Origin of the sequence: Treponema sp. OMZ 855 (assembly GCF_024181145.1) — a bacterium.
GTDB lineage: Bacteria > Spirochaetota > Spirochaetia > Treponematales > Treponemataceae > Treponema.
Genome location: NZ_CP051194.1, coordinates 805,078 through 920,420, shown reverse-complemented (window position 1 = coordinate 920,420; position 115,343 = coordinate 805,078). Strand labels below are relative to the sequence as shown.

93 protein-coding genes, 3 tRNA genes and 1 pseudogene (2 of these 97 only partly in view) are annotated in these 115,343 nt (G+C 45.8%); 29 read left to right on the top strand and 68 right to left on the bottom strand.

All coding sequences use genetic code 11. The features are described 5' to 3' along the window. Together E4N65_RS04195 and E4N65_RS04190 are read right to left on the bottom strand one after the other, a co-directional pair. Positions 1-1,718, bottom strand: the 5' portion of a protein-coding gene (locus tag E4N65_RS04195; RefSeq protein WP_044012864.1) for a TIGR03545 family protein. It extends 457 nt beyond the left edge of the window; 1,718 of the gene's 2,175 nt are visible here — the first part of the coding sequence; the start codon lies at positions 1,716-1,718; its stop codon lies beyond the left edge, outside the window. A gap of 2 nt (positions 1,719-1,720) precedes the next feature. Next, positions 1,721-2,233: a TIGR03546 family protein gene (locus E4N65_RS04190; RefSeq protein WP_044012867.1), complete on the bottom strand. Its 513-nt coding sequence runs from the start codon at positions 2,231-2,233 to the stop codon at positions 1,721-1,723. A gap of 403 nt (positions 2,234-2,636) precedes the next feature. Here E4N65_RS04190 and E4N65_RS04185 point away from each other — a divergent pair, with 403 nt between their 5' ends. Genes E4N65_RS04185 through E4N65_RS04175 form a run of 3 tightly spaced genes read left to right on the top strand, consistent with a single transcriptional unit; the run spans position 2,637 to position 5,983 of the window. Beyond that, positions 2,637-3,323, top strand: coding sequence for a LolA family protein (locus E4N65_RS04185; RefSeq protein WP_044012871.1), 687 nt, complete (start codon positions 2,637-2,639; stop codon positions 3,321-3,323). 37 nt (positions 3,324-3,360) lie between these two features. Next, the gene (locus E4N65_RS04180; protein ID WP_044012875.1) at positions 3,361-4,479 is read left to right on the top strand and encodes a helix-turn-helix domain-containing protein; all 1,119 of its coding nucleotides are present in this window, start codon (positions 3,361-3,363) and stop codon (positions 4,477-4,479) included. Then, positions 4,472-5,983, top strand: a complete 1,512-nt coding sequence (locus E4N65_RS04175; RefSeq protein ID WP_253674182.1) for a MiaB/RimO family radical SAM methylthiotransferase — start codon at positions 4,472-4,474, stop codon at positions 5,981-5,983. The genes E4N65_RS04180 and E4N65_RS04175 overlap by 8 nt, the downstream gene beginning before the upstream one ends. 139 nt (positions 5,984-6,122) lie before the next feature. Here E4N65_RS04175 and E4N65_RS04170 read toward each other — a convergent pair whose 3' ends face one another. From E4N65_RS04170 to E4N65_RS04160, 3 genes are all read right to left on the bottom strand, one after another. Next, positions 6,123-6,506, bottom strand: coding sequence for a type II toxin-antitoxin system HicB family antitoxin (locus tag E4N65_RS04170; RefSeq protein ID WP_044012882.1), 384 nt, complete (start codon positions 6,504-6,506; stop codon positions 6,123-6,125). Positions 6,507-6,510: 4 nt separating this feature from the next. Continuing rightward, positions 6,511-6,702 carry a type II toxin-antitoxin system HicA family toxin gene (locus E4N65_RS04165; RefSeq protein WP_044012884.1) on the bottom strand — a complete coding sequence of 64 codons (192 nt, stop codon included), beginning with the start codon at positions 6,700-6,702 and terminating at the stop codon, positions 6,511-6,513. A gap of 606 nt (positions 6,703-7,308) precedes the next feature. Beyond that, a tRNA-Pro gene (locus E4N65_RS04160) sits at positions 7,309-7,381 on the bottom strand. Between the two features lie 326 nt (positions 7,382-7,707). On the opposite strand from E4N65_RS04160, the gene E4N65_RS04155 reads away from it, so the two are divergent. Beyond that, entirely contained in the window at positions 7,708-9,360 is a 1,653-nt protein-coding gene (locus E4N65_RS04155) for a nucleoside kinase (protein WP_044012887.1), read from the top strand. 10 nt (positions 9,361-9,370) lie between these two features. Here E4N65_RS04155 and ybaK read toward each other — a convergent pair whose 3' ends face one another. Together ybaK and glgA are read right to left on the bottom strand one after the other, a co-directional pair. After that, positions 9,371-9,841: a Cys-tRNA(Pro) deacylase gene (ybaK, locus tag E4N65_RS04150; RefSeq protein WP_253674177.1), complete on the bottom strand. Its 471-nt coding sequence runs from the start codon at positions 9,839-9,841 to the stop codon at positions 9,371-9,373. 133 nt (positions 9,842-9,974) lie between these two features. Further along, positions 9,975-11,447, bottom strand: coding sequence for a glycogen synthase GlgA (glgA, locus tag E4N65_RS04145; RefSeq protein WP_253674176.1), 1,473 nt, complete (start codon positions 11,445-11,447; stop codon positions 9,975-9,977). Between the two features lie 112 nt (positions 11,448-11,559). Between glgA and E4N65_RS04140 the strand changes: the two genes are divergently transcribed. The 3 genes from E4N65_RS04140 (at position 11,560) to E4N65_RS04130 (ending at position 14,029) form a co-directional block, all read left to right on the top strand. Beyond that, positions 11,560-11,715 carry a hypothetical protein gene (locus E4N65_RS04140; protein ID WP_253674175.1) on the top strand — a complete coding sequence of 52 codons (156 nt, stop codon included), beginning with the start codon at positions 11,560-11,562 and terminating at the stop codon, positions 11,713-11,715. A 106-nt stretch (positions 11,716-11,821) separates the two neighbouring features. Continuing rightward, on the top strand, positions 11,822-12,877 hold the full coding sequence (locus tag E4N65_RS04135) for an NAD(P)-dependent alcohol dehydrogenase (RefSeq protein WP_253674174.1): 1,056 nt from the start codon (positions 11,822-11,824) through the stop codon (positions 12,875-12,877). A gap of 165 nt (positions 12,878-13,042) precedes the next feature. Beyond that, on the top strand, positions 13,043-14,029 hold the full coding sequence (locus tag E4N65_RS04130; protein ID WP_253674172.1) for a CobW family GTP-binding protein: 987 nt from the start codon (positions 13,043-13,045) through the stop codon (positions 14,027-14,029). Here the strand turns inward: E4N65_RS04130 and E4N65_RS04125 are convergent. The 18 genes and pseudogenes from E4N65_RS04125 to E4N65_RS04040 all read right to left on the bottom strand — a co-directional run bounded on the left by E4N65_RS04125 (position 13,926) and on the right by E4N65_RS04040 (position 33,782). After that, positions 13,926-14,639, bottom strand: a complete 714-nt coding sequence (locus E4N65_RS04125) for a hypothetical protein (protein WP_253674170.1) — start codon at positions 14,637-14,639, stop codon at positions 13,926-13,928. The genes E4N65_RS04130 and E4N65_RS04125 overlap by 104 nt on opposite strands. A 76-nt stretch (positions 14,640-14,715) precedes the next feature. Further along, complete coding sequence (locus E4N65_RS04120; protein ID WP_044016844.1) at positions 14,716-15,366, bottom strand: PAQR family membrane homeostasis protein TrhA; 651 nt, start codon at positions 15,364-15,366, stop codon at positions 14,716-14,718. Positions 15,367-15,440: 74 nt separating this feature from the next. After that, positions 15,441-15,644 carry a 50S ribosomal protein L31 gene (gene rpmE / locus E4N65_RS04115; protein WP_044012901.1) on the bottom strand — a complete coding sequence of 68 codons (204 nt, stop codon included), beginning with the start codon at positions 15,642-15,644 and terminating at the stop codon, positions 15,441-15,443. A gap of 73 nt (positions 15,645-15,717) precedes the next feature. Beyond that, positions 15,718-16,983 (bottom strand): annotated as a pseudogene (rho, locus tag E4N65_RS04110) (transcription termination factor Rho); the annotation flags it as partial. Between the two features lie 711 nt (positions 16,984-17,694). After that, complete coding sequence (locus E4N65_RS04105; RefSeq protein WP_235619730.1) at positions 17,695-18,255, bottom strand: CinA family protein; 561 nt, start codon at positions 18,253-18,255, stop codon at positions 17,695-17,697. Beyond that, positions 18,255-18,662, bottom strand: coding sequence for a bactofilin family protein (locus E4N65_RS04100; RefSeq protein WP_016524026.1), 408 nt, complete (start codon positions 18,660-18,662; stop codon positions 18,255-18,257). Before E4N65_RS04100 ends, E4N65_RS04105 begins: the two co-directional genes overlap by 1 nt. Next, positions 18,659-20,296, bottom strand: coding sequence for an apolipoprotein N-acyltransferase (gene lnt / locus E4N65_RS04095; RefSeq protein WP_044012907.1), 1,638 nt, complete (start codon positions 20,294-20,296; stop codon positions 18,659-18,661). The genes E4N65_RS04100 and lnt (E4N65_RS04095) overlap by 4 nt, the downstream gene beginning before the upstream one ends. Next, positions 20,283-20,621 (bottom strand): HU family DNA-binding protein, encoded by a 339-nt coding sequence (locus E4N65_RS04090; RefSeq protein WP_253674168.1) that lies wholly within the window; start codon positions 20,619-20,621, stop codon positions 20,283-20,285. Before E4N65_RS04090 ends, lnt (E4N65_RS04095) begins: the two co-directional genes overlap by 14 nt. 270 nt (positions 20,622-20,891) lie before the next feature. After that, complete coding sequence (gene rpsT / locus E4N65_RS04085; RefSeq protein ID WP_044012910.1) at positions 20,892-21,164, bottom strand: 30S ribosomal protein S20; 273 nt, start codon at positions 21,162-21,164, stop codon at positions 20,892-20,894. A gap of 48 nt (positions 21,165-21,212) precedes the next feature. Next, complete coding sequence (locus E4N65_RS04080; protein ID WP_044012913.1) at positions 21,213-22,442, bottom strand: (p)ppGpp synthetase; 1,230 nt, start codon at positions 22,440-22,442, stop codon at positions 21,213-21,215. 75 nt (positions 22,443-22,517) lie between these two features. After that, entirely contained in the window at positions 22,518-23,576 is a 1,059-nt protein-coding gene (locus E4N65_RS04075) for a flagellar filament outer layer protein FlaA (protein WP_044012915.1), read from the bottom strand. 69 nt (positions 23,577-23,645) lie between these two features. Beyond that, positions 23,646-24,128 (bottom strand): GerMN domain-containing protein, encoded by a 483-nt coding sequence (locus E4N65_RS04070; protein ID WP_044012918.1) that lies wholly within the window; start codon positions 24,126-24,128, stop codon positions 23,646-23,648. Positions 24,129-24,499: 371 nt separating this feature from the next. Next, complete coding sequence (locus tag E4N65_RS04065; RefSeq protein WP_044012920.1) at positions 24,500-25,534, bottom strand: N-acetylmuramoyl-L-alanine amidase; 1,035 nt, start codon at positions 25,532-25,534, stop codon at positions 24,500-24,502. Further along, the gene (locus E4N65_RS04060; protein ID WP_044012923.1) at positions 25,515-27,356 is read right to left on the bottom strand and encodes an ATP-grasp domain-containing protein; all 1,842 of its coding nucleotides are present in this window, start codon (positions 27,354-27,356) and stop codon (positions 25,515-25,517) included. The genes E4N65_RS04065 and E4N65_RS04060 overlap by 20 nt, the downstream gene beginning before the upstream one ends. A gap of 155 nt (positions 27,357-27,511) precedes the next feature. Then, the gene (locus E4N65_RS04055; protein ID WP_253674166.1) at positions 27,512-30,217 is read right to left on the bottom strand and encodes a cytidylyltransferase domain-containing protein; all 2,706 of its coding nucleotides are present in this window, start codon (positions 30,215-30,217) and stop codon (positions 27,512-27,514) included. Then, complete coding sequence (locus tag E4N65_RS04050; RefSeq protein WP_253674164.1) at positions 30,214-31,179, bottom strand: glycosyltransferase family protein; 966 nt, start codon at positions 31,177-31,179, stop codon at positions 30,214-30,216. Before E4N65_RS04050 ends, E4N65_RS04055 begins: the two co-directional genes overlap by 4 nt. Next, positions 31,151-32,746, bottom strand: a complete 1,596-nt coding sequence (locus E4N65_RS04045) for a spiro-SPASM protein (RefSeq protein WP_081984367.1) — start codon at positions 32,744-32,746, stop codon at positions 31,151-31,153. The genes E4N65_RS04050 and E4N65_RS04045 overlap by 29 nt, the downstream gene beginning before the upstream one ends. 28 nt (positions 32,747-32,774) lie before the next feature. After that, positions 32,775-33,782 (bottom strand): GerMN domain-containing protein, encoded by a 1,008-nt coding sequence (locus E4N65_RS04040; RefSeq protein WP_044012929.1) that lies wholly within the window; start codon positions 33,780-33,782, stop codon positions 32,775-32,777. 139 nt (positions 33,783-33,921) lie between these two features. On the opposite strand from E4N65_RS04040, the gene E4N65_RS04035 reads away from it, so the two are divergent. Beyond that, on the top strand, positions 33,922-34,602 hold the full coding sequence (locus E4N65_RS04035) for a helix-turn-helix domain-containing protein (RefSeq protein WP_044012931.1): 681 nt from the start codon (positions 33,922-33,924) through the stop codon (positions 34,600-34,602). Between the two features lie 96 nt (positions 34,603-34,698). On the opposite strand, the gene E4N65_RS04030 is transcribed toward E4N65_RS04035, so the two are convergent. The 7 genes from E4N65_RS04030 to trxB all read right to left on the bottom strand — a co-directional run bounded on the left by E4N65_RS04030 (position 34,699) and on the right by trxB (position 41,628). Beyond that, positions 34,699-35,136 carry a response regulator gene (locus E4N65_RS04030; protein ID WP_044012934.1) on the bottom strand — a complete coding sequence of 146 codons (438 nt, stop codon included), beginning with the start codon at positions 35,134-35,136 and terminating at the stop codon, positions 34,699-34,701. A 12-nt stretch (positions 35,137-35,148) separates the two neighbouring features. Continuing rightward, positions 35,149-35,613 carry a chemotaxis protein CheX gene (locus E4N65_RS04025; protein ID WP_044012935.1) on the bottom strand — a complete coding sequence of 155 codons (465 nt, stop codon included), beginning with the start codon at positions 35,611-35,613 and terminating at the stop codon, positions 35,149-35,151. A gap of 168 nt (positions 35,614-35,781) precedes the next feature. Then, positions 35,782-37,122, bottom strand: coding sequence for a CheR family methyltransferase (locus E4N65_RS04020; protein WP_052185570.1), 1,341 nt, complete (start codon positions 37,120-37,122; stop codon positions 35,782-35,784). Positions 37,123-37,139: 17 nt separating this feature from the next. After that, positions 37,140-39,560: a chemotaxis protein CheA gene (locus E4N65_RS04015; protein ID WP_044012938.1), complete on the bottom strand. Its 2,421-nt coding sequence runs from the start codon at positions 39,558-39,560 to the stop codon at positions 37,140-37,142. A 140-nt stretch (positions 39,561-39,700) separates the two neighbouring features. Next, positions 39,701-40,174 (bottom strand): glycine/sarcosine/betaine reductase complex selenoprotein A, encoded by a 474-nt coding sequence (grdA, locus tag E4N65_RS04010; RefSeq protein ID WP_253674162.1) that lies wholly within the window; start codon positions 40,172-40,174, stop codon positions 39,701-39,703. A 122-nt stretch (positions 40,175-40,296) separates the two neighbouring features. Beyond that, positions 40,297-40,614, bottom strand: coding sequence for a thioredoxin TrxA (locus E4N65_RS04005; protein ID WP_016524044.1), 318 nt, complete (start codon positions 40,612-40,614; stop codon positions 40,297-40,299). 60 nt (positions 40,615-40,674) lie between these two features. Next, positions 40,675-41,628 (bottom strand): thioredoxin-disulfide reductase, encoded by a 954-nt coding sequence (gene trxB, locus E4N65_RS04000; RefSeq protein WP_253674160.1) that lies wholly within the window; start codon positions 41,626-41,628, stop codon positions 40,675-40,677. 127 nt (positions 41,629-41,755) lie between these two features. Between trxB and pcnB the strand changes: the two genes are divergently transcribed. Then, on the top strand, positions 41,756-42,937 hold the full coding sequence (pcnB, locus tag E4N65_RS03995; RefSeq protein ID WP_253674158.1) for a polynucleotide adenylyltransferase PcnB: 1,182 nt from the start codon (positions 41,756-41,758) through the stop codon (positions 42,935-42,937). Here the strand turns inward: pcnB and E4N65_RS03990 are convergent. The 4 genes from E4N65_RS03990 to E4N65_RS03975 are packed head-to-tail and all read right to left on the bottom strand — an operon-like array spanning position 42,918 to position 47,082. Continuing rightward, a complete protein-coding gene (locus tag E4N65_RS03990) occupies positions 42,918-44,744 on the bottom strand; it encodes a TRAP transporter large permease subunit (protein WP_253674156.1) in 1,827 nt (608 codons plus the stop codon). The genes pcnB and E4N65_RS03990 overlap by 20 nt on opposite strands. Positions 44,745-44,759: 15 nt before the next feature. Continuing rightward, complete coding sequence (gene dctP, locus E4N65_RS03985) at positions 44,760-45,791, bottom strand: TRAP transporter substrate-binding protein DctP (RefSeq protein ID WP_044012953.1); 1,032 nt, start codon at positions 45,789-45,791, stop codon at positions 44,760-44,762. A 38-nt stretch (positions 45,792-45,829) separates the two neighbouring features. Further along, positions 45,830-46,801, bottom strand: a complete 972-nt coding sequence (locus tag E4N65_RS03980; protein WP_253674154.1) for a TRAP transporter TatT component family protein — start codon at positions 46,799-46,801, stop codon at positions 45,830-45,832. 23 nt (positions 46,802-46,824) lie between these two features. Next, the gene (locus E4N65_RS03975; RefSeq protein WP_044012959.1) at positions 46,825-47,082 is read right to left on the bottom strand and encodes a hypothetical protein; all 258 of its coding nucleotides are present in this window, start codon (positions 47,080-47,082) and stop codon (positions 46,825-46,827) included. Between the two features lie 104 nt (positions 47,083-47,186). Here E4N65_RS03975 and E4N65_RS03970 point away from each other — a divergent pair, with 104 nt between their 5' ends. Then, positions 47,187-47,462 carry a GNAT family N-acetyltransferase gene (locus E4N65_RS03970; RefSeq protein ID WP_044012962.1) on the top strand — a complete coding sequence of 92 codons (276 nt, stop codon included), beginning with the start codon at positions 47,187-47,189 and terminating at the stop codon, positions 47,460-47,462. Positions 47,463-47,596: 134 nt separating this feature from the next. Here the strand turns inward: E4N65_RS03970 and E4N65_RS03965 are convergent, their stop codons facing one another. Then, positions 47,597-48,901 carry an OmpA family protein gene (locus E4N65_RS03965; RefSeq protein WP_253674152.1) on the bottom strand — a complete coding sequence of 435 codons (1,305 nt, stop codon included), beginning with the start codon at positions 48,899-48,901 and terminating at the stop codon, positions 47,597-47,599. A 305-nt stretch (positions 48,902-49,206) separates the two neighbouring features. Continuing rightward, positions 49,207-49,773: a redoxin domain-containing protein gene (locus E4N65_RS03960; protein WP_044012964.1), complete on the bottom strand. Its 567-nt coding sequence runs from the start codon at positions 49,771-49,773 to the stop codon at positions 49,207-49,209. A gap of 124 nt (positions 49,774-49,897) precedes the next feature. On the opposite strand from E4N65_RS03960, the gene E4N65_RS03955 reads away from it, so the two are divergent. Together E4N65_RS03955 and E4N65_RS03950 are read left to right on the top strand one after the other, a co-directional pair. Next, positions 49,898-50,716: a M23 family metallopeptidase gene (locus E4N65_RS03955; protein ID WP_253674150.1), complete on the top strand. Its 819-nt coding sequence runs from the start codon at positions 49,898-49,900 to the stop codon at positions 50,714-50,716. Positions 50,717-50,744: 28 nt separating this feature from the next. Next, on the top strand, positions 50,745-51,656 hold the full coding sequence (locus E4N65_RS03950; RefSeq protein ID WP_044012968.1) for a selenium metabolism-associated LysR family transcriptional regulator: 912 nt from the start codon (positions 50,745-50,747) through the stop codon (positions 51,654-51,656). Between the two features lie 44 nt (positions 51,657-51,700). On the opposite strand, the gene E4N65_RS03945 is transcribed toward E4N65_RS03950, so the two are convergent. Both E4N65_RS03945 and E4N65_RS03940 read right to left on the bottom strand, forming a co-directional pair. Then, entirely contained in the window at positions 51,701-52,504 is an 804-nt protein-coding gene (locus E4N65_RS03945; protein WP_253674148.1) for a cytochrome c biogenesis protein CcdA, read from the bottom strand. Continuing rightward, positions 52,497-53,126 carry a TlpA family protein disulfide reductase gene (locus tag E4N65_RS03940; protein WP_253674145.1) on the bottom strand — a complete coding sequence of 210 codons (630 nt, stop codon included), beginning with the start codon at positions 53,124-53,126 and terminating at the stop codon, positions 52,497-52,499. The genes E4N65_RS03945 and E4N65_RS03940 overlap by 8 nt, the downstream gene beginning before the upstream one ends. Before the next feature lie 366 nt (positions 53,127-53,492). On the opposite strand from E4N65_RS03940, the gene E4N65_RS03935 reads away from it, so the two are divergent. From E4N65_RS03935 to E4N65_RS03905, 7 genes are all read left to right on the top strand, one after another. Continuing rightward, positions 53,493-53,566 (top strand) — tRNA-Arg (locus E4N65_RS03935). Between the two features lie 240 nt (positions 53,567-53,806). Next, positions 53,807-59,890 carry an Ig-like domain-containing alpha-2-macroglobulin family protein gene (locus E4N65_RS03930; protein WP_253674129.1) on the top strand — a complete coding sequence of 2,028 codons (6,084 nt, stop codon included), beginning with the start codon at positions 53,807-53,809 and terminating at the stop codon, positions 59,888-59,890. Between the two features lie 74 nt (positions 59,891-59,964). Then, on the top strand, positions 59,965-61,677 hold the full coding sequence (locus tag E4N65_RS03925) for an ATP-binding protein (RefSeq protein WP_253674128.1): 1,713 nt from the start codon (positions 59,965-59,967) through the stop codon (positions 61,675-61,677). 251 nt (positions 61,678-61,928) lie between these two features. Further along, positions 61,929-62,636, top strand: coding sequence for a DUF2715 domain-containing protein (locus tag E4N65_RS03920; protein ID WP_253674127.1), 708 nt, complete (start codon positions 61,929-61,931; stop codon positions 62,634-62,636). Positions 62,637-63,230: 594 nt separating this feature from the next. Further along, on the top strand, positions 63,231-64,610 hold the full coding sequence (locus tag E4N65_RS03915) for an MFS transporter (protein ID WP_044012994.1): 1,380 nt from the start codon (positions 63,231-63,233) through the stop codon (positions 64,608-64,610). Beyond that, positions 64,607-66,475: a glycoside hydrolase family 2 protein gene (locus tag E4N65_RS03910; protein WP_253674126.1), complete on the top strand. Its 1,869-nt coding sequence runs from the start codon at positions 64,607-64,609 to the stop codon at positions 66,473-66,475. The genes E4N65_RS03915 and E4N65_RS03910 overlap by 4 nt, the downstream gene beginning before the upstream one ends. Further along, positions 66,450-69,086 (top strand): transglycosylase domain-containing protein, encoded by a 2,637-nt coding sequence (locus tag E4N65_RS03905; protein WP_253674125.1) that lies wholly within the window; start codon positions 66,450-66,452, stop codon positions 69,084-69,086. The genes E4N65_RS03910 and E4N65_RS03905 overlap by 26 nt, the downstream gene beginning before the upstream one ends. Positions 69,087-69,260: 174 nt before the next feature. Here the strand turns inward: E4N65_RS03905 and E4N65_RS03900 are convergent. From E4N65_RS03900 to E4N65_RS03890, 3 genes are all read right to left on the bottom strand, one after another. Further along, positions 69,261-69,333 (bottom strand) — tRNA-Met (locus E4N65_RS03900). A 60-nt stretch (positions 69,334-69,393) separates the two neighbouring features. Then, positions 69,394-71,664, bottom strand: a complete 2,271-nt coding sequence (locus E4N65_RS03895; RefSeq protein ID WP_253674123.1) for a glycoside hydrolase family 2 protein — start codon at positions 71,662-71,664, stop codon at positions 69,394-69,396. A gap of 1 nt (position 71,665) precedes the next feature. Continuing rightward, positions 71,666-72,544: a peptide ABC transporter ATPase gene (locus tag E4N65_RS03890; protein WP_044013004.1), complete on the bottom strand. Its 879-nt coding sequence runs from the start codon at positions 72,542-72,544 to the stop codon at positions 71,666-71,668. Between the two features lie 171 nt (positions 72,545-72,715). On the opposite strand from E4N65_RS03890, the gene E4N65_RS03885 reads away from it, so the two are divergent. The 4 genes from E4N65_RS03885 to E4N65_RS03870 all read left to right on the top strand — a co-directional run bounded on the left by E4N65_RS03885 (position 72,716) and on the right by E4N65_RS03870 (position 76,943). Next, on the top strand, positions 72,716-74,278 hold the full coding sequence (locus E4N65_RS03885) for an extracellular solute-binding protein (protein ID WP_253674121.1): 1,563 nt from the start codon (positions 72,716-72,718) through the stop codon (positions 74,276-74,278). A 97-nt stretch (positions 74,279-74,375) separates the two neighbouring features. After that, positions 74,376-75,287, top strand: a complete 912-nt coding sequence (locus E4N65_RS03880) for an ABC transporter permease (RefSeq protein WP_052185437.1) — start codon at positions 74,376-74,378, stop codon at positions 75,285-75,287. Positions 75,288-75,300: 13 nt separating this feature from the next. Continuing rightward, positions 75,301-76,167 (top strand): carbohydrate ABC transporter permease, encoded by an 867-nt coding sequence (locus tag E4N65_RS03875; protein WP_044013008.1) that lies wholly within the window; start codon positions 75,301-75,303, stop codon positions 76,165-76,167. A 296-nt stretch (positions 76,168-76,463) separates the two neighbouring features. Then, positions 76,464-76,943, top strand: a complete 480-nt coding sequence (locus tag E4N65_RS03870) for a GNAT family N-acetyltransferase (RefSeq protein WP_253674119.1) — start codon at positions 76,464-76,466, stop codon at positions 76,941-76,943. Between the two features lie 81 nt (positions 76,944-77,024). On the opposite strand, the gene E4N65_RS03865 is transcribed toward E4N65_RS03870, so the two are convergent. From E4N65_RS03865 to E4N65_RS03840, 6 genes are all read right to left on the bottom strand, one after another. Next, positions 77,025-77,195 carry a hypothetical protein gene (locus E4N65_RS03865; protein WP_006188064.1) on the bottom strand — a complete coding sequence of 57 codons (171 nt, stop codon included), beginning with the start codon at positions 77,193-77,195 and terminating at the stop codon, positions 77,025-77,027. Beyond that, positions 77,196-77,780 (bottom strand): methyltransferase domain-containing protein, encoded by a 585-nt coding sequence (locus E4N65_RS03860; protein WP_006188063.1) that lies wholly within the window; start codon positions 77,778-77,780, stop codon positions 77,196-77,198. A 101-nt stretch (positions 77,781-77,881) separates the two neighbouring features. Continuing rightward, entirely contained in the window at positions 77,882-81,574 is a 3,693-nt protein-coding gene (locus tag E4N65_RS03855; protein ID WP_253674117.1) for a DEAD/DEAH box helicase, read from the bottom strand. A gap of 75 nt (positions 81,575-81,649) precedes the next feature. After that, complete coding sequence (locus E4N65_RS03850) at positions 81,650-83,707, bottom strand: hypothetical protein (protein ID WP_253674115.1); 2,058 nt, start codon at positions 83,705-83,707, stop codon at positions 81,650-81,652. Between the two features lie 23 nt (positions 83,708-83,730). Continuing rightward, positions 83,731-84,399: a tetratricopeptide repeat protein gene (locus E4N65_RS03845; protein WP_253674113.1), complete on the bottom strand. Its 669-nt coding sequence runs from the start codon at positions 84,397-84,399 to the stop codon at positions 83,731-83,733. A 12-nt stretch (positions 84,400-84,411) separates the two neighbouring features. After that, positions 84,412-85,566 (bottom strand): galactokinase, encoded by a 1,155-nt coding sequence (locus E4N65_RS03840; protein ID WP_044013018.1) that lies wholly within the window; start codon positions 85,564-85,566, stop codon positions 84,412-84,414. 63 nt (positions 85,567-85,629) lie between these two features. On the opposite strand from E4N65_RS03840, the gene lnt (E4N65_RS03835) reads away from it, so the two are divergent. Further along, entirely contained in the window at positions 85,630-87,381 is a 1,752-nt protein-coding gene (gene lnt / locus E4N65_RS03835; RefSeq protein WP_253674111.1) for an apolipoprotein N-acyltransferase, read from the top strand. A 20-nt stretch (positions 87,382-87,401) separates the two neighbouring features. Here the strand turns inward: lnt (E4N65_RS03835) and E4N65_RS03830 are convergent, their stop codons facing one another. The 9 genes from E4N65_RS03830 to E4N65_RS03790 form a co-directional block, all read right to left on the bottom strand. Next, positions 87,402-88,970 (bottom strand): NFACT RNA binding domain-containing protein, encoded by a 1,569-nt coding sequence (locus E4N65_RS03830; RefSeq protein ID WP_253674109.1) that lies wholly within the window; start codon positions 88,968-88,970, stop codon positions 87,402-87,404. A gap of 351 nt (positions 88,971-89,321) precedes the next feature. Continuing rightward, on the bottom strand, positions 89,322-89,999 hold the full coding sequence (locus E4N65_RS03825) for an ABC transporter ATP-binding protein (protein WP_253674107.1): 678 nt from the start codon (positions 89,997-89,999) through the stop codon (positions 89,322-89,324). 246 nt (positions 90,000-90,245) lie between these two features. Beyond that, entirely contained in the window at positions 90,246-91,871 is a 1,626-nt protein-coding gene (locus E4N65_RS03820) for an ABC transporter permease (protein WP_253674105.1), read from the bottom strand. A 31-nt stretch (positions 91,872-91,902) separates the two neighbouring features. Further along, positions 91,903-92,922 (bottom strand): thiamine ABC transporter substrate-binding protein, encoded by a 1,020-nt coding sequence (locus E4N65_RS03815; RefSeq protein ID WP_253674103.1) that lies wholly within the window; start codon positions 92,920-92,922, stop codon positions 91,903-91,905. Positions 92,923-93,153: 231 nt separating this feature from the next. Next, complete coding sequence (locus E4N65_RS03810; protein WP_253674101.1) at positions 93,154-93,579, bottom strand: hypothetical protein; 426 nt, start codon at positions 93,577-93,579, stop codon at positions 93,154-93,156. 285 nt (positions 93,580-93,864) lie between these two features. Next, entirely contained in the window at positions 93,865-95,049 is a 1,185-nt protein-coding gene (locus E4N65_RS03805; protein WP_253674100.1) for an anhydro-N-acetylmuramic acid kinase, read from the bottom strand. A 332-nt stretch (positions 95,050-95,381) separates the two neighbouring features. Further along, entirely contained in the window at positions 95,382-96,137 is a 756-nt protein-coding gene (locus E4N65_RS03800) for a hypothetical protein (RefSeq protein WP_253674098.1), read from the bottom strand. Positions 96,138-96,154: 17 nt separating this feature from the next. Further along, positions 96,155-96,847 (bottom strand): potassium channel family protein, encoded by a 693-nt coding sequence (locus E4N65_RS03795; RefSeq protein WP_044013030.1) that lies wholly within the window; start codon positions 96,845-96,847, stop codon positions 96,155-96,157. A 161-nt stretch (positions 96,848-97,008) separates the two neighbouring features. Beyond that, positions 97,009-98,463 (bottom strand): phospholipase D-like domain-containing protein, encoded by a 1,455-nt coding sequence (locus E4N65_RS03790; protein WP_235619734.1) that lies wholly within the window; start codon positions 98,461-98,463, stop codon positions 97,009-97,011. Positions 98,464-98,769: 306 nt separating this feature from the next. Between E4N65_RS03790 and E4N65_RS03785 the strand changes: the two genes are divergently transcribed. Beyond that, entirely contained in the window at positions 98,770-99,792 is a 1,023-nt protein-coding gene (locus E4N65_RS03785) for an ABC transporter substrate-binding protein (protein WP_044013034.1), read from the top strand. After that, positions 99,764-101,257, top strand: a complete 1,494-nt coding sequence (locus E4N65_RS03780) for an ATP-binding cassette domain-containing protein (RefSeq protein ID WP_235619735.1) — start codon at positions 99,764-99,766, stop codon at positions 101,255-101,257. The genes E4N65_RS03785 and E4N65_RS03780 overlap by 29 nt, the downstream gene beginning before the upstream one ends. A gap of 59 nt (positions 101,258-101,316) precedes the next feature. Here the strand turns inward: E4N65_RS03780 and E4N65_RS03775 are convergent, their stop codons facing one another. After that, positions 101,317-103,053, bottom strand: a complete 1,737-nt coding sequence (locus E4N65_RS03775) for a TrkH family potassium uptake protein (protein WP_253674097.1) — start codon at positions 103,051-103,053, stop codon at positions 101,317-101,319. Positions 103,054-103,072: 19 nt separating this feature from the next. Beyond that, positions 103,073-105,490 carry a Lon protease family protein gene (locus E4N65_RS03770; protein ID WP_371921823.1) on the bottom strand — a complete coding sequence of 806 codons (2,418 nt, stop codon included), beginning with the start codon at positions 105,488-105,490 and terminating at the stop codon, positions 103,073-103,075. Positions 105,491-105,579: 89 nt separating this feature from the next. On the opposite strand from E4N65_RS03770, the gene E4N65_RS03765 reads away from it, so the two are divergent. Both E4N65_RS03765 and E4N65_RS03760 read left to right on the top strand, forming a co-directional pair. Further along, the gene (locus E4N65_RS03765) at positions 105,580-106,878 is read left to right on the top strand and encodes a hypothetical protein (protein WP_253674095.1); all 1,299 of its coding nucleotides are present in this window, start codon (positions 105,580-105,582) and stop codon (positions 106,876-106,878) included. Next, complete coding sequence (locus tag E4N65_RS03760) at positions 106,862-107,905, top strand: GNAT family N-acetyltransferase (protein WP_253674094.1); 1,044 nt, start codon at positions 106,862-106,864, stop codon at positions 107,903-107,905. Before E4N65_RS03765 ends, E4N65_RS03760 begins: the two co-directional genes overlap by 17 nt. Before the next feature lie 151 nt (positions 107,906-108,056). On the opposite strand, the gene E4N65_RS03755 is transcribed toward E4N65_RS03760, so the two are convergent. The 5 genes from E4N65_RS03755 to E4N65_RS03735 form a co-directional block, all read right to left on the bottom strand. Next, positions 108,057-109,049 (bottom strand): SEL1-like repeat protein, encoded by a 993-nt coding sequence (locus tag E4N65_RS03755; protein ID WP_052185440.1) that lies wholly within the window; start codon positions 109,047-109,049, stop codon positions 108,057-108,059. Between the two features lie 10 nt (positions 109,050-109,059). Then, a complete protein-coding gene (locus E4N65_RS03750; RefSeq protein WP_044013042.1) occupies positions 109,060-110,316 on the bottom strand; it encodes a leucine-rich repeat domain-containing protein in 1,257 nt (418 codons plus the stop codon). Between the two features lie 31 nt (positions 110,317-110,347). Next, entirely contained in the window at positions 110,348-110,788 is a 441-nt protein-coding gene (locus tag E4N65_RS03745) for a hypothetical protein (RefSeq protein ID WP_044013044.1), read from the bottom strand. 116 nt (positions 110,789-110,904) lie between these two features. Continuing rightward, positions 110,905-111,447: a PH domain-containing protein gene (locus E4N65_RS03740; protein ID WP_044013047.1), complete on the bottom strand. Its 543-nt coding sequence runs from the start codon at positions 111,445-111,447 to the stop codon at positions 110,905-110,907. Positions 111,448-111,521: 74 nt separating this feature from the next. Next, a complete protein-coding gene (locus E4N65_RS03735) occupies positions 111,522-111,845 on the bottom strand; it encodes a hypothetical protein (protein ID WP_144389636.1) in 324 nt (107 codons plus the stop codon). Positions 111,846-112,274: 429 nt separating this feature from the next. Between E4N65_RS03735 and E4N65_RS03730 the strand changes: the two genes are divergently transcribed. After that, complete coding sequence (locus tag E4N65_RS03730; protein WP_253674093.1) at positions 112,275-112,718, top strand: GNAT family N-acetyltransferase; 444 nt, start codon at positions 112,275-112,277, stop codon at positions 112,716-112,718. Here the strand turns inward: E4N65_RS03730 and E4N65_RS03725 are convergent. The 3 genes from E4N65_RS03725 to E4N65_RS03715 form a co-directional block, all read right to left on the bottom strand. Further along, positions 112,680-114,092: an MATE family efflux transporter gene (locus E4N65_RS03725; RefSeq protein WP_253674092.1), complete on the bottom strand. Its 1,413-nt coding sequence runs from the start codon at positions 114,090-114,092 to the stop codon at positions 112,680-112,682. The two genes, E4N65_RS03730 and E4N65_RS03725, sit on opposite strands and share 39 nt — an antisense overlap. 11 nt (positions 114,093-114,103) lie before the next feature. After that, a complete protein-coding gene (locus E4N65_RS03720) occupies positions 114,104-114,985 on the bottom strand; it encodes a helix-turn-helix transcriptional regulator (RefSeq protein ID WP_253674090.1) in 882 nt (293 codons plus the stop codon). Positions 114,986-115,186: 201 nt separating this feature from the next. Continuing rightward, positions 115,187-115,343: the 3' portion of a hypothetical protein gene (locus E4N65_RS03715; RefSeq protein WP_253674089.1), read on the bottom strand. 605 nt of this gene lie beyond the right edge of the window; 157 of the gene's 762 nt are visible here — the last part of the coding sequence; its start codon lies off the right edge, out of view; it ends in the stop codon at positions 115,187-115,189.

The following is a 115,343-nucleotide window of genomic DNA, read 5'->3' as shown; positions in this document are numbered from 1 at the left end:
AAATCCGCGTCGATACCAACATGCCCGTCGCGCTCAGCCTGTATACCCGCCTGTATTTTCGCCCTGCCCTCAAAAGACGGAACGCCGGCAATGTCAAGTACGGAAGCGCCGATCGCCTGCAAAGCTGAAGAGGGATTAAACGCAGCGCTATAGCCACTTCCGGTATATTGCATTTTCAATAAGGGATAATTGAGTTTCTCTCCGACATTTACGAGTCCTTCTCCATTGTGCATACGCTTGCTTTCGAAAAAAGCACTTTCGTCAAAATGAGCACTGAACGATACGGGCTTTCCCCAGCGGTCAGGATCATTTGAAATATCGTTTATGCGTCCTTCAAAACCCGTTCCGTTTGCAAGCATTTGCTGAATTAAAAATGACGGATATATGTCTGCGCGGTATTGGATTGTTCTGCCCAGAAGCCGCCGGACTTCTTGACGGGTCTTTTGTTTTTTTGCCGCCTTTTTTGATCCCTTGTTGAAATTGAGCGCAGCATTAAACGCTTTTTCCGCATACGGATAATATTTTCCGAGGACGTTGTATGCAGCGGCTTTTATAGTTTGTGCGAAAATGTTTTTTCCGTCGGCAACCGTAAACGAGCGGATTTTATTGATTTCTCCGTTAACAAAATCGGTATCCTTTTTTACTGCGTTGAACGCTTCCTTTGCGGCAAGCTGCACGGCCTTACCGTCTTTTTGCAAATCCTTAACCGTCGCGTCGCTCAACGCTACAAGTTTTTGACCGTTTTTTATCGCAGCGTTAAGTTCTTCCAAGACCGTCTTCAATTCGGCAATGTCTTTAATTGCCTGATAATCGCGCCCGATGACTTTTTCCGAGCTTTTTCGAAAATCGTTTACGGCAGATTCCAGTTCTGCAGGACGCTTTTCCCACACCGCTACAATTTGAGCGACTGTCTCCTGTGCCTTTTGCGCCGCAGCAGGCGTTTGCAGCTGTTTAAGTGCGTTGTCCAAAAACTTTTGAGGATTCAAACTTTCGAACATCGACGAAACGATTTTTTTGCCCTGTTCAAGTGCATCTTTTTGCCGCTCTTTTATAAGCAACGCTATTTTACTATCACCGGCATCTTTATCCTGCGCTTTTTTTACAGCCGCCGGAAGCTCGCCCGATGTTTTGCGATCGGTTCCGAATGCCATGCCGGAAACTTCGAGGTTTTGACACACAAAGCGTTTTTTTAAAAGCTGCGTTAAATTAAAATCGAGCTGAATTTTTTGCGCTTCAAAAACGTTTTTCATCGGTGCATTTTTATCCGCAGCAGCAAGACCGCGCACGGTAACCGATGCATCCAAGATACCGACGTGAACCGAAGCGATATCGACTTTAGCACCCGTGATTTTTTGCAAACCTGCCGTTAAAGCACGCTTTGCAAGCGGATCTTTAAACATAAGAACGGCAAGCACAACACCGACAACAACAGCTGCAACGGCGGCAAGCGGCACGAGGTTTATGCGTCCTTTTTGCCGCTTTATCTGTTTGCTTAAAATTTTTAAGCGCTTAAAATCTTTTACGTCGTATTCGATACGATGAATCCGCAATTTAGCCGGATCCTCTTCATCGGCGTAAAACTGTGCCGCAACAAATTCGCGGTCTGCCGGTATATAGAGCTTTTTAAGCAGTTTTTTTTCGAGCGCCTTTTCCGTATATGTCTTTTTAAACATCCAGGGAAGTTTTTTGAAAGGTATCTTCTTTTGTTCTTGTGTCATATTTATACCTCGGTAAAAAAGCCGGCAATTTTCGCGACAAAGGGAACGTGATAAAGAGCCTGCACGAATTTACTCCGTGCAAGCGCCGGCGCAAGATATGTGCGCCACGATTTAGCGAAAATCCTTATCACAATGTATACCGGAATATACAGTATCAAGCTGAATACAATAGATCCGGCGACTATCGTGTTGTTAAATTTCGTAAAGGCGACAAAAGGAATGTCGAGCAAAGCGGCATAGACCGGCTTCAACGACGAAAAGGTCAGCACGGCATAGCCTAACGAGTCGAACAGCGGATCAAAAAATCGGGCGAACAAACTTGCAACCAGTACCGTGAGCAAAAAGGCTCCCCTGTTCACACGCACAAAAAGAAAAAACACAAACAGCAGGTACCACAGCACGTTATCCTTCGGCATAAAACCGAGGAGCATTCCGATTGCAACGGCGTGAGCGATTTCCCCCGGATGTGAATTCGTATTGAGCGATTTAAGCAGTTTTACAATGTACGAAAACATATTTTCTCCGTTTTACAGTTTCGATAAAGCTGTTTTACAGCTCTTCGCATTTTTTTGCGGGTATATTATTCAACATTACCGTATCGATTATGCTTTTCTTTACAGCTCATTCATTTGAGACACTCATCAGCATCTTTGGAAGATGATACCGCTTTTTATCAAATCTTTCAATGCTGCCGCATCCCCGAAACCGCGTCTACTCCGTTGCTGAGCTATCAGTGATTCGTGCGCCGTATCCGAAAAAAATATCGGAATGCGATGTTGTCAGAGCATCGGGAAATTAAATCATGCGAACGAATAAATCATTATAATAAAATAACTTATTTCATAACACCTATAAGTAATTTTCGAGAGCAATTTTCCAAATATTGACTTTATCGCTCATTTCTGCTTTACTGATCGAATGAAAAAAGCAATCGTTTTTGCTGCCGTTATATTCGGCTTTTATATAACAGCATTTTGTCAATCCATTACGACCGCAAGCGTCTTTTTTGCCGGAATGTCCGAACAATACGGTGCACTCTCGGATTACACAGCTAATCTCACCGTTTCAACCGGCTCCGGCTCAAAGGTTCAGACAATGGAAGCCACCGTCTACTTTAAACGGCCGAATCGGCTCCGCATTGATTTTACCAAACCGAACGAGCAGGTCATTCTTTTCACCGGCGACACATTGACCATTTATGTTCCCTCCTATCGGATGGTGTTAAACCAAACGATAGAAAAAGATTCCTCTGCGGGTACAGCCAACCTTGCCACGCCCCAAGGCCTATCGCTGTTGAAACGCTCGTACACCATTGCGTATGAAACAGGAGCCGCACCTCAGCCTTTGGAAGAAGGCTCCTCCGAGCAGGTCGTGGTACTTGCTCTTAATAGACGGTCGGCTTCAGAAACTTTTAGAAATATCCGGCTGCTTGTTTCGCCTGAAACGAAGCTTATCAGACGAATTGAAGCATGGCCCATTTCGGGCAGCAAGATCACATTTGATTTTTCATATTATCGATTGAATACAGGAATTCCGGATTCCCGCTTTTTATACGATATACCGCCGAATGCGGATATGATGAATAATTTTTTATTTGAAGAATAATGGAACAATTACCCCGCCGAAATATAGGAAGGAATAGATGCAGGATATAGGCAATGTATTAGAAACAGCACGGAATGAAAAACAAATAGGGCTTGAACAGGCTTCGCGGGAAACAAATATTGCCCGCCGCTATTTAGAGGCGCTTGAAACCGGTATGTATGAAGTCTTTCCCGGAGAGCCGTATGTTGTCGGATTTCTACGGAATTATGCAGAATACTTAGGCTTAAATCCTAATGAATGTGTTACATTGTATAAACAGGCAAGAATACAAGAAACAGCGGTTCCACCTGAAACACTTATCCCGCAAAAGTCATTTACCGTTCCCCGCAGCGTATTTATCGGAATAGGAGCATTCCTGCTTTTAATAGCAATCTTTTTCGTCGGTAAAATATTGATTACAAAAATCGGTACAGCGATGAAAGACAGACCCGTACAACCGGCTAAGCAAACGGAAATTATAGAAAAAAAAGAGAATGCCGCCTACACGCTTTCCCAAGAAGTCTTTGAAAAACGGCTCTTTAAGGGCGATACGATTACACTCCCCATCAATGGAAAAGATTACCGAATACAAGTTGAAAAAACAGCACCTGAACTGTATCTTGCAACGGATATCGGAACACAAATCATTGCATTAGGTCAGAGCCTTGTATTGGATCTGAACGGCGATGTTACTGCCGATGTGAAAATTTCCGTTGAAGATATCGATACATCCGATGAATCGAAAGGCGCATTGGTGGAAATACTCACCACAGGTTTTTCGGAACCGGTTTCTACAGAAACACCCGCAATAAAAATTCCCGATCAGGCAGTTCAGCCCGAATCTGCAAAATACAAAGTACTGTTCGATGCTGGTTCTGCATATCCGGTAACATTGAATGCAACATTCCGAAGCTATTGTCTTTTCCGCTATGAGCAGGACAAAGCCAACCGTGACGAACGGTACTATCAAAAATCGGAACAGCTGACGGTTCAGGCAAATAACGGTATCCGTATTTGGGCATCAAATGGAAATGCCGTTAAAATGCAAATTATTGCAGGCGGAAAAACTATCGATATAGAAGTCAGCCGTCCGGGCGAAGTCATCGTTAAGGATTTAAAATGGGTCAAAGATGATGAATCGGGACGTTATAAATTTGTGGTAATGGAAGTTGACTAAGCGTTTCTTTCTTGATCAGCATGGATGTGCTAAAAATCAAGTAGACGGTGAGCTGCTTATCGGTATCTTAACCGATAAGGGCTGGCAAAAAACTATCGAACCCGAAAACGCCGATCTCATCATTGTCAATTCGTGCGGCTTTATCGAACCGGCGAAACGAGAATCGATTGAAGCCGTTATCACCGCCCGGACAGCCTATCCTCAGGCAAAAATTTTGCTGGCAGGCTGCTTGGCGGAACGGTATGGCGACATCTTTAAAACCGACTTTGAAGAAGCCGATGCCTTTTTCGGTAACGGGGACTTATCGCAGCTCCCCATACTTCTCGACCAACTCTTTCCGGTTGCTCAGCAGCAACAATCGCCGAACGAACATGATCAATCGATTCATTCTACCGAACACAGCCGGCCATTTCTTAAACCGGTGCAGGAAGGCGTATGCTGCGGACAGCGCTCTGAATTATTAAACTTTCCACGTTCCGCCTTTATCAAAATTACCGAAGGCTGCGATAATTGCTGCTCATTTTGTGCGATACCGTTGATACGCGGCTCAGTGAGAAGCCGGCCGCTTGACAGTATTGTCGATGAGATACGGGGGTTTGTGCAGCAAGGATATAAAGAATTTAATCTTATCGGGCAAGACCTGGCAGTGTATGACGCCGCACCGCCTCTAGATAAGCTCAGTAGCCGGCTTAACAACAGCCTACCCGCATTGCCGGTTCAAACGAAACAGGGGCATTCGGGATTAGCACAGCTTTTACGCGCGATTTCCGGTATTGAAGGAACATTCAGCGTCCGGCTGCTCTACATCCACCCCGATCATTTTCCGCCGGATATCTTGCCGATTATGACTGCCGACACCCGCTTTCTCCCCTACTTTGATATTCCCTTTCAGTCCGGCTCAGATCCGATCATCCGTGCGATGAACCGTTGCGGTTCTGCCGAAACCTACCTGAAGTTAATAGAAACCATCCGCGCAGCTTTCCGCACGGCGGAAAGTCCCTACGGGGAGGCGGTTATCCGTACCACCTTTCTAACAGGCTTTCCGGGAGAAACTCAAGCTGATTTCGAGCGGACGGCAGCCTTTTTACAGGCAGCCCAGACTCTCTGGTCGGGAGCATTTGCCTATTCGCAGGAGGAAGGAACCAAGGCTGCCGATATGAAAAAACAGGTGCCGGCAAAAATTGCCGAACAGCGCAAGACAGCCCTTAACGAACTGCAATTAAAGATTACCGAACAAAAACTTGCCGCTTTTTGCGGACTGGAAACGGACGTTCTTATCGAAGAGATTATCCCGCAAGAGCAAAACCATGAAGAAGAAAACACACAATGCTGCATTGCGCTCGGTCGGGCATGGTTTCAAGCGCCGGAAGTAGACGGGGCTGTAGTTGTCAATTTTTCCAAAGCGCAAAAAGACAGCGAAGGGCAGCCGATAACTGCCGGCAGTCTGGTTCGAGTACGGATTACCGCCCTGCGCGGGATTGACCTCGAAGCGGACGCACTCTGAGTTTAACCGGCTTTTTAAAGATATGATAATCCGTATATATGTGCCATAGCTGTAAGTTAATGCTTTCTTTTATATCACCTCTATAATCCTACAGCCTACAAAATTCTTTCATAAAAGTTATTAACTTTTATGAAAAAATTTATATGCCAATATGCAAGCGCGTTTTTAGAGCACATTGCAACTCTTGCGAAAAATTTAATCCTGCATTTTCGGCAGCTTCAGCAAGCCATGCAGGAATTGTTAAGTTTTTACGAACACTTTTTTCCTGTGCCAGGTATTTACGGTCGGTTTTTACCAGTGTAATAAATTCCGCATCTTTCGGTTTTTCTATATCCTCTATAGCTGTCGGATTGGGCAGTGTCTCTCCATCCTTTAAAAGCAAAGAGATACGTCCTGTCAATGCTTCCTCTGCCATTATCAACGCTTCTTCCAATGTGTCTCCCATCGTTGCAAGTTCTATATCATAAAATACAACCGAATAACCGTTTTCATCTTTATAAAACATTGCCGGATAAATATACATAGTCTTACTCCTCCTTTAATCCTGCTTGTTTAAGAATACTATTTACTACAAACTTCGAAAGCTCCTTGTTACCATGAAATGGAATAGTAACCTTCCCTTTTTTAATCGGATGCTCATAGTGATGATGTGACCCAACTATATCACGTTTTATCCATCCGTCTTGTTTTATCATCTTCTCCATTTCTTTAAAGTTCATAAAATGATAATACGCATAAATACGCATTCAGTCAAGTTTATCAGAAGTGGATAATTGAAAACAGGACCACACAATTGCACCGTTCCCTATTTCCAGTATATGTAAGGACTAACTTACGTTAAAAAGCTTTTTTATGAAAAAAACCTTGTATTTACCAAGAAATCAACAACCCCGACGCAAGCGTCGGGGCACAGTGCTCAATGTTTCGCACTGTGTGTGCGATCTGGCACGGATGCCGGTGGTTCCAAACAGAAACGAGTTTTTTGCTTTGTAAAAAACTCGCAGTCAAAAATGTACAAGGATGTATATTTTTGACGAGGTGGTTGCAGTCGGCTTTAATACCCGCCATCGAATAAACAACTAAGAATACGAGAAAACTGTATAAAATCGTGATTTGTCTAAGAAAAGAAGCCTACAATTCGGGTTTTTAGAGGTACCCTTGTATTATCAAGTAACTGATGGAGCATTAAAATGAAAAGATACGATGAGCAAAGGCGGTTGGAATTGAACCAACTGCCCTCGCCGCAGCTTCCCTCGCTCCTATACAGGGGGTCTTCCTTTGCTCATCTTGCAAAAGCATAACGTAATCATCGCTGAAATAAACTATCGGGATGGAGGGATTTGAACCCCCGATCTTCTGGTCCCAAACCAGACGCCTTAGCCCCTAGGCTACATCCCGTTATACAAATTACCGGTAACTGACATATCGCATACACCCAGTTACTTCGTAAGAGTTGTAACTTTACTGAAAATAAAGTATCCTGTCAAGCGGAAGGTCGCAGGATAAACGCATCAGATGAATAAAGCATAATCTGTGATTTTTGAAAAGAGATTTTCCGTCAGCCTTTTAAAAATAGGAGGTGCAGATGCAAGGCGCAAGAGCAAATTAACCGCAGGCGTATCTTTGATACGTTGAGGATTAATTTGTTCGCAGCAACGCAGAAGATGCCCTCATATTTTTAAAAGGAAACTGATGCGGTTCTTCTGATAGATATGGAGGCTTTTATGAAAGGGTTTGAGATTACATTTCCGGACGGTTCAAAAAAACAGTTTGTCGAACCGATTTCTGCACGTGCCGCATTGGCGTATTGTAGAGAGCCGGAGACGGTTGCATTCGGTATGAAAGTAAATAACGAATTGGTTCCGTTAAACAAGATGATCGATGTGCGCGCTACTATAAAGCCTGTCTTAAAAGGGACTTATGACGGCTCGAATATTTATCGACGCACACTGTGTTTTCTGTTAGCCGCCGCGGCACGAAAGGTATATCCCGATTTACGGCTCTTGGTCGGACACAGCTTCGGCTACTCGTACTATTACACCTTTGAAGGCGCCCATGCCTCCGATATCGATCTCAAACTAATCGAAGATAAAATGCACGAAATGGTCGATGCGGATTTACCGATACAAACGCAATCCGTCGCTTATGCCGAAGCCTTGGAGCTCTTCGCAAACACCAATCAGCCCGATGCGTACCGGCTACTTTCCTACAACAGTAGACCGAAAATCACAATCAACATACTCGACGATTATTACGACTTATACTTCCAGCCGCTGATGGATCGTGTCGGCTATTTAAAAGTATTCGGATTAATGAAGTATGAAGACGGCTTTTTACTGCGCTTTCCTGCAACCGCCGACACTGACACACTTCCTCAATTTAAAGATATCCCGCAGCTTTTCACCGTATATAAAGAATATAAAACGTGGGGTAAGATGATTGGCGTTTCTTCCGTCGGTCAATTAAATGAAATTATCGAAAGCCGTAAAACCAAAGACTTCATTGAAATCACGGAAACGTTACAGAATAATAAATTGGCACATATTGCCGAACAAATCAAAAATAAGGGAAACGTCAAAGTAATTCTGATTGCGGGACCGTCAAGTTCAGGAAAAACGACCTCGGCAAAAAAACTTTCAATGCAACTGCGAGTCGTAGGATATGAACCTTATGTTATCAGCCTCGACGATTATTATGTCGGCAGGGATAAAACACCGCGCGATAAGGACGGAAAATTTGATTTTGAGTGCCTCGAAGCATTGGATGTCCCGCTTTTAAATGAGCTGCTGCTGAAGCTGTTTGCCGGTGAAGAAGTTGAACTGCCTTCGTATAATTTCAAAACAGGTGAGCGATTTTACACCGGAAAAAAACTCCGCCTTAACAGCCGCTCTATTCTTATCTTGGAAGGAATACACGGATTAAACGACAACTTAACCCCACAGATAGACGCTTCGCTTAAATTTAAGATATATCTTTCGGCATTAACACAGCTGACCTTAGATGATCACAACCGGATACCGACTTCCGATAACCGGCTCTTGCGGCGTATCGTGCGCGATGCGCAGTTTAGAGGAAGTTCCGCTTCGATTACCATCGGTATGTGGTCTGATGTGCGGGCGGGAGAGGCTAAACATATTTTCCCGTACCAAAATACCGCCGACGTTATCTTTAATACGGCACTCGATTATGAACTTTCGGTACTGAAAATTTATGCGGAACCGCTGCTCCGCGCAGTAAAGCCCACCGATCCGGCATACAGCGAAGCATCTCGGCTGCTCATCTTCCTGAACAACTTCCTTTCGGTCTCTCCGTCATTTGTACACGGGCAGTCCATTTTACGGGAGTTTATCGGCGACAGCGACTTTTCGTACCATTGATGTTTACACGCTACCCTTCGGTGATATCACAAAAAGCAGCAGCGCAGATTTCTTGCAAATCTGCAGGGGCAATGCATAGCATGTGCCCCCGTTTCCCGGCACTTACATAAATACGGTCATACAGCTGTGCGGTTTCATCGATAAAAGTAGGAAAATGCTTTTTCATGCCGAGCGGGGAACAGCCGCCGCGGATGTAGCCCGTTGTTTTTTGCAGCGCATCGAGTTTAAGCGGTGTTATCTTTTTACCGGTTATATTCCGTACCTTTTTCAAACTGACTTCCAAAGGCGCGGGTACGCAAAAAACGAAAACGTCATTATCCTCGCTTATCATGACAATCGTCTTAAAAAGCATATCGGGTTCAATATTCAACTTCTGCGCAGCGGATACCGCATCCAAATGCGCCTCATCCCACGCATATTCAATGCTGGTATAAGAAACACCCGCTGCCTCCAAAATACGCATTGTATTCGTCTTTTTCATGATTTAAAGCCTGTCCGTATCAATATTCAAGGCAATCACATCAGATAAATAGAAATCGCAAAATAAAAAGGATGTGAGACCATTTGAACCATCTTCAATTAAAGTATCTGGTGCGGTTGCCCAATCTTAATGCTTATTGCGGTTTTTTCCTATCGATAGCCTCTTGATACACGGCAAGATACTGTTTTGCGGACGTATCCCAGGTAAAATCTTTTGCCATACCCCGCTTCCGCATTTTAACGATGTGTTCGGGGTTCTTAAACCACGCATTTACCGCCCAATTAACGGTATTATAAATACTGTCGGGGGTAAGCAGATCCAGCACAAAACCGGTTCCGTCTCCCGTTTGCTCATCATAGTTTTCTACCGTATCTGCAAGTCCGCCGGTATTGCGTACAATAGGCAATGTTCCATATAGCAGCGAGTACATCTGATTAAGCCCGCACGGTTCATACCGCGACGGCATCAAAAAGAAGTCGCTTCCGGCCTCAATTAAATGGCTCAACTTCTCGTCATAACCAATATATACACGGAGATTCGGCAGCCGTTTTGAAAGCGCCAATAATTCATCTTCGCACCATCGATCACCGGCACCCAGCACAATCAGTTGTAAATTGATATCGGTACATATTTTGAATGCGGCGCCGTAAGACGGCCCGAATAATTCCGCAATTCCCTTTTGATCGGTCAGCCGTGTTATCATACCGAAAACCGGAACTTTTTCATCTTGAGGAAGTCCCATATACTTTTGCAAAGCTTCTTTATTCTTCGCTTTTTTTACAAGAGAACGGGCGGTATAATTGAAGGGGATCTGTTTATCCGTTTTAGGATTCCAGATAGAAGTATCGACGCCGTTTAAGATACCGGTTAAAGCATCCTTGCGGAAACGGAGAATACCATCCATTCGGAAACCGTATTCAGCGCTTTGTATTTCCTGTGCATAAGTCGGAGAAACGGTTGTCAGCCGGTCGGCAGACAACAAACCGGCTTTTAAGAAATTCATTCTATCCCAGTCCTCAAAACCGGCTGAATAAAAATATCCCCAATCGAGTCCCGTATCCACATAACTCGCTTTATTGTAAATTCCTTGATAGCCGATATTATGCACGGTAAAAACACTTGCTGTCTCTTGAAAATCATGATACTGCGTGTTAAATTTTAACAGCACGGGCACCAGCGCCGTCTGCCAATCGTGCGCGTGCATCAGATCCGGAATCCAATGCTGCTTTCTGCAAATCTGGAAAGCTGCATGGCTCAATATTGAAAACCGTTTGGGATTGTCGTTAAAATCAGGTTCAAAGAGGGAACCGTACAATCCCTCACGACCGAAACTTTCTTCATGATCGATAAAATACACCGGTATATCCGAATTGGGAAGCGTTGATTCAAACACTTCAGTCCAATATTCTCTATTGCCAATAGAAACTCCCATTGCACCGGGAATAGGTGTTAAACTTTTTTTATCAATTCTATAATAACGCGGCATAACAATCCTGACATCATGCCCGAGTTTTTTTAATGCGTAGGATAAGGCAGATACGACATCGGCTAAACCGCCTGTTTTTGCAAAAGGAACCGCTTCACTGGTTATCATTAATATTCGCACGGTAATACCTCCTTTAAAAATTATAACACGGGTAATCGAATTATAAAAGGGCGAAGTTATACCTTGTCAAGATTTTCGTCACCGGAAATTTATCTACGCCAAATCTGAAAAAATGACGGTGATTTATCTCTCTAAAAGAGATATTATGATCCTCTGCCCCGGTATATCACAGCGGACGGTAGAACGGGCATTAAAAGAATTACAAGACACACAAAAAATCCGCCAAATCGATAAAGGCCGTGCCACACGGTATGTAAAACTCGTATAATAGTTTTGAAACGAACAGCACTCATAGATTAAATCAAATTTAATCCCTTGTGTATTTTTATATTTTTATATATAATAATATATCTTAATTCTATAGGAGAACAATTATGAAAGGTTTTGCGATGCTTAAATTGGGCGAAACGGGTTGGATCGAAAAAGAACGCCCCGTATGCGGCCCGCTTGATGCAATTTGTAAGCCGTTAGCGCTTGCTCCGTGTACGTCCGACGTACATACCGTATGGGAGGGAGCAATCGGCGAACGGCATAATATGATTTTAGGACACGAAGGCTGCGGCGAAGTTGTCGAAGTCGGTTCTCTAGTAAAAGATTTTAAACCGGGCGACAAGGTCTTGGTTCCTGCGATTACTCCCGATTGGAATTCGCTGGAAGCACAGGCCGGATATTCGATGCACTCAGGCGGTATGCTTGCCGGTTGGAAGTTTTCAAACTTTAAAGACGGCGTATTCGGCGAATACTTCCATGTCAACGATGCGGATGGAAACCTCGCGCATATTCCGGACGGAGTAAAAATCGAACACGCACCGATGCTGTCCGACATGGTGCCCACCGGCTTCCACGGCGCAGAACTTGCAGATGTTCAGTACGGAGATTCGGTACTGGTAATCGGTATCGGCCCGGTCGGTTTAATGTCCGTTGCGGGAGCCGAATTGCGCGGCGCTTCAAAGATTTATGCGGTAGGTACCCGCCCCGCCTGTATTGCAGCGGCAAAGTTCTACGGCGCAACCGATATTATCAGCTACAAGAACGGCCCGATCGATAAGCAAGTGCTCGACCTTACCCACGGTAAAGGCGTAGACAAGGTTATTATCGCAGGCGGCACCGTTGATACTTTTGACGAAGCCGTTAAAGCGTTAAAGGCCGGCGGCAGAATCGGAAACGTCAACTATCTCGGATCAGGCGTTTCCATCAAGATTCCGCGCGTAGAATGGGGTGTCGGAATGGGACACAAGCAGATCAACGGCGGGTTAATGCCTGGCGGACGCCTCCGCATGGAAAAACTGAGCAGCCTCGTCGCAGTCGGTAAGCTTGACCTGTCAAAGCTCATCACCCATACCTTCAAGGGCTTTGAGAATGTCGAAAAAGCGCTCTATTTAATGAAGGATAAGCCGGCCGACTTAATCAAACCGGTTGTTATCATCTAAAGCCGGCACTAGCCTTTGCGCGGATACTGAGCTAAAAAATACCGTCGGCTGATTCGAATATGAATTGACCGACGGTATTTGTTTTATTCGTGCGGAGGGTTTAATACCCGCCGTCCTCGGCAATGCTTGCGTCGGGGTTGTTGATGCTGTGAATATTTTTCTGTTATGAAGATTTTTGTGATTTCAGGCTTTTTAGGAGCCGGTAAAACAACCTTTATTCAAATGCTTTCCCAAAAAACAGGCATAGACTTTGCCGTTATGGAAAACGAATACGGCGAAGCAGGTATCGACGGAACCCTTTTGAAGCGAGACCGATTAAAGGTGTGGGAGTTGACCGAAGGCTGCATCTGCTGTTCGCTCAAATCCGATTTTGCTTCCTCCATATTGACAATTGCAAATACGTTGGCTCCCGAATATCTCATCGTGGAGCCTACCGGCGTAGGTTTACTCAGCGCGGTGCTGAACAATATCGGTAAAATCGAATATGACCGCATACAGCTCCTTGAACCGGTTACCGTCGCGGACGTACACTGCGTAGAACATTATCTAAAAGAGTTCGGCGGCATATATGCCGATCAGCTGAAAAATACGCCGCGTATCCTTCTTTCTAAAATAGAAAATACTTCTGCCGAAGAGTTAAACCGTATTACCGCGATACTCCACACGGTGAATCCTGATGCGGAAATCCTCAATACCCCGTATCAAAATCAACCTGAGGAATGGTGGCGTCGGCTGCTGCAAACTCCGCTGAATAAACAGCGTACAATAGTACTCCCTGAAAAAGACCACGCGCTTGATTTGGAAAATATCAGTATTGCCGGCATTACCGTTGATACCGTTAACGAGCTTCTGGAGCTGCTGATTGCCCTATTGCGCGGATACTTTGGCACAGTCTACCGTGCAAAAGGTTTTACTCGTATCGGCGGACAATGGACAAAATTCGATATTGTCGATAGACAGTACACCGTTACTGTTTGCGACCCGATGCCTGAATCAAAAGCCGTGATAATCGGACAAAATCTCGACTGGACACGGTTGCACAAAGCGTTTACTGCAGCTGCACCTCTATTGTACCGACCGTACACAGCAAATCCGGAAGCGGAATACGTATCGAAGCGCGGGAAGTATTTCCCGTCATCGTCTGTACGGTAACCGTTCCGACGGGAGTAATGTGTGCCGTCTGCACCTTATACGGAACATCGACGGTTAAGACGAATTCAGCGTTACGGAGTTCGGCTGCAATCTTTTTTCCATAAGCAGCACCAATCAGCTCTTCGTATTCCGCAGGCGGTATTGCATCGCCGGTAAACAGCGGAGCCATCAGCATATCAATAAAATCACGGCTTTCCTGCGGCAGCATCTCTAAAAACAATGCGATATTTTTCGGTGAAAGTGTTACCGCAACTTTCCGCTCTTTCATATTATAATTAATAACGTCTTTGAGCAAATCATGATTTCGCGGCACCATGCACACGAGACGTAATCCCATTACCCCTCTTGCGGTAACTTCTTTAACCGCTATCCCCGATTTTGTGAGCGCTTCTTTCAACTCTTGAGTATTGAAAACCGATTGTTCGCCGGTTTGCTCGACTTTTTGTTTCAGCAAATGCGTAATATTCTTTTCTAACAAGCTGCTCGGTATAAATTCCGCAGTGAAGCGGCAATCCGCATTATCCCGTATAACGATATGGGCAGAAGAAGAACAGGCCGCTGTAATGCAAACGGCAGCAAGACAACATAATGTACGAAATAGTATTTTCATAATAACAAATTCTCTCAATCTCAAAGCAACCACACTAGAAGTATTTTAAGAGGTTACTCTTACACCACATCAGACGCTATATGCTGTAATAGATAGAAAAGAAGTGCATGATACTTCCGGAGAGTACAAAGAGGTGCCACACACCGTGCATCCATTTTATTTTTTTCATTGCATAAAAAACGCAACCGATGGTATAGAGCACACCGCCTAAAATTAAAAAACGGAAGCTTAACAAAGGGAGCTGTTCTTTCAACGGCCTTGCGGCAAATATAATCAGCCACCCCATGGGGATATAGGTAACAACCGATAATACGCGCACCCTGCTTCCGAATATAGCATAGAGCACAATACCGACTACCGCTAAGCCCCAAATGACACCAAAGATAGACCAACCGACTGCTCCCCGCAATGCTGTGAGACAATAGGCCGTATAGGTTCCGGCGATAAGAATATAAATTGAACAGTGATCGAATATGCCGAATACTTTTTTTGCACCCAGCGGTAAAGCATGATAGAGCGTTGAAAACAAATATAAAATGATTAACGATGCACCGAATATCGTAAACCCAACAATACACCGCGCTCTATATTCGTCAGGCGCATAACGAACGGCACGAATAATAAGAAGCACTAACCCTGCAATCGAAAGCAAAGTCCCAATACCATGGGTTATAGCATTGACAATTTCCTCTCCTGTTGTATACCGCTTCGTAATTACTTGTGCCATCATATCTCCCATAAAAAAACAAAACACTAAAACTCATCCGTTTTAGTGTTTTATTCCTATAGAATAACGGACTTTTAGTCTTTAATGCTATAGCGCTTCTTAAAGCGGTCGATACGTCCGGCAGTGTCTACCAACTTCTGTTTGCCGGTAAAGAAAGGATGGCACGCAGAGCAAATTTCAACTTTAATATCTTTTTCAGTAGACCGGGTCTGAATAACATTTCCACATGCGCACGTAATCGTTGTTTCTACGTAGTTAGGATGAATATCTTTTTTCATTATAATACCTCTTACACACTGCCCCGAAAGGAGCATTACTATACCGCTTCAGTCTCAATCAGCCGAGACCATATTATTGCATAGTTCCGGAATTCATCAATTTCAAGAACACTTCATTATTCTTACTTTTCTTCATTTTGTCAAGGAGTAAGTCCATAATTTCAAGGTCATCCATCGGATTGATAACCTTCCGCAGCAGCCAAATCCGCTGCAAATCTGCCTCATCAATCAAAAGTTCTTCTTTACGGGTTCCCGACTTCTTGATATTGATTGCAGGGAATATACGGCGGTCGGATAACCTGCGATCCAAATTGATTTCCATATTACCCGTTCCTTTGAATTCTTCAAAGATAACCTCATCCATACGACTGCCGGTTTCTATCAACGCAGTCGCGATAATAGTCAGACTACCGCCTTCTTCAATGTTACGGGCAGCGCCGAAAAACCGTTTGGGCTTATGCAATGCATTCGAGTCAACACCGCCGGACAGCACCTTACCGGAAGTCGGCACCGTTTGGTTATATGCACGGGCAAGACGTGTGATGGAATCAAGTAAAATCACTACATCCTTTTTATGTTCAACCAACCGCTTTGCCTTTTCCAATACCATTTCTGCAACCTGAACGTGCCTTGTCGCCTGTTCATCAAAGGTTGACGAGATAACCTCGCCGCGTACTGTCCGCTCCATGTCGGTAACTTCTTCAGGCCGCTCATCAATCAACAAAACAATCAGATATACTTCGGGATGATTTTGCGTTATGGCATTTGCAATTTGCTGCATCAATATTGTCTTACCGGTACGAGGAGGCGCAACAATCAAAGAACGCTGCCCCTTTCCGATCGGACAGAACAAATCCATAATACGGGTTGAGTAAAGTTCGCTTGTTGTTTCCAGATTGAGTTTTTGACGGGGATACAGAGGGGTAAGGTTATCGAAGGGAATACGGCTTTGAGCAATGGATACATCCTCAAAGTTTACCGATTCAACCCGCAGCAGCGCAAAAAAGCGCTCCCCTTCTTTGGGTGAACGAATTTGTCCGTATACGGTATCTCCTGTTTTAAGATTAAACAACCGTATCTGACTCGGCGAAATATAAATATCGTCTGATCCGGACAGATAACTATTCTGCGGCGAACGCAAAAAGCCGTATCCGTCCGGCAGAATTTCCAAAGCGCCGGAGGCAAAAATAATTCCGCCGTTTTCCGTATGGTTTTTCAAGATAAAAAAGATAATTTCCTGTTTTTTCATCGCAACCATATCTTCATGCGGTATACCGTACTGCGCCGCTAAATCACGCAGGGCATGCATCCCCATACGCGTCAAATCGTTAATAACCAGTTTCAGTTTATTTTCGTTGTCTTCGGAACTGCTATTTCCATCTACAGCAGCATCTTGTGTTCGATTATAGGTTCTTCGCATAGAAGATTGGCGACGTGGTTTCTTCTCTGCCTCAGGCGCAGTTCCGTCACCGGATGGTTTTCTGCGCATACGCGACCGTACTACTAATTTTTTTTCAGGCTGCTCATCGGATACAATAGGATGTTCAGCATCACTGTCTGTTTGATGCATAGACCGTTCGGTTTCAGGGGACACGGTACCCGCGGCCTCTTGTTGCTCCAGATTCAACTCAGGCTGTCCTGAAAAATCCGGAGCGGCTCCGTCAGCAGTAAAAGGCGAACGGCGTACTTTTAAGATTGTCATAAAATTTCTCCATAGTAAATTTTAGTTAAAAAATATCAAGAAGATACGGAGTATTCTCTAAGAAAGATTAGCTTTGATAAGTTGTTTTAGGAAACACTGTGTTTCAAGACAGAAGCTTTTATCAAGACCACACGATCTTGTACATTGCTAACGGCACATTCTATACTACCGACATTTTTTACTTCTGTTTGGAATAACTGCATCCATCGCGGAATGAGTGCTTCCGTTTATCTCACAATAAGACTCACTTACAATAATAGATACCGTTGTAATAAATACCCATTGTGAAATAAGAAATGCCAAAGTTACCACCGATTACTCTACACATTGGATTAACCGGCAACTCCTTTATTCTACCTTTTTATTTTTTATCTTGTCAAGGGGATTATCATAACTCGATTGATTGTGATGTATCCCATTCAGCTGCTGTAACAACATTTGCATTGCAGCAGTATACGTCTGTTCACGGATAGCATCGCGCGTACCGCTAAACAGATACTTTTCAGAATATACGGAAGAAGTATGTTCATTCCCCGCACAGGCAATGCATACCGTACCGACAGGCAGCTGTGGGGTTCCTCCGGCCGGCCCTGCAAGTCCCGTTACTGCAAGGGCATATCCATGTCTGCCTGAAGAATCCGAAGCGATGGTTAATGCCCCCCGAGCCATCGCGGCAGCAGTTTCAATGCTCACTACGCCAAAGCCTTCCAAAACTTCAGCGGGAACATTTAATATATGCTGTTTTGCCTCTACCGAATAGGTAACCCATCCGCCCCAGAAAACAGCGGAAGCTCCCGGTATATCCGTAATGTATTTTGCGATCAAGCCGCCTGTTAATGATTCGGCCGTTGCAAGAAAAAGATTTCTACGTTTTAGTTCGTCAAATATATGATGAATCTGCAAAAACATTAGCCGCGCAGCTTTTGCTTGAGTTGTTCGGGATGCATTGAAAAGAGATTGGCATCAATTCCCGCATTGTCCCGTATCATGTGCACGGCACCCTCAAAGGATACATTATCTGCAATCTTAATACGGGCAGCATGGACATCTCCATGCACAATACTACCGGCCTTCATCTCTATCTTATCGGCAGCTGTTAAAGAGCCGTACACGGTACCTTCAATAACAATCGAAGCAGCTCTAATATACTGAGTTTTACAAACTGCACCTTTTTCTATCAATAAGAAACCTTGCGCATCTATAGCGCCCGAAAAAGTACCTTGAATATGCAGATCTTCAGTAAATTTCAAAAAACCGTCGAATACCGTCTCTTTCCCTAAAACGGTTAGTTTTTTTTCTTTATCGATTTTTTTCATGCAGTTTTCCTAGAATTGAGTATAGTCCGTACTGAACCGATAATCAAGAGGCAAACAGCGGCTATTGCTGCTGCAAGCCCCAAAATATCTCCCCAAAGCACATACCATGTATTCGAGTTTGTTGTAAACGCGGGAACATCAACACACAGATATCCTTCAATAAACGGCTGCATCATCGCAGTAATATGTCCGTGCGGGTCAATTGCCGCCGTTTGCCCTGATGCTGTTGCCCTCACCATCGGCAGACGAGTTTCTACAGCCCGAAATACACTCATACTTAAATGCTGATATTGGCAGGCAACACTCTTCGCCCATGCATCATTCGACATATTGACAAATAACTTTGCTCCATGACGCGCAAAACGTCTCGTAATATAGCCGAACGTATCTTCGAAGCAAATCGGCACAGAAAAGTCCAATCCGTTCACCGAAAAAACCGTTGGATCGGTTCCTTTTTCCCAAAAATGGGTATCGTTTGCAACCAATGCCTCATAAATAGCGGGAAAAGTTTTTTTATATGGGAAATGCTCGGTAAAGGGCACCAAATGCATCTTTTGATATCGATCGGGCTGTGGAGGCAACACGTTCTCTTGAGGGCGAAACAGCAGAGCAGCATTATAGTCAAATCGATCTTCTACCCCTGCATCGGTTACCGTCTTTACAGCGTCATCGTTTCCAATTAAAAACGGCACCGGACGCGTATCAAGATAGGCTAAAAGCTCATGTACAAGTTCAAAGGTATTTCGATCCTCGCGATACCGATAGTGCCAATCGATACGGGGAATAAAAGCAGTTTCCGGCCATACGACCAGTGCAAGATCCGGATTATCGGTAATCGCTTGATCCGACAGCTTTTTCAGCGTTTTAAAATCTCTTTTGTATGATTCGACTCCTCCTACCCACGGATCCGAGTTTGGCTGAATAAGGGCAATACGGGCAGTCGGTAAATCTTTATAATCTTGTTGAATAGACACACCGTAAATCAATGCGGCAATAACACAGAGGCACCAAATCAAAGCAGGAATACGTTCTTGATAGGCAAATACACGGAAACCGCGCAGCCAATTCCGCAACGACTCTGTACAATACGGTTTTATACCGGCAGCAATCCATGCGGAAGGAAAACAAACCAATGCGGAAACGCCCCACACACCAAAAACCGATGCAATCTGAATGAGCGGTATAAACTGCCACTGCGAATAGCCTACCAAACCATACGAGAAACCGAGGAATCCAAGTGTCTTAACATACTCGTATCCAATCCAAATCAGCCATTGTACGATAAAACCGTATCGAGGAAAACAGATATCGGCTAATTTAAGCAGGGGCACCGTTAACATATAGTAAAAAAAGTATTCCAGTGCAACAATATACATTGCAAGAGGGTGAAATCCCCACAGCCAATAACTAAAAATACAATAATTAAGAACGCCGTAAATTCCGCCCCACAAAAAAGAAGAAGGGAGCGAAATTCTACGAACTAAAATAAAAAGAGGTATAAAAATAATATAGGCGAGGAATGGCAACCCTGTTGAGATCAAAAAACCGGGCTGCGAAAAAGCAAAAAGCGCAGAAGAACTTACAAGCAGGGCTGCATTAACCCCCCAATAGGCAAGACTTCTACTCCTTTGCATTCGAAACCTGCTTCCCTACAAGCGGACGCACAGCTGCGCTCAATATCTTTCCCGGCCGAAATACAACTACCGAGTGATCTGTAGTGTCAACCAATGCTCCCGTTTTGGGATTCCGCATTCCCTTTCGCCCCTTACGGAATTGTACCGAGAATGTACCGAAACCACGAATTTCTATTGTTTCACCTCGCTGCAGAGCGTCAAACATTTCCGAAAAGAACAAATCACTGATAGAATGAATATCCTTCAACATATGATCTGTTTTTTTATAAATTGCATCGACAATGCCTGTTTTTGTTTGTTTACTTACCTGTTTATGTTTACTCATCTTTAACCTTCCAGACGACATACAAAATTTTTCTTAAAAGCAACCTTGGTAAGACAGCAATATAAATAACCGGCTATAACAAAAACCGGCTGCTGTTTTAAAAGGTAGAAGCGTAAGGAGATGTCATTTATATTATATTACCCGTTATCCTCATTGCATTCCATCACTAAGTACCGGCAAATAGAAACACATATAGCAACACTTTCCGTCATTCTAACGATAAAACCAAAAAAGGATAAGGGATAATGAAAATGTAAAAAGATAAATACGCTATTTTTGTGAAAAAGTTACATTATACAACTTTTGCATACGAGACTTTTTTCGTGCAGCAGCATTTTTTGTAATAATTCCCTTCCGAGCAGCGCTATCAAGCTGATGCGCAAGTTCTTTTAATAACGTCATAGCAGATTCGGCATTTTTTTCAACAACAGCAAGTGTATATTTTTTAGCACATGTACGTGCTGCCGACTTCACCGATTTATTATGGATACGGCGTACTTCACTCTGTTTATGACGTTTTATAGCAGATGCATTATTTGCCATTTAAAAACCTCCAATAAAATTATTAGCATACAATACAGAATAATGATATTAAACCATATCAATCTTTTTTGCAATAGCTGCTCGTAATTTCTTTTCTTCTTCTACAGGGAGCCCAAGTGAGGCAGCATTATCAAGATCATGCAAGGCCAAGATAAGTTGATTTTCTTGAAAATAAGCCAGTGAACGCCTAAAATATACATGCGCTTGATATCCGTTTATTTCAAGAGATTTTGTAAACATCGTTATTGCCTCTGAATTTTTATCCATCATCATCAATACGATACCTGCATAATAATATGAGCGGAAATTCTGAGGATTTTCATCCAGACTGGCACAAAAATCCTTATATGCACTGTCATATGCACCTTGAGCAAAAAAAGCCATACCGCGATGCTTATAGACAATGGATGCTACCAATGTATTCGGTTTTTGATTTAAGATTTTCGTATATAATGCTTCCGCCGTTGGAAAATCTCCGCAGTTATGTGCTTTGATAGCATGAAAAATCATACTATCAATTGTTTCCAAAGCGGAAGTATTCGCGGAGTTCATATCGGATTTTTCTTCGGCTTCCGAATGATCACCGAGCAATCCATTTGTAAATTCATCGGCACGCAGATAAAACTGTTCACGTCGCCTATCCAGTTCCGTATTCAAGCTGTTTTGAGCATCTCGAATTTCTTGAAAGAGTATATCTGCGAGGCTGAGACTTGCATTAATAGAAGCAAACTTCCGCTTAAGAGGAAAATCAAAGGGGGAAAATTCAAATTTATAAATAAGCTCATGTTCAACTTCTGCCCATGCATCTTGTAAAATTGTTCTAATCTGGACTTCAAAAATTAAATTTTCCGGCAGTAGTAGTCCCACTTTAAAGCTTTCGGGGATATCCGCTAAAACATGAGTAGACTCATAGCCGAATTCACAAAAAGTACGGCCAGCTCCCTTCCGTTCCACCTCTCGAACAGTAAAATTCTTTACGAGAATATTTTCCACTTCGCTGAGATTCTGTAAAAAAGGACATACAATTCGAATACCGATTAAATCGGTTACAAGCGGAAACCGGATTCCCGGATCAGTAGGCGGGAATTTTAATAATTTTTCATAATAACTGTCAAAGCTCTTGACCCTTGTTTTATAGGCAGGTAATGCAGATACTTTAACGATTGATCTTAAATGATCCTCAAGCCGTTTTAATAAGACGGTAAAATGGGGGTGGTACTCATTGTAGTGTTTTTTTAATTGATTTTTATCGGGTATCCACACGGTATTAAATGACATAACCAAATTTAGAACAAAAAAATAGGCGGTACTTATTATTATAGATACCGCCTATTAGTTCATTAGCTTAATGAGCTAGTTATTTGTATTTCCAGCTGCAGCAGAACCTTCAGAAGGAGTAAATCCTGCTTCGGTTGCCATCTTCTCCTGCTCTAAGAAGCGGAGAACTTGGGTCTGACCGAAACGGGCAACTTCACGCTGCATACGCTCATTGCTCAGTTTTGTCTGAATACCCCAGATGTCTTCATCAGCAAAATCGCGTACAGTGTTCAACACAGCCTTATCATAGATAAGCTTGACATCTTTGAAGTAACCTACAAATGCTCCACCTTCATGTGCTGCATCACGGGTAACCAAGAAACCTACAAAGGTGCTATAAGGAAGTGATGTAGGATAAGCAGGATAGATACGAGTTTCACGGCTGCGTACATCGGTCAAATAAGCAGGGTTATTCCACACAAGCTCTTTCCAACCGTCAAACAACAAATATCCCATGAAATAACGCTTTACTTCGTTCTTTTCATTACGGATGAGTACATAAAGCCCATGCGGGAAGTTCATACCATAAGTATTAACTGCAATGGACTTAATAACGCCGGTATTACGAACAACACCGTATCCGTCTTCAAAGCGTCCTTTTCCTGAAGCTTTTTCTTCATCAGTCGGCTCCTGAAGATTGCCTTGATCATCAACCTGCGCAAGCGGTTCATACATCGGTATATCAAAAGTCGGTTCAATTGTTGCACTTGCATTATGCGCCCACAGCGGGAACTCAATGCGTACACCCATTAAGGTTTGACCTGCAAAGTTTTTTGCTTCATCACTGACTTTTGCTTCAGTAGCATGAGAAACGGCAACCGAAGTCGGATTGCGGGAAGATGAGTTCAAAACTACTTCCCACTGACCGATAGCCAAAGATGTTCTCATCAGAGCCTTCTGCTCATCGGTGTAGGTAGAACCTGCGACGGTAGCATAATCCATAACCGTTCTGCGGTTCTGAGTCATAGCACCGTTCTTATCCGCAAGGATATCTGCGTTCAATAACGCAAAGTCAACCAAAATTGCTTCTTCAGCAACCGCAAATGCACCGATAAAGAGAAGTGCAATTGCTACAAGTATGCTTGTTCTTTTCATTCAAAAGCTCCTTTTCCATTGTTAAGAATGCCCTGTTGAAAATAAGTATACGAAAGATACCTATTCTTGTCAACTCTTTTTATTATCGGTTGAAATATGGGAATTTTTTACATAGATCGGCATACCATCGATATAAAAATAAACGGTAGTGATATTTTTACAGTTTACCGCAATGTTTTTCCGGAACAAAGTATAAACGGTATAAAAGTCGGGCGTTTTAACATTCGGCGTTAAGACTTGAGCAGGAAAATCAACATATAATGCCTTATCACGCACAAAACAGCTGCGGGGTAGTAGTTCGGGATCGGCAAAACGTAAAAAACGGTGATCGGCAGGACCGAGCAGCAACTCATTTACGAGAGACACTGCAAACTCCGGCTCTGACAACGGCGGTAAATACCGTTCTTCAATACCGGTACCGCCATCATTTTGCGGAAAATACAACAAAGTACGCGTTTGTTTAGGACTTGTCATATACGATAAAAACAACACTCCGGCGATTACACTGAGCAGCAGCCAGCATACCATCCTCGGTTTTGTAAAAAAACTCATCTCATACCTTACCTATCAGGGCAATCGCATCAGATATTTTTTGAGAATCCCCGCAGAATAATTAAGGCTGTTCAACCGTTCCTTTTAAAAACATGAGGGCATCTGCGTTGTCGCTACGCCGAAATAAATACTCGCCGTATACCAGATACGTCTCCGTTTTATTTCGGCTAGGCTCCTAGCATCTGCTCCGCCTATTTTTAAAAGGCTTACGGAAAGATTTTCAAAAACAGTCCATTATTCTGCGATTTTTATCTAGTTATCTGATGCAATTACCCTTCTTTTAACAATAAACCGCACGAAATTTTCGAAAAAATTTCGTGCAAAAGGAAGGTAACCGCTCAAATATTTCTCGTCCGGTTACCCGATTTTACCTATTGCCCCTCGAAGCGAGAGATAAATGCAGTGAGGCCATTATATATTCCTTGTGCGCATCTTTGCAAGTAGGAAGGAGTGTTGAGGCGTTTTGCTTCTTCGGGATTGGTCACAAAGCCCAGCTCGATGAGTACGCTCGGCATCTTTGCATTCCGCACGACAAACCATTCCTTTTCTTTTAAACCGCGGTTTTTACTCTCTTTACCGATTTGAGCCTCCAGTCCGTCGGAAATATTCTTGGCGATCAAAATACTTTCGGTAGAAAATTCTTCTTCAAGCATTATATTTAAAATATGAGCAATCTCTTTTGATGTTGCATTTTTATCGATTACATCGCGCCGATAATCGGTAGGCAAATACCAGATCTCAAAACCATAAGGAGCCTTGTTAAACGGAGATGCATTTGCATGTATCGAAATATAGAGGATGGCTTCATTCTTCTTGAGGGAAACTTTATTCGCCATTTCGACCCGCTCCTCCAAACTGGGATATGTATCATCGGAACGAGTCAGCAAGATTTTTTTATCGGGATAGGTTTTGCATAACATATCATAGAGAGAAAGCGAAACGGTTAACGCAATATTTTTCTCGTAGACAGGGATAGTTTTACCGTTTTCAACGTAAGAACCGATGGTACCGGGATCTTTTCCTCCATGACCGGGATCGATAAGAATTGCACCGACACGGAAAAACGAACCGGTATCAAACTGCTTAAAAAAATCTTCCAGCTGCGTAAAAAGCGCTGCGGAAAGCTGAGGCTGAGCATTTGTTCCCATCAGAGGAGCTTGAGTGATTATCGTTTCATGGTAGTCAAAAAACACAAGCGGCATACCAACCCGGCACTGTGCCGTATGGTCTCCGACCGTAAACGTAATTTCCTGTGACAGCGGATTCCATGACAGGTCGGCGCCAAGTGACTTTGCCGCGTCAAGTGCGGAAACGGTTTTCTCCGCAGCGAAAGCGGGGACAATACCCAATAAAAAGAGGAAAATACCGGCAATAAAAAGAGTGCTGTTATGCCTTTTCACAGTCATACCGATAGAGTAATCCTTGCAGTCCGCCGCGGATAAGCGCCTTCCAATATTCGTTCTTTCGCTGCACATCTACCGAGGAGGGGACATCGCTTTCCGCCGGAGACACAGCACTCACTGCGCTCCTTTCCGGCGAACCGGAGACGCCCAGTAAGGAAGCCAACCCCGGTTCCTCCTCAAGCGCTTGACGCAGCAATTCCCTCAGCGGCCTGCCTTGCAGATCGCGGGCGGTACCAAGCGCTGCCGCTAAAAAGTACGGCAGTACAAAGCCTCCTTTTTCTTCATAAACGGCATCTGCGAGTAACCGGTCAAAAAAAGCGCTTGAGGCTGCTGAAAAACCTCCGCTGCGTTGCCCCTTACAATCCGCCGTAGGAGCCGCGGTAAGAACCTCGGCAGCTACCTTTGCCGCAGACTCGGCGCCGGCAAGCGGTTCCGTAAATTGCAAAAAATTCGGTGGAAAGGTCTGCTGTTCCGCCGGGAAGCGCAGCTCCGCCAAAAAAGCATCGGTTTCCGCAACATGGGGTTTAAGCCGTAGTACGATTTTACGGCAGGCTGCCTCGCTTGCCAGCACCGCTTCCCGGCGGCTCGGCGCAGCGCTCAGCACATTGCCGCATTTTTCTACATTGTTCTGCGGGAACACCACCGTATCGCCCGCACCCGCTCGGGGAAACACATCTTTGACGAAGGGCGCTGCGCGCGCGGCTTCCAAGCCGCTGACAGCCGCCACCTGCCCGGGAATGGAAATCCAGGCTCGTTCCGCAGACACAAACTGACAGTTTTGCTTAAGCGGGATAACAAAAGAATCCTTCCCGCACGTATGCAGTCGAGGCGAGCCGCCGAGTGCCAGGGTCAACGCTGCCGCCGTAATATCCAAGCCGCAGCTGTACGGCACCGTCCACCCCGACATATAGCCGCCGGAAAGGCGGGCGGCGATCTCTCCGACAAAGGCCTTACCGTTCCGCACCAAAATATCGCCCTTCACTGCTCCGTCGGTTAAGCCGAGCGCATGAACACCGCGCTCAAACACCGATATAACCTCATCGGCAATTTCTTGCGGGCATTCCGACGGGATCGTATGCCCCATCTCGATAAAATACGGGGGAAAAAAGATATGCCGGTCGGCAAGCGCGGTGATGTACAGCCGCCCGTCGAAAACCAGCCCTTCAATCGAAAATTCACTTCCTTCTATGTATTCTTCAACGATGACGCGCCCGCTGCGCGAATACCGCGATGCGGTTTCCGCAGCTTCCCGCAATCCGGAAAGCTCCTGAACCAGCGAGCAACCGCGGGCGCCCATGTTATCGACGGGCTTAACTACCAGCGGAAAACGCCCTGCGAGCTCTCCGAGCCGCCGTTTAAGTGCATCAGCCACGGCTGTATCCGCATCACTGCATCGGGAATTCTCCACAGCACCAACCGGAGCTGCAAGGTCGGCGGCGGTCAGTTCGATAAAAGCGGGAGACGGTACGCCGGCTTTGCGGAAACATTCCCTCATCCGTACCTTATCCGTCGCATTGAGCGCTGCTTCGAGCGTGTGCCCGCGCAAGCCGCAGGCAGCAGCAATCGCGGCAACTGCGGCGGAGAAATCCGTCGCGGCGGTAAATACCGCATCGAGTCCGCCGTTCTGCTGTAAATACCGCGCATAGTCGATAAGGCGCGCGGTATCTTTTAAATCGATGCATACGAACTCGTCGGCTTCCGCTGCACATACCGCGGACGGATTTCCGTCGGCTGCAACAACGGTGCAGCCGAGTGCGCGGGCTGCACGTATCGCAACACCCTGCATAAAACCTGCGCCGAGCATAAACACCCGTTTTTTAGTCATCAAACGCTCCCATAAAAAGTCAAGAAGAAAGTTTCAACTTTCGATTGACTTTTTACGCACGTTCGCAACGAAGTGAGAACGTGCATATAATAATACAAGTTTGCGCTTGTGCAAACTTGTGTAAACCAAAGCCGTGCTATTTGTACGGCTTTGGTTTACATGCCCATCTTTACCGCATAAATTTCCATACTGTCCCCAAGCTTAAAGAGCTTACTAACCAGCATCAGTATATTCCAGCGAAAGCCGCCTTTTTTTATCTTGGCCGCATGGGGAAAACGCTCCGGATGATGCCCAATGGATACAATTTTTTTTACGGTAAAACCGTAGCGTTCCAGTTGTTTTTTTGCCTGCCGTCTATCCCAAATAGTATAATGGTCGGTCGGACTCTGCGAAAAAAAGAGGCGGCGGTTCCACCGGCCGGTAACGCCCGACAGTGCAGGCGTAGAAAAAGCAAAAATTCCGCCCCCGATCAAAAGATCGGAAACCTTCTGCAGCACCGAATTCAAATCCTGAAAATGCTCGATAACAAACCACATCGTTACCGCAGAAAAACCGCCTGCTTCAAGCGGAATACTGAGCGGCTGATTATGCTGTTCGGTGAATGTTTTTTCAACCGTAAAAGAAAACCGTGCCGGAAGTACCGGGAAGGGCGCCTGACACGCAGGGAGCTGCAGCGTCTTGCAAACATAGTGCACCGCTTCCGCTGAAATATCGGTTCCCACCGGATTCCACCCGGACTCCTTTGCAGCTGCAAGGAAGGGACCATAGGCGCAACCCACATCGAGAATCCGCTTTGTACCGTGATGAAGGCCTTCAAACAGCGATTCTTCCTTGCCTCCATTAAAGACCTTTGCATAGATTGCATTGATGATCGACATCCGCCGTAACCCCTGCCGTTTAATCGATTCAAAGTCCTCCAGATAGGTTTTTCCGTACTGCGCTTGATATTCTTCAAAAAAATACTGTTCGCTGTAGTCCTTTTTTTCTGCAGCAATAAACGACGGATAGTACATCCCGCAGACGGGACAACGCGAAACAGTCTTATTCTCTGCCCTGCCTTCCGGAGGCAGTGAAGACGGTTCATCACAGAGCGGACAACGGTGCGCGGTTGCTGCAGAAAGCTTCAAGATAAACTCGGCTAGGCTTTTTTCCCTTGACTGCGGTGTAACGATGGAAGGAATATCGATACCTGCCTTGAACAACGCTTTAATATCCTGAGCGGCCGGCATACCGGCGGACATCGTTGAAAATCCCGCATTGAGTCCCAGCCGATAATGATAATCGGTCGGAGAAACAAGAATAACCGCACAACCTGCGGCGAGCGCTTCAAAGGCGGTAAAGCCGTAGTGTGTTACTACGATATCCCATTCGCAGAGCCTATCCCGCAGATTTTCCAAATAAGGATAGACATAGAGGTTCATCTTTTGCTGCGAATATTTCTTTTCATTGGGCTCAATAACGGACACTTCCGCACCGAGCTCGGCAAAGATATGAGCAAGCGGAAGCCCCATGTGAGCGGCATCTTCGCCGCCGCAGACAATCAAGAGCTTTGCATTTTCAATGGGAAAAAAGTATTTCCCGTTTTTTTCGTATTTTTTTAAAGCCCCGTCCCGCTTCCGCTTTTGCGGCAGTGCAATAAAGTTGACTTCGGTGAGATTCGCCCTGAAGGCTTCAACCGACTCAGAATAATCTGGAATGCGTTCGGAGTGATCGGCGGTACGATTTCGCGATGGTTGCGAAGAATTTGAAGCACTTGATGAATCCGACGAAGGCTTCGGCACCGATACGTCAGACAACTCAATGGGATGAGGTAAGGCAGGAAGAATATCGATCAGATAGTCGACAAAAGCCCTCCCCTCGCCTCCTTCATCCAAGGCGACGACCGGTGCAATTTTTTTAAGCTGCCGCACTTCTTCCGCCTGTGTCCTAAAATTATCGAGGATAAAGACACATGTTTGCTCGGGAATTTCATTGACGGTCTCAATATTTCCTATCTTTTTAATGATAGCTTGCACAAATGAAGGCTCAGATGCTGCACCGAGATACAACACTGAGCGCAACTGAGGCGCAAGCTCTTGCATCAAGCTGCACGCACGGCGGAGATGTCCCGTTCCCTGCCCTTCCCGTACCGACGGAACAAACACGGCAATTCTACCGGCATATCGGCATGCCTTCATAACTGCGGACGCAGACGGAGGTATTACGGCTTTTTCCCTTTGCAGATATTGCATCATCAATTCCGCACATTCAAAATCATCCTTCGTATCGACTGTTGTCCGCAAGTGCGGCGCATACCACCGCAATGGAGCGGTTTCTTTTACACAGATAAAAGTATCGGTATGCCGATACAAGGCGGGGCCGACGTGTTCATGATCATACGCATCATCGGTGAGCCGTTCTGCGGTAAGAAGGCTCTTTGCCTTTATAATTTCGACGCCGCTGCCGTGCGGAAGACCTGTGTAGGTAAAATAATCAGGCTCACCAAGTTCCACAAACCGCTTAACGGAAGCTTCGGCGGCTTCGGTAAACAAAAAGGGATTATCGCCCGTTGCACGGATAATCGTTGTAATGGGACGGAGCGAAGTTTCAAACTGCCTGATAACCGAACAAAAACGGCCGAGTACATCGGTCTCCGAACCGCTGATGAGAGTATAATGGAATTGTTCCGCAATCGGTGCAAAATCAGCAGCCGAAGCACGGTCGCAAGCAAGGATATACCGCTCTGCCGGAATCTCCCTCATTGCTTCAAGCGTATAGGCAAGAAGAGGTTTGCCGCAAAGGTTCAACAGCGCTTTACGCGGCAGCCGTGAAGAATTGAGGCGTGCTTGTACAACAACGGCAACACCTGAATAAACACTCATATAAAAGGCTCCCAATGCTCTATTAATGTACGGGCGGTGGTTATAAACCGATTTTTATTCAGTTGAGTCCATCGCCGTGCTTCAGAAAAATGCTGCCATGCATGCAGCGGATTTAAACCTGAGTTATGCAGATAGCTCCAGAATAACTTACAAGGAATAGCAGCCTCCCCGTCCGTCAATTCCGGTGCAAGGTTTTTAAGATAAAACTGCCGATACGAGGCATCAACGGAAATATCCTCAGGAGGAGGCTCGCCCTCATAGTGAATCCGGAACGAAGTAAAGATCCGTATCGACTCTCCCCAAAGGTGAGCACGAAAACCGAAATCGAGATTTTGCCAATAAGGATTCTGAATCGTATAATCGAAACCGCCGAGCTGCATACACTTATTTCTACTATAGATTCCCATAAAATCATAGGGATAAATAGTTGCCGTCTTATTTTTGATACAGGAAAGCTGTTCAGTCGAAAATCGATTTCCATTCAGGCTGGGAACCATTTGGTTTGGTACCGCTTCACCCCGCACATTTGCCAACACAGGCGCTGCACAAAATAAATGCTCTTGTTTAATCTTTTCAAGTACCCGCTCGGTAAAACTTCCCGGTGGAATACGTGTATCGTTCCATAATACCATAACATATGGAGCGGACGTCTCGGCAAAGCCGAGATTAATCATCTCCCCGACGGTGAGTTTTTCTTGGGGAAATAAAAAGCGTACTTGCGGAAATTTTCCCGTGAGGCTTTCCATGTCACTAACATCAGCACTTGACTCTATCGAAATAACAGAGGTAAATCCTTCAGCTAACAACTGCTCAAAAAAGAGCTGCCGATAATACTTTCTGCCGCGGTTTAACACAAGAACGCAAAAGTCTTCTGGCTTATCTTTTCCCCGATACTGCATACCGCCGATAATGGTATGCGAAACTTTCCGTTCGTTAAAAGTTGTAGGTATAGTATTCGTCACAATGTTCACATACCCCCTTATAACAGGATTGTATCTGATCGGAGTACAAACGCCGGCCGTTTTCCCAAATCGTTTCAAGCGGCATCGTAAAGGCATTACCGAGTACAACCGAACGGCTGACATCTTCTTTACAGAGCGGAACGGTTCCATCCGTACAAATAGACAAATCACGCTTGAGGTGCCAGCAGGGATGCCGCTTCAACGGAGAAATATCGGCAGGGCGGCGGTCTGGAAGAGTCCCGCAGAGATGGTCATATTTTTGAATAAGCGGCTTTGCCTCCCGTTTTTCCCATAAGCGGTAAAAAGGCTCCAATTCCGCTTCATTTTCGTTCATACGTGTCATCTGTACCCACACAGCCTTTGGGAACACTGTTGCAAGGTGGTCGGCAAACGTCGCAGCTTGCTTTAAACACCGTTCGGCATCCTCATCGGGAAGCTGATGCACGGTGCCATAAGTTTTTGAACCGGCCGCATCGATATCGACAATCCAGTAAATCGGCAAGCGCCCATTACTTCTTGGCGGTACATCCCTGCAAACTTGAGCAAGCCGGTCAAAAGCCTCAAGATTAGCCGCCGTTTTTTCTACAACACCGCTCGTTTCTATCAAGACTGAAAGATGCCGATGGTTCAATATCTGCTCCACAATCGTTACAAACTGAGGATGCAAGAGCGGCTCCCCATAGAGCGACAGCGAAATAACGGCGCTTTCGGAAAAAGCGGCAATCGCATCGATGAGCCGAGCGGCAGCTTCAAAGTCCATACAGCAAGAATCATCAAATTTTTCAGGGAACAGCTTAGGGCGATAGATGGAACGCAAAGGGTGATAGGCAATGAGTTCAATCCCGTAGTAGGCAGGCAATGAACGCAGATACTCTTGCCGCTCGGTGATATATGCCGCATAGTTCTCCGCAGTGATGCCGGTAAAATGACTGCACAAAAGCCATGAGGCCTTGGTGTCGGTATAAAAAGCGAGCCGCAGGTACCGCATATCTTCGGGCGCAATCATCGTTTCCAAGTCGTAAGAATTTATATCTTTTTTAACGGTATCAAACAGAAAAGAGCGATTAAGCGGTACCTCAGCTGCAAAAGGCAGCGCTGCTAATATGGGTACCAGACCTGCCGAAACGATTTGCGGAAGCAGCCCTTCAGGATATCCATCCGCAAAGCTGTATTCCGCCTTATAGGTACAATGCTGAGCATAGAGCTGCGCCGCACCCGCGCTGTCTAAAAAAGGAGCATCAGCCCATGCAATAAAGACATGATCAGCTTCCGCTGCAAAAGGGATAAGCGCCTTAAAAAAAGCAGCAGCAGTCTCCTCTGCAACCGGAACCACCCGCACCGGCGGCAGGGCGGAAGGACACACATCATCGCAGTATTTTTGAATTGCAGCACATTGCTCGGCTGCTGCAGTTATAATAGTACCCGCATAATCGGGGAAATGACTTGTACGCTCCAATGCGGAAGCAAGAGCGGTACAACCGCCTTGGGTAAGCGGCCGCAGCGCATAATTGGAAATACCGTTCGCAGCCAGCACAACAAAAGATTTCATACTCTCCAATATCGGCATAAAATCTCCTTCGGTAAACTGCTGCAAGCTAGAAAGAAGTGCGCGAGAGCGGCGAGCCTATCCACACACCTTCGGCTCCAAGATACTCTTGCTTTTGTCCTTCAATAAGAAACTGTACCGATTTTACGGTTGAGAACTCCGTTGCCGTGAATACCACTTGCAAGAGCTGCGCCAAGGCGCCATCGATACCGTATTGGTTAAACTGAAATTCTTCGCTCACATTGATAAATGCGACACCGTCTCTGACCCATGCGGAACGGAGCTTGGTGCCGGGCGGAATAAGCGTCCGCACTCCCTGCTTTAACTCGTCCATAGTAGGAGCGGCAAAAAGCGCTTCAAGCGCATCGCTCATCGGCGCATCGGACTTAGGAAGCAAGCGGGTCGCGCTTTTAGGAATGAGTTTTCCGTCCGCATCTACCCGTACCCAATATATAACCGCTTTTCTTACCGCCGCCGATCGATTTTTATCGGTTTCGGGTTTTGCCGGTGCTGCTGCATGAGGTTTCTGGACTGATGAAGCAATAGATTGCGGCTGTTGTGCGGTTGTAGTGCTGTTGCGCTGCGGCGAAGTCCGTTCATCAGCCGGTTTGGGCGTTGCCGGACTTGGTACAGTTGTTTGTCCGCTGTTTTGCTGCGAATTAACTCGATTATTATTTTCAGGCTGAGGTTTCTTTACTTGCTCATTATTACGCGCATTTGAAGCTCCGGATTTTTCCGATGCAGCGGGTTGCTTATGGGTATCTTGATGCGGCTGTGCAGATCCGCTGTTGGTTTCCTGTTCAGGTTCTTTACTTCCGTCTCCCTTTACAGGGACATTATCTCCGCTATCTTCTTTAGATTGAATGTTAGGCAGTGCTTGTGAAGATTCTTGCGATGTTTCGGTTTTATCTTTTAAGAATATATTTCTCGCGTTTGTTTTATCTAAAACAAAAGATATTGTATCTTTATTCAAGAAAAAAAGTACCGCGATTAATAAAATAAATACAATCCAAAAGAGACAGCCGAGCGATATTTTTCTTTTTGTACGTTTTGCCATAGGTAATATCATACGATACTTTATAGCCTATATGCAAGTAGCCGAAAATAAGATAGTGCATCTCAAAGAACTCGGGTGGTTTTTGCTCACTTTCCGATAAACGATTGAGTATAACGGGTATTTAACCGAAAATAAAAGTATGAGAGTGCTTTTATATGATCAAGATCTGCAAAGAAATAAAAGTCTCCACCGGTATCTCGAAGATGCCAACATACAAGTCGCGGCTGCTTATTGCTTAAAGGATTTTCTCTCTAAGTTCAAAAGCCCGTCACTCAAAGTTTTACTTATCGAACACAGTAGAATTCAGCACTATAATATCGACATTGAAGAATTACTTGAAAAACTCGGCTTAACTTTTACCGTGATCGACTATACCGAAACAGAAACAAGCTTTGATTTTACCGTTCATTACCTATCATCATATTACTACTTTCCATTTACAACCGAAAAAGACAAAGAACTGATTAAAAAAGTTAAAAAGAGACTTCGAAAGTATAAGAAACAAAAAGAAAAATCGGCAGCTGAAATAGAACATCAAGCAATCAGGGCTTATTCTGCCAATGCGAGCAGTGTCAGTCGAGTCATGAAGTATTTTACAGAGAAACAAAAACAACTGATTAAAAGGTTACTGGAAAAGAAAGACGGAATAAATGTAGAAGAAATTATTGAATTATTAAATGCCAAAACGGTCAAAAACAGTCAAAACTATGCACAAACACATATCTACCGGCTTAGAAATAAGCTCAATCGTCTACTCGGCGATGAATACATTATTTCCTATAAAAATCACACCTACCAGCTATTTTGTATCCATAAATGACAATTACTGTAAACCGTCACCCTATATCGTGAAAAACTACAAAACAATATCTTACCGTAGAAAGAGTTCAATCTACGGTAAGATGACAAACTTTCACTATTTCGATAAAACAGCAGCGATGCGCTCAAGAACCTTTTTGCGATCGAGCGGTTTAACAATGTAGTTTTTTGCTCCAAGCAGCAGAGATTTCTTTACCAACTCTTCTTTTCCAAGTGCGCTGATCATAACAACCTTTGCATTTTTATCAAAGGCCATTATCTGTTCAAGAGCCGTAATACCGTCCATTTTGGGCATCGTGATATCCATTGTAACAAGGTCAACATTCGGACACAACTCTTTGTATTTTTCAACACCTTCAAAACCGTCAGCAGCAGTTGCAATAACTTCGTAGCCTTCGCTGGTTAAAATCTGACCGATCTGTTTAGAAACGAAAATAGAATCATCTACCACCAGGACTTTATAAGCTGAACCATCAGCTCTTACACCACCCGGGGCACGTTCGTTAATAGACGGAAAATCTTGTTTAGAAATCATAGCCTACTCCTCTTAAGCTCTGTCGCGAATAGCAACGTTTATTTCAACTTTACCTTGCGCCGTTTCCATCGGTACAATCAATGCTTCAATATCACTACTCGATATTGACATATTATCACCGGTGAAAAGAGCAGGCGGGGTTAAATCGAATTTAAACCCGAGATCATGCAGTTTTGTTACTGCTTGTGCGGTAATGAGATTCGCAAGTTCCGTGATCGTCGCACGCCCCAGTTCATCAAATTCGGTGAACTCTTCTTGATTCATCGCCGATGCGATCTTCAATGCCGTTTCCGGTGTCATATCAAAAATAACCCGTCCTTCAACATCACCGGCCAAACCTACAATTGCCGCAACGCCCATCACAGGCATACAAGTAGATTTCAAATACAAGTCACCGCGTTTAACTTCACCGCCGAGCACTTGCACTAAGATGTTATAGGCAGCTTCACTAAACGGATTGATATACTCTACACGCATCAAAATCTCCTTCTAAAAAAATTAAACGAACAATAACATCCGTCACGGTACGAGGTCCGTTTTCAGTTTTATACAAACTGCGCATGACAACCGTTTATCAAACAGCTGCCAGCCCTCTGTTTATCAATAATCAAAAATCGATATCGATCTTCGATTATCCGCTACAATCTACTCTCGTGAGAAAGTAGTTATATCCCCCATCACTTGCCGCATCCATCCGCTCTGTTTCGGCATCATTTCATTTGCACCCAAGATAACAACACCGGTTGTTTTCAGTTTATCCCTAAATTCTTCCAATAAGATGCTTTGCTTTTCCGTTTTGATAAATGATAATACATCACGAGCAAGGATAATATCAACATCCGGCAGGGTATTTTGGTGCAAACAATCATGGTATTCAAACAAGATCATATCTTTTATTTCTTGATTGAAGCTATATGAATCATTTACCCCTTTGACTAAATACGGTTTAAATCTATTGATCACCTGATCTTCAGGGACAGTCAGCATCGGCGCATTAGAAATAGCCAACAAGTCAGCATCATTGGCATAAATTCTGATTGCAGCGCGGGGATATTTTTGCTTCAACAGTACCGCAAGGCTGTATGTCTCATATCCCGAATCACAACCGACATTCCAAACGGTAATAATCTTCGCATCATTATCGGGTAAGGCAGCCAATACCGTATTCATATATGAATCAGACCAAAAGCGCCGTGTATTAGGCGAAAGAAAATTACTCAAAAACTCCCGTGCTTGGTCTTCAGATTGTATTTGGATGCTTGAAGCGACCCGCATATCCCGCCATTCATAGTATCGTTTTTCCAGCCATGCAGCATTGACGGGAGAAGGATAGAACTGACCGAGAGCGGCAAGCGTATCTCCAATAAAACGGATATCAAGCGCATCATTTGATTGAGCAACATCTGTTCCAGGACTTTGCTTCGCAGAATTGTCAACCGGCAGCGCCTCACTTTCGGCAACGGTCTCTTTTGTTTCCGTTACGGTACGGGAAGCAAAAATACGATCGACATCTAATAGAATATACAACTGCCCGGAATTTTCTACAACCCCATAAATATATTTAATATTTATATCACCGAAAATAGGATGCGGCGGTTGAATAGTATTTTTTGAAACACCGACTACTTTATCAATCCGGTCAACAACAATACCAAACGTCTGATCATCAACATTAATGATAACCATACTTTCAACGGTATCCTTCGCACGCTGCTTAATCGGAATATTGAAAAAAATACGCAAGTCAATAATAGGAATGATATCACCGCGCAGGTTATATACCCCAAGTACAAAAGGAGCTGTATTCGGCACATAAGTAAAATTATTGGCTTTTGCTATCTCTTTTACTTTCATAATATCGATTGCATAATCCTTTTCTGCGAGGGAAAAAGTTATCATCTTAAAATCGATAACCGAAAGAGGTTCGCTTATATACTCATCCTGCAGTTCTTCATTTATGCTTGCATTCAACTCGGTTTTTTCCATAGTCATTTAATCCCCTTTTACCAGATGGAAGCCTCGCGCCGTTCACGGGCATGCATTTCCTGTTTTAAGCCCAAATCAAGTAATTGCCCGACATCGATGATCAATGAAACGGAACCGTCTCCTAGAATTGAAGCGCCAGCAATTCCCGGAGAATTGGTGAACTGATCTTTTAAAGGCTTAATAACGACATCTTCTTCACCAATGAGACTATCGACCATTAATCCAACTTTCTTTTCAGCTGTTCCGACAATAACGATATAATGATGACCGTCATCGCCCTTTTCTGCAGAAGGAACACCGAACAGCCTATTCAACCGCAACAAACTGATAACTTCATTGCGAACATTAAATACTTCATAACTGTCAATACGGTTAATTTCTTCACTGCGCACACGATGACTTTCAATAACGGAAGTAATCGGGATAGAATACACTTCTTCGCCGACACGTATCAGCAAGCCTTGGATAATTGCAAGCGTTAACGGCAATTTGATAGTAAAACGGGTTCCCCTGTTTTTTTCCGAAACGACTGTAACGGTTCCGTTGAGCTTTTCTATATGCGTCTTAACGACATCCAACCCGACGCCACGTCCCGAAACGCTGGAAATCGTTTTTGAAGTTGAAAAACCCGGTGCAAAGATCAGCTGATATGCCTCAACATCCGTGAGATTTTTTCCCGGATGCAAAAGACCACGTTCAACGGCCTTTGCCTTTACAGCATCAACATCGATACCTTTGCCGTCATCAACAACTTCGATAACAATCATGTTACCTTCATTGCTCGCTCTCAGCAAAAGTATTCCCTGCTCGGATTTTCCGAGTGCTTTCCGCTCTTCAGGAGTTTCAATACCATGATCCATCGAATTACGCACGCAGTGCATAATCGGATCAAGAAGATCTTCGACTACCGATTTATCCAATTCGGTATCTTCACCTTCGATTACAAGCTGGATATTCTTATTTAACGATTTAGAAAGATCGCGAACAACGCGGGGGAAGCGGCTGAAAATCTGACTGATGGGAACCATACGGATTTTCATAACCCCTTCCTGCAACTCACCTGAAATACGTCCCAAGTTTTGTGCGGAAGAACGGAACTTAGTAACCGAATATTTCATGGATGTTTCAAACTGACTAAAAAGCTCAAACATACCGGCATAATCTGCTGCAAGTTCCTTCTTAATAGTATTTAAATCTGCTCCTTGTTGAAGCTTCTCAAGATAAGACGGGAATTTATCCAAAAGTTTACGAATTCGATCTTTATATTCACCGTTCGCATTTTGGAAAAGCGCATACAGCTCATTAAACTCCATTGCGCTTTGGTTAAGTGATGCTTTGGTAATAACCGTCTCGCTGACCAAGTTCAGTAAGTAGTCAATACGCTTTGCGTCAACGCGCAGTACCGACCCCGATGCGTGGGCGGCATTTGCGGCTGCGGCCGGAGCTTTTTTCGGATGCCCTGCATCTCCCTGCACGGCAGGAGCGGACGCTTCCGGCTGTGGCGTTTCAGCTTTCGATCCTGTGTCAGGAGCAGGCTGTACTTCTGCAGCTGGAGCAGGCTCTTCTGGTTTTGAAGCTTTTGTTTTTGAAGCGCTCCCTTCGGCACTAAAGGTTAGTTCGTCAATTACTGCATTAAGCGTCACATCGGGAATATTTGCAATCGATAGCAAACTACTTTCGCTTGCCGTTGACGCAACATAATAAAGAACTTCAGAATGAAATTCATCTTCATAGAGTGCATCAAAATCGGGAATGGTTTTAAGCACCATCGCAGATTGCTTTAAAGCTGCAAACACCTGAATACCACCAACGGTATTCATTAAACTTGATTCATCAAACTGCACTCGAATGGCATACACCTTATTTCCGGCGGGTACCGCTTCGCGTAATTCAAGGATTTCATATTCGGAAAGTAAAGATGCCGGATCGACGGCATCTTCGTCGCCGGAAGCTACAGTTTTTGCTTGAGGCTGCGCTACCGGCTTAGAAACGGCAGGCTTGGGCGGAGAAGCTTTTGCAGCAGCTTTTTTAGTATCTTTCTTATCAGGGATATACGACCGCAGTTTTGTAACCGTTTCAGACACATCTTGGCTATATACCTCACCATTAGATCTTGCTGCAAGCATATCCTTGATTATATCCAAAGAATGCAACAAAAGGTCAATGGTTTCCTCTGTAACTGTAACTTGATTCGACCGGATAGCATCAAGCAAATCTTCTACGGCATGAGTGAAACCGGATAATTCACTCATTTCAACGGTTGCAGAGCCGCCTTTCAAAGTATGAGCCGCACGGAAAATCTCATCAATAGCTTCTTTATTGGTAGGATCCTGTTCAATAACAAGAATATTACTTTCCAGCTGCTCTACCTGCTGTTCTGCTTCACTAAAAAAGTCTTTCAATAACTCTTCATTATTGATATCCAGATAATCACTCATAGCAATAATTCTAATTGCTTTTCAAGATTAGTCAAGGTCTCGTTATACGAATTTTATTCTAATTTAAGATTGAGGAAGGTTTATTATAAAAGCGTACCGGTTAACAGATGGCAACCGATACGCTTTTATTGCAGTATTTTTTACTTCAAAAACTTACAGTATTTCTCACGATATTCTTTGACTTCCGCGACAATTGCAGAAACATCAAGAACCATCTCCATCATACTGATTTGTTCTTCATAGACCTTAGGATCTATTTGATTTTTGATTTCCGGTTCAACCACATGATAACACAAAAGTCCCAACGAGACTCCTGCCAACGGACCTGCAAAAGTAGGATCACCGTTTGTAACGGTTTCACAGGCAAGACCTGAGGATTCAGCTTCGGCACCGCCGAGAAGCACTACCGTGTTCTCGCAACCGTACTTTTCAGCTAAATCTTTAACCCGCTTTTGGTTTTCCAAGTCCATTGCGCCTGCGCTTGTTCAGACGAAGCATTCGGTTGCCGCATAAACAACTTCAGCGCCCGCCGTCTCAGCACAAAGCTTTATGGCCTCCCCGGGAATGCCGTCGCGGTCACCGATAATGATGACCTTTTTGCCTTTTAATTCCATAGCATACCCTCCAAGGAAATTATCGAAACTTCTCAAAACCTGCTTGGATTTTTCGGAGTTTCCCCATATCTATCAAGAGAGATATTCTCCCTGATATTTCACTATTAATTAGGCTAAGCGCTTTACAGATACTTTTGAAGCGTATCTTCAATCTGTTTTGCGTTTAAACCTTCACCGGTAAGGTGCTCCTTCTTTTCGCCGTCAACATAGATAAGAATTGAAGGCAAACCAAGTACCTGCTCTTTCATCGCGACTCTGCGTCCGAGACCGATATCGAATGAGCAGAATTTCACCTTCCCGGTATAGCGCTCTGCCATTGCATGAACGTCAGGCATCAACTGCTTACACGGTACACACGACTGAGACCAAAAATCAACCAGTGTAACACCTTTTGATCCGTGCACTTCTTGTTCAAATGAATCTTTTGTTAATTCAACCATTTTTAGCCCTCCTATACGCCGCCGCTCAAGCTCCATGGCAACAAGCGGGGGTTCCTTATACTACTTTGAAAGTTTCTGACGCGCTTTTATGTCGTCAATGTAGTTACCTGCCCAAATTCCGGCTAATGCACCGTCAGCCGCTGCAGTAACCACCTGTCTGGATTCTTTACGGATAACATCACCGGCGGCATAAATGCCCGGCACATTGGTTTCCATTCGCCCGTTGGTAATAATATATCCCGCCTCATCAAGCTTCACCATATCCTTTACCAGTTCAGTCTCGGGATCATGCCCGATAAATATGAATAAACCTTCGGTTTTAAAATCGGAAATTTCTCCGGTTTTCGTATCCCGAAGTTTTAAGTGAGACACAAGTCCGTCGCCGCATACTTCATCTACAACAGCATTCCACTTAAAAGCCATCTTAGGATTGGCAAATGCTTTTTCTTGAATAGACTTAGCTGCCCGCAATTCATCACGGCGATGGATAATGGTTACCTTATCGGCAAACTTTGTCAGATACATAGCTTCTTCAACGGCCGCATCTCCGCCGCCGACAACAGCAATTTCGCATTCTTCAAAGAAAGCTCCATCGCACGTAGCGCAGTAGGAAACACCTTTCCCGCTGAATTCTTTTTCACCTTTACACCCAAGGGTACGAGCACCAGCGCCGGTTGCAATCAAAACAGCAAGACCTTCATAGTCGGTACCATTGGTTCCATGCACGATATAATGGAGAGAGTCATTGCTTTTTTCAAGTTTTTCAGCTCCCGTATTTACAAATACGACACCGAACTTTTCGGCATGCTTATGGAAAGCCTCACTGAGAGACGGACCGGTTGCCTCAGGAAAGCCGGGATAGTTTTCAATTTCTTCGGTAATATAACACTGACCGCCCGTATTCCGTTTTTGTTCCAAAACAACGGTCTTTAATTTTGAACGTGCAGCATAAATTCCGGCAGCCATTCCTGCCGGACCGCCGCCAACGATTATCAAATCATACTTTTCACTCATTGGTTCCCCCATGATTGAAGCAATTTATCACAAAAAATATCTTTTGGCTAGGTGCAATCAGAGCCGTAACCGATGCCGCATATCAGATTGACAGAATTGAAAATTCACGGCACAATACACCGTTGTAATGTTAGTAAGGTATACTCGAAATAATACGAATAAAAAGCTATCAAAAGCGCTTATATATACGGCAACGGAACACTCTATCGATCCTCGTAAGGTGGACAGCGAGGCTATCCGTATCATCAGCGGGCTGCATAACGCAGGTTATGAGGCTTATATTGTCGGCGGCGCTGTCCGTGATTTACTAATTGGGAAAACGCCGAAAGACTTTGATATTGCTACATCGGCAGAACCTGCCCGTATCCGCAAAATTTTTAAAAACTCCCGGCTCATCGGGAAGCGGTTTCGGTTGGTGCATATTTTTTATGGTTCTAAAATATATGAGGTTTCTACCTTCCGCTCAATCGAAGAAGGTTCCGTCGGCAATGCATTCGGTACTATCGACGAAGATGTACAACGCCGTGATTTTACTTTAAATGCGCTCTACTATGATCCGATAAAAAATATTATTGTCGATTATGTCGGCGGTGTGGAAGATATCCGCAAAAAACAGCTGCACCCGATTATCAATCTGTCGCATATCTTTGCAGAAGATCCGGTGCGGATGCTCCGTGCCGTCAAATACGCAACCATTACCGGAGCAGCAATCCCGCTGCTACTCCGCTGCCGCATTCATCGCGATGCACCGCTTATTGAATACACCTCGCCTTCCCGTTTAACCGAGGAAATAAGCAAAATCCTCATGAGCGGTCATGCAGCAGAGATTCTTAAAATGCTTCTGCATTATCGGCTCTTTCTCTATTTACAGCCTTCGGCATTTTCATTTATTGAAGATTCGCCCCATTTTTCCGAACACTATTTTGCAAGTATGGAAGAGCTTGACGGATTAATTGCAGAACACAAAATTCAGCGGCAGGGACAAGCATTGGTATACCTCATCCGTGATTTTTTACAACTGATTACCGATTGGGAAGAAGAACCGCGGGCGGTTTATAAGGCGGTATATGCCGAATGCCGCCATTTTGTCCTGCCGATGAATCCGCAACGAACTGAGCTTGAATATGCAGTAAAATACTGTCTCAGAAAAGGCGGCTTGGACATACGGCTTACCGGTACGGCAAAAACAAAAGAAGCCCCTAAACGCCGCCCACGAGGCGCAATACGCCAAAATACTCCTGCAAAGCAAGGCGGGCGGGTATCGGGAAAGCGAAAAACCGCATCTTCTCCTACCGAAGCAAAGCGGTAGTCAGCCACGGAATATACGTAACCAGCAACAAAATAATACTTTGAATACCGAGAAAGGGGAGAATATTCTTTACTATCTTAACAATCGGCTTATTGAACGTATAACTCGCGATAAATAAATCCATCCCAATGGGCGGTGTTAAAAAACCGAGTGCAAGGTTCATCAAAAAAATAACGGCAGTATGGATAGGATGAATACCAAAGGATTCGGCAATCGGCATAATAAGCGGCGAAACAACCAAAATCGCAGAATATAAATCCATAATACAGCCCACAAAAAGCAGCAGTACATTTAACAGCAGCAAAAATACATATTTTGAGTGTATATACGTCTGCACGATGTCCGTTAAAATTGCCGGTATATTTGCATCAATCAAATAATAGGCCAATCCCTTCGCCGCACCGATGATAATAAGAACTCCGCCGGCGACAGGAATACTTTTCAATACAAAAGCAGCAGCCGTTTTCCATGAAAAATCGCGGCGAATAACAACTTCCAATACACAGGTATAAAGCACAGTGAAAGCAGCGGTTTGAAGGAGCGAGAAAAGCCCTGAAAAATAGAGAACGATAATAAACACCGGCAGCAACAGCTCAAAAAAACTGCCGAAGAACGCTGTTTTCAGTACAGCCCATGAAAACGGTATCCGTGCTTTTGAACGATCGCGTATTACACCGATAACAATCATCGACAACGTAAGCAAGAGCCCCGGCAAAATTGCTCCTTTAAACACATCGAAGATATCAATGGTCATAATATTGGTTACGCCGAAGATAATAATTGCCATACTGGGCGGGAAAAGGATACCAAGCGAGCCGGAAGCGGTAATAAGCGATTCGGAATCATCTTTTGAATAGCCGTTTCCGGTTAAAATAACACTGATCAGCGGACCGAGTGCTAAAATAGTTACGCCCGATGCGCCGGTAAAAGTGGTAAAAAAAGTGAGCACAAGTACTGAAGCAATAACCACTCCACCCCGAATCCAACCGACACTGTTACGGACAAGCTCCATTAACCGCTTTCCGGCACTTCCTTCTGCGAGCAAACAGCCTGCAATGGTAAAGAGCGGAATTGCCGCGATACTTGTATCCGTTAAAATATGATACATTTCCAGCGGAATCACATCGACATACCCGCCGCCTTGGCTGAATGCCGTATAGGTAATTCCAAGCAATACGATAAAAAGCGGTAAGCCGAAAAGAGCTGCGGCAATAAGTCCCAGAATGAGCGGCAACATCAACGGAGCACTCAAAGACTGCCAAAATGAGGCGCAGGCAGTAAAAAACGGGATGTCTTTTTCTAAGAGCGTATATACAATAACAGCAATAGAGCCGGAACTGATAAACAAACCGGCGGCAAGTCCTACCAAAGAGGAAACAAGAGAACCGCGCTTTTTAAAACATAAAAAGAGCTGGGCAAAAAACATCAACGGCAGCGCGGCAAAGATAAACCGTACCGGCAGCCCCCATAAAAGATCCGAAGCGTCTATGACAACTAAGATATTCGGGAAACAAGCAAAAAAGATTGCCGTAAGAACGGCTGCCGTTATACCGTTATTGATTTGGCTGACAATTGTTTTAAGCCGATCGGACAGTTTAAGATTAAAGACCTCGATATTCAACTGTTTGTGATCTGCGCTGGTAATCATACCCGCAAAGCACGCAAAAATAAAGACGGTATGAATAACCAGCCGCTCTCCATCCAACACCGGAATACCGCCGACATCGCTGATGAAAAAAAATATAATCGGCAATACGACTAATATACCAACCAGAAAAAGTACGAATATATTGACAGTCTTTCTCATATTCTTATCGTACAGTTATTTACGCATCGGAGCAATGAGTTTTTGGATATTTTGATACATCTCCATATCAAATGCATTCGGAAATGCCCGATGGATATCATTAATATTCACACTGAACTCTTCTTCCCACTTCTTCAGTTCTTCCTTAGAAGGACGAATCATCGTAACCCCGCTTGCTTCCATTTTACGTACACAGTCGGCATCCGAATCATCAAGTGCATCGTTGAGACGTTTTCTTGCCTTTTCCATTGCTTCTTTCATCGCAGCATGATATTTCGTAGGAATTTTATTCCATGAAGCTTTTGAAATAACAAAACCAGCCATAATAGGACACAGTTTTGTATCAAGCGCATAGCTTATATCTTTGTAATACCCTCCGACATAGGCTAAAAGATGCACGGCAAAAAAACCGCTGATACCGTTCTTGCTTTTCAACATTTGAGAGAATTTTTGCGTAGGTACATCGACTACGTTAAAGCCGCTCAGTTTAAAGCTATCACTTAAAATAGGACTATCCAAACCGGCGACTGCCAATTTTATTTTCTTTAATTCGCCGAGTGTTTGGTAGGGTTCCTTTGTATAAAAAGAAAGCCATCCGACATTCGACCATGCGACCAATTCATAACCGGCCGCGTTAATTCTTGATTCTATTTTCTTACCGTATACACTGAGTGCTTTATCGAGTTCTTGCTGATTTTGGAGTAAAAATGGAAGTGCAAGTGTATAGATATAAGCATCGGGAACTAATTCATGCAAACCGATCATGGTAAAAATTGCTCCATCCAACGGAGCCTGCTGCCCGGGGCGCGCTGCTTTGAGTTTTTGAATACCGGCTTTTTCTCCGCCGAGGGTTGTCATATTATAGATTTTTACCGTTACCTGTCCGTCGGTAATACGATTCCATTCTTCTGCAACTTTTTTAAGCTCAATGTCCCATGGAGAACGGGCAGGAGCAACGGTTGCTATCTTTAATACGATTTCTTCAGCACTGACAAGAGCCGTTGAAGCAATAAACAATGTAACAAAGAGTGTCAAAATTTTTCTCACAGTATCTTCTCCTTGAATATAACTGATACACAGGTAAATCAATCACCTAAGAAGTAATCACCTTTCATTTTTTGCAGCCATCGAGCTTTTTCTTGGCTGAGGGTGATAGTAAGCTTATTATTCGGCTGGTTTGCAGAATCAATTTCCAATGCTTTGCGTAAGGCCTCGTCAAAACCGGCACTGTCCTGTGCAGGAATACAAAAGGTCTGTGCATAGAGGACATATACCGACGGCCGCTGCCCGCCGCTCAACTCCAGCGTTCTCTGATATGCATCTTCCGCTTTATCTGCACCTCCGCCCAAGGATTCAGGAGCAGCAGCATAAAAGGCCGTAAGAGTCTCCCAAATAGCACCGGCATTAAATCCAGGGTAAAGCGCTGCTGCCCGCTCAAGCATTGCAACGGCACCCGGCACTGAGGTAAACACATCCGTATCCATCGGATCAAGAGCAAACGCCCCAAGAATACCGCAGCCTGCCCAATACAGCGATTCAACATCAGCGGCTTTACAACGTGTAAGGAAAGCAGCGCTTTTGTCTTCCGTATAATGTGCCATCGCTTCTGCGAATCCCTTGTAAGCGGTGTCAAGCGATTGCATCACATAATCGGCTCCGCGGAGATAAAATTTTTTCGCACGCAAATACTCAAGATTCTTTTTTTGGAACTGCGTTTCAGGGATGTAATCGGCAGGGGTTTGAACAAAAGCATTCGCATACATGATATAGAGAGAACCGGACATAACGGCCAATCCGCGGTGTTTGGGATTACTGAGGTGCAATGTTTCGTACATTTTTAATACTGTCGGAAACACTTCCGAGACTAGCTTTACATCATCTTCACCGATGAGGGCTGCCGCAGCATCAATTCCTCCCGAAGCATCACTTTTCGGTGCAGGGAAAGGTGCAAGGGTATTTGCAATACCGTTGAAAGCCATACGTTTAATAGAGCAGCCGCTCAAAAGCAGAAATAATCCCATTAGGTAAACGTATGTCTTTTTCAAATTCACATTCATCGGAAGTCTCTCCTTCTCGGTCTTTATTTAAGGGTTAATTCTTTTTGCCATTGATGAATAAAGGCTTCATAAGCGGCGATGGTTGCAGAAAGCACGATTTGCTGCACGGAACTCCGTCCTGTAGCATTATTACCATCAAAAACATAGAGCGAGTCGAGGATACCTTGTATATCGTCGATGGAGCAGCTTTGATCGGCAGCTCTCCGCCTGACAAGAAGACGGGTTTCATCATCGAAAACCTCTTGATATTTTTTATCTTCCCAGCCAACAATCTCGGACATAAAGCTGATTATAGAAGTTTTTATCGTTGAATGCAATATGATAGCTAGACATATTGAAATTTCTTTCTATTTTATGGCATACTGCTTTCCGCAAGGAGAATACGATGGAGTTTATACGCCAAGAAAATAGAATTTATGCCGAAAACGATACCGGAAAAGTTATTGCCGAGGTTACCTTCCCGCAGGAGAGTGATTCGACGGTTTGCCTCGACCATACCTTTGTTGATAATTCGTTGAGAGGTCAAGGCGTTGCCGGTAAACTTGTTAAAGAAGTCGTAGACTATGCTCAAAAGAACGGAAAAAAAATACGGCCTCAATGCTCGTATGCAGCTGATTGGTTCAATAAACATTCGGAATACGCGGATTTAGTCGCACATTAAAATTCAACGACTGTCACAATATGTTGGCAGTTGTAGAGCTCCAAGATATATTAATGAGCATCTCTAAAAACTCAGGTATAGCTTTTAGAGATGCTCTACAATCTTAAGCGGCAGGACAGTGCGGAAAATATCGGTTATTTTTCCAGCACCGTGATTTCAACACGGCGATTCCGTGCTCGGTTCGCTTCCGTAGTATTAGGCGCAATCGGTTTTTCCGCACCAAACCCGCGTGTAAAAACATGGTGTTGTTCTCTTACACCGAGTTCTACCAGATAATTTGCAACAGCCGCTGCCCGTTGCTCAGACAGCACCTGCCTTGCTTCAGCCGTACCTGCCAGCGCCGTATGTCCCGAAATTAATAGCTCATAATCGGGATATGCGCTCAACAGCTTTCCTATTTTTTCAATCTTTTCTTTTTCGGACGGACGAAGTCGTGCCGAATCGGGTTCAAATTGAATATTTTCAAGGCTTATCGTGATCCCCTCATCACTTTTTTCTACGGTTGTATTCGAAATACCCATATCCCGGATATGTTTATCGAGCATTTCCGCTATTTTTTCCTTGTTCATACGCTGCAGCATCGTAATTTCAGCCTGTGCGGTACCGCGATATTCTATTACCGCCCCCGTGTTTAACTCCATCATGATGGTAAATACTTCGTCATAATAGGGGAGCATACCTGCATTGCTATCCCAATAGAGGCGTTGCTTAGAATAGCCCATGGTACGGACAGGATACAGCATCGGCAATGTTGCGCTTCCGTTTCTTTTATTCTGGATATTTTTTAATGGAATATCATAATAAAGATCATAATTTACTTCTATTAATTGATAGGTTTTTCCTTCATGCTCGGCAAGACCTTTATATGTGTAAGTAACGTCGATAGGAACGACAAAAGGCTTTTGAATATTAAAGTTATCCCGCAGATCGTGTGCTTCGCTTGCAGTGTGCTGCCAACTTTCCCCTATTTTTACATCATGCTGAGGGAAAACCGGCACATTCCGCACCACTGGCATAAAATACTGTTCATCGATGGTGTAAATACCGAACTCATCTCGGCGGAATACGCTCGGATATTCGCGTCCCCACGAGAACGTCCTGTTGCTGTTTTGCTCACTTGTCATAAAAGTACAGGTATGAAGCGCGGAGGAAGGCTGTCCGTTTGATGCCGGTTGAACATCCGACACTTCCACGGTAACACGGTTGGTGATATAAGCCTGATGCGCAAATTGCCCGTTCAAGTACACATCTTCAGTAACGGTAGAATTGATTCGGTAGGTATCCCCATCCCTAAAGTTGAACCGGAAGATTTCGGCATGCAGCGGAGATAATCCTCCTATTACAAAAAAAATGCCCAAAAAGAGAAGGCGTGAAAAACGCATCCGAGAAGGATTTTTGAGCCTGTTCATAGTACTGGAAAAAGAAAAAAGTAATTGCATACCGTACCCTAATATTTTCATAATTTTTTGTAAATATGTAACCTTTCTTTTTTTGTCTGTTTAAGTGGTGTATATTGCGATACGTACTATCAAAGAGTATTCAATGTACCTCCTTTACAGTTGCCCTGTAGGATTTTTTCCTCCTTTTGCCTACAGGGTTTTTTCTTTTTCAAGCCCTCCAGATAATGAACACCTGCCATTTGCTTCAAAGCTGACAGTGCAGGTGAATTGAATGTTCACCACCCGTTATATATAAAAAACCTCTAAAAACCGTTGAGTTTTTAGAGGTTTGCAAGCAGCCGCTTTTAGATTTTTCCAACTAAGTCAATAGAAGGATACAGCGTTTTTTCACCGGGATGCCATTTTGCGGGACATACCTGATCGCCGTGTGCGGCAGTAAACTGAGCAGCTTGAACCTTGCGCAGTAATTCGGAAGCATCGCGACCGATACTGTTATCGTGTACTTCATACGCTCTAATGATACCGTCAGGGTCAATGACAAAAGAACCGCGGAGTGCGACCCATGTTTCAGGTACAAGGATGCCCAACGAAGCAGCAAACACACCCGCTTTATCGGCAATCATTTCATAAGGTAAAGCACTGATTGTTGCACTTGCATCAGCCCATGCCTTATGTACAAACTCGCTGTCGGTAGAGACGGAAAATACCTTGCATCCGATTTCTTGAAATTCGGGATACAGCTTACCTAAATCGGCTAATTCGGTCGGACACACAAATGTAAAGTCTGCGGGATAAAACATAAACACAGACCAATTACCCAACAACGATTTACTTGATACCGTGGTAAACTTTCCTTTACAGTAGGCAGGCAGGGTAAAATCAATAATCTTTGTTCCGATTAAATTTTCCATAAAATGCTCCTATAACTTGAAATAATAATCGTTACGATGATAATGAAAGCCCCTCTAAATGTCTAGTACGCACTAATCATGGTATTGAGTTTTTTACGTAATCAACCGATATTTATAGGCGAGTATGTCTAAGCGTTGTTATTCCATCTATTTTTTTATTTTTTCTCTTGCGGTGTTCTCCGTCCATTCATCAGATACGCTCCATATCTTGGAGAAAGGCGAAACGCTCTATGCACTCAGCCGCAAGTACTCGGTGCCGGTTGCTATCCTCCTAGAGCGGAATAACATTAGCGATGCGGGGAAAATTACGGTTGGGCAAAAAATCTATATTCCCGAAACATATACAATACAAAAAGGAGATACACTTTACAGTATTGCAAAAAAATTCTCCGTTACTGTCGAAGCACTGAGGAAAGCGAATAGTCTTTCGGACTCTGCCGTCTTAAAAGTCGGAAAAATATTGATTGTGCCGGAAAGAGAAAAAACAGCCGTTGCTGCAGTTCCCAAAAATACTGCGACCACTCAACAAAATGCTCAAGCTTCATGGGAGGATCCGCGCTCTTACGTAAAAAAATCAATCGATAAAAACCTGCTGTGGCCGGTTTCCGTTGTCGATATTTCGTATCTTTCGGGGAAACTCTACGGCGTTGCTATCGATTCGACAGCGAATGCTCCCGTACAAGCTATCGCTTCGGGGCGTGTCATTTCAATCGGTCCGCACCGAGGATACGGGCAGGTCATCTTTATTCAATCAAAAACAAAACACGTCTATGTATACGGAGGGTTGGCACAGATACTCCCGCAAGCGGGTGCGCACATTACCGTCGGTCAAAAACTCGGTACTCTTGCCGCAGACTCCCTCACCGGTACACCGCGTCTTTATTTTATGGTATACGCAAACAATAAACCGCTTGATCCTGCAAAGGCTCCGCGCGGCAAATAAAACCGTAGAGTTACCCGTTGGAGAAAATATGGAATTCAAGCACCTTGAAGTATTTGTAAAGCTGGTCGAAAACCTGAGCTTTTCTGCAGCGGCGGAAGAACTGAATATTTCGCAGCCGACGGTCAGCCTGCACATTAAGCAGCTTGAGGAAGAACTCGACACGCCGCTGTTTATCCGTTCCACGCGGGAGCTGAAAATTACGGAAGAGGGAACAATACTCTACCGCGAAGCAAAAGATTTGCTGCAACAGCGTTCGTCGCTTATCGATCGGTTTATCAATCCAAACCGAAAGATAGTACGGCTCGGCTCATCTACCATTCCGACGGGCTATATTCTCCCTTTTATATTAAGCCGGTTCAGAAGAGACCACCCCAATATTCTTATTCAAGTAGAAGAACAAAACAGCTACGAAACGATTAAGAGGATTTCCGCCCGAAAGGTCGATGCAGGAATTGTCGGCATGAAAACCGATGATGAAAACTGCGAATTCCGGCCGATTTATCAGGATGAGTTTGTCTTTATCACACCCAATATTCCCTATTATCGGGCTTTACAGCAGACAAAGCCTGATTTAAAGCGGCTCGCACAGGAACCGCTCATCGTACGGGAAAGCGGATCTGCGGTAAAGCAAAATATGGAACTCATGCTCAACGCTGCAAATATTTCTATAGAATCGCTCCATATTATCACCTCGATTAACAATATCGAAGTGATAAAGCGGCTCGTTGCACAGGGAGCAGGCACTTCATTTATTTCCAAAATTGCCGTAGACGATATGATTGACCGCGGAGAACTGCTTGCATTCTCTCTTGAGCATATACCGCACCGATACCGCGATCTTTATCTTGTATGGAATAAAAAGATTACGCTTCCGGCATATTTGCAGGAGTTTTTAAACTGCGCTCTTGAATACTCTCAAAATAAGTTTTCAAAAAGTTGAGGGCCTCTCTCTCTTTTAAGGATGCCCTTGAGCTTAAACAATCCTTAAACACCTTGGAACAGCAGCCAGCGGGCAAGTACACCGGCAATAGTGCTAAACGGAGGAGTTCCCGTCTGCGCATATTCTTCAAGCGCATAGCCTATCTTTACAAAGAAGGTTGTAATACTCGCTAAACCGGCAGTTACCATCAATATACCGAAGAAGATAATCAGCAATCCGGCAGTTATCTTAACTCCGCGCGTATGCCGCTTGAACCACTGCAACACCGGTTCCGCTTTATCAAAAAACAACCCTACCAACAAGAAAGGAATTCCAAGCCCGAGCGAATACGCCCCAAGCAAAAAGGCGGCTTTTGCGATATTACCTGCCTGAGCCGCAAAGAGCAGAATAGACGACAATATCGGCCCGATACAGGGACTCCATCCTGCGGCGAACAACATACCGAATACAAAAGCCTTTGAAAAACTTGCAGCAGTGTTCGGCGCCTGTGCTTTTATCTCTCCGCGTAAAAAAGGGATAAAATCGAAGAGCATATTAAGACCGAGCAGGATAACAAGCACCCCTGCCCCCCGCATAATCATACGCGGTACGGAACTGCCGATAAAGCGCGCACCCGTACCGAATAGGATTGCAAGCAGCACAAACACCACCGTAAACCCAAGCACAAAGCTGACACTTCGCAGAAAAAGGCGCATACGGCCGCTGCCGCCTTCACGGATTTCGGCCAAAGATTCACCGGAAATAAACGAAAGATAAACCGGAATGAGCGGCAAGACGCATGGGCTCAAAAATGAAAGCAGTCCTGCAAAAAAAGCCCCGAACAGGCCGGGAAGAGAGGCACTACCCATCAGCCAGTTCCTTAAGCAGTTTTATCAATTCCGCTTGGTCATATTCCATCGCCCCGATACGCGCAGCAATAACCTTTCCTTCTTTATTAACCAGATAGGTAGAAGGGAGACCGCGTGCCGCAAAGATGGACGACAATTCGTTCGATTCATCCAAATAGATAGGGAATGTATACTTATTTTTTTCGATAAAAGATGCCACCTGTGAACGATGCTCACCGGCATCGACGGCAACAATCCGAAAGTTTGTACCGCTCATCTGCTTGTATAGGCGCTCGATAGAGGGCATTTCGGCACGGCACGGCGGACACCATGTCGCCCAAAAATTCAGGAGCGTGATATTACCGGTAAAATCGCTCACTTTGACAGACTCACCCTTAAGTGCCGGTATGGGTGCCGCTATCGGCAGATCAATCGGCTGGTCATACACATAAAACCCAAGCGAACTGAGCGCCGAGACCGGATCGGTATGTTGAGCTGCAGAGGTCTGCACTGCCGCAGAAGCAGCGGCGCTTGACTGAGCCCTCGAATCCGGCGTTGTAACAGGAGCGGCGGCCTGCGCTTGTTTCGCGGAACAGCCGAACGCAAAAATACTAAAAACGAGACATAAAGATAATATTTTCATGCACACAAAATAGTATATTTACGCCAAGAAGTCAAATATTCGGAATGATTTTTAATTAAATAATTCAGCAGCAGGGCAAATGCATTAGGTAGAGTAGAGCAAAAGTGCAAAATAATTGGGGCTACTAGAAACAGTCTGATGCGTTTGCACGATAGGTTCCTTAAAATTCAACAGTCGAACAAAATATCAATTTTTGAGACCGTTGAATTCGTGCGCGATAGCGCACACGTCAATAAGCGATGTTTGCGTAAGCAAACTCGCAGCGTTTTTCAGCCGCGCTATTTCAGCGGCTGAAAATAAACCTTGACTTTTTTTCACTCCTATTGTATACATATAGCATATTTGCAGTGAACACTGCGAGTTCAAGAGATCGTAGCTCATTTGGATAGAGCAACTGCCTTCTAAGCAGTAGGTGGCGGGTTCGAATCCCGCCGGTCTCATCTTATCATCCCACCGACTTCCGATAGCAAAGATACTTCATATTATCTTTTTTACCTTTCATCTGCACAAATAATCAACTCAAAATTTTCTTTCGGGCGATTATCCCAATAGCCGTGAAATACCGTGTTGTATATTCACTGTGGCTCTTGTATAATACTTGTATAATAATAGAAGCATTTATAAACCTTTAGTTTTTAAGTGTCCCAACTACTGATGAGTTGAATGGAGTACAAAGAGCGATGAAAAAATCCGGTATTGTTTTAATGATTATAACCCTGGCAGCCCTTATCGCCGGCTGCGGCAAAGGTTCAAGTTCGGGCGATGCGAATCAAAAAGCGTATATCGCAAAGCTGCAAGAACAGACGCAGCGCAAGTATAACGATCCGAATATTTCGGATTTTGAAAAGCAGTTTTTACCGCAGTATGCAATAGAAACGCCCGAACCCGAACAGAACTCCAAGATACCGGCGTTTAAAGCGCCCGCGCCGCAATCATCGGCAAAAGATGTCTCGGTTATTCCCGGAGTACGGGCGCTTACGGCATACAAAACCACCTATACGCCTCAAGTGACGGCAGAGACCGGCGAGCAAACGAAAGGCATAGCGGAAACCATCGACCTTCCGCAGAGCGGAGCGCTCACGGTTGCCGATTGGGGACCGAAAGGCAAGATTCCCGCGGCGGTAACCTCGCCGTCCTTTTACGTCGTGTTCTCGCTGCCGGTTAAGGCAATCGGCGCCCTCGGCAAACCGGAAACGGAGTCCCCATACCTATCGATTAGTCCAGCCGTAAAAGGCATATTCCGCTGGTACGGCTCGCGGTACCTTGCTTTTGAACCTGAAGAAAGCCTTAAACCCGGACAGCAATACACGATAACCGTTAAAGACAGCGTACGGGCGCTCAACGGAAAACAAATAAAAGGGAAAAGACAGTTCACCGTTACCAGCGAAGTGCTCCGCATCACCTATTCTCAGCCCGGCTATATGCTGCGGAAAAACTCAGACCGGTGGATACCGATCAACACCGACAACCTGATTCCGGAAGCGGCAAACGATGTGCAGCTCAGCTTCAATTATCCGGTACAGCCTGCCGAACTGCAATCGATTCTTTCCGTATCGGTACAGGAAGCAGGGAAACAAGCGGTTCCATACCGTGCTACCGTTACCCGCCTCGAAGGGAAAAACGACTTTAACGTATTGGTGAACATCGACGGCAAAATCCCCTTTAATGCAACGGTTACCGTAGCGGCAAAACGTCCGGACGGATCCCTCACCACGGCGCAATACCATACGCTCAAGCCGTTTACTTGCAAGGACGCAACGGTTTATCATAACGACTACGGTTATAAAAACCCGATAGCCCTCCGGTTCTCCCATCCGGTGGATAAAAAGACCATACTCAACAATATTTCCATAAAACCGGCGCTTACATTCGGTGAAAAAAATATCGAAGTGCACAATGCAGAATCGTACTATTCAACCGTGCTGATTCACGGCTTACCGGTTGCGCCCCAAGAAACATACACCGTTACCGTGCAAAACGGCATAAAGGACACCTACGGCAGAGCTCTTGCCTCCGCCGCATCCTATACGGTTACCGTTCCCGATGCGCCGAGTTTTGTGCAATATACCGATACGGGGCATCTGATGCTGGAAGCGGCGTATCCGCATAAATATCTGTTTGAATATCAAAATATTCTTTCCCCGTCGAGCTATGCAATCGCAAAAACCGACAACCCGCTTGATCTGAACTTATGGGGAGAGGCATACGATCGTTCAAAGGCAAAGACCTTAGATGCTTCCGTACGGAATAAACGGCTATTTGAACTCGCCGACCTTGACCCCTACCTTGAAAATGGCAAGGGCTTTGTCTGCATCGATTCGGAAATAACACTCCCGCCCTATTCTCAGCGGAATAACAAGCCGCGTGTCAGCTACCGAACTTCGACCGTGCAGGTAACGGACATCGGCATTACCGTCCGTTCCGCGCTCAATAAAACCGTCGTGCTGGTTTCTAAGCTCTCGACAGGGGAACCCGTTGAAGGCGCTTCGGTATACCTGTACGACGCAAAAACCGATAAGGATGAAGCGGTCAGCCCCGAAGAAGGTGCGCAAGAACCCTTTGCCTCCGGCACCACCGATAAAGAAGGGATTGCCGTCCTTCCATACGGAAGTAACAGTATCCGCTTCTTCCGCAACGCGAAAAATTATGCTGCCGTATTTGTAGAAAAAGACGGAGATAAAGCTGTTTTCTATCCGCATACCCACAGCCCGTGGCGCTTCGATGTGTACGCAGCAAATCCGCAAGAGATTGCAGAAACACACCAGCGGACATTCCTCTTTTCGGACAGAGGGCTGTATAAACCCGGAGAAACGGTTTCGTTCAGAGGTATCGACCGCACACAAATGTTCAGTACCTTTACTCCGTACGAGGGTCAGTACATCGTTACGTTATCCGGTTATTCATCGGAAGGAGATGAGGTCGACGTTGCAGAACAAGAAGGCACCTGTACCGATTCGGGGAGCTTTTGGGGAGCATTCGACTTACCGGAAGATTTAGCACCCGGCTCTTACAGCCTGACCTACCGGCGGACTGACGATGCAAACAGCCGGACGCAGGAATGCCCCATCACCGTCGCATATTTTGAAAAGCTGAAATTTCAGGCGGAAGTAACTATGCCGCAACAGCCGATCATCATGGGAGATACTATCAAAGCGGCAGTATCCGCCTCGTACCTTTCGGGCGGGGGGCTTGGCAAGGCTGCATATAGCGGAAGCTGGATGCGGCAAGGCGCCTCTTTCAGCCCTAACCATGCGGCATTAAAGGACTATCAGTTCGGAGTATCGGGCTATGGTATCGATCATGTTGCATCGTTTTCCGGAAAACTGTCGAACACGGGTACGGCGGAACTTTCCTGCCAAGCGGCGGCTTCGGAAGGCATTATCGGTCTCCCCTATCGCTACAGTACCGAGGTTTCGATAACCGACATCAGCAATCAGCAAATTTCCGCACGGAATACCGTTATGGTGCATCCGGCAGCGCTCTACATCGGGCTTGCACGGCCTGAAAACCTTACCGGCTTTGCGCAAAAGGGACAAAAGCTCACATTCCCGTTCATCCTCGCCTCCCCCGACGGCAATCCGCTTAGCGACACCAAACCGGCCGCGGGAGATTTTACCGTTGAGCTGATCAGGGAAAACTGGAAGCTCGTACAGGAGCGCGGCTCGGGCGGCAGCATTTACTCAAACTACGAAAAAGAAAACATCACCGAGCATACGGCAACCGTGAAACCCGCTGCAAAGGGAACGGTGCAGGTAACACCGAAAAATGCTGGTTCATATATTCTGAGCATGAGCGGAACAGATACTGCAGGGCGTACGTTCAAAACCGATTACCGCTTCTACGTTACCGGATCGGGCGCGAGCTTTTGGGATCGCGATTATGAAGATGCCGTGCGCCTAACGCCCGATCAATCGCTGTACAACCCCGGCGACACCGCCCGCATTTTGATGCAAAGCCCGCTCCCTGCGGGAAGATACCTCATCACGGTGGAGCGCGAAGGTATTTTTACGGAGGAAGTCCGCGAACTCGACGGAAATACTCAAGTTTTGGAAATTCCCGTCGCAAGCAACTATATTCCCGTGGTGTATGTCGCGGTGTCGTCCTATTCGGTACGGACAAAGGAGCCGCAGCACAAGCACGGTGAACTTGACCTTGATAAGCCGAAAGGTATTTTCGGTATGACGCCAATCTTTGTAAATGCCCGCGTCAAAGCATTCTCCGTCGAACTCGCCGCGGATAAGTCCGTGTACAAGCCCGGAGAGGAAGCAACCGTTACGCTGACGGCAACAAGAGGCGGTAAGCCGCTCGCCAATGCGGAACTCACCCTGCTTGCCGTAGATCGCGGTGTCCTCGATTTAATAGATTATCACGTGCCCAATCCGCTTGATTTCTTCTATGATCCCGATAATTTCCAACTCGGCGTCATCGGCGGAGATTCCCGCGCGTGGCTGATGGATCCCGTTATGGAAGAAGCGAAAACCCTTGCAGGCGGCGATTCGGACGGCGGAAAAGGAGATGATGAAACGGAACGCAGTGACTTTAACCCGACTGCGGTGTTCATCCCCATCTTAAAGACGGATTCAAACGGCAAGGTAACGGCAACCTTTAAGCTGCCGGATACGCTGACCAGCTACCGGCTTACCGCCGTCGGAGCACATACCGACCTTTTTGCCCTGCACGAAGAAGAGATTACCGTGCAGAACACCGTCAACATCCTGCCGGTTATGCCCCGCCGCCTCCGCGAACGGGATACGGCAGAATGCGGCGTCCTCATTTCCAATGTGGACACCCGCGCTCACACCATTACGGTAGGAGCCTCGGTTCGTGCTGCTCAGACACAAGACGGTACGGCCGATACTGCCGGCGATCGCACAGTGACAGACAACGCCTTTATCGACGGAGAGACAACGCATACGGTTACGGTTGCAGGCGGGCAGCAAGCGGCGGTCTACTTTGACATTGCAGCGGTAAAGGCGGGCACGGTAGAGGCGGTGTTTACCGTTTCTTCCGATGCGCTCAAAGAAAAACTGATTCAGCCGCTCGTTATCGAACGACCCTTTGTCTTTGAAACCGTAACTTCAACCGGCGCTATTGCAAAAGATGAACGCGAAGCAGCCGAGGGGCTGATCATTCCGTCTATGGCAGATGAAAATACCGGATCGCTCAGTCTGACGCTGGATTCAAGCGGACTCGGCGCGCTGTCATCGGCTATCGATTACGTATTCGACTATCCGTTCCTCTGCATGGAACAGCAGTCCGCCCGTATTCTGCCGCTCGTCCTGTTTGAAAACTACATCGACGTATTCTCGCTTAAAAGTAAGGTACCAAATGTCCGGCACACGGTCAAAAAAACGATGGCGACATGGGCGTGGGAACAAACGTCCGAAGGCGGCTTCCCCTACTGGCCGGGCGGCTGGGACACGGACTTTTATGTCAGTTTACGGATTGCGCATATCTGCGCCGCCGCACAGCAGCGCGGATACAGCCAAGATGATATTGCCGTCAATACAAAAAAACTGACCGACTATATTCGCTCGCAGCTGCTTGTAAATAGGAAAGCACTCTCGCCGTACTTACAAGCCTACGCCTGCTTTGTACTGGCAATGAACAACGCCGGTTTTGATGAGAGCATTTTGACGGCAGTTCAGGCACGTGTCATTCCTCAGCTGGAAGACCACACCGCGCAGCCGAATGATCTTGCTGCCCTTGCATTGCTAAGCTTAACCTACACACAGCGGAACCGCGCCGGAGATGCAGCGAAGGCGGCGAAGTGCACGGAACGGATTATAAACTCCTGCCGCTTTACCACCCGCAGCGTATCGCTCGCGGTACCGCCGTTACAAGGCTACCGTTTCTGGTACGGGAACGACCTTTCCCTCGACTTAGCGCTTATTCTGCAAAGCTTGGTAAAAGCGGCGCCCGACCATAGCCGCGAGGATGCGGTACGGGCAGTGCTGTACACCCTGCTCCAGCGTCAAAAGGGCGGCTATTGGCAAAATACGGCAACTACCGCTCACGTACTGGAAGCAGTGTACGAATATATTCAGTATGCACAGCTTGATGCTACCGACCTCACCGCTGCGGCGTCACTGCCCGGCGGAGACCTGCTCACCGCGGCGTTCAAAGGAGCGGCAGCAAAACCGGCTTTCCAAATGTTCTCCTTTAAAGAACAGCCGGTGTCGGGAGCAAAGCGGGATACCCTGCTGCCGCTCCGCTTTACCAAAACCGGTACGGGACAGCTCTACTACACAGCCTCGCTTGCGTATGCACTACCGCAGGAACGCCGGCAGCCGCGCGACGAGGGACTCGGTGTTTCCTGTACTATCCGCGACATTGCCGCAGATACAATCGTAACGCCGGAGTCGGAGAACAGCTCGATGATCACCCTCGAAAGCGGCAAAACCTACGAAATGGCAATCCGCCTCTCGTCAGGAAAGGACTATACGTTTGTCGCACTGCGGGCGCCCATTCCGTCAGGCGCGGAAATTTTAGACGCAGCCTTCGTTACCACCGCATCAAACGATTACGAGGAAAAAGATACGGAAGAGTCGTGGACTGATTGGCGGGATCCAAGTAAGCAGCAGATATACGACAACGAAGTTCAGTATTTCTGGAACAGTTGGGACAAAGGCGGCACCACGGTACGCTTTAAGTTCCGCGCAGCCCGCCGCGGCGTGTTCCCCTGCCCGCCCGCAACCGCCGAGTGTATGTACGAAAACGAAATCTTCGGACGAAGCGGCGGAGTGCTGTATGTGATTAAGTGATGGATATACCGGCAGGATAAACGTATCAGACTGAGTAAATTGCGGAACGGCAATAACCGTGCTATAATACCGGTATGAACTTTTCACGAAAACTGCCGGTCGGCATACAGAGCTTTAAGGTCTTACGAGAAGACCGCTATCTTTATGTAGATAAGACCTCCCATATTTTTCGATTAGTACAAAGCGGTCGAGTCTATTTCTTAAGCCGTCCGCGCCGGTTCGGAAAGAGCCTGTTTCTTTCAACACTGGAGGCGTATTTTCTCGGGCAAAAGGAGCTGTTCAGGGGTCTATATCTCGAAGAGGCGGAGGCAGAACTCGCCGTGCAAGAGAATAGAGCCACATGGCAGGAATATCCGGTACTCTATTTTGATTTTAATACGGGGCAGTACGATACACTTGACAGCTTAATAAATCGTATTGAGCTTTTTTTATCCCCGCTTGAAAAAAAATATGCCATAACTCCTGCTCAAGGCGATTTAGCACAACGGCTTGAAGAAATCATCAAACAGATATACGAGACGACGCACAAACAAGTAGTCATCCTTGTAGACGAGTACGATAAACCCTTGCTGCAAACCATGGGTGTAAATGAAACACTCAATGAGCAATACCGCAATACCCTTAAAGCTTTTTACTCCGTGATTAAAACCTGCGATCAATATATCCGCTTTGCTTTTCTCACCGGCGTTACCAAGTTCAGCAAGATCAGTATTTTCAGCGACTTGAACAATCTTGAAGATATCAGCCTGCGCAATGATTATGCAGGAATATGCGGCATTACTGAACAGGAACTTGAGCAGAACTTTGAGCCTGAGATAGAAGCATTGAGTATAGCAGAAGGTTTGACGAGAAGTAAAACGCTTGCAACCTTGAAGAAGCAGTATGACGGGTATCTCTTTGCAAAAGCCGGTGTGAATGTGTATAACCCCTTCAGTCTTTTAAGCGCATTTAAGGCGAAAGATTTCGGCAGCTATTGGTTCAGTACGGGAACACCGACATTCTTAGTCAATTACTTAAAAGAGGCTCATTATTTTATTCCGGATTTGGACGGTAATGTCGAACTCAATGAATCGGGGTTGGAAACGTATCGTGCCGTGACAGAAAATGCCTTACCCATTCTGTTTCAATCAGGGTACTTGACGATTATAGGGTATATCAAAGAAGCGCGGCTGTATAAGCTCGGCTTTCCGAATGATGAAGTACGATACGGCTTTTTAGAGAATCTACTGCCTGCGTATTCAGATTTACCGCTCGGTGATACGGGCAAGTCGATATGGCAGTTTGTACAAGATATCCGTGAGGGGAAAGTTGACTCTTTTATGGAACGGATGAAGTCGATCATAGCAGGTATACCGTATGATAACTTCACCGAAGAAAACCGCACAATCAGAATCGCCATGGATGGCGATGGTTCCATGCAGAAACAAGTTTGCCATGCAAACTTGCAGCTCAAAGATGTACACGGATGTACATCTTTGAGCAAGCTGCGGGAACAAAACTATCAAACGGCAGTGTATCTGGTCTTTGCGCTGATGGGGCAGTTTGTGCAGACAGAGGTGCATTGCTCGACCGGACGAGCGGATTGTATTGTGTGGACAGCAGAAACAATCTATCTCTTTGAGTTTAAGCTCACCGGTAACGGTAGTGCAGAGGATGCACTCAATCAGATAAAAGAGAAAGAATATGCAGCAAAATATCAGATGGACGGAAAGAAGGTGGTACTCATCGGTGTGGGATTTGATGAACAAAAGCGTACGATTAAAGACTGGCAGGTAGCTCATGGGTAATGCGGGATAAAAGTATAATCGTGTATCACGGCTCTGATCGGATTATTGCTCAGCCTGACACCGAGCACTCGCGGCTTAACGGCATTTCCAAATAGACTCTTCATAACAACAAACTCTTCAGAAAGCTTGCTATTACCTTTAAGATTTTGTATAATTGGAGCAGGTTCCGTTATCAGAGTTTAAAATATGATACTAGGTTCTATTTTATATATGTTATAAATAGAAAAAATGTGTTTTATAGGAGGTTAATTATGAAGCACAAGAAGATGGTTTTGGTTTTGGTTCTTTCGCTTGCATCTGCTGTTTTTGCATTTGCAGATTTTTCGATTTCGTTCGGTCCTGCCTTTACGAATTATTTTGTTCACAGTAAAAACGAAGGCGATGTCACTGCATTGGGTTTAGCTAATTTAGAAAATGCAGTAAAAAATCTTAGAAATGAAAGCAACAATGCGGCTGGAATCGCAGTGGATCTGAGAGCCGAATTTTTTTATCTAATGGCTCAAATTGCCTTTCCCGGAAAGAGCCATAAGGATTTGTTTAATAATGTAAGCGGCGGGACAGAAAATTTTATAAAAAAGAGTCATGTTATATTCGATAGTCAGATTGGAGCAGGTTATACATTTTTTGAAAAATCAAGGTTTAACCTCTTTGTAGGCGGCGGCTTAGGTTTAAATGCGGTGAGCTCGACGGAAACTGCGAAGATAGGAGCTCTTAACGCATCATACGAAAAGTTGGATGTTATGTTCGGTTTAGGTGCAAATATTTTAGCAAGTTTTTATTTTACCGATATGATAGGCATTTACGGCGGCATAGCTGATACTTTCTATTTTGTACCCTTAAGGGTTGAAAAAACTTTCAAGCTTGGCAGTACATCCATCAATGTTTCAAATAAAGATAAGCTAAAAGATATTCTTGCTAACAGTGTAAACTTAAAGTTAGGTCTTTCGCTAAAGTTCTAATTTTAATTGTTTTACGCAAAAAGGCAGCCCATTAAATGAGCTGCCTTTTTTATTGAGCAAGAGCTTTATTTTACGAAAAATTTACCATAGGTAAATACAGCAACATACAAATGAGCAAAATCGCTGATTGGATACATAATTATGACGTATGTTTTGCTATAAAACTGCCAATCAGATGTATAGGAAAACCTCTAAAAACTTCAGTTTTTAGAGGTTTTCTGTAGATTTAGGTTGCCGTCATAGCCGTAAAGCACTTACCGGTTTGCGGTTTGAACTTACGGCATAGGTGTGTGCGATGATATTGTTGCGTTTGAGTGATTCTAAACCGAATCCATTTAAGAATCTGATGTACGAAGAGGATCAGCCCGATAGTCTCAACACTATAATCCAATTTTTATGTGTGGCGTAACAAAAGGTATTCAAAGTGGCCGCAACAACTTCACCAAAGTTGATCAAGGATAGCAATTATCTTAAGTTTGCGTTACACTGATTCAGGTCTGTAATTTCTTTTGTGGTATTGTTTTTTCTTTCTAATCTAAACATACCACGAATTACAAACTTTTAACACTCCTTACTTTATCTTGGATAGACGTGATGAAAACTGAAAAAAGTCTTATTGGAACAAAACGGTTTTGGTTTTTAATGTGGGGCTTAGGTCTTGCGGGGCAGTTATGCTGGAATATCGAAAATCAATGGTTTAATACCTTTGTGTATGCAAAGATTGCAAAAGATTCCTCTATCGTAACGCTCATGGTTATTACCAGCGCTTTGGTCACAACATTCTCAACCTTCATATTCGGGACACTGTCGGATAGAATAGGTTCGAGAAGAAGATTTATCTCTATAGGCTACATCGTATGGGGATTGACAACGATTCTGTTCGGTCTTACCGAATTTGTAGGACACGGACAGGTCGGAACCGGAGCAAAAGCTTCAATCTGGGCGGCAGTTCTTGTTATCTTAGCCGATGATGTTATGAGCTTTTTCGGCTCTATGGGAAACGATTCGGGATACAACGCATGGAGCAATGACATGACTACCGATAAAAACCGCGGTCAAGTCGGAGCCGTGCTCGCAATTCAACCGATAATCGGCACCATCGTCGGCACCGTATTGGGCGGTTTGCTCATCGGCAGCGAAAATAACTATCAACGGTTGTTTTGGTCTATGGGTATCTTTGTCATCCTTGCAGGGCTTCTCTCTCTTCTTCTATTAAAAGATGCTCCCAACTTAAAACCCTACAAAACGGGTTCATTTTGGGAGCAATTAAGCTCGATCTTTAAAGCGGAAGGATTTTTTTCTCAAAAAGAATTGATGCTTGCGTGTATTACAACAGCGCTTTTTTTTGTTTCGTTCAATGTTTATTTTGTCCACATGGGAAACTGGATGATTTACCGCATGGGCTTTAACGCAGGGAACATGGGTATTATTCAAGGATTAAGTTTAGTCGCTGCGTCCCTGCTGGTGATTCCTGCAATCGGGATTATCAATAAGAGGCGTACTCCGCAGCTTGCCTGTTTTGCAATTATTCTGAATATCGTCGGCTTATGCATTTTATCGCTCTTTGCAAAGCCCGCAGCTTTTAACACGGAAACGGTATTCTGCGTGCAAAACATTCCGCTGTTCCTTTCCGTTTTCCTTGCAGGTGCAGGACAAATCCTTGTTACGCAATCGATGACCATCTGGGTTAAAGAACTCTATCCCGAAACCGCACGCGGTCAGTTTGAAGGTATCCGTATTCTCTTTTTCGTCCTCACCCCGATGATTATCGGAACCGTGATAGGCAACATTATTGTTAAAAACGGAGCAGGCTCCATCGCGAATGAATTCGGAATCATCGAAAATATTCCCGCAGAATCCATCTATCTGTGGGGAGCAATTCTAGCGGTAACGGCGCTCTTTCCGCTCTTTTTCGCATCGAAAATGTATAACCGGCGCAGAAACGACCTCCTTACCATCGAGACAATAACATGAGAAAAAACAAACCGATAAAACCTTTACTCACACCGTGGGGTGAAGCCCTCGACAAGCGAAAGCCCTTAAACGATTATCCCCGTCCTCAGTTGGCGCGGAAAGAATGGCAATGCTTAAACGGAGCATGGGACTACGCGATAACCGCCGATAAACAGATGCCTAAAATATGGGACGGAGAAATAATCGTACCGTTCTCTCCGGAAACAATCCTGTCAAATGTACAGCGGCAGTTACTTCCGGGTGAAACGCTGTGGTACCGCAGAACATTCAACTTTGAACAATGTAAACCGAGTGAGCGGCTCCTGTTACATTTCGGAGCGGTAGATCAACACTGTACCGTCTATGTCAACGGTAAAGAAGTAGGTTCCCATTCGGGAGGATACTGGCCGTTCTCTTTTGATATCAGCAATTTTTTAAACGGTGATACAACGGAAATTGTCATTGCAGTTACCGACGATACCGATACCGGTGATGAGGCCTACGGTAAGCAAACCTTAAACCGAGGAGAGATTTGGTACACGGGTCAGAGCGGTATTTGGCAAACCGTATGGTGCGAAAAAGTTCCTGGCACTCATATCGAAAAGATCAATATAACGCCTCATTATCAAACCGGTGAAGTTGAAATTTCGGTTTTTATTACCGGATCCGATGTCACCGGAAACGATAGACACCCTTCGCATCGCCTTGATGATAGATATGTTAAACGTGATAATGATATACGCATTAAAATCTTTGACTCCGGTTCTGTAATTGCGGAAGACACGCTCACAACCAATCCGCTGCGGATAAAAATGCCTGCCGATTTTAAGAGTTGGAGTCCCGAACATCCTTTCCTCTATGATGTAGAAATCCGTGCAGGAGAGGATACGGTAACTTCATACTTCGGTATGCGGGAATTCGGGATCATCAACGGCAAACACGGTCCCGTTCTCAGTCTAAACGGAGCGCCGATCTTTCATCACGGGCTCTTGGATCAGGGTTATTGGAGCGACGGAATGTATACGCCGCCTTCCGACGAGGCGATGATTTGGGAAATTAAAAAACTGAAAGATATGGGTTTTAATATGCTGAGGAAGCACATTAAAATAGAACCCCTCCGCTGGTACTATCATTGTGATAGGCTCGGAATGCTTGTCTGGCAGGATTTTGTCAGCGGCGGCGGTCCGTATAAACCGTTGGTCGTTCAATATGCACCGTGGCTCGGCTTCAATTTTAACGATAGGAAAAACCGCTATGCCCTCCACGGACGCAAAAGCGAAAAGGGTCGAAACATATTTTTACGCGATGCCGAATGTACCATCGATTTACTGTACAATACGGTAAGCCTTTCGGTATGGGTTCCTTTTAATGAAGGATGGGGGCAATTCGAAGCAGCCTCAATGGCGGAATACGTCCATAAAAAAGATCCCACGAGGCTCATCGATCATGCAAGCGGCTATTTTGATCAAGGTGCAGGAGATTTCCACAGCTATCATATTTATTTTAAGTCCTTCCGCCCGAAACCCGATCCGTTGAACCGGATCTTAGCCTTAACCGAATTCGGAGGTTTCAGCTTAGCCGTGGACGGTCATACATCCTCCGATATTTTATACGGTTATAAAATCTTCAAAGATACGCAATCTTTAAACGGCGGTATCCGGAACCTCTATGAAACCGATGTATATCCGGCAATGGAAAAGGGATTGAGCGCTTCAATTTACACTCAAGTGAGCGATGTTGAAGATGAGGTGAACGGTATTTTTACTTACGACAGAAAAGAAACAAAATTGGATATGGACTTGAGCTTACAGATTGCCGAAACGTTACATGAACTTTTCAAAAAAACTGTGCCGATTATAAATGATTATAAAAATACGGCAGAGTAATACGCGCAGATTATCTAAAAAACGGCTGCTGTACGGCACGGCGGCGTTGCTGATTGCACTCTGTATCGGCACTTGGCTTTCGCTCTTTTTGCCGTTTCCGGAACTGGATGCTTTTATGCAGCGGGATTGGAGTACCCGCGTCCATGATCGGAGCGGCAACCTCATTCAAATCCTTGCACTGGAAGACGGCATACGGCGTGAGTTTACGGCGTATGAATCGATGCCGCCCGACGCCGTCCGCATCTTTCTCGCTGCGGAGGACAAGGATTTTTTCTCCCACCGCGGCATCGATGTTGCCGCTATTGCACGGGCGGCTTATCAAAATATCAGCAGCGGAAAGCGGGTCAGCGGCGCGTCTACCGTTACGATGCAGCTCGCCCGCCTCGTCGTTCCGGCAAAAAGGCGCACGTTTTTTGCAAAGCTCCGCGAAGCTCGAAACGCGCTCCGGATTGAGCGGCGCCTTTCAAAACAGGCTATTCTCGAACTCTATCTTAACAGCCTTCCGTTTGGCTTCCAAACCGAAGGCCTTACCTCGGCAGCAAGGAATTTTTTCGCCCTGCCGCTTTCGGAACTGACTGCGGAACAGCTCTGCTGCCTCGCAGTCATTCCCCGCCGTCCCGCCGGTTACAACCCGCTTGAGCATCCCGAAGCCTGTGCCGAAAAAGCGGCCGCGCTCTACCGCTCCGTCTTTATGCAAGAAAGCGAAGGGCAGGACGGACAGCAAGACACCCCGCTTACAAACCGGCTGTTGCAGGCGACCCGTACCGCACGCCGCTTTGAATACCCCTTCGGGATGCCTCATTACATCGAATACCTTGTGCGGCGGTATAAAGCAGGCGATTTTCACCGACAACCGGAAGTTCCTCAAGGCGGTACTCAACCGCACCCGGAAGACAGCCCGAAAATTACGCAAGACAGCAGTTCCCCGCAGATGACCAGTCAAACACAGACTGCGCACCGGTCCGTATCGGCATCTCCTGCATCGACATCACCCGAAGCGGTGCCTCGTACCTTGCCGCCCGACTGGTATTTAACCGCAGACAGTGCCTTGTCCGCTCAGGCTGAACTGCTCCTCCGCGCTCAGTTGAAAAGCAATCCTCAAGCCCGCGTACACAACGGCGCCGTTCTCGTTATCGAAAACGCAACCGGAAATATCCTTGCGTGGATAGGCTCGAACTCATATTTTGACGATGAAAGCAATGGAAAAATCGACGGCGTTACCGCGTTAAATCAGAGCGGAAGCAGTTCCAAACCGTTTTTATATGCGCTCGCATTGGAACAAGGATGGAAGCCGTCGGATGTCTTGCCGGATATTCCGATACGGTTCGGAAAGGAAGAGGCGTATATCCCGCGCAACTTTAATAATCGGTTTAACGGTCCCGTCCGCTTACGGATTGCGCTTGCCTCCAGCCTCAACATCCCCGCCGTCTATCTCCTCAACGAACTCGGTATCGAAACCTATCTGCGCACGTTAGAGGAACTCGGCTTTCAGTCTATCGGGACAGACGGGGCGGATGTAAAACTGTCGCTTGCACTCGGCAGTGTACCGGTTTCCCTCTACGAACTGGTACGCGCGTTCAGCGTTTTTCCGCGCGACGGAGTACTCCTTCCGTTGCGCTCATTTACGGACGGGAGCACTGCCGACGGCTTTTCCGCACCGAGACAGGCTTTCAGCGCAGACACCGCGCGGCTCATCTGTTCAATCCTTTCAGATTCCGCAGCGAGGGCAAAGGGGTTCGGATTTTCTTCACCCCTAAACACCCCCTTCCCTTCCATCTTTAAAACAGGCACAGCGAATCAATTTCAAAGCCTTATCGCCCTCGCATCATCATCAGCCTTTACCGTCGGCATCTGGATGGGGAATTTTGCAGGCAATACTGTTATCGGAAAAACAGGAAGCTCCGCTCCCGCTTCGATTGCACGGAACTTACTCGTCCGGCTGCACAGTCAGCCCTTCGCGGACGGTCTTACGGTACCGGCAAAAAACTTTGCAGAACCGGAGCACTGGCGCCGCGAATCCGTTTGCGCCCTTTCGGGAATGCCCGCCGGTCATGCATGCCACAACACCGTGCAGGAATATCTACCGTCCGCATTCACCGCTTTCAACGAGCACAACAGGTACAATGGACAGCGCGGATACGGCAGCTTCGGCACATCCAACCGGCTCAATGCCCTCAATCGGCACGGCACACATAAACGGGAAAACGGCGAATATGAACAAGCGGGGAACACATATCAACAAGCGGGCGGCGAATGCAGCTGGCACCAAATACAAAACGGGCACTTAGTTACCGTATACCCCGAAGAATACCGGCGCTGGTTTGCGAACATCACACGGCACGGTACAATCGGACAGCCGAGCAATGCGTTAACTGTCATCCGGCCGGCAGACGGCAGCCGTTTTGTCAGCAATGCTCGTTACCAAGGCACCGGTGTTCCAATCGAAATTACCGGCGGAGCGGAAGATACCGTATACATTAGCTACGACGGCCGCGCTCCGATTACCCTAAACCGCCCGTTTTCAGGCAGCCTTCCGCTGGAAAAAGGAGAACACCGGCTTATCGTCCGCTGCGGCGATGAAGAGGTATCGGTTGTATTCACTGTTGAATGAGTAGAAGCCTCTAAAAACGCAAGTCTTATCGGTTTGTCCTGTAAGGAAATGATTTATCATATCCGTTTTGCGGACTGCGAATCAGTTTTTGAGAGGTAAGCTTTGCGCAGCGGTTTTCCCTTAGATTTAATTTGCAAAAAAAAGACACTCTGAACGAGTGTCTTTTAAAGGAGTTAGCGGCAATAGGGCTTGAACCTATGACCTAACGGATATGAGCCGTTTGCTCTACCAACTGAGCTATACCGCCGTAAAAATACTTGAAGAATATAGCGTAAAATAAAATCTTTGTCAATTACCCTTAAAATTTTTACCGGATGCGGATTGAAACGGTTCCGCTTTTAAATTCACCGGTTTGTGCGGACACCTTTACCGTGCCGGCTTTTCCGAGCGTTTTAATCCAAAAGCCGCGGGCGCCGCCGATGAGGGCGAACTCTTTAGGGCCGATAACCTCGGCGGAGCCTTTCAGCTTAATCTGCACAACCTCGGAACTATACGGTAATTCGTTTCCAGCCTGATCAAGGAGGCGCACAACAAAGCGGACGGCATCGGGTATGTCCGCCCGAAGTTTTGTCTCATCGGCGGTAAGTACAAGCTGCGCCGCAACGGGATTTGCAGTAAAGCGGCGGGTAATACACTCTTTACCGTTATGGTAGCCGGTGAATACGGCATCTTCCCATCCGCCGCCCCACACGCTTGGAAGGTTCTCGATAACAACAGGCGGATGCACAAACCCGGGATACCGGTCAAAAGCGGGATAGAACAGACCTAAATCTTTTTCGCCGATAGTAAGCCTAACTGCCGTACAATTCGTACAGATGATAAGCGGCGCAATTCCGCCGACTGCACGGTCGCCGACGGTATAACGGGTCAACGGTTCCAACACTGGCCGTACTTCCGCAGACTGCTGACTTGCATAGACGCTTGCGGCGAACTTAGGAAGGCGGAACATATCCATCACACCGTGGTAGCAAATACGGTCGCCCGAACCGAAATTTGCATGAGTATTATAGTCAAATGCGCACCATCCGATTGCGCCGCATTTTTGCGGGTCGAGGGCGGCGGCATTCTGTACCGCGAGGTGAAGCTTTGCATGCTCAACCAAACGCTCTTCCTGATCGAACCGTTTTGTCGGATAGATGTGTCCGCCGAACTCAGTCACCAGATACGGCACCACATCGGACTGTCCCGTAACCTCACGTTGAGAACGAAGCACCCGCGCAGTTCCCGCTCCATTACCGGCAGGCAATCCTTGAGAGCCGTATATAAAATCGTTCATCGTATAGACGTCTTCAAAAAATTCACTGTTTTCAATACAGCGGACACCGCCGGTCTGCCGGTACGGGTCAAGCTCATGGGCGATCGTATTTGTGCGCTGATAAAACGCCGTACAATCAGGCGATTCATTAATGCGTACTCCCCACAATACAATAGAAGGATGATTTCGATCTCTAATGATCATCTTCCGGATACTTTCGCAACTGACATCCTGCCATGCGGAATCGCCGATATGCTGCCAACCGGGCGTTTCTTCAAAAACCAATAAGCCAATCTCATCACATCGATCCAAAAAATACGGCGACTGCGGATAATGCGAAGTACGGACGATATTAATGCCAAGCTCGTATTTCAGAATATCAGCATCTTTCCGCTGCACCCGTTCAGGCATCGCATAACCGACGTAGGGAAAAGACTGGTGCCGGTTTAAACCGCGCAGCTTCAGCGGCTTGCCGTTTAAGAAAAAACCTTCCGGCGTAAACTCAGCCGTGCGGAAGCCGATACGGGCAGATACGGCATCACATACCATACCGTCTTCCAGTAAAGATACTTCGACACGATACAATTCAGGCTTTTCAAGCGTCCATAATTTTAAGCCGGTTAATTCATCCATAAGCATCGATAAAGAAAGAGAGGGAACGGATACAACAAGACTTCTGCTCAACTCTGCCCGTTTCCGGTTTCTGGAATCGAAGAGCGCTACGGAAACATCGATCGACTTATTTGTCCGTTCGCTGTGTGCAATCGCAATATCAACCTGCAAACTTTTTTCTGCCGTTAAAACGGAAACAGGACGGGCATACATCGATTCGATATGACAATAGGGTACTGCGCGCAGCGTAACATCGCGGTAAATACCTCCGTAACAAAGGTAATCAACCTCACCGCCGAACGGAGGGATATCGGCTCGTTCCGTCGAATCGACATATACAACCAATACGTTCCTTTCTTCATCTCCATACTCAACATATTGAGTAATGTCTACGGAAAAAGGAACATATCCGCCTTTATGCTCGCCGACCGGCTGTCCGTTAACAAAGACCTTGGCATAGCACATCACTCCGTCAAAGTCGATAAAAAGGCGCATCCCTTGCAACTGAGAAGAGACGGCAAATTTTTTTCGATAACACGACTCTACTTGATATACTTTTTCATCAAAATAATGATACGGCAATTCTTTTACCGTATGCGGAAGCTGCACTTCGGTAAAATGTGTTTCGTCGCAATGGGTTTGTATGTACTGTTCTGTAAAGTTTTCTGCAAATTGCCAATTTTGCCATAAAGGGATCAGTGTCCGTGCCATTTTACGCCTCCGTTTGTATATCAATCATCTGATTTAATACGATATTAAGGTCTTCGATAAAAATCCCGGAATACCGCTCGATATTTTTTATAATAGAATCTTTTAATGCCAATATCCTACCTGTCAAATCAGGCCCTGCCGGCATATCGACCATCATAATAACTCTATAACCGTTATCTTCGGTTTGAACGGTAATTTTCTTAATATTTACCGCACTATCATACTGAGCCGCATATTGTATAACCATTTCTTTTAATGCGGTGTCGGAAACTTGTGCCGCATAAACCTTTGAGAACTCGGGACGTACAACCGATTTTTCAAATAATGTTTCTTCTTCTTTTAAGTGCCCGATATTTGCATTACGGAACAGCAGCCTGATTTTATCATAAAATATTTGCGGATAGTTCCTCTTCACCTCGACAGACGGAACGGGAATAACGTGCTTCCCTTCGACACGGCGGCTCCGGATAGCGGTTTCAATCTCTTCCCTTGTTGCGATATCTTCAATGCGGATAATTTTTTGCGGCGGCGGAATCTGCAACCTCGTCGCAATTTTATTGACCATCTTATCCGACGTACCTAAAATAAGCACTTTTTTACGGCTTAATTGATGAAGAACTTTGGCCGCTTCATCACGGTGCTGCTTATCGTCAAAAACAGCCGTTTTTACCGCTGCCAAAAAGGTTTTTTCCCGTTTTGCAGAATGTCCCGCGAGTATTTTATCGCCTTTAATGACCAATCCGTCATCGATAATTAAATCTATTCCGTATTTTTGGGCGACCAACCGTGCTCTAAAACTTTTTCCGGTACCGTTACCGCCAACCAGCGCATATATCTGTGGTCTCTTTACCCAGCGAAAAAACCTATCAAAAAACCGCATATCGGTTTAGTATAAGCCGGTTATTGCATCTTCGCAAGTACATACTCAAAAATTCGTATCAAAACACACAGTAAAACTTGACAAATGGATAATAGCAGGTTACCCTTTTTAAAGAGCATCTTGATACAAACCAAAATACTTTTAAAGATGCTCATGAATTCGGAGGAAATTATGAAACGTATGTTGAAGCTCTGTGCCGCACTGTTGATTGCCGGTACCTTGCTGAGCGGGTGCAATACGAAAAAAACGGACGCATCCGCAACGAAAACCAATTCGGAAAAGCCGATTGAAATCTCATTGTACTATTCAGACAATGCAACGCTTCCCTTCAAAGCCGATTGGCTGACCGTGCAGGAATCGGAAAAACGCTCAAACACAAAACTGCACTTTGAACCGATACCGATTGCCGATTACAACACCAAAGTATCGTTAGCCTTAAATACCGGCAACGGCCCCGATGTAATCCTTTACCAAAACACGAACGGCGAAAACGGTTCATTGGCATTAAACGGCGCGCTTATTCCGATCAGCGACTATGCCGAATGGACTCCGAACTTTAATGCACAAGTAAAAAAATTCGGATTGGAAAAAGACATCGACGCAGTGCGCCTAAAGGACGGAAAATATTATTATCTTCCTTCTTTATTTGATGTTCCTTTTTACGACGGCGGATTGATTTTACGCGAAGACATGCTGAAGAAATACGGCCTCTCTCAGCCGAAAACATTCGACGACCTCTATGTCTTCTTAAAGAAATACAAAAAAGATAATCCCGACTCCTACCCCCTGACCATTTTGGCCGGCCCGCGGGTTTTATATAGAATGACAATGCCGTCATTCGGCATCAGCCTCGGCAAAAATTCTTCAACCGGTACCGGCGTTTTAAGCTGGGACTATGCAAAGGGTAACTATTTTGCAGGCGCCGTAACGGAAATGTATAAGGCCTATGCACGTTTCCTTGCAAAGCTCTACAAAGAGGGACTGCTGGATCCTGAAATGGCAGAGCCTATCGATGGTGATAAATGGGCGCAAAAGCTCGCTACCGGCAAAGCGGTTGCCACCTATGCGTACTATGACCAAATCGGCGGCGTTACAGGTAAATCGCCTATCGAAGGCTTTAAGCTGCAAATGTATCCGCCTCTTGCAGGCCCTGCTGGCGCACACCATCAGCCCAAGAGCAGAACACAATGGGGTATCATGTTCCCGTCAAAGACAGCAAAACGCGCTGACTTTGAACAAATTGTTCGTGCAATCGACAACATTTTCTTCAGCGATGAAGGTGCAAAACTCTGGTGTCTCGGAGTAGAAGGCGTAACCTATACGGTTGAAAACGGTAAAATCAAGTATGCAAAGGAAATTACCGAAGCTCCTGAAGGTGTTTACAAGACGATGCAGTTGAAATACGGATGCGGAGCCGATACGACGCAGCTGGTATGGATTAACAGCAGAGAAATGACCAAGTACGATGACAATTATGCTCGTATCAATGCAGAAGTAGAAAAGATGGATATGGCGATCCAGCCGATTCCCCCTACTCCGCTGTTTGATGATGCTGTCGCGGAAGAAGCAGGTATTCTACGTACTCCGCTCTTAGATACATTTGAAAAATGGAACAATGATTTTATCACCGGGAAAAAAGATCTTGATAAGGATTGGAATGCCTATGTTACCGAAATGAATAATGTCGGCATTGAAAAGTACCTTACACTCTATAACGAGCACGTAAGGAAATAACCTCTTGCTGCGCCTGCATAAGCATCGCTTTGCGGGCGTATTGGGCATCTCTGAAAACTCGATTAGCTTTTAGAGATGCCTTATTATTTTTAACACTATGAATCAAAGAACGAAACGCTATTTTCATCAATATTGGCAGCTTTATGCGATGCTTCTGCTGCCCTTAATTTATTTTATCATATTCAAATATGTTCCGATTTTCGGTAATGTACTTGCATTTAGACGATACCGTCCGGGACTCGGCGCATTCGGCACCGAATGGGTAGGTCTGCGCTATTTTACGATGTTTTTTAAAGACCCTGCTTTTTGGCGCGCGTTTAGGAATACGCTGACTCTATCGCTGATGAATCTACTCATAAATTTCCCGATACCGATTATCTTTGCGCTCCTCTTAAACGAAATACGTTCCGTTTTTTTAAAGAAATTCGTACAAACGGTTTCATATATGCCGCGCTTTATTTCAACTGTTGTCGTTATTGCAATGGCCGCCGAAATTCTTTCGCCGAGTACCGGTATTTTAAATCTTCTGTTAAAAAATACTTTCGATATGCAGCCGATCTATTTTATGAACGAACCGTCCTATTTTAGAACTTTGTACATCTTCACGGACACATGGCAATATATGGGTTGGACTGCCATTATCTATCTTGCGGCAATTACAGGGATTAACGAAGAATTATACGAGGCGGCGAAGATCGATGGAGCAGGAAAATTGCAGCAGATACTGTATATCACTATACCATCCATCCTGCCGACTATTATGGTTATGCTTATTCTGGAAATAGGCAGATTACTGACGCTTGGCTTTGAAAAAATCCTGCTTATGTATACCCCGAACAATGCAGATGTCAGTGATATTATCGCAACACTTGTATACCGCACCGGCTTAGCAAATCAAAATTATTCGTATGCAACCGCAATCGGATTATTTACCGGCGTTATCGGCATTTTCCTCGTTGCCTCTGCAAACGCTGTAAGCAAACGCCTCACCGACGAAAGTATCTATTAATACGGAGTGATCTATGCAATCAAGACAAAAATCGTTCACTATTTTTAATCTTATTCTGTTCATTGTGATGGCGTTTATCGTACTCATCTGCATTGTACCGTTCATATATATGATTGCCCTGTCTTTCTCCGACCCCGCAGCCATCATGCAAAACAAAGTATCGTTTTTACCGGTAGGATTTACAACCGCGGCATATAAGCAAATATTTACATATCCGAATTTTTTTAAAGCATACGGTAATACTATTTTCTATACTTTTTTCGGCACCCTTATTGCACTCTGCTTTACCTCGACTTTTGCGTATCCGCTTTCAAAGAAGTTTTTACGAGGAACCGGCATCATCATGAAGCTGATAGTCTTTTCGATGTTTTTTTCGGGAGGTTTAATCCCCACCTATCTGCTTATTTCTTCATTACATTTAACAGGTACGGTATTCGCGATATTGCTTCCCTTTGCCATCAATCAGTTCCACTTGATTATCTTAATAAACTTTTTTAAAGCCTTTCCGCATGAACTGGAAGAAGCTGCATTGATAGACGGACTCGGCTACTTTAGAATTTTCATGGAAATTGTCATTCCTCTTTCGACTCCTGCTTTAGCGGCAATCGGTCTCTATACGGCAGTATTCTTTTGGAATGATTGGTTTAATGGATTAATTTACTTAAAGTCTTCACAGTTCCCTGTTATGCTGTTCTTACGCAATATTGTCAACGGTACGGCAACAATGGGGGATGGAGCGGGCAGCGCAGATATGTCGGTTATCGGTATTTCGATTAAAGCGGCCGTCATTATCGTTTCAACACTGCCGATTATCCTGCTTTATCCTTTCCTGCAAAAATACTTTGTGAAAGGGCTTACAATCGGCTCGGTAAAAGGCTAAATAGTCGGGAATCTCTAAAAATATAAAAATATCACACCTATCGGTTTGTTCTATAAGGAACCCAAGCAGATTGTGATACAGTTTTTAGAGAGACCCATAAGTGAATGCTTGATATATGGCTTCACTGTACAAAAACAAATTCTGTTCACTTTTCAACTTTTCTGTTAATCAACACCCCTGACGCAGAGCATTGCAGTCATTACACACCGTTATTCCCCTGCCAAAATAAAATCGTCCTTTATGTTTCCCGCTATTCTATGCTATACTGTTTCATCTGATAAAAGAAAGGAAAAGATATGGCAGATATGTTGGTAAACTTGCTCCGGTTGCCTCCGGCAGAAGAGCTTTATGGAGAATTGCAGCGGAAATACGATGTGCATATTCGGCGCGCGATGACGCCCGATAAGTTCCGAATCGTTGAATGGGTAAAAGAACATTCCACTTTAAGCGCAGCAGGCGAATGCGATACCTGCTTTTCCCGCATACCGGTGAGCTGCTTTATCGCTACCCGCGGGCAGAACATACTCGGATATGCGTGCTATAACGCAACTGCGCCCGACTTTTTCGGTCCTACAAAGGTATTGGAAGATGAGCAGGGGAAAGGTATCGGTAAAGCGCTGCTGCTCGCATCGCTCCATGCCTTACGCAATGAAGGGTATGCCTATGCCATTATCGGAGGAGTTGGTCCCGAAGCCTTCTATCAAAAAACCGTGGGCGCCGTATTGATTGACGGCTCTACGCCCGGTATTTACAAAGACTTTCTGCCCAAACTCTAGGGCGTGGAGCCTGTGTTTTTATCCCAAAGGTTAGCGATGGGAGCTGCGCCGAAGGCGTTCCGGAACGAAAGGGTATAACATTTATTTTTCTGCGTAAATGAGGCTGCTTTGGATATAGGTTTTTATTGCCAAGCCGTGTCCCCATTTCTTTGCGTATTCGTCTGAAACGTCTTTTGAACGTATGATTATGTTGATAAAGCCGATTTTTTCAAAGGTGTCTTTTATCTGCTCCGCAGACCAAGCTCCCCCCACTCACGTTTTTACCATATCGGGATCAGAGATCCATTCGTGCGGCAAAGCAGCCTTTAAAGTGATGTCGGAAATCGCGACTCTTCCGCCTTTGCGAAGACAGCGGTAAAGCTCTGAATACACTCCATATTTATCCGTTGACAAATTTATCACGCAATTACTCATGATGAGATCGAGGGAACTATCGGAAAGCGGAATATGTTCAATTTCGCCAAGTATAAATTCGCAATTGGTAAACCCGTTTTTTACGGCGATTTCAGAAGCGCGGCTGATCATAGTTTTTGAGCTGTCAAGCCCGAAAACTTTTCCGTTTTTACCGACAGCTTTTGACGCTATAAAGCAGTCAAGTCCTCTTCCGCATCCTAAGTCAAGGATGGTTTCGTTTAAGCGGGGCTTGGCAGCTTCTTGCGGATTTCCACAGCCGAGCCCGAGGTCGGCCTCTTTCGGAATGCCGACCAAATCTTGTGCGGCATAGCCTATCGAAGTCGTTATCTTTTCAGCCTCACCATGTACGGAAAGGCTTCCCTGTGCCAGATTTTCGTAATGCTCTTTGACGGCTTCTTTCACCGCATTCTTATCGTAACTCATTCAAATGATTATATCCTCGCTTGCTCTTTTAGACTATACCGTTCCATGTGAACTGTTTACAATGAGGCATCTCCTAAAACGCTTAAGTGTGTTGCGGTTCTTTACTGAAACAACTCGGCAAGTTCTTCATTGCTCATCTTGCCGATCCACGATTCGCCGCCGCTCAAGGTCATCTGAGAAATATGCCGCTTCTTTTGAATCATCTCGTCGATTTTTTCTTCAAAGGTACCGGCGCAGATAAAACGGGACACAAACACGGTGTTGTGCTGCCCGATTCGGAATGCGCGGTCGGTCGCCTGATCTTCTATCGCAGGGTTGTACCAGAGGTCAAAGTGGATAACGCGGGTCGCTGCGGTAAGGTTTAAGCCGGTACCGCCCGCCTTGAGCGAAATAAGAAAGATACGCTGCGCCGGATCGGTTTGGAATGATTCGACTGCGGCCTTCCGTACGGTAAGCGGCATCTGTCCGTGCAGCAGAAGCGGCTTATCTCCGAATTGCTCCTGTATCAGCTTCCGCAGTAAAAAGAGCGTTTGCGTGTATTGGCTGAAAATCAAGGTCTTTTCGCCGGCGTCCAATATTTCGCCGAGCAGCTGCATCAGCGCGGCGGTTTTTCCGGAAAGCGCGATATCGGTCTGAAAGCTTTCGTCGTAGACATGGGGATGGTTGCACACCTGCTTTAAGGCGGTCAGCAGTTTCAGTACCAACGCATTCCGCTGAATTCCATCTTCCGTCTTCAACACGCTTTTCAGCTGCGTTTCGACAAGGCTTTCGTACAGTGCGGTTTGCTCCGGCGTCAGACAGCAGTATTGCGGCGTAATCACTTTTTCCGGTAAGTCGGAAATAACGACAGGGTCGGTTTTAAGGCGGCGGAGTAAAAACGGCGCGGTAATTTTTTGAAAGGATTCCGCAGTCTCCGCATCGCCGTGCAGCTCGATGGGTATGCGCCATTTTTTACGGAAAGTTTCCGCAGAGCCGAGATAGCCCGGAATGATAAAATCGAACAAGGCGCGCATATCCTCAAGGCTGTTTTCAACCGGCGTACCGGTCATCGCGATGCGGGACTGTGCCTGCAAAAGCCTGAGCGCTTGGGCATTTTTGGTCTGCGTATTTTTAACCGCCTGCGCTTCGTCGATAATCAGACAGTCAAAAGTCTTTTCGGAAAGTTTTTTTACATCCCGCTGGAGGGTCTGGTACGTCGTAATATGAATGTCAGACTTTGCGGAAAACCGCCGCCCCTGTCCGTGCAAGATTGTACAACGCAGCGACGGAGCAAAGGTGTGCAGCTCATGTTCCCAGTTCGGCAAAAGACTTGCCGGAGCTGCGATAAGGATGCCGCTATGCTCAAAGCCTTGTTCTTTCAATTTGAGAATGAGGGCGATAACTTGCAGCGTTTTGCCGAGCCCCATATCATCACCCAACAGACAGCCGAAACCGCTTTTAATGGTAGAATAGAGCCACTGAAAACCTTTTTCCTGATACGGCCGGAGCGTCGCCTGCAATGTTTGCGGTACTGCGGCGTTTGTTTCCCGAAAGAGCGAATAAGAAAACGGCGCGCCGTCCGCCATTACGGTATCTCCGGTCAATGTCCCTTGAATGACCTCATTGATGCCGGGTCTTTCGTGCTGCATGGTTTCGAGAAGACGCGCCGTGTGTTCGGGATCGACAAGGATGTAGCGGTCGTTAAATCTCACCAAACCGCTGCTCTGCTTCATCAATGCGCGGAATTTCTTGGCGCTGATGACGGTATCGCCAAGCATAATGCTGCGGTCATAATCCATCAGATTATCAAGGCTGAGGTACGACTGTACGGCGCCGGCTCCCTTTTGTCGTTTCAGCTGGAACACCGCCCGCGGTTTCAGCGCCCGCTGCAACGTCTTAGGCAGCACGACCTCTATCCCGAAACGCGAGAGGAGCGGCGCCGCCGTCCGTAAAAACACCGCCGTCTCTTCCTGCGTAAGCAGAACCGACTTTTGCCCGATCATCTCCGTTAATTTCGGCAGATATGCGGAAAGCGCAATCGCGAACTCCACCGTTTTGCTTTCCAGCTGTACGGAGTCGTCGATACGGGAAAACGGTACGAACCGGTTGTTCGTTTCTTCGCTGTGGCACACCTCCGCGGAAATCTGAAAGTCGGATTTTTTCGCTTCCTCCAAGATGAGCCGGAAACGGAGGCTGTTGCTGTCGTAGTAGAGCGCAGCAAACCAGCGGGTAATCGATGCAGGCAGACGGCGCATACCCGGCGCCTTCGTGTTGATAATCGCACCTTGAAAAAAGAGCGCGGCAATTCCCTGTTCCGCTTGGCGGATACCGGCGGGCATAAAACCGGTAGTATGCACATATTCGGTGAGGAACGCCGCCAATAGCAATTCGGCGCAGTACCGCCTGCCCCAGCTCTTAACTTGCGGAAAAAATGCTTCGGTAATAAAGGAAGCGCAGCGGTCGATTGCAGCGGAAACAGCCTGCGCCGAAGTCAGCGGCTTCCAAAATATCGCCAGTCTCCGCGTTACCGGATCGAGATATACCGCCGGCAGCAGTGCGGACTCGGCGATGAGCCGCTCTCCGAGCGTCAGTACTGCATATGCCGCCTTCATACCGTCAGGAGAATCCGCAGCAGGCGTAACGCCGCGCAGCAGGTGAAGTACTTGCACGAGTGTCAACGCCGCCTCCGTACCGTTCGGAAGCCGCACGCGGAGCTGCAACGCTGCTTCTTTCTGCAAGGGGAAAGCCGGAACACCTGCCGTTTTTTGCTTCGGCAGTTTTGCCGTATCGAGCCGAACCGGCGTATACAACAGGCGGCTTGAACCGCACAGCATTGCCGCCGAGGCGCAGCCCGTACCGGATTTCATTAAAACGGCAATCCGCTGCTCAAGCGTCAACTCAAATGCTTTGTTCTGCCGGACAATCAGTTTATGGTATAGCTCTTTAAAGGCTGCAACCAAGTCATCATCATAAAACGGTGTAAGCGGCGGAAGCAGCGCGGAAATCAGCGGTAAAAACGATTCTTCAAGCGGGAAGCGAGGCAGCTCCGCCGGTACGTCCAGCGCAGGCTCATCCGCACGGCGCAGAGATAACGGCACCGGATGTTCGTATTCGGGGTCTGACGGCACCGGAAGAGACGATATTTTAGCCGCCGTACCCGCCGCGCCGGATTGCCTCGCTTTGCTTTGCGCCCCGGCGGTTGAGGTATTACCTGATACCGGTGCAGTATTATCCGCCGGTGATACCCTCTGCTCCGGTACGACGGTTAGAGCCGATTCGGCAGACTTTTCCCGTGCGGCGGGCAGTATTTTTTCCCGCAGTTCGGCAAGATCAATTCCCGCAAGCTGAAAGAGGAGCCGCGGATCGTGGTCGATTTCTTTTGCGAGTATATACAGCACCGCGGCGATGTGTTTACACAAGGCGGCTGAGTCGGGACAGGAGCAATCGCTTTCGATAAGGCTCCAGCGGCGGGGAATAAACCGTATATCCTTTGCCTCAAAGAGCGTTACAAGGCGTTCCGTCATCGTACCGCTTCCCAACGCGATGAAGTCGGCGGGGTGCTCCGTTAAGATTTTTTCCAATTTTTTACGGTTCGGTTCGGAAATACGGGGAAAGGTAAGCGAAATATAGTACCACGGGTCGTAATGCCCCGCGACGCGGGCTGCAACTTTATTGCCGGTAATAACGAGGGAATCTACCTTACCGGTATTTGCGTAACTTTTCCCCCGCGACACCCGCCCGTCGCCGTCGTAACTTTCGATCATCCGTAAAAACCATGCGCCCCACGGTGTCATTCCGTACTTACTGCGTGCCATGAACTGATTTTATTAGATCGGCGTATCATTCTGCAAAACCGAACAATACGCCGTGTATTCGCGGAACGGCCGGTTTTATTCCAACGGAGCGAAATAGCCGGTTTCATCTCTGCCCGAACGGGTTAAAAGCCGTACTTCAACTTCAACCGGTAGATAGGCGCGGCCGAAGTCGGTGGGCAATGTCGAGGTATAGCTCAACTGATACGAACCTATGGGCTTGGCGATTAAATCTTCAATAATCGGAGACAGTCCCTGTTCTGCATAGATATACGTACTCGTTCCGCCCGTTTTTGTACAAAGATATGCCAATTCTGCCGGTAATGTCCGCGGCTTTAGATTAACCGCATAAAAACGGATACCGTTGTTGGTCATATATGCGGCAAGATCGTTTAAGCTGTACTGCTTAAAGCTGTCGGGACCGATATCTTCAAACGACAAGAACACGATAGCCCGCTTCGGAGCTGCATTAATAAGCTCCCCGCTCGCAAGCCGCAATGCAAGATCGCAGTTCCATACCGGAGACCATGCCGCCTTTAATTTAAGCGGCTGCGATAACAGCGCTTCGGGAGAAAACTTTCCTTCCAATACCGGAAGCTGTGATGCCGACACAACGGAAATTTTTCCTTTCCCTTGCATTGCCTCGGCAAGCTCTTTTACTACCGTCTTAACCAGTTCAAATTCCTTTTCCGACTGAGGAGAGCGCTCAATTACAACGGCAATATCGCAGCCGGTATTGAGGTAGGCAGCACCCTTTAAAGTAAAATCATTGACTTGCCGGTTCGATTCGGTGAGGAAAAAATTATTCGCCGTTAAACCGACCAGCGGCTGCCCCATCCGGTTTTCTACGCGGACATCGACGGTAACTGTCGGGAACTTATCGGCATAGACGCGGTCGAAGCGGACAAACAAACCGCCCGCCAGTTCGTTGATATGAGAAAAGACTTGAATATTTCCGTTTTTATAATCGGCTAACAAAAGGCTGCCGTTGGCATCGGGAATCGCCGCGGTTACACGGGCAGGTGCATTTCCTAAACTTGCAACGGTATACAAACTCGCTAAGCCGATATCGACCAAGTACACCTTATTAGCACAGGACACCAGCAGATTGTTTTTCCATACCCGCATCGACTCCGCCTGTACGACACTTCCGTCCGGCAGCAGTGTTCTGATATAGTTTCCCGCCGTATCAAACACATAGATAGAGCCTTTTACCGAATCCGCAACGTAGACCAAATCGTCTAGGATTGCGATACCTGCCGGAGCGGTAAAGCCCGGGAATATGCCGCTACGCTGTCCGAACGTAAAAAGGCCTTCTCCGTCCGGAGAAAACACCACGACGCGGGCGTTGCCGAAATCCGTTACAAAAATATTTCCATAAGAATCGTGCGCTAAAAACTGAGGGCCGATACATTGCCCGTCGCCCCGTCCCCGTGTACCGAACGATTTAATGAATTTTCCGTCTTTAGTGAGCAGCGAAAGCCGATCGGCGGCAAATTCGGAAATGAGCAGGTTCCCGTTTTTAAGCGATAAAATATCAAAAGGACGGTCGAAGCCCTGCAAAGAGCCGCTCGTCCGGTCAAGCACAATGCCGTTAATATCGAAGTGTACCAATTCGTTGGAACCGTAGGCGACTACCCAAAAACTGCCGTCACCCATTGCCGCAACCGAAAGCGGCTGTCTAAAAAAGACTTCTTTTCCGTGTTTGGATTCAAATACGGCGGTTTCTACATAGCGTACCGATTCCGCAAAATCGGGCTGAGAGCTGCGCCGTTCTTTAACAACTTCTATTTTGTTTTTCAAAAGCTGTCCGCCGTATCCGGAAGCAGAAGCCGCCGACCACTGCTCAAGCGCAGCGCCCTCAATACCGGAGCGGTAATAAGCCTGCCCAAGCCAATCCAAGATGAGCGGATCGCCGGGGATATGCGTGAGGGCTTTTTCAAACAGCAGAATCGCTTCGTTAAAGGTTCCGCGATAATACGCCTGCACGCCGCGGCGGAACTCTTCAAATCCGTGGTCTCTGTCGGCGGAGCTTAAACGGGGCTGCAGACTGTTTGTTTGCGCAGTCAGCGCCATACCGCCGCACAATAAAAGCAGCATTAAACCGGCTGTTTGCAATAGTCTCTTTATACGCATGATACTTATCCTTTTTTTAGAGGTTATCCATTCATAATACGCTGCAAATGGCGCTTAATTATTTTATTATCGGGAAGCTGTGCATCCGCCCGTTGGATATATGATCGGGCTTCGGTATCAAAGCCCATCTTATAATATGTCCACGCCAGCGAATCCAAATAAGCGGGATTATCGGGCTGTGCATCGAGCGCCTTTTTACACAGGATTAAAGCCCGGGTTAAATCTTTTTCAGTATCGGCAAGAATATAACCGAGTCCGTTGAGCGCCGTCGAATTATCAGGATCAAGCTCCAGCGCTTTTTCATAAAGGCTCAGCGACTTATCGACTTTCTCTTGCTCATACGCCAAAAACGCCATCGAGGTATGCACCTGCGGAGAATCATATCCTGCATCCAGAAGTTTTGAAAGCTCAAATTCCGCCAAACGGACACGGCCTGTTTTGGTATAAATAAAGGCTAAAATAAGCCGGCATTGATACACACGGGCAATATCGGTTCCCGCAGTGATAATCTGCTCCAAATAGACAAGCGCATCATCGTATTGTAAAAGGCTCGCATAGCATAGACCGATATAATACGCCGCATCAAAGTTGAGCTCAGCATCTTTAGAAGATATCTTTAGAAAAGCCGCAAGTGCTTCCTCATAGCGGCTTTCCCGATACAGCTGTATCCCTTCTTTAAGAATCGTATCCATTTAGTGTCTCCCTCATAGTATGCGTACTCCGCCGGAAGGCTTAACTTTATAGTACAAAGGCTTAAATCCGAAAATACGTTCATAGTCGCCCAGTTTTTCAATATAGGTTTGGATATCATCCGCTCTTAAAATACTGTACGTACATCCGCCGAATCCCCGTCCCGTTAGGCGCGAACACACAATATCATTCATATCGGGCGCAACAAATTCCATCGCCCGTTTAACGAGCCAATCCAATTCGGGACAGGAAATTTCAAAGCGGTCGCGCAAGTTTTCTTGAGAGCGCGTTACGATGCGCGAAAACACTACCCAATCGTTTTTCTTTAAAGCGCCGATAGCGTCATCGACACTGATGGATTCACGGATAATATACAGCACCCGCCGGCGTACCGATTCGGGAATGGCAAGCTCTTCAAGATCACTTTCGGCAAGCTTACTGAAATCCTGAGGAATATCCGGCATCTTTTTTACCCGCTCGTAGGCTTCCATACATTCCTGAATTCTATGGTTCAGCTCCTCACGCGCCAACAGACGGGGCACCCGCGAATCCGTCAAAATGATCCGGTAGTTACTGATGGGGAAGGGATAAATATCGGCTGTCTTCCGCCGATGATTCGTCCGTATGCAGTGTCCCGCCTTTGCATATAATGCGCACAGAATATCCGCGCGGTGAGGATAGGTTTTCAGGTGCTGCACATTTGCATTTTCCAAAATATCGACAAGGTCAGCCTTCGTAAGCCGCGGTGCAAATACCTTCCGCAATGCCATCGCCGTTGCAACCTTGAGCGCATTCGGCGTACCGAGCCCTGCATCCGCCGGTATTTCGGAAAGGATGGTAAAATTGAGCCCTGTCATCTCAATCCCTTGATCCATAAAAGAAAGAATAACAGCTTTTATCGAATTCGCCCAACGATCCTCTTTACGATACCGAAGGTTGGCGGCTGCAACTTTTTTCCGCTCTTTAAGCGACAGAGAAAGGAATCGATAATTAGAATCTTTTCGTTTTGAAACACAAAGATACAGATAATGATCGATAGCCATCGAAAGCGTATTGCCCTGTGCAAACCATGTATGCTCACCTAAAAGGTGAAAGCGTCCGGGAACCGCAACGGTTATTTCCGGCTCGTCTCCATATTCGTCTACATGAAACGGTAGAATCTTCTGCATACTTTCTATAATATCCCTTATATTGAAACAATTCAAGAAAAATGATTAAATTGCTGCAAAATTATGTCGGTTATTTCATCTTTTTTAGCGGTTTTATGCTCTGCGGTGCTGCTTTCACTCGGGATACCGAATGAATACCTGCATTTCGGGTCTGCACTGTTCGGTATCATTGCTCTGATACCGTTATATGCCGCATTTTGCATCAGCCCGGCACGAAGACGTATTGCGTGGATGTTCGGCGCTTTGATAGCCCTTGTCCACCTATTCTCCAGCTTTTGGCTGGCATATTTTGAAAACTTTGCAATTTTTACCCTCGGCGCTTCCACCGTCGCCTATTTGTTCCTCGGCTTCCTTTTCGGACATTGGTTTTATTATGCAATGAAGCTACCGCTGGGGTTGCGCCCGTTTGCTTTTGCCTGTCTATGGACGCTCTGGGAATGGTTTAAAGGAAGCGGCTTTGTCGCCTATCCGTGGGGCAGCCTTTCGATGACCACGCTATCGCTGCGTCCGCTCATTCAAATAGCCGATATTACCGGCGTATGGGGGATCACCTTCCTTGTTGCATTGATTTCCGCGCTTCTTGCGGAAACAATCCGGGCGGCAGCAGGTTTAACCGCCGGTTTTTCAAAGCCGCACGGGAGACCGCTGCTCCGCCCGCTGATCTTTACTGCCGGTCTCCTGCTGCTAATCAACGGATACGGACTTTTCCGTATGTATCAAAAAAGAACACCGCAGCAAAACCTCAATCTTGTATTGGTGCAGCAAAACACCGACCCGTGGGTTTCCGGCCTCGATTCGTTTTTTGACAATCTGCATAACACCCAAGAACTCACCGAAAAGGCGATTACCGAATCACCGGTTAAACCGGATCTTATCGTATGGAACGAAAGCAGTCTTGCATACGGCTACGACCAATTTCAAGATTATTATAGGCGGCTTCCCTTTAAAGAGTCCTTCACCGATTTTTTGCAGCGGATGGATATACCGATTTTAACAGGTTCTCCGCTTTTACAGGATGCCGAACGCGGAAAATACTCGAATTCCGTCTATCTTATTGCGCCTAATGGAACGGTGCTCGACACTTATTCAAAGATACAGCTGATCTGCTTTGCGGAATATATTCCCTTTATTGACCATCCGTTTGTGCAGCGTTTTTTTGACTCGCTCGTCGGTTTTTCATCGGGATGGGCGCCGGGAACGGAATATAAAGCGATGTCGTTTACCGCGCAAAACGGAAATTATGTCCGGTTCGCCGCACCCATCTGTTTTGAGGATGCCTTTCCGACACTCTGTGCCGATTTGTACAATCAGAAAAGCAATATCTTAATTAATCTGACCAATGATTCATGGTCAAAAACGGCGAGCGCGGAATATCAGCATTTTGCCGTCGCCTATTTCCGTGCAATTGAACTGCGAACGCCGCTTGTCCGCTCTACCAACGGCGGCTATACCTGCGTTGTCGATCCTGTCGGAAATATTACCGCAAGCCTTCCGCTCTTTACCGCAGATTCTCTGAGCGTGTCGGTACCGATCTATCGGTACCGCCGGACTTTTTATGCACAATGGAAGGACTGGCTGCCCGCGCTTTTCTTAGTAATTGCGCTTATCTCAGCAGTAGCATACCGGTTCAGCCCCGCGTTTTGTAAAAAAGCGGTTGTGTATATGGAACATCCGCTCGCACGGCTCTCTCCCGCCGAACGGCGAAAGCGGCAACGGAAACAGCTCTGGAAAAAAACGTGGTTTAGAAAGCAGCGGAAATCGGACGCATTACGGGCTTTTCACGTGCGCACTTTCTCATTTTTAATCCATAATTAAGAATTATTACCAATTACCCATCAGCTAAGGGCTTCTCCCCGTGACTGTTCAAGCTGTTTCAGAACCGCCGGATCAAGTTTAACGGAAAGATTTTTTTCGTTTGACGGGAGCACGGTTCCTTTCGGTGCGTTCTTCGCCCTCCGCAAATCCTTCACTGCAGTGTAGTAGAGATCGGCTTGCCCGTTCCGGCGCGCCTTTGAATAAAATACGGCGAGGTTCCCTGCGGCAATCAGCACCGGCAGCGGAACGGTCTTTCCGTTTTTGTTTTTGATAAAGACATAGCCGCCGGAATAGTCCCGCACATGGAGCCACATATCCTTGCCCCGCACGTGATGCCGCAGCAGCTCATCGTTTTCGGCGGCTGTCCTGCCGACATACAGAATCCATCCGTCATGGTAGAACGTAAGTCCCGGCCGCTCTTTTTCTTGAGCCGCCTGTTTCCGCTGCACGGGTATCTTTCTTTTATGCAGCACCTTTTCGATAATATAAGGATTTTCTTCAATCCGCAGTTTTGCAAGCTCTTCGTTAAGCGCGGCGAGCGTCCGCTTGGAGGCTTCGATGTCATCGGTGAGCGCCTCAAGCCCCGAAACAGCTTTCTTATACCGCTCATAGTACCCGGCGGCATTTTCCTGCGCGGTTTTTCTCGGGTCGAGGGCGATGCGGATAATCCGGTTGTCCGCCGCATAATCTTCAAGCTCGACAGAAGCGGCGCCCTGCGGAATCCGGTAGAGATTTGCCAAGAGTAAATCACCTTGATGTTTCAGCGTATCCGCCTGCAAGAACGAATGCTTTTTCGCTTCGAGTTTTTCCAGCGCGCGGGAAATCTTTTCTATTTTAAGACCATAAAAATGCTCCGCTTCTGCACGTAGCGCTTCGAGCGAAAGTACGGGCGCCTGCCGCGCGTACCATTCGTCAATCGCTTCATTAAAGGTCTTGGAAGTATCATAGCTGCGGATGGTATAGGTTTTTACCGGTTTGTCAGCGGCAGGAGAAGATACGACAGCAGACGTATTTTTTGCATTCGATGCGGAAGATACAGCAGCGGATGCGCTTTCTGCAACGGCTTTTGATTCGCTGCCTGCCGCAGCACTCGGCTCATTTCCAAAAGTCTGCGTCGCAGCGGCTTCGGATTCTCCCGGTAGAGGCTGCCACGGCTCTCCGCTCACTTCATGACGGGAAGGGCGACGGTAAAAGGCATCGACGATACTGCCGTTATCGACAAGCAGCATATTCGCCGCCCCGCTCCACAGCCGGATATAGAGGTAGAGCGTATCTGAAGAGGTCTCCAACGAAAACCTGACAATGCGGTCGTTGTTCAGCTGAACAGCTTCGGTAATCTTGGCGCCGCGGAGCCGGGAACGGAGCAGCTCCATAAAACGGAGCGGCTTGTCGAACTTAGGAATCTTCCGCGTGGTTTCATGCAAGCGGCACGCCCCCGGTTCAAGACAGATAACCAGACTCATCGGGCGGGTCTTATAGAGGTGCAGCACCATCACGGAATAGGATGACTGCACCACCTTTTGTATGTATGAGCCTTCCAAATCGAGCTCTTCCAGTATCTTATCGATTTCAGCGCAATTAAGCGACATCTACACCTCCAGTCACAAGGCAAACGCATCAGATACTTTTTGGATATCCCCGCAGAATCACGAGGCTGTTCAACCAGAGTTTCGCCGCTTTGCGCCTCAAATGGTCTCACAGCCTCGTGATTCTGCGATTTTTATCTATTTGTCTGATGCGTTTGCCCTTATCTCAAAAATAATCTGATCGAAATTTTATTTCTTTAAAATGCAACAGATGAACAAAGTGTGAACTTTTGAAGCTGTTGCATTCGTGCGCGAATGCGCACATATAATCTGCGATGTTTGCCGAATGGCAAACTCGCGGTTAAGGTGAGCGGCGGCATTTTAGACGCTCACCTTATGCCTTCGAAATTTCGATCAGGTTGAAGGCATCTCGATGATATTGTCGGCGAGGTACTCGGCTTCGTCGCGGTCATGGGTAACGTAGATTGCCGTGTACCGCATTTCGGCTTGGTGTTTTTTGAGCTCTTCGCGGAGTTTAAGCCGCAGCGGAGCGTCGAGGGCGGAAAGCGGTTCGTCAAACAAAACCACGAGCGGGTTTACCGCAAGAGTCCGTGCAAGGGCAACACGCTGCCGCTCCCCGCCGGAAAGTCCTTCAATCCGTCTTTTTTCCATACCGGTCAAACCGAAACGTTCAAGCCATTCCGCAGCAGCCTGCCTGCTTTCCCTTTTGGATATCCCTTGCGAAACGAGGCCGTACCCGATATTGTCTTCGACACTTAAATGAGGGAATAGCGCATAGTCCTGAAAGACCATACCAACGCTGCGGTTTTTGACCGGCTCATCGGTAATATCGTGTCCGTTTAAAAAGACGTTCCCTGAATCGGCAGGCAATAAACCTGCAATCATTTTGAGCACGGTTGACTTACCGCAGCCCGACGAACCGAGCAGCGCAAGAGTCCCAGCCTTTTCCACCGAACAGGAAAGACTGATAGTCTTTGACGGCAACCGCTTCGTCAAACAAACAAGCCGGAGAAATACCTCGTTTCCGCCATCCTCTCTATTTATCAGAAAACCCATCGAATCACCTTTCATATACGCTCCCTACCATACGCACTTTTGATACACAGGGCAACCGCACTTTAATCTTTCCAAGCGGTTGTCTTCCTTACGTTCAAAATTTTAAATAAAATTTTGAACGCTTTTTTCCACAGAAGGACAAACGCATCAGACAGGTTGATATAAATCGCAAAATAAAGAGGCCGTGAGACCATTTGAACCGCGAAGAGGTTCAACTCTGGTTGAACGGCCTCTTTATTTTGCGGGCTGTTTAAAAACAGTCTAATGCGTTTGTCCGCGCTCCCGCACCGTGTCTTGAATATAAAAAAGTGAGCCTGTGAGCACGGCAAGAATCACCGCGATACCGGCGCTTTCGGTGAACCGATACGAACCGGCAAAGCGGAACAGCATTAGCGCGAGATTTTCAAAGTTCGGAATGTGCAGCAGAAGCGGCAGCGATGCGTCCCCTGCGCTGATTGCAAACACGCAGCATAACGCAGATATAATACCGGTTTTGCATAAGGGCAGAAATACCCGAAAAAATGCATCCGTGCGGGAAGAGGAGAAAAGGCGGGCGGCGTCGAGTACCGAACGGGGAATTTTTGCGAGGCCGGTCTCTATTTGCATCCATGCAAAGGGCCACGCAAGCGAACTTTGCACAACAACCAGCAACAACAGCGACGGCATGGTATCAAGTTTCAACCACCCCGCTCCCAGTACAATAGAAGAAACTGCAAAAGGAATGAGCGGTAGGCTTTTATAGCACTTCCGATTCGCTTGAAATGCTGCATACGCAAAAAAAAGCGCAACCGTTACGGAAAGCACAGCGGTGCCAATACCGGTCTGCACGGTGTGCCGCACCGCGCCCCAAAAGTGAGGCCGCTGTAAAAGCTGCCGCCACGCATCAACGGTTATCGTGAGCGGCGCCTTAGGACTCGACAGGGAGTACCACACCAGAGAACCGAGCGGAAACAGCAAACAAAAACAGATAACACAGATAAGCACGGCAAAAAAGATATGTTCCGCTGCGCCGCCGATGCGCAACCGAATGCGGGCGTATTGGGTGTTTTCAGCATGATCGGGTATTCTGCTCCTTAAATAAGCGTACAGCCCTACCGCAGCCGCTGCGATACCGGTTTCCGCCAGCGCAATATACGCCGCGGTACTCGCGTGTATATCTCTGCGGATGGTTTGATACAACTCAACCTCCAGCGTTGTTACGCCGAGACCGCCCAGCAGCAAAATAATCACAAAGCTGAAAAAACAATATAAAAAGATAATAACGAACGAAGCGCACAGCGGCGCCTTTAATGCCGGAAAGATCACTGTCCTAAAAATGCGCAGCGGCGAGGCTCCGAGCAAAAGAGCGGCTTGTTCGGTTTCCTCAGGGAGTTGTTCCCATGCGGCGGATACGGTACGCATCGTGATGGGAAAATTATAAAAGGTGTGTACAAGCACAATGCCGCCCGTCGAATAAAGGAAGGTACCGATTGAAAGCTCCCCTGCCGAAACCGCCGCAAGCAGTTTGTTCAATAGGCCGTTTTTTCCGAAAAACAGAATAAACGCGAGCGCGATAACCACCGGCGGCACACTCAAGGGTATCGCCGAAAGAGAGAGCAACAACTTTCGTCCGAAGAACCTCCGGCGGGCGCAAAAAAACGCCGCACAGAGACCGATACCGCTTGCCCCTGCCGCAGAGAGAAACGCTTGCATCACGGTAAAGCGGGCAGCCTTCCATAATGGCCGAAAGGCCGCTGCAGAAGTGCCTCCGCCAAAGGCCGGAAAAACGGCAGCTCCGAGCGGTACAAAAAAAGCAATCAGCACCGCACAGAATAACACCCCGCCGCCTACTACAAAAGCATTTTGCAGTAGTGTCCGCTTCGCAGCATTCCGATTAACCGAATCCATACAATTCTGCGATAAAAAGGTAAAAATACGGTTATTTTTCCAATACTGAAATAATAGCGTCCACCGCCGTTTCCGCCTCAGTACCGGAAATCGTCAGCGATTTTTTCGGCATCGGGACGGTTTTAAATGATTCGGGAAGCTGCACCGCGGTATTTGCCGGATACATCCACTGCGTTTCGGGCAACACTTCCTGCGCTTTTTCGGTCAGCATAAAATCGATAAAAGCGTGAGCTGCGGCTCTATGCGGCGCATTCTTAACTACGCCCATGCCCTCAAGCGCAATCATATTCCCCTCGGCAAACGTCAATGCCTGATACCGATCGGTTTTATCATACCGGATGTGATAGGCCATACTGGTGGTATAGCTGACTGCAAGCGGAGCTTCCCCTGCCGTAAATAGCCCGTATCCCGCGCTCCACGAATGGCTCATCGTCAGAATGGAAGGCTTCAATCGTTTCCAATAAGAAAGATAATCGTTCCCGTAAACAGCCTTTGTCCATGCGGCAAAACCTAAGCCGGGAGCGCTTGTGCGGGGATCCATGATAACCAAGGATTTTGCATATTCGGGTTTTGTTAAATCTTCCAGCGACTGAGGAGCAGGCACCTTTGACTGAGTGTCATACATAACCGCAAAATAGCCCCAATCATACGGGGTGAGTAGTTGATCATCAGTCATTATAACATCTTGCGGAACAACTTTATCCAAATTCGGAGAGGTATACGGTTCCAGAACGCCTGCACTGCGCGTCTTATCGACAAGAAACGCATTGATACCGAGCAGTACATCGGCACGAGGATTCTTTTTTTCGGCCATTGCTTTCGATAAAACAGAACCGGAATCCTCGCAGATAACATAGTTGACGGTGTAGCCTGTTTCATCTTTGAAGCGTTTGGCTATTTCGGCGCCCGGACCCCATTCAGAAGCAAAGGAGTCATAGGTATAGACAACAACGATTTTTTCCGCAGTATCTTGTTTTCCGCCTGCAAAAGCGGTTGAAGGCAGTATGATTGAACATACGATAAACAAAAAGAAATAAAGACGTAACTTCATTATTCCCTCCGCCGGCATTATCCGGATCAGGTGTAAGGCATCCGTACAGACGCCTTTTTCGGGTATGCTCTCAGCACGGAACGAATAGATTCGATTGGCTCTAAAAAACCGATGAGGTTCTTAGAGGATCCTGTTCATTGTTCCGGCACCCCAAGTCTGCGTATCCTAGTATATTCGCAAAAAAAGTGCAAGCGATTTATCAGCTTTTGAAAATATAGAATCACATAACTGTTATTCATGTATATTACATCTAAAGTAATGATCTTCAATCTTTATCACATCGACAATTCTTTCATATCTGAATGCTTCTTGAAATTCACTGTACATCTTTTTATCCATATATGTATCTGCAGATGAATGATACAACATATCTAAATTATTATGTTTATCATAAATGATAACGCTGTATGTATCTAAAAATCCCGGATCCCATATAATTCCGACATAATTATTAAATACCCGGATATTTTTATTTTCTACATTGTTTGTGATATAACTATCAAGTTCATTTTTGTATCTTTTGAATTCTATTTTTAAGGCAATTTTTTCAGATAGCTGGTTTTTCTCAATCAAAAAACCGAATAAAAGAGAACACATAATCGGTGTTAAAAAAAACAATTGTTTTATTGCTTTTGTTTTTATCGTTTTTGTGATCACAAATAAAATATTTAAAATGATACTTAATATACATACACACACGTATATAATAGCTCCGATAAAACTGAGACTCCTCAATAGATAAAAAGAGCATAATGATAAAAAGATTAGGCTTATATTTGATACGATCACAATTATTCTGAAATATAACGTACTCTTTTCATTTTTCAAAACTAAAAACGGAATATAAATATACATGAGCAACAAAAAAAATAGCATACCCCACATACCTCTCACAGCTTTTTGCCTTAATTGTTTTCGTCTTTTAAAGCTTTACCGTCCCTTTTATATACTGATCTTTCCCATCACGACAAACTTCCTTGCCCCTGTCGCAGACGGGACGTTATTCGGATTACCACAGAGCGCTTCATTTGCGAGTACGGCGAAGGCGCACGCTTCTTTTGAATCGCTGTTTTTACCGATATCCTCATTGGTCAGCACGGAACATTCAGGCAGCAGCTGCCGTAGATGATGTAAGATGACGGGATTGCTGCAGCCGCCTCCGCCGACTATCAGCTTTTGCGGCATCGGCAATCCGAATGTGTTAAGCGAATAAGCGATTGAATACGCAGTGTAATAGGTTGCCGTTCTCACAATTGTTTCCGGCTGCAGCTGCAATGATATACCTTTATCATACAACGCTTGTATAAACGCTTCGGAATAATGTTCTCTGCCGGTGGTCTTAGGCGGTTTTAATTGCAAATAAGGATCTGTTTTAAGAAAATCGAACAAGGTTGAATCGACGGCACCGGCGGCGGCACATTTGCCGTCTTCATCATAATTTTGCGTACCGCCGGTAATAAGCCGCATTAAGCCGTCTATCAGCATATTGCCCGGGCCGGTATCAAAGGCGATAATGCCGTCCATATCGGCATCCGCAGGCAAAAGCGTGATATTGCCGATACCGCCGATATTCTGCAAGCCGATTACCGTACCTGGTTCCCGGTATAATAGATATTCGGTAAACGGAACAAGCGGCGCCCCTGCCCCGCCCGCAGCGACATCCCGAACGCGGAAATCGGCAACGGTAACGCATCCGGTTCTTTCCGCAATAACCGCCGCTTCGCCGATTTGCAGTGTGCTTTTAATATTCTTGCCGAAGTAGCATCGTTCATTCGGTGCATGAAAAACCGTATGTCCATGCGAACCGATAAAATCAACCATACTGATATCGACTTTCGCCTTTTTGCATACGGCAAAGCATGCATCTGCTGACAGCTCTCCAAGATAAACATTCATCGCGCTTAATTCTTCGCTGCCGCCGAAAGAACCGGAAGCAAGCGTCAACAGCCGCTCCCGTACTTCTTGCGGATAAGGCACGGTTAGAAAAGCACGCTCCGCAATGCGAGTATCGATACCGCAGCCGGTAATAGTCAGCAGCACCGCATCGATACCGTCAACAGACGTCCCGCTCATAAGTCCAATCGCCGTTTTTTCTTTTTTTTCGTTTATAGAATCCAAATACTTCATATATTGTTCCCGAGGACAACCGTGTTTAAATATTCTAAGCGGTTGTATTCCTTTTGTGCAAAATTTTATCCAAAATTTTGCACACTTTATCTAAGAAGAAGGGGGAAACGCATCAGACCAGCATATAAAAATCGCAGAATAAGTGAGGTTGCGAGACCATTTGAACCATCTTCAACTGTTGTACATCCGTGTACATCAGTTGAAGGCGAGTTTTGCCTATAGACAAAACATCGCTACTGTATGGAACCACTGCCATCCTTGGCAGTTCTGGTTGAACAACCTTACTTATTCTGCGAGGCTATCAACAAAGTGTCTGATGTGTTTCCCCTCAGTTACTCACGCCCTTTTTGGAAGAATTTTAAAAACGGCTTTTTCTGTTTTTTTTCGGTATCCGTTTTTTGTATTAAATGCTTGACATTTTCCATTACCTTGCTCACAATCGGCTGATCGGATAGATCTACCAAAAAGAATGACAAGGTACCGGTAACCGAGAACACCGGCATACATACGATATGCCTATCTTGCTGCACAGCGGTACGAGTATGCGCAGCATTCTGAATCGCTTCCTTGATGCTAATACCAGGCGCAATATCGGAAAGCGCATCTCCTTGTTTACATCCCGTTTTCTCCTGCGCTTTAGCAGAAAAATTAAGGATACTGCCGGTCAGACTTACCACCAAAAGCGGACGGTCGATTATCAACAAAAGTTCATCAACAAGACCGTTTAACCCGGCAATCTTTAAGCTTTTTTGTGCGGTAATTTGATATGCATCGTTAAGAGACTCTTGCAGCGTAACGCCTAAGTTGCCCAATTTTTTTGCACGAGAATCCGACAATACGCCGTTCAGCTGAATAGCTTTTGCAACCATTAAAAAGTCGTTTTCTTTTCTCTTTGCATAGACAGACATTGCAATTAATAGGCAAAGTTCCAACCCTGCTCCGATAAATCCGAAAAACAGCACGAGCTCCGAATCACTTTTAAGAGAACTCTGCATTCCGACTTTATATCCCCAAATTGCAGTTGCTAATATAAGTGCAAATGAAAAAAATATTGCACCGATCAATTTCTTTTTTCCAATAATAATCATGAACACATCCCTATTATTTAGATATTTCTGAATTCCGTAATCTTTTCGAGGCTGCCGAAAACAAAGAGTTTATCGCCTGTTTGCAATTCAAGATTATCATCCGGTTCATACATCGCTTCGCGGTTCAAAGGATTACCGACCGTATCGATATCGAGTTCAAGGCGGACAACCGTGATTAAGGTTATATTGAATTTTTCTTTGAGCGCAACTTGCGAGAGTGTTTTCCCAATAAAGAACTTCGGCACCTTTACCTCACAGATTCCATATCCTTCGACAACGGAAAGCGAATTAAGCGCTTCAGGGTTAATCAATTCGTTGGCAATACGGGACGCAGATTCTTCTTCAATCTTTAATACCCTGCTTGCTCCTACCCGCTTCAATACAATCGCATGTAAGGGAGAAACCGCCCGCGCTACGATATAGGGAATTTCCCGTTCCTTCAGCAGTGTTGTTGTGAGGATGCTTGCTTCCTTATTATCGCCGATTGCAACAATCGCAACATCGATATCGTCGAGCGGAGCTTTTCTGAGTGCATTTTCGTCGGTAGTGTCGATCACCATTGCCGCCGGAACAATTTTTTTTACCCGATCGACCGCTTGTGCGTCATGATCAAATGCCACGACCGAACCGCCTCCCTCCGCCAGCATTTCACAGATCCGAATACCGAATTCACCTAATCCGATAACCGCAAAATTTTGTTGTACATCCATCGTATTCTCCTTTTAGGGAATCTCTAAAAACTTCAGTTTTTAGAGATTTTCCTTAGATTTAATTTGCGATGTATTTTTTATAAATTATTACAGTATAAAAATTTATAAAAAATACTCGTCGGGCATCTCTAAAAATCTAACCGAGTTTTTAGAGATGCCCTCTACATCAATGGTGCAAGAGCTTTAAGCACAATGCCGGAAGCTTTAACCGTCCATTTTTCATGCCGGACAGTTTCAGCCGTTACTGCGCGACACTGTTTTAATACGGATTGGTAATCCGTTTCAATATCTTCGATACAGTCAACACCGTATAAATACGTAGCGCATTCAAAATGATGATATAAACTTCGGTAATCCAAATTGATGGTACCGACAACGGCTTCCCGGTCATCACACACAAAAACTTTTGCATGAACAAAGCCCGGTGTATATTCATAAATCTGCACTCCCGAAGCCAACAAAGAAGCATAATGTGTTTTTGCCAATGCATAAGGAGCTTTCTTATCGGGTATACCCGGCAAAATCAGCTTAACATCCACACCGCGCTCTGCTGCAAACTTCAACATCGTTTCCATTTCCCCGTCCAAAATGAGATAGGGCGACATAATATGTACATACCGGTGCGCTCTGTTCAGAATATCCATATACACACTCTCACCGACTTTGTTCTCATCAGCAGGACTGTCGCCGTACGGAATAACAAAACCGGCAGCGGAAACCGGCAAGGCTTTGACGGGAACATTCAAATATTCATTAAAATTCCATTCTTTTTCGTGCAGGTTCCACAACTGCAAAAACATCAATGTAAAACTCTTAACCGCAGCACCTTGCAGCATAACGGCAGCATCTTTCCAATATCCGTATTTATTCACAACATTGATATACTCATCCGCTAAATTCACGCCGCCGTTAAACGCAACCCTTCCGTCAATAACCAGAATTTTACGGTGATCCCGATAATTATAGCGTGTTGAAAGAAAAGGAGTAAGCCGCCCGAATATCTTGCATTTAATCCCCAACTTTTTCAGACGCTCAGGATAGTCATGCGGTAACGTAGAAAATTCGCAGGTTCCGTCATACATGATTCGAACATCTACACCCTCTTTTGCCTTTTGCGCCAATATTTCCAACACGCTTCCCCACATCACCCCTTCTTCTATAATAAAATATTCCAAAAAGATAAAATGCTTTGCCAGTTTCAGTTGAACAAGCATTTCTTTCCATTTAGCTTTGCCGGAGGAAAAATACGTTACCTCAGTTTGATTAAACACGGGATGGCACCCGGTATGGCGCAGATAATGAGCGAGCGCCGCTGCGCCCTTATCTTGTAGCGAAAGAGCATCGGCAACCTGCGGATCTTGCAGGATACTGTCATGCGTCAATGCAAAAAGATGATTAAGACGTTTCCGTGCAAGACGGTTGCCCAGATCGCTTTGAGTATACCAAAACAATAAAGCACCGAATGCCGGCAGCAACATAATGATCACCAGCCACGTAATTTTTGCAGTAGGGTCAATATCCGAATTAAGTAAATACAGCACCATAACGAGGGTAAACAAAGACTCTACGATAGAATAGTAAGGGAATATTTCTTTAAACCGATAGGGAATGCTCAACAAGATAAACGCCTGCAAACCTAACAAGACAAGGAACACCCCCAACCGGCTAAACAGCGCGCGTACAAGCCCCTTACGGCCTTTTTTGAGTAAATATAATCCTTTGCGTTTTCTCCGTTTTTTCCCTTTCGTATTATCCTCGCTTATGGGAACTGTATCCGATTAAGCACAAAATGTAAACGCGAGGATAATCAACATACCCCGCTGCAGAGCACCTGCATATTAAACTCTCCGCAAAAATCAAACTATACATGATTGAGCAAATATGTTATAATAGGCTTACAAATTAAATCTAAGGAGTATATTATGAAAAAACACTATGCTATAGCGTTTTTATTTTGTTGTATCGCCGCGATGCTCTGTGCAGGCGGCAAAAAGGAGCCGTCCACGGCGGTTCAGACGGAATCGGCCGGCAATTCATCCGCTCAAGCAGCTTATACTGTAAAAGTAGTTGTGCCCGCTAATGCTCCGGCAATTTGTATTGCAAAAATGGCGGTTGACAACACCGCTGTTGCCGACGGCGCGGTTACGGAATATGAAGTGTTGCAAGCACCCGATATGCTGCAAGCACGGCTGCTTTCCGGGGAAGCGGATATCGCTATCGTCCCTTCAAACCTCTCCGCTATTTTATACGCAAAAGGTACCGGTGTCCGACTTGCAGGAGCTGTTGTTTGGGGAATTCTCTACGGACTTACCTCGGAATCGGTCAATTCTATCGAAGATTTAAGAGGAAAAACAATTATCACTTTCGGAAGAGGTCTTACTCCGGATGTCACGGTACGGGAGCTTTTAAATGCCTACGGACTTACTCCCGATAAGGACGTAACCTTTAACTATGTACAGTCCGGGCAAGAAGCGGCAGCTGCTTTTATCAGCGGAAAAGGCTCTTTTGTTATTTTACCTGAGCCGATGGTTAGCATGGTATTAACTAAAAAACCCGGAACAAAGGTATTCCTCGACGTACAGAACGCTTGGAAAGAAAAACTCGGCGGCGACAGCTCCTATCCGCAGGCGGTTGTGGTCGTGCAAAAAAGCCTTATCGAAAATCATCCCGATTACGCTGCTCGCTTCTTAGCTCAACTGGAACAATCGATTAACTGGGCAAAAGAAAACCCCAAGCAAGCGGGCGAAGCAACCGCAAAGCTGCAAAAAGGTATTCAAGCGCCGCTTATTGCAAAAGGAATAGGCCGGATGAATATGCAGTTTGTGAACGCCGAACAAACCCGTCCTGCTCTTGAGAGATATTTTTCCATTCTATATAAGGCTGATCCGAAATTTATCGGCGGAGCTATGCCTCAGGATGATTTCTACTACACCACAGCAAAATAGCGATACGGGCCGCGGCAACGGTAAGAACCGAACTCGGACAGTATACCGGCTCTGCGGCCTCGCCGTGGGACTGGGACTATGGCAGTTGACAGCCATGCTGATAGCACAGCCGCTCATTGTACCGAGACTCGAAGCCATTGCTGCCGCTACGGCCGATATCCTTACTAAAGAAGATTTCTTTTTAACCGTTGCTGCAACGCTTTTACGTATTGCGGCAACGATCGCTATAGATACCGTTATTGCTTTTTTACTGGGGATTGCAGCCGGCGTGTCCGCGCGAATCGAAGCAGCGCTCAGCCCTTTTGAAACTGCCATGCGTGCCGTCCCGACAATGGGTGTCCTGCTCCTCTCGCTGATATGGTTTAATTCCGAGATCACCCCTATTTTTGTTGCAAGTCTTATCGCGCTGCCGCTGCTGTACCGCGGCGTGGTAAACGGCGTTAAAAACATCGACATTCGTCTTATCCAAATGTCTACCGGTTTCCAAGTCTCCTTCGTGCGCAAACTCAAACAGCTGTACATTCCTTCCATTAGGCCGTTTACACTCACCGCATATTCCGCAACGCTGGGGTTGTTGGTAAAGGTTATGGTTACTGCCGAAGTACTCAGCCAGCCACGGCGAGGCATCGGTACGGAGTTCCAGATTGCGCGTGCTCAGTTGGATACCGCAACGATTTTCGGGTGGGGAATCATTGTGATCGTCTTTGCCGCTCTTATGGAGCAGGCAGCAAAACGTATCCTTTCATATAATAAAGCCCGTAAAGCGATGCAGACAGCGGATATCGCTTTCTCCGATACGCCTGTCGACACCGAAGAATACTCCGATACTGATGTATATGCAGATATCGGCAAACAAGCTGCCGAAATACATATTGACCGTATCTCTTTTAATTTTGAATCGGTACCGGTGTTTCAATCTTTTTCACTTGAGGTTAAACCTGCGCGGATAAATTATATCCTCGGGCGCTCCGGCAGAGGCAAAACAACGCTGCTTTTTTTAATTGCAGGTTTTCTGCATCCTCAACGCGGAACGATACGCATATTGCCGTCCAATGCGAAAATCGGTTTTGCCTATCAAGACCTACGGCTTATCCCACACCTCACCGCAGAACAGAATATCCGCTATATACTGCCGCCGGATTACGGAACAGAAAAGGCAAAGCGTATTGCACGGCAATATTTACAGATGTTCGGCTTACAAGGGTTTGAGCATTTTCTACCGGCGGAGCTTTCCGGCGGTATGCAGCGGCGGGTCAGTTTAGCCCGTGCACTCGCCTACCCTTCGGAAATTTTGCTCCTCGACGAGGCCTTTGACTCCCTCGATCCCGAAACAAAAAAGGCAGCGGCGAGAGTGTTTTCCCGTATTGTTCGGCAGCAACGGCGGACAGTCCTATGTGTAACGCACGACCCGGTATTCACACAGCTTATCGAAGGCATTACGCTGGATGTTCCCAACGGTCATTGATAAACGCTACCACTTCACTTCTCTTAGACTAAAGCAAAAGGCCGTATCAAGTTCAAACTTTACCCGATCGAAATAGCGCCGTACGGATATTCGACGGTATCGCTGCCTTCCTTTTTTCCGGCAGCAGTGAGAATGGTAAGCGGCCCTACCCTGCCGATAAACATGAGGAAGATCAATATCAGTTTACCGGCAATGCTGAACTGCGCCGTGATACCGGTAGAAAGTCCTACGGTTGCAAAAGCGGAAACCGTTTCAAAGGCCATGGGTAAAAACGGCAGCGATTCGGTTACCGTCAATACAAATATGGCAGCGGACACAATCGTCAAACCGAAACCGAGGATAAGAAAAGCTTTTTTTACCTGCTCATCGGGTATCGACATTTTTTTGATGATGACTGTTCGATCGTTTTTTAAGAACGAGCGGAAAAATGCAAAAACCACTGCAACGGTGTTCAACTTAATACCGCCCGCCGTACTGCCCGAAGCGCCGCCGACAAACATCACAAAAATCATCATCAGCAACGTTGCATTAGTCAGCGAAGCAAAGGACACCGTTGAAAAGCCAGCCGTCCGCAGCGTAACCGCTTGGAAGAAGGCACCGAGATATTGCTCATGCAGAGAGAAATCCTTCATTGCATGGGTATGTTCCAACAAATAAAACGCTGCAAAAGAGATAAAGAGCGCACCCGCGGTCATTACCAGCACGATCTGCGTATTGAGCGGAAGAAAAAATGTTGTCTTTTTCTTCTTAAACACATTTTGTGTTTCGGTTTTTATTTTGCGTACCGTATCGTACATAACTGCAAAGCCGATACCGCCGAGGATAATCGTAAAACTGATTGTTAAACTGATAATGGGATCACCGGTAAAAGATTCGAGATTATTCGGAAAGAGTGCAAAACCGGCATTACAAAATGCCGATACCGCATGGAACGCTGCAAAACCGAGTGTCTCGACCGACACTCCCATGGTACGGGAAAATCCGAGGTACAAAAATCCGGCGCTGATTGCTTCAACCAAAAATGTAGAACCCACGATAACGCGGAGTGCTTTAAACAATCCCGACATATCATCTTCGCTCACCATATACGAAACGGTCAATTTTTCTGCGATAGACAGTTTACGTCTAAAAGCAAGCATCCCGAAAAACGAAAACACCATAATACCGAGTCCGCCAATCTGAATAAGCAAAATAAGGATAACCTTGCCGACCGTTGTTAATTCCGTTGCGACATTGATAATACTCAAACCGGTAACGCAGACTGCAGAGGTAGCGGTAAATAACGCCGTCAAAAAATCCAAGTGGTCGGTACCGGGAGTCGCAGCCGGAAGCATCAGCAAAAAGGTTCCGGTAATGATGACCATAAAAAACGAAACGAGCAAAGTTCCTGCAGGGTTCAGCATCACTCGTTCAGTGCCTCCCGCGGTGTCCGCAGTATTTTTGATGATCTTACCGAACAGGAAAATATTTTTTATAAGCGCAAACATCAGAATCAGTTCCGGCGATGAAGGAATAAAACCGATCTTTATTTTAAAAAAGATAAAGGCGGCACAAAAAAGAATAGTGCTTACACAGAGTGCCGCATGTTTTTGAAAATATTGCTGAAAGTATTTTTCATGCCGCATCGGCAAAAATGTTTCTGCAATAATAAGAAGCAAGATCACAGCATCAAGTGTGTGGATAACGATAGTAGCGGCGAGGGAAGCATAGAACTGCTGCAAAAACAACAGCGCTAAACTAAGTATAAAGGCAACGCCTGAAAGATTTGCACGGAGTTTGGTTACTATGGTATTCATATCAGTCCAATCCTTTTTTCTATTTTCTAAATGCTTTCACTTTTTCCGCAAAGTCTCGCAGCGCGGCAGAAACGCGGACGGTAACATCCGCCGTATTCATACCGCTCAAGAGCTCGATACCTTCGTCGATATTGCTTACCGCCCATATCCTAAACCGCTTTTCGGCGATTGCGTTGATAACGCGCTCCGGTAAAAAGAGATTGTTCTTATTACCTTGAGGAATCATCACACCTTGCGTGCCGGTAAGCCCGAGAATCGCACAGGTGTCGAAAAAGCCGGTTATCTTTTCCGAAATACCGCCAACCGGCTGCACCATACCGAGTTGATTCAAACTGCCGGTTACCGCAATGTCCTGCCTGAGCGGGATGCCCCCGATTGCGGAAAGCAGCGTGAAAAGCTCGGCGCAGGAAGCGGAGTCTCCGTCGATCATACCGTACGATTGTTCAAAGCAGATTGCAGCGGAAATCGACAGCGGAAAATCAGGCGCGTATTTTTGCCGAAGAATCGAACTGATGATGAGGTGCGCCTTATCGTAGATTTCGCCGGAAAGCCCCGCCTCCCGCTCGATGTTGATAATACCGGCAGTACCCGGCGATGCTTGCGCGGTAACGCTCACTGGTATGCCGAAGGTATGGAAGCCGCGCTCCTCTACGGCAAGCCCGTTGATTTTTCCTACTGCGGTGCCGGAGGTATCGATTAAAATTTCTTTGAGCTGCACCATCTCGGCGAACTTTTCTTCGGGTAAGGCCGCAAGGTAATGCCGCCGCTCGATTGTTTTGGTAATGATCTCATCGGTGATAAGCTCGCACGCTTGCTGCTTCGCCGTATAATTCGCCTCCGCAACAAAATCCGCAATCTTCGTAAACTGAGCGGAAATCAAATGCCGACTCTCCGAAAGTTCAACCGTATATGCAAGCAACTTCGCATACCCCGAATCGCTGAACGGCAGCGAATGGCGATCTTTCACAAAGGTTTCGATGAGCGCCAAGACGGCGGCCAAGTTTTCATCAGTCAGCGGCATTACCGAATCGAATTCGGCACATACCTTGAACAGCTTATAAAAGTCGGGATCCTCCTGATAGAGAATCTCATAGGAATATTCGCCGCCGATGATGATGACTTTCAGCTGTGCAGGAATCGGTTCGGGCTTTAAAAGAGAAGGCGTATGGGTACCGGCGGGCGGCGCTTGCACGGCGATACGTCCCGACTGCAACACCCGTTTTAAATACACCCACGAATCTTCTTCTTCCAAAAGGTCTTTCAGCCGCAGCACCAAAAAGCCGCCTAAGGCACGGTGTACCGCTCCGCCGCGCAGCCGTAAATGACCGTTCAGCAGTCCGTCTTCTTCATCACCGTGCCCCTCGATTGTCCCGAAAAGATTGGAAAAGTTCGGCTGGTTTTCGTCGATAACGTAGGATTTATCCTCCGTATTTTCGCAAATCAGATTGATTGCATACCGTCCGAAAAAAGCCTTCTTGTGCCGCGGAGACTTAAACGGCGCTGCATACATCACGGCACGGGCAATCAAATCCGCCTCGGTCTTTTTTAAAAAAGACGCAATCTTTTCATTATGTTTTTTCTGTATATCGGTTTCGGCAGGATAGCCGTTCAACAGCGTACGAGGCTGTTCAAGCTCCGTCGCGATAATCGGTTTGAGTAAATCGATGTAGAGCTGCTTGAGTTTTTCTTCCGCCTCCGTTCGGTTTTTCCGCAGCAGGGCAAAAAGGTCGGCCAGCTCATCGAGCGAGCGGTAATATGTTTCACGCAAATCGTTGAGCGCTTGTTCGGAAAACTTCTTCCGCGCTACCAGCAGCTGCAGCTCACCGAACGGAACCTCTTTTCCTTTAATGAGCGGAATCAAATCGACGGATTGATTGGAATCGTCTTTCAGCTGCAAGAGTTTAAATCCCCGCGACAGCATCGTTACTTCAAAATTTGCAAGCAGAGAATTTTCGTCGCTGTCAACCGCCGACATAATCTTCTTTTGAGCAGACAAAAAATTCTCCGACTTTTCAATCTGCAGCGCCTGTTTATAGAGCGCTTCAATTGCATTCTTGAGGCTGTGCTGAAACTTCTTGCCCTCCCCTGCCGGAAAAAACAGCGCGATCGGTTCCGCCGGATGCCGGTAGTTATGCGCATACGCAATATCTTGCAAGGCGGCGGTATTTGGTTTATAGTCCTTGAGCAGCGAAGAGAGAACCGTCCGGCGGCCTGTTCCCGGCGCTCCCATAATAAAAATGTTGTAGCCGTCGTCCCGAATACTTAAACCGAGTTCCAATGCGGATACCGCGCGGAGCTGTCCGACAATCGGCTTATGCGGCGCCTTTGTTTTTAATGCGGCGATTTTCGATTCCGGTATATTGAATTGAATTTCTGAAAGCGGAAGCTCCTGTGCCGAAGCCTGCTGCGGGATATTTGACGTTGATGATGTATTCAATAGCTTCACTCTCCTCAATGATTATGAGATACAAAAGGCAACTCTAAAAACTCAAGTATAGTTTTTAGAGTGTCCTAAAAGGAAAAAATATGACCGATCTGTTACTAAGCGAGCTTGTCGTTCTGCTCTTCTTACTGCCGGTATTACTGCGCCCGTTTTCAAAAAACTTAAAAAAAGGCCGTGCAATTCCTATTCTACCTTTTCTGAGCCTCTTTGTCTGTATCTGCATTATCATCGGACAGGGAATAGTCCTCTATCTTTTTATTCTCGTTCTCTTTGTACTGATTGTCTGCCTTTCGGAAATAATACGGCTGATTGCGTTTTTCCAAGGGATGCTGAACGATTTTTACGGCATCGCATCGATGATGTTGCGCATTGTGTTATTGTGCCTTTTTTGCGGAGTAGCATATTGCGCATTCAGATTTGCGCCGGAAGCAAGTATCAGAACCGAATATCCGCTGACCGTCCGTTCGATCGAATTAACCGATAAAACAAACGCCGGTACCGATAAAGGTAGAGCCGAACAAACCGCCGTTTCAACCTTACCTGATTCTTCCTCTCCGAGTAATCTATCCGCTTCGCGGAATCCTATCGAAGCATTGTTGATTGAGCGGCAGGGCGGCGCCGATAAAAGAGCGCTGGTAATTATTGCCGAAGTCTTTCCCTACGCCGAACGGCCGGAAACGCTTGCCTCTCTTTTGGCGGATCAAGGCTATACCGTTGCGGAAATCACGAGACTCAAACCGCGCGGCGTCATTCCGCGCATCGAACTCTACCGCAAGCTGCTGCACCTCGTCGGAAAAAAAGAGCAGCGGTATTTACCAAAAGAAGATGACCCGCAGACAGCTGCATTTTTTGCCGACTTTCTCGAACAAACGGTTGCACGTTACGGACGCAATAAACGGATATTTTTATATGCGGAAGGAATCTATACCGATTTAGCCGCGCACTTTTGTACGGAAAATCCGGGCGTATTTACCGGTGTGTTTTTCAGCCTTTCCGAAGAAGAGCCGCTGCCGTCCGCCCCCGACGGATGGATACAAACCATGCGGGAGCACAATCCCGAACTTCTGCCTGAAGACAATACAACAGCGGATACTACCGCCGTATCTGATGCAGCATCAGCGCAAGCGGCAGGTGCCGGCGGGAACGGTTCGGCTGAGGCAGCTCCCGCTGTTTCCGCAGCTCCGGCAACTGCCCCCACACAGCCGGAGCGGCCGCTGCCGTTCTATTGTTACATCCGCCCCTACCCTGAACTGGCAGGCTTCGGACAACTGCGCGCAGAGGATGCCCTCGCAGCGGAACTCTTAGGCAGCGGCCGCAGCATCGGCAGACAGGACAAAGCCGCAGCAGCCGCAGCATTTAACCGGTATGCACTACTGTTTTGAACTGCTGACCCCGGAGACTATCTATGACGCGGCAGCATTCGTGCGGCAGCACGAATACCGCTGCATCGATCTTGCAGAGCAGCTGCGGCTTTGCTTGTACCCCGCCTACGCTCCGCGGTATAAAAAGGCGGCGGCTGTCTATACCTGCTCGCAACGGCAAACTTGTCCGCAACCGCAAAAAATCTGCTGCGGGGCCTTACTGTTCAGCACGTATGGACTTTTGTTCCACTGTATCGATACGGACATCACTGAGGAAACGGTCTTAGCTTTCGGCAGATTTTTTTTAAGTGAGGACTTTCCTTACACGGAACTCCACGCCGTTGCGGGCATCCGCGAGCATACGCTCCTCTTTGAACGGGTGATTGCAGCAACCGTATCTGCGCAACATACACCAGCCCTGCTGGATGCCGCCGTAGATTACTACCTGATGCGGTGCGCCAAACCCTGTACGGATACATTCTTTCAAACAGCGGAGTCAAACCTGAATGCCGCGCTGTCGATTGAACGCGCAACGGAGAATGATCTTGCGGAACTCTTTCCTCTCCAGCTTGATTATGAAAATACCGAAGTTGCCTACGAAGGCCGCCCAATAAACCCCGCCGTCTGTAAATTGTCGCTGCGTGCCCGCCTTGCAACCGAATACATCTACAAAGTCTCAACAGATGGGCACATTGTTGCAAAAGCCGGAACCAATGCGCAGGGCTTTCACTGGTTCCAAATCGGCGGCGTCTACACCCTGCCCGCATATCGGAACAAGGGATTAGCCGCAGCTGCCGTTGCGCATCTCATCAATACCCACAACACAGAAGCGCACGGCTTCGCACTCTTCGTAAAAACCGCGAACACAGCCGCCCTCCGTGTATACGAAAAGCTCGGCTTTGAGCAGTGCGGGCTGTTTAGAATGAGTTACTGGAGGGGGGGGAAAGATCCATTCTATTCTCCTGAAAACAGCGCAATTCTTGATAAGAGAATCGCAGATATACGAATAGGAAAGAATATTTCCGAACATGAATTTATCGAGGAGTGATAGTGCGTAAAATTGCTCAATGCGGTTCCCATTACGGGGATAAGTAAATAAGAATAGAGCTCTTGCTAAATGACAAAGCTGCAGGAAGAGATATCGTCCCTAGTCTGCAGCTTTGATAAAAAGTGATTTTCAAAGTTATCATCGCTACTGTTTATTTTTTCAATTTTGCGCTAATTCTGTCTAAGTCTTCTTGAATTCCGCTATATCTTCTTTCATTTGCTTTCTGATACCACTGTTGCGCCTCATAATAATCTTTTGTCAATCCGCCTTTTCCGTATTCATAAAAGATACCGACATTGCGCATACCGCGAGCATTACCGTTATCAGCCGCCATACGGTGCCATTCCAGCGCTCTTTGTTCATCTTTGCGGATCCCGCCTTCCCCATATTCATAATATGTACCGATATTCGACATAGCCAAAGCATTACCGCTATCAGCAGCCTTACGAAACCAGTCCAATGCGGTTTTTTTATCTTTATGCAGTCCACCTTCTCCATTCGAATAGCATACACCTATATTATTTATCGCCCATGTATCGCCATTATCAGCTGCAATGTAATACCAATGCAATGCCATTTCATCATTCACAGAGACACCTATTCCATTAGAATAACAAAACCCGACTGTATTTTGAGCATAGGAAAGCCCAGCTTCTGCAGCTTTTTCATACCATTTAAAAGCTGTTTCATCACCTTGTACAACTCCTCCATCTTGTACAATTCCTCCTTTTCCATACCGATAGTAAAAGCCGAAAATGTACTGAGCTTTTTTGTTGCCTTTTTCCGCTGCTTGCTGCAAGCGACTCAATGCGGTCATATCATCCTCCGCATGTACCGCTTTCCTAAACCAGTTAAAGGCTTCTTCTTCATTTTCTCCGGTACCGTCTTGTCTAAGATAACAAAGCCCAAGCGAATATTGTGCTTCGGTAAGTCCACCCTCAGCTGCTAATTTATAATAAAAAAACGCTTGCCGCCTATCTTCTAACGTTTTATCTTTTTTCGTAAATAGTGCATCAGCTTGCTCATATAGTTTTTGTATACTTTGCTTTGCACATACAAAATGGCCTACATAATAACCGCCGACGAAAGCTACTGCAATAAGTATGATACAAAGCACTGTTGTTTGTAATGTAAATTTCCGCATACTCTATTCCTTATTTGTCGTCATTGAATCCGCCGGTATAGCCGGTATCTCTTATTTTTTTACGGTCTTTCAAAGGAATTTGAGGGCAATTACTGAAACAGTCGGCATAGTCGCTATATTCTTTATTTCCATATTTAATTTGCTTTTCCGGTAAGGTTACACTTGTAAGGTTGGGAGACTTGCTAAATGCTCTCCTGCCAATAAACTCAATACCATCAGATATGATGAGTGTTTCAAGTTTTGTATCGCTCCAAGTTCCTCCTGAAAAAGCTCCTGCTTCAATTCGTTTTACTGATACCGGTATGGTAAGCATCTTGATCGCTGTTTCAGAAAAAGCATAAGCACCAATAGTCTCGATACCGTCGGATAAAGCCAGCGATTCCAGTTGTTTACACTCCTCGAAAGCACATTGCCCGATCCGTTTTACGGACGGCGGTATTACCAGTTTTTTGATAGCAGTGCCCCTAAAAGCATATGATTCTATCTCTTCAATACCGTCTGACAACGTAAGGGTTTCAAGATTTTTGCAGTTTGCAAAGGAGCTCTCGCCGATTTTCTTTACCGATGAGGGAATCGTCAATGTTCTAATAGCAGTATTTTCAAATGCCTTTGAATCGATACTTTCAATACCATCAGATAAGTTCAATGTTTCAATATTGTTACATTCGGAAAATACAGATCCTGCAATCTCCTTTAATGATGATGGGAGCGTAACTATTTTAAGATTCCTACATCTTGAAAAAGCATAGTCCTCAATTTTTTGTACAGTATTTGGTAAATATATATCCGATATCGCTAGATTTCCAAATGCCCGTCTTCCAATAATTTCAACATCTGCGGGTAATTGTATTGTAGTTATATTATAACAGTCATACAGCATATATGCCGGTATTTCTTTTAAATGCTTGGGAAATATTACTTTTTTCAAAGATTGCATATTTTTAAAAACTGCTTCACTATCTCTTAGTCGGGGATTTGAAATCTTCGTAATGGAATCGGGAAAGATAATTGAGGTAATACTTACATACCCACCACCATCAAAAGTGCCATTACATTCTACAACCGGATACCCTTCAATTTCTGCAGGAATAATAACATCCCCACCTTTACCGCGATAACCGGTAATAACAACGCCGTCTTCCGTCTCATTCAAGTCATATTCAAAGTCACTCGCAGGACTTTCTTTTACGATTGTATTCTTTTCTGTTGCAAAAATACTACCGACAATCAGCAGCAACCCAAAAATAAGCATCATTGTTTTTTTCATTGTGAACTCCTTTATCATAACACTATCGCTCTTATCTTCCCTTTACCGTACGATATGCTTTGTACAATGCATACGGTATCATGTCTATTTCAGCACTTTGATTGGGTGTCCGTAAAATATCATCTGCGCGTGAAGTTATTTCGCCGTTTAAAGAAAAGCTATCCAATCGAAACATCATCTCGCCGGCAAAGTTGGTAACAAAAAATTGCATTACTATCGGTTGCCCTTGCATAGTCCCAGTATAGGTAACATATACCAGCCCACTTTCAGTATTGGGTGTATATTCCCATTTAGAATGTGTACAGAGCGTATCCATCATCTCGCCGATAGTAACATTTTCTTGCACCCCTTCAAAATATCCGTTCTTTACCGTATCGATAATGGTGTTGTAAATTTTTCTCTTGCCACACGAATATAAACCGGCGATGATTGCAATTATAATGATAACAACAATCAATATTTTTTTTAGCATTTTCATTTCTCCTTTTATTGGTAATTGCAATAATTCAGATAGGTCAACTAAACAATATCAATAATACTCAGGAAGCTCTAAAAGATTAGGTTCGTTAGAGCTTCCCGTTAAGCGTTCTAAGCATTCAACAGTTTTTGTTTCTGCGTTTCAAATTCTTCTTTTGAAAGAAAGCCTTTTTCGACGAGCGTACTAAGCCGTTCAAGCTGCGAAGCAATATCCAGCTGCTGTGGAGCGCTTTGTACAGGAGCTTGAGCAGCGGATGTCTTTCGTTTTAAATTTTCTATTGCTACATTAACCGTATCAACAAAAGGTTTGACAAACTCTTTGGTACAGTTGTCAATGACCATTTTTGCACCGCCGTGCCAAATTTCAATCGCGCCGAAAATCAATCCTGTTTTATATGATATGGAATTAATTTTATCCAAAGCCATTTCTACCTGATTCATACCGAAGAACATCCCCTTATCAAGTAAAATAATCCTTTCTTCCGTGCATACGATGAGCCATGTTGTTCCATTCATTAAACCGGATGTTAAATAGAGGACATGCTCTGTATCTTTCATTATTTCCGGTAAGCATTGAACTTCTTTTTTTGTTCCGAATAGGTCAACTGCTCCTAACGCTTGAATTTCTGCTTGTATTGCTTCCAATGATTTCATTTGCTACTCCCTTTTACATATAATTAATGGGAACTCCTAAAAACTTCATTTTCAGAGGGTTCTCTTAACCTCATTTATGAAATACTTTTTATATGTAAGTTTTTGAGTATATAAATGTAAGCTTTCGGCTTCTTTTCTAAGCATACACGAGTAACAAGCAAATCTTTATTCACTTCGTCGAAAGCAAAATTTCCCTCTTGGATAATAATTTCTTGAGGCTTACAACCATCAACTTTTTCTGTAAGTATGATGGATTTTTCAATTCTTGATATTACGAAATGCATAGGTGATGAAGCTTTATCCTCATTACCACCTGTATCTCTTGAATAAAAAGAGTAATTTTCAGATAAAATAGTTGTACCATCTTTTAAGAAATCCAATTCACTAAGATTTTGCATAATCTTTTTTTTCCTCCAAAATATACTTTCTCCGAAGCAAATAGAACGCATCATTCGCATATTGCCGTCTATTCCGCTTCACTCATTCACCTTTCCGAATAACATTCGTTTTGTGAACTTCTCTTCCATTATACCCCCCCCCCCCCTATTGGTTTGTCAAGCACTATTTTTAAAATTTTTGTATTTCCATTCGTTTAAACCAATATTTATCTGAAAAAACTTGGAAGAGAAAGACGTATACCTTTTGAAGTGAAAGCGGATCCGTTTTATTCTCCTGAAAACAGCGCAATTCTTGATAAGAGAATCGCAGATATACGAATAGGAAAGAATATTTCCGAACATGAACTTATCGAGGAGTGATAGTGCGAAAAATTGCTCAATGCGGTTCCCATTACGGGGATAAGTAAATAAGAATAGAGCTATTGCTAAATGGCAAAACTGCAGGAAGAGATATCGTCCCTGCACTGCAGCTTAATTGCGATTGCTATTCCAATTAACACCGGCTTTATTGAGCGGAACAGATACGTCGCAAAGGCCGGAACCAACGCACAGGTCTTTCACTGGTTCCAAATCGGCGGCGTCTACACCCTGCCCGCATATCGAAATAAAGGATTAGCCGCAGCAGCTGTTACGCATCTCATCAATACCCACAGCGCAGAAGCGCACGGCTTCGCACTCTTCGTAAAAATCGCAAACGCAGCCGCCCTCCGCGTATACGAAAAGCTCGGCTTTGAGCAGTGCGGGCTGCTCAGAATGAGTTACTGGAAGGCGGGGAGAGATCATTCTCCTAAAAACAGCGCAGTGCTTGATAAAAGAGCGTTAGAAAGTATCCCATTACTCCGCTTTTACCCAGCGGGTTACACCTGTTCTTAACAGCCGGAATTCGCGTTTAATTAAAATGAGGATCGGAATTGCCGTTACCAGTTCAATGAACAGCGTACCGTAATATACGCCACGGACACCGGTAAAACGGGGCAACAGCAGCATCACGGGAACATACAGCACAACCTGCTGCATAAGGGCAATTATGGAACTACTGAGACCTTTATTGATTGCGGGGAAAAAGCTCAACGTTAAAAACGTGAGCGGCATCACAGGCAGCAGCGCCATAAAGATCCTAATCTGTATACTGTTTTCTGAGGTAATCAGTGCACGGTTCATCATAACACCGGCGGCCGCTTCGGGCATGATAAGCGCAAAAATCCAAAAGGGAAGCACAAGGATAAAAGAAGCCGTTAAAAAACATTTAAATGCGGCAATCACACGTTCAGACTGCGCCGCTCCGAAATTAATACCGATGATGGGAGGCATCGCAATCATAAATCCGGCAAGCGGTTGTATGACAAAACTGAACAGACGGGTAACCACGCCGTAAAAAGCGATATCGTGAGCAGTGCCGTAACGGGTAATAACGTTCAACACCAACATACTCTGCAAGACCATCATAATTTGCATAATAAAAGCGGACAGCCCCATCTGGATAATCGTACGGACAATATCTTTGTCCAACCTGATTGCACATGCTTGCTGCAACGAAGAAACGAATGCCCCGTTATCCGTGGAATTCACAACCTGCCGTACCAGCGGTGAACGGCTCACATACAGCATACAGATCAACGACTGCACAATCATACCGATGTTCGTACCGATTGCAGCGCCTTTTATGCCCTGATTGAGCAAAACCATCAACACATAGTTTGAAAGCCCGTTTACCGCCAAACCGATAGCCATGATGACGGACGCGGTTTTCATTTTACCTTCGGCGCGGATAAGCGTATTGAGTGCAACGGTATATATCCAAGGAAGTGCGCCCCATAAAAGTGTCCGGTAATACACATCACCGAGCATCAGTTCCTTTCCTCTGCCGCCCATCGCAAAAAGCAGCGGCTGCGAAAAACGAAAGCCCACCAACATTACCGCTGCCGAAGCGATAAGCACCAGCGCATTCACATTCCCTAATAACCGCCGCCGAATATTGGTATCTTCCGCACCGATCGCGATACTTAATAGGGAGCCCGCTCCCGTTCCTATCAGAAGCCCGAAGCCGGTAAACGCAATTACCGGCGGCAGCGCAATGGAAATACCTGCAAGTGAACCTTCTTCCGCAAAGCGTCCGACAAATATTCCATCAAGCACATTATTCGCTCCAAGCAGAAACATCGCAATAACTGCCGGCCATGAAAAATCTATTAAAATCTTCCAGAGATTATCGTTTAAAATCTGTGTCCGTTGTTTTTCCGTTTCCATAAAAATCCTCCTTATAAAATCTGAATTTCCGATTTCCAACCGTTCAATTCCACAATCACATCCGTTTCAATTTGAGGATCTTTTTTCTCGCGTTTACGGATGAGTATATTCTTATCGGAATCCAAAAAACGAGTTCCGAGTCCGGCATTTTTTAAATAATAGTTTGAATTTTCTGCAAACTTAATTTTAGAAATCGCCTTGAGCTGATTAAAATCGATTTTTCCTTTGTAATGAGCAATTTCTGCATAAAGATTGGAATTCGTATCAAGCTCTGTATGTCCGCCGGCATTTGTAAAAAAACAGTTTGAAACTTTACCGGAAAATTCCAAGGCTTCAAATGTAATATCCCGAATTTTCAGATTCTCTGTCTTTGAATAGATTTCCATATCTGCAACAAATTTTACCGGAATACGGAGTAGCACAAAAAGATTTTCCATACTATTCGCATCACTTAAATCTGTAGAACGCTTTACAAGAATATCCATCCGTTTTGCATTTTCAACAATCTTAACTTTTACCTGCTGTGCAAGAGAAGCGATTTTATTTGAAGCCAGCAGAATCTGAATTTTTTCATCTTTTGTTTCTTCTATGATGACCTCATGCGCGGCGCCAATCTTAACATCGATTTTCTTCAAAGTATCTAAATCATATTCCGTTTTACTTTCATACAAAAATTGATGTTTGGATAAAAGACTTTTTTCTTCTTTTAAAAGCACATCGAGCGATTCATCGAACAAAACTGAAATAGCAATGATATTTCCAATATCAGGAATTCCGTTTCCGCTTTCCCATTTTGTAATTGCTTGACGGCTTACATGGATTTTTTCTGCAAGTTCCTCTTGTGACAAATGATGCTGCTTCCGCAAAGTTTTAAGTTTTCCAGAAAAGTTCATACGTAATCTCCTCTATCAAGAGCATGAGCGGACTTTAAACATCCCCCGTTTTGTAAATGAATGATAGCGATACCGCAGTGATTATAAAAGAAATGATATATTACAATCTGAGAAATTTTCGCTACTTATAGTAGCATGGGCTAATAACATGGACATCACTAAAAACTTCGCTGGGATTACTTCAAATCCTTTTGTAGCTATTTACTCCTGCGTACCGGTTGTCTGAGGCAAATACCTGCTTGCCATTTGCAGTTGATAGTTAATGACCAGTTTACAATACAAAATTGAAGAAATATACGCATTTAAGGTTAAAACGATAACACGCACTAATGACGGCGACGACTGCGGATTGTCCATA

What these genes read in the sequence shown, in the direction of transcription:
- E4N65_RS04025 (WP_044012935.1), bottom strand. Translation starts at nt 35,613, where the DNA reads ATGCGTGTAGAGTATATCAATCCGTTTAGTGAAGCTGCCTATAACATC.
- E4N65_RS04090 (WP_253674168.1), bottom strand. Translation starts at nt 20,621, where the DNA reads ATGAGTAAACATAAACAGGTAAGTAAACAAACAAAAACAGGCATTGTC.
- rpmE (WP_044012901.1), bottom strand. Translation starts at nt 15,644, where the DNA reads ATGAAAAAAGATATTCATCCTAACTACGTAGAAACAACGATTACGTGC.
- E4N65_RS03955 (WP_253674150.1), top strand. Translation starts at nt 49,898, where the DNA reads ATGTCTAAGCGTTGTTATTCCATCTATTTTTTTATTTTTTCTCTTGCG.
- E4N65_RS03975 (WP_044012959.1), bottom strand. Translation starts at nt 47,082, where the DNA reads ATGTCCGAGATTGTTGGCTGGGAAGATAAAAAATATCAAGAGGTTTTC.
- E4N65_RS03925 (WP_253674128.1), top strand. Translation starts at nt 59,965, where the DNA reads ATGAACTTTTCACGAAAACTGCCGGTCGGCATACAGAGCTTTAAGGTC.
- E4N65_RS03880 (WP_052185437.1), top strand. Translation starts at nt 74,376, where the DNA reads ATGAATCAAAGAACGAAACGCTATTTTCATCAATATTGGCAGCTTTAT.
- E4N65_RS03950 (WP_044012968.1), top strand. Translation starts at nt 50,745, where the DNA reads ATGGAATTCAAGCACCTTGAAGTATTTGTAAAGCTGGTCGAAAACCTG.
- E4N65_RS03760 (WP_253674094.1), top strand. Translation starts at nt 106,862, where the DNA reads ATGCACTACTGTTTTGAACTGCTGACCCCGGAGACTATCTATGACGCG.
- E4N65_RS04105 (WP_235619730.1), bottom strand. Translation starts at nt 18,255, where the DNA reads ATGTTTTTGCAGATTCATCATATATTTGACGAACTAAAACGTAGAAAT.
- E4N65_RS03840 (WP_044013018.1), bottom strand. Translation starts at nt 85,566, where the DNA reads ATGCAGAAGATTCTACCGTTTCATGTAGACGAATATGGAGACGAGCCG.
- E4N65_RS03780 (WP_235619735.1), top strand. Translation starts at nt 99,764, where the DNA reads ATGATTTCTACTACACCACAGCAAAATAGCGATACGGGCCGCGGCAAC.
- E4N65_RS04190 (WP_044012867.1), bottom strand. Translation starts at nt 2,233, where the DNA reads ATGTTTTCGTACATTGTAAAACTGCTTAAATCGCTCAATACGAATTCA.
- E4N65_RS03920 (WP_253674127.1), top strand. Translation starts at nt 61,929, where the DNA reads ATGAAGCACAAGAAGATGGTTTTGGTTTTGGTTCTTTCGCTTGCATCT.
- E4N65_RS04155 (WP_044012887.1), top strand. Translation starts at nt 7,708, where the DNA reads ATGAAAGGGTTTGAGATTACATTTCCGGACGGTTCAAAAAAACAGTTT.
- E4N65_RS03860 (WP_006188063.1), bottom strand. Translation starts at nt 77,780, where the DNA reads ATGAGTTACGATAAGAATGCGGTGAAAGAAGCCGTCAAAGAGCATTAC.
- E4N65_RS04080 (WP_044012913.1), bottom strand. Translation starts at nt 22,442, where the DNA reads ATGTCATTTAATACCGTGTGGATACCCGATAAAAATCAATTAAAAAAA.
- E4N65_RS03820 (WP_253674105.1), bottom strand. Translation starts at nt 91,871, where the DNA reads ATGGATTCGGTTAATCGGAATGCTGCGAAGCGGACACTACTGCAAAAT.
- E4N65_RS03885 (WP_253674121.1), top strand. Translation starts at nt 72,716, where the DNA reads ATGAAACGTATGTTGAAGCTCTGTGCCGCACTGTTGATTGCCGGTACC.
- E4N65_RS03830 (WP_253674109.1), bottom strand. Translation starts at nt 88,970, where the DNA reads ATGTCGCTTAATTGCGCTGAAATCGATAAGATACTGGAAGAGCTCGAT.
- E4N65_RS04180 (WP_044012875.1), top strand. Translation starts at nt 3,361, where the DNA reads ATGCAGGATATAGGCAATGTATTAGAAACAGCACGGAATGAAAAACAA.
- E4N65_RS03755 (WP_052185440.1), bottom strand. Translation starts at nt 109,049, where the DNA reads ATGCGGAAATTTACATTACAAACAACAGTGCTTTGTATCATACTTATT.
- E4N65_RS03795 (WP_044013030.1), bottom strand. Translation starts at nt 96,847, where the DNA reads ATGGATGTACAACAAAATTTTGCGGTTATCGGATTAGGTGAATTCGGT.
- E4N65_RS04030 (WP_044012934.1), bottom strand. Translation starts at nt 35,136, where the DNA reads ATGATTTCTAAACAAGATTTTCCGTCTATTAACGAACGTGCCCCGGGT.
- E4N65_RS03915 (WP_044012994.1), top strand. Translation starts at nt 63,231, where the DNA reads ATGAAAACTGAAAAAAGTCTTATTGGAACAAAACGGTTTTGGTTTTTA.
- E4N65_RS03970 (WP_044012962.1), top strand. Translation starts at nt 47,187, where the DNA reads ATGGAGTTTATACGCCAAGAAAATAGAATTTATGCCGAAAACGATACC.
- E4N65_RS03740 (WP_044013047.1), bottom strand. Translation starts at nt 111,447, where the DNA reads ATGAAATCATTGGAAGCAATACAAGCAGAAATTCAAGCGTTAGGAGCA.
- E4N65_RS04165 (WP_044012884.1), bottom strand. Translation starts at nt 6,702, where the DNA reads ATGAACTTTAAAGAAATGGAGAAGATGATAAAACAAGACGGATGGATA.
- E4N65_RS03980 (WP_253674154.1), bottom strand. Translation starts at nt 46,801, where the DNA reads ATGAATGTGAATTTGAAAAAGACATACGTTTACCTAATGGGATTATTT.
- E4N65_RS03850 (WP_253674115.1), bottom strand. Translation starts at nt 83,707, where the DNA reads ATGCGTATAAAGAGACTATTGCAAACAGCCGGTTTAATGCTGCTTTTA.
- E4N65_RS03940 (WP_253674145.1), bottom strand. Translation starts at nt 53,126, where the DNA reads ATGAAAATATTATCTTTATGTCTCGTTTTTAGTATTTTTGCGTTCGGC.
- lnt (WP_253674111.1), top strand. Translation starts at nt 85,630, where the DNA reads ATGTCGGTTATTTCATCTTTTTTAGCGGTTTTATGCTCTGCGGTGCTG.
- E4N65_RS04075 (WP_044012915.1), bottom strand. Translation starts at nt 23,576, where the DNA reads ATGAAAAGAACAAGCATACTTGTAGCAATTGCACTTCTCTTTATCGGT.
- E4N65_RS04005 (WP_016524044.1), bottom strand. Translation starts at nt 40,614, where the DNA reads ATGGTTGAATTAACAAAAGATTCATTTGAACAAGAAGTGCACGGATCA.
- E4N65_RS04015 (WP_044012938.1), bottom strand. Translation starts at nt 39,560, where the DNA reads ATGAGTGATTATCTGGATATCAATAATGAAGAGTTATTGAAAGACTTT.
- rpsT (WP_044012910.1), bottom strand. Translation starts at nt 21,164, where the DNA reads ATGGCAAATAATGCATCTGCTATAAAACGTCATAAACAGAGTGAAGTA.
- E4N65_RS03800 (WP_253674098.1), bottom strand. Translation starts at nt 96,137, where the DNA reads ATGATTATTATTGGAAAAAAGAAATTGATCGGTGCAATATTTTTTTCA.
- E4N65_RS03895 (WP_253674123.1), bottom strand. Translation starts at nt 71,664, where the DNA reads ATGGCACGGACACTGATCCCTTTATGGCAAAATTGGCAATTTGCAGAA.
- E4N65_RS03890 (WP_044013004.1), bottom strand. Translation starts at nt 72,544, where the DNA reads ATGCGGTTTTTTGATAGGTTTTTTCGCTGGGTAAAGAGACCACAGATA.
- E4N65_RS03785 (WP_044013034.1), top strand. Translation starts at nt 98,770, where the DNA reads ATGAAAAAACACTATGCTATAGCGTTTTTATTTTGTTGTATCGCCGCG.
- E4N65_RS03815 (WP_253674103.1), bottom strand. Translation starts at nt 92,922, where the DNA reads ATGAAGTTACGTCTTTATTTCTTTTTGTTTATCGTATGTTCAATCATA.
- E4N65_RS04020 (WP_052185570.1), bottom strand. Translation starts at nt 37,122, where the DNA reads ATGGAAAAAACCGAGTTGAATGCAAGCATAAATGAAGAACTGCAGGAT.
- E4N65_RS03805 (WP_253674100.1), bottom strand. Translation starts at nt 95,049, where the DNA reads ATGAAGTATTTGGATTCTATAAACGAAAAAAAAGAAAAAACGGCGATT.
- E4N65_RS04060 (WP_044012923.1), bottom strand. Translation starts at nt 27,356, where the DNA reads ATGACTAAAAAACGGGTGTTTATGCTCGGCGCAGGTTTTATGCAGGGT.
- E4N65_RS03725 (WP_253674092.1), bottom strand. Translation starts at nt 114,092, where the DNA reads ATGGAAACGGAAAAACAACGGACACAGATTTTAAACGATAATCTCTGG.
- E4N65_RS04130 (WP_253674172.1), top strand. Translation starts at nt 13,043, where the DNA reads ATGAAGATTTTTGTGATTTCAGGCTTTTTAGGAGCCGGTAAAACAACC.
- lnt (WP_044012907.1), bottom strand. Translation starts at nt 20,296, where the DNA reads ATGCAAAGGAGTAGAAGTCTTGCCTATTGGGGGGTTAATGCAGCCCTG.
- E4N65_RS04035 (WP_044012931.1), top strand. Translation starts at nt 33,922, where the DNA reads ATGAGAGTGCTTTTATATGATCAAGATCTGCAAAGAAATAAAAGTCTC.
- E4N65_RS03825 (WP_253674107.1), bottom strand. Translation starts at nt 89,999, where the DNA reads ATGAAAGGTGATTCGATGGGTTTTCTGATAAATAGAGAGGATGGCGGA.
- E4N65_RS04065 (WP_044012920.1), bottom strand. Translation starts at nt 25,534, where the DNA reads ATGACTGTGAAAAGGCATAACAGCACTCTTTTTATTGCCGGTATTTTC.
- E4N65_RS04055 (WP_253674166.1), bottom strand. Translation starts at nt 30,217, where the DNA reads ATGAGTGTTTATTCAGGTGTTGCCGTTGTTGTACAAGCACGCCTCAAT.
- E4N65_RS03910 (WP_253674126.1), top strand. Translation starts at nt 64,607, where the DNA reads ATGAGAAAAAACAAACCGATAAAACCTTTACTCACACCGTGGGGTGAA.
- E4N65_RS03730 (WP_253674093.1), top strand. Translation starts at nt 112,275, where the DNA reads ATGGCAAAACTGCAGGAAGAGATATCGTCCCTGCACTGCAGCTTAATT.
- ybaK (WP_253674177.1), bottom strand. Translation starts at nt 9,841, where the DNA reads ATGAAAAAGACGAATACAATGCGTATTTTGGAGGCAGCGGGTGTTTCT.
- E4N65_RS04140 (WP_253674175.1), top strand. Translation starts at nt 11,560, where the DNA reads ATGACGGTGATTTATCTCTCTAAAAGAGATATTATGATCCTCTGCCCC.
- E4N65_RS04100 (WP_016524026.1), bottom strand. Translation starts at nt 18,662, where the DNA reads ATGAAAAAAATCGATAAAGAAAAAAAACTAACCGTTTTAGGGAAAGAG.
- E4N65_RS04040 (WP_044012929.1), bottom strand. Translation starts at nt 33,782, where the DNA reads ATGGCAAAACGTACAAAAAGAAAAATATCGCTCGGCTGTCTCTTTTGG.
- E4N65_RS03765 (WP_253674095.1), top strand. Translation starts at nt 105,580, where the DNA reads ATGACCGATCTGTTACTAAGCGAGCTTGTCGTTCTGCTCTTCTTACTG.
- E4N65_RS04185 (WP_044012871.1), top strand. Translation starts at nt 2,637, where the DNA reads ATGAAAAAAGCAATCGTTTTTGCTGCCGTTATATTCGGCTTTTATATA.
- E4N65_RS03845 (WP_253674113.1), bottom strand. Translation starts at nt 84,399, where the DNA reads ATGGATACGATTCTTAAAGAAGGGATACAGCTGTATCGGGAAAGCCGC.
- E4N65_RS03965 (WP_253674152.1), bottom strand. Translation starts at nt 48,901, where the DNA reads ATGCAATTACTTTTTTCTTTTTCCAGTACTATGAACAGGCTCAAAAAT.
- E4N65_RS04170 (WP_044012882.1), bottom strand. Translation starts at nt 6,506, where the DNA reads ATGTATATTTATCCGGCAATGTTTTATAAAGATGAAAACGGTTATTCG.
- E4N65_RS03875 (WP_044013008.1), top strand. Translation starts at nt 75,301, where the DNA reads ATGCAATCAAGACAAAAATCGTTCACTATTTTTAATCTTATTCTGTTC.
- E4N65_RS04120 (WP_044016844.1), bottom strand. Translation starts at nt 15,366, where the DNA reads ATGGCACAAGTAATTACGAAGCGGTATACAACAGGAGAGGAAATTGTC.
- E4N65_RS04135 (WP_253674174.1), top strand. Translation starts at nt 11,822, where the DNA reads ATGAAAGGTTTTGCGATGCTTAAATTGGGCGAAACGGGTTGGATCGAA.
- E4N65_RS03735 (WP_144389636.1), bottom strand. Translation starts at nt 111,845, where the DNA reads ATGCAAAATCTTAGTGAATTGGATTTCTTAAAAGATGGTACAACTATT.
- E4N65_RS03990 (WP_253674156.1), bottom strand. Translation starts at nt 44,744, where the DNA reads ATGAGAAAGACTGTCAATATATTCGTACTTTTTCTGGTTGGTATATTA.
- E4N65_RS03870 (WP_253674119.1), top strand. Translation starts at nt 76,464, where the DNA reads ATGGCAGATATGTTGGTAAACTTGCTCCGGTTGCCTCCGGCAGAAGAG.
- E4N65_RS03855 (WP_253674117.1), bottom strand. Translation starts at nt 81,574, where the DNA reads ATGGCACGCAGTAAGTACGGAATGACACCGTGGGGCGCATGGTTTTTA.
- E4N65_RS03905 (WP_253674125.1), top strand. Translation starts at nt 66,450, where the DNA reads ATGATTATAAAAATACGGCAGAGTAATACGCGCAGATTATCTAAAAAA.
- E4N65_RS03745 (WP_044013044.1), bottom strand. Translation starts at nt 110,788, where the DNA reads ATGCTAAAAAAAATATTGATTGTTGTTATCATTATAATTGCAATCATC.
- E4N65_RS03945 (WP_253674148.1), bottom strand. Translation starts at nt 52,504, where the DNA reads ATGGGTAGTGCCTCTCTTCCCGGCCTGTTCGGGGCTTTTTTTGCAGGA.
- E4N65_RS03720 (WP_253674090.1), bottom strand. Translation starts at nt 114,985, where the DNA reads ATGAACTTTTCTGGAAAACTTAAAACTTTGCGGAAGCAGCATCATTTG.
- E4N65_RS03750 (WP_044013042.1), bottom strand. Translation starts at nt 110,316, where the DNA reads ATGAAAAAAACAATGATGCTTATTTTTGGGTTGCTGCTGATTGTCGGT.
- trxB (WP_253674160.1), bottom strand. Translation starts at nt 41,628, where the DNA reads ATGAGTGAAAAGTATGATTTGATAATCGTTGGCGGCGGTCCGGCAGGA.
- E4N65_RS03960 (WP_044012964.1), bottom strand. Translation starts at nt 49,773, where the DNA reads ATGGAAAATTTAATCGGAACAAAGATTATTGATTTTACCCTGCCTGCC.
- E4N65_RS04045 (WP_081984367.1), bottom strand. Translation starts at nt 32,746, where the DNA reads ATGCCGATATTGGAGAGTATGAAATCTTTTGTTGTGCTGGCTGCGAAC.
- E4N65_RS04125 (WP_253674170.1), bottom strand. Translation starts at nt 14,639, where the DNA reads ATGAAAATACTATTTCGTACATTATGTTGTCTTGCTGCCGTTTGCATT.
- E4N65_RS04070 (WP_044012918.1), bottom strand. Translation starts at nt 24,128, where the DNA reads ATGAGTTTTTTTACAAAACCGAGGATGGTATGCTGGCTGCTGCTCAGT.
- pcnB (WP_253674158.1), top strand. Translation starts at nt 41,756, where the DNA reads ATGTTAGTAAGGTATACTCGAAATAATACGAATAAAAAGCTATCAAAA.
- E4N65_RS03930 (WP_253674129.1), top strand. Translation starts at nt 53,807, where the DNA reads ATGAAAAAATCCGGTATTGTTTTAATGATTATAACCCTGGCAGCCCTT.
- E4N65_RS03775 (WP_253674097.1), bottom strand. Translation starts at nt 103,053, where the DNA reads ATGAATACCATAGTAACCAAACTCCGTGCAAATCTTTCAGGCGTTGCC.